Origin of the sequence: Pseudomonas sp. SWRI18, assembly GCF_014268345.1 — a bacterium.
Taxonomy (GTDB): domain Bacteria; phylum Pseudomonadota; class Gammaproteobacteria; order Pseudomonadales; family Pseudomonadaceae; genus Aquipseudomonas; species Aquipseudomonas cedrina.
The window spans coordinates 1-114,081 of the sequence record NZ_JACCQQ010000022.1; the positions used below are offsets into that span (position 1 = coordinate 1).

General features: G+C 60.9%; 111 protein-coding genes and 1 tRNA gene (1 of these 112 only partly in view). 37 read left to right on the plus strand and 75 right to left on the minus strand.

The annotated features are described in order from the left end of the window. Window positions 1-156: 156 nt before the first annotated feature. Window positions 157-2,583, minus strand: coding sequence for a diguanylate cyclase (locus tag H0Z09_RS21440; RefSeq protein ID WP_186693294.1), 2,427 nt, complete (start codon window positions 2,581-2,583; stop codon window positions 157-159). A gap of 140 nt (window positions 2,584-2,723) precedes the next feature. After that, entirely contained in the window at window positions 2,724-4,988 is a 2,265-nt protein-coding gene (gene rlmKL, locus H0Z09_RS21445) for a bifunctional 23S rRNA (guanine(2069)-N(7))-methyltransferase RlmK/23S rRNA (guanine(2445)-N(2))-methyltransferase RlmL (protein WP_186693295.1), read from the minus strand. Window positions 4,989-5,531: 543 nt separating this feature from the next. Between rlmKL and H0Z09_RS21450 the strand changes: the two genes are divergently transcribed. Next, on the plus strand, window positions 5,532-5,747 hold the full coding sequence (locus H0Z09_RS21450) for a ribosome modulation factor (protein WP_074702867.1): 216 nt from the start codon (window positions 5,532-5,534) through the stop codon (window positions 5,745-5,747). A 251-nt stretch (window positions 5,748-5,998) separates the two neighbouring features. Here H0Z09_RS21450 and H0Z09_RS21455 read toward each other — a convergent pair whose 3' ends face one another. From H0Z09_RS21455 to sctC, 5 genes are all read right to left on the minus strand, one after another. Next, a complete protein-coding gene (locus tag H0Z09_RS21455; RefSeq protein ID WP_186693297.1) occupies window positions 5,999-7,018 on the minus strand; it encodes a quinone-dependent dihydroorotate dehydrogenase in 1,020 nt (339 codons plus the stop codon). Between the two features lie 86 nt (window positions 7,019-7,104). Beyond that, window positions 7,105-7,566 carry a transglycosylase SLT domain-containing protein gene (locus H0Z09_RS21460; protein WP_346656804.1) on the minus strand — a complete coding sequence of 154 codons (462 nt, stop codon included), beginning with the start codon at window positions 7,564-7,566 and terminating at the stop codon, window positions 7,105-7,107. Beyond that, window positions 7,559-7,966 (minus strand): winged helix-turn-helix domain-containing protein, encoded by a 408-nt coding sequence (locus H0Z09_RS21465; RefSeq protein ID WP_186693302.1) that lies wholly within the window; start codon window positions 7,964-7,966, stop codon window positions 7,559-7,561. The genes H0Z09_RS21460 and H0Z09_RS21465 overlap by 8 nt, the downstream gene beginning before the upstream one ends. Before the next feature lie 152 nt (window positions 7,967-8,118). Beyond that, window positions 8,119-8,343 (minus strand): FliM/FliN family flagellar motor switch protein, encoded by a 225-nt coding sequence (locus H0Z09_RS21470; protein ID WP_076949495.1) that lies wholly within the window; start codon window positions 8,341-8,343, stop codon window positions 8,119-8,121. A gap of 15 nt (window positions 8,344-8,358) precedes the next feature. Further along, entirely contained in the window at window positions 8,359-9,798 is a 1,440-nt protein-coding gene (gene sctC / locus H0Z09_RS21475) for a type III secretion system outer membrane ring subunit SctC (RefSeq protein WP_186693454.1), read from the minus strand. A 274-nt stretch (window positions 9,799-10,072) separates the two neighbouring features. Between sctC and H0Z09_RS21480 the strand changes: the two genes are divergently transcribed. From H0Z09_RS21480 to cobA, 5 genes are all read left to right on the plus strand, one after another. Next, window positions 10,073-11,299 (plus strand): CmpA/NrtA family ABC transporter substrate-binding protein, encoded by a 1,227-nt coding sequence (locus H0Z09_RS21480; RefSeq protein WP_186693304.1) that lies wholly within the window; start codon window positions 10,073-10,075, stop codon window positions 11,297-11,299. A gap of 13 nt (window positions 11,300-11,312) precedes the next feature. Continuing rightward, complete coding sequence (locus tag H0Z09_RS21485) at window positions 11,313-11,888, plus strand: ANTAR domain-containing protein (RefSeq protein WP_076949497.1); 576 nt, start codon at window positions 11,313-11,315, stop codon at window positions 11,886-11,888. A 178-nt stretch (window positions 11,889-12,066) separates the two neighbouring features. Further along, a complete protein-coding gene (locus H0Z09_RS21490; protein ID WP_076949498.1) occupies window positions 12,067-13,278 on the plus strand; it encodes a nitrate/nitrite transporter in 1,212 nt (403 codons plus the stop codon). Then, complete coding sequence (locus H0Z09_RS21495; RefSeq protein ID WP_186693306.1) at window positions 13,278-14,948, plus strand: bifunctional protein-serine/threonine kinase/phosphatase; 1,671 nt, start codon at window positions 13,278-13,280, stop codon at window positions 14,946-14,948. The genes H0Z09_RS21490 and H0Z09_RS21495 overlap by 1 nt, the downstream gene beginning before the upstream one ends. 26 nt (window positions 14,949-14,974) lie before the next feature. Beyond that, the gene (gene cobA / locus H0Z09_RS21500) at window positions 14,975-15,718 is read left to right on the plus strand and encodes a uroporphyrinogen-III C-methyltransferase (RefSeq protein ID WP_186693308.1); all 744 of its coding nucleotides are present in this window, start codon (window positions 14,975-14,977) and stop codon (window positions 15,716-15,718) included. A 318-nt stretch (window positions 15,719-16,036) separates the two neighbouring features. Here the strand turns inward: cobA and H0Z09_RS21505 are convergent, their stop codons facing one another. The 8 genes from H0Z09_RS21505 to ppsA all read right to left on the minus strand — a co-directional run bounded on the left by H0Z09_RS21505 (window position 16,037) and on the right by ppsA (window position 24,120). Further along, the gene (locus H0Z09_RS21505; protein WP_076949501.1) at window positions 16,037-17,017 is read right to left on the minus strand and encodes an OmpA family protein; all 981 of its coding nucleotides are present in this window, start codon (window positions 17,015-17,017) and stop codon (window positions 16,037-16,039) included. A gap of 107 nt (window positions 17,018-17,124) precedes the next feature. Further along, window positions 17,125-17,715 (minus strand): RNA polymerase sigma factor SigX, encoded by a 591-nt coding sequence (gene sigX, locus H0Z09_RS21510; RefSeq protein WP_057009210.1) that lies wholly within the window; start codon window positions 17,713-17,715, stop codon window positions 17,125-17,127. 85 nt (window positions 17,716-17,800) lie between these two features. Next, window positions 17,801-18,625, minus strand: a complete 825-nt coding sequence (locus tag H0Z09_RS21515) for a mechanosensitive ion channel domain-containing protein (protein WP_186693311.1) — start codon at window positions 18,623-18,625, stop codon at window positions 17,801-17,803. A 2-nt stretch (window positions 18,626-18,627) separates the two neighbouring features. Further along, a complete protein-coding gene (locus tag H0Z09_RS21520; protein WP_010208493.1) occupies window positions 18,628-18,873 on the minus strand; it encodes a hypothetical protein in 246 nt (81 codons plus the stop codon). An 86-nt stretch (window positions 18,874-18,959) separates the two neighbouring features. Further along, window positions 18,960-19,955, minus strand: a complete 996-nt coding sequence (locus H0Z09_RS21525; RefSeq protein ID WP_186693313.1) for a zinc transporter ZntB — start codon at window positions 19,953-19,955, stop codon at window positions 18,960-18,962. 13 nt (window positions 19,956-19,968) lie between these two features. Continuing rightward, the gene (rraA, locus tag H0Z09_RS21530; RefSeq protein ID WP_010208490.1) at window positions 19,969-20,460 is read right to left on the minus strand and encodes a ribonuclease E activity regulator RraA; all 492 of its coding nucleotides are present in this window, start codon (window positions 20,458-20,460) and stop codon (window positions 19,969-19,971) included. A 188-nt stretch (window positions 20,461-20,648) separates the two neighbouring features. Further along, window positions 20,649-21,638 carry an alpha/beta fold hydrolase gene (locus H0Z09_RS21535; protein ID WP_186693315.1) on the minus strand — a complete coding sequence of 330 codons (990 nt, stop codon included), beginning with the start codon at window positions 21,636-21,638 and terminating at the stop codon, window positions 20,649-20,651. A 106-nt stretch (window positions 21,639-21,744) separates the two neighbouring features. Beyond that, on the minus strand, window positions 21,745-24,120 hold the full coding sequence (gene ppsA / locus H0Z09_RS21540) for a phosphoenolpyruvate synthase (RefSeq protein WP_076949506.1): 2,376 nt from the start codon (window positions 24,118-24,120) through the stop codon (window positions 21,745-21,747). Window positions 24,121-24,298: 178 nt separating this feature from the next. Here ppsA and H0Z09_RS21545 point away from each other — a divergent pair, with 178 nt between their 5' ends. After that, window positions 24,299-25,117 carry a pyruvate, water dikinase regulatory protein gene (locus H0Z09_RS21545; RefSeq protein ID WP_076949507.1) on the plus strand — a complete coding sequence of 273 codons (819 nt, stop codon included), beginning with the start codon at window positions 24,299-24,301 and terminating at the stop codon, window positions 25,115-25,117. A gap of 127 nt (window positions 25,118-25,244) precedes the next feature. Here the strand turns inward: H0Z09_RS21545 and H0Z09_RS21550 are convergent, their stop codons facing one another. Further along, on the minus strand, window positions 25,245-26,669 hold the full coding sequence (locus H0Z09_RS21550; RefSeq protein WP_186693317.1) for a PLP-dependent aminotransferase family protein: 1,425 nt from the start codon (window positions 26,667-26,669) through the stop codon (window positions 25,245-25,247). A gap of 160 nt (window positions 26,670-26,829) precedes the next feature. Here H0Z09_RS21550 and H0Z09_RS21555 point away from each other — a divergent pair, with 160 nt between their 5' ends. From H0Z09_RS21555 to H0Z09_RS21575, 5 genes are read left to right on the plus strand one after another with little or no spacing between them, the layout of a single operon-like run. Further along, complete coding sequence (locus H0Z09_RS21555; protein WP_186693456.1) at window positions 26,830-27,723, plus strand: EamA family transporter; 894 nt, start codon at window positions 26,830-26,832, stop codon at window positions 27,721-27,723. A gap of 35 nt (window positions 27,724-27,758) precedes the next feature. Next, on the plus strand, window positions 27,759-29,621 hold the full coding sequence (gene moeB, locus H0Z09_RS21560; RefSeq protein ID WP_186693319.1) for a molybdopterin-synthase adenylyltransferase MoeB: 1,863 nt from the start codon (window positions 27,759-27,761) through the stop codon (window positions 29,619-29,621). Between the two features lie 16 nt (window positions 29,622-29,637). Next, entirely contained in the window at window positions 29,638-30,552 is a 915-nt protein-coding gene (locus H0Z09_RS21565; RefSeq protein ID WP_186693321.1) for a cysteine synthase family protein, read from the plus strand. Window positions 30,553-30,589: 37 nt separating this feature from the next. After that, window positions 30,590-31,582: a serine O-acetyltransferase gene (locus H0Z09_RS21570; protein WP_076949512.1), complete on the plus strand. Its 993-nt coding sequence runs from the start codon at window positions 30,590-30,592 to the stop codon at window positions 31,580-31,582. A gap of 2 nt (window positions 31,583-31,584) precedes the next feature. Beyond that, window positions 31,585-32,313, plus strand: coding sequence for an alanyl-tRNA editing protein (locus H0Z09_RS21575; protein ID WP_186693323.1), 729 nt, complete (start codon window positions 31,585-31,587; stop codon window positions 32,311-32,313). A 156-nt stretch (window positions 32,314-32,469) separates the two neighbouring features. Here the strand turns inward: H0Z09_RS21575 and prpD are convergent, their stop codons facing one another. From prpD to H0Z09_RS21605, 6 genes are all read right to left on the minus strand, one after another. Next, the gene (gene prpD / locus H0Z09_RS21580) at window positions 32,470-33,954 is read right to left on the minus strand and encodes a 2-methylcitrate dehydratase (protein ID WP_186693325.1); all 1,485 of its coding nucleotides are present in this window, start codon (window positions 33,952-33,954) and stop codon (window positions 32,470-32,472) included. A 126-nt stretch (window positions 33,955-34,080) separates the two neighbouring features. Continuing rightward, window positions 34,081-35,271, minus strand: a complete 1,191-nt coding sequence (gene prpF / locus H0Z09_RS21585; protein ID WP_186693327.1) for a 2-methylaconitate cis-trans isomerase PrpF — start codon at window positions 35,269-35,271, stop codon at window positions 34,081-34,083. A 9-nt stretch (window positions 35,272-35,280) separates the two neighbouring features. Further along, window positions 35,281-37,875, minus strand: coding sequence for a Fe/S-dependent 2-methylisocitrate dehydratase AcnD (gene acnD, locus H0Z09_RS21590; protein ID WP_186693329.1), 2,595 nt, complete (start codon window positions 37,873-37,875; stop codon window positions 35,281-35,283). A gap of 216 nt (window positions 37,876-38,091) precedes the next feature. Continuing rightward, a complete protein-coding gene (prpC, locus tag H0Z09_RS21595) occupies window positions 38,092-39,219 on the minus strand; it encodes a 2-methylcitrate synthase (RefSeq protein WP_076949517.1) in 1,128 nt (375 codons plus the stop codon). Between the two features lie 44 nt (window positions 39,220-39,263). Further along, the gene (prpB, locus tag H0Z09_RS21600; protein ID WP_186693330.1) at window positions 39,264-40,157 is read right to left on the minus strand and encodes a methylisocitrate lyase; all 894 of its coding nucleotides are present in this window, start codon (window positions 40,155-40,157) and stop codon (window positions 39,264-39,266) included. Continuing rightward, window positions 40,154-40,867 (minus strand): GntR family transcriptional regulator, encoded by a 714-nt coding sequence (locus H0Z09_RS21605; RefSeq protein WP_076949519.1) that lies wholly within the window; start codon window positions 40,865-40,867, stop codon window positions 40,154-40,156. The genes prpB and H0Z09_RS21605 overlap by 4 nt, the downstream gene beginning before the upstream one ends. Window positions 40,868-41,139: 272 nt before the next feature. Here H0Z09_RS21605 and H0Z09_RS21610 point away from each other — a divergent pair, with 272 nt between their 5' ends. From H0Z09_RS21610 to H0Z09_RS21635, 6 genes are all read left to right on the plus strand, one after another. Then, window positions 41,140-41,673, plus strand: a complete 534-nt coding sequence (locus H0Z09_RS21610) for an ATP-dependent zinc protease (RefSeq protein WP_186693332.1) — start codon at window positions 41,140-41,142, stop codon at window positions 41,671-41,673. 5 nt (window positions 41,674-41,678) lie between these two features. Then, the gene (locus H0Z09_RS21615; protein WP_076949521.1) at window positions 41,679-43,208 is read left to right on the plus strand and encodes an inactive transglutaminase family protein; all 1,530 of its coding nucleotides are present in this window, start codon (window positions 41,679-41,681) and stop codon (window positions 43,206-43,208) included. Beyond that, entirely contained in the window at window positions 43,208-44,194 is a 987-nt protein-coding gene (locus H0Z09_RS21620; protein WP_186693335.1) for an alpha-L-glutamate ligase-like protein, read from the plus strand. The genes H0Z09_RS21615 and H0Z09_RS21620 overlap by 1 nt, the downstream gene beginning before the upstream one ends. Window positions 44,195-44,374: 180 nt before the next feature. After that, window positions 44,375-45,718, plus strand: coding sequence for an aminodeoxychorismate synthase component I (gene pabB, locus H0Z09_RS21625; protein WP_186693337.1), 1,344 nt, complete (start codon window positions 44,375-44,377; stop codon window positions 45,716-45,718). Window positions 45,719-45,946: 228 nt separating this feature from the next. Next, window positions 45,947-46,249, plus strand: a complete 303-nt coding sequence (locus H0Z09_RS21630; protein ID WP_186693457.1) for a type II toxin-antitoxin system HigB family toxin — start codon at window positions 45,947-45,949, stop codon at window positions 46,247-46,249. Continuing rightward, entirely contained in the window at window positions 46,249-46,605 is a 357-nt protein-coding gene (locus tag H0Z09_RS21635; RefSeq protein ID WP_076949525.1) for a transcriptional regulator, read from the plus strand. The genes H0Z09_RS21630 and H0Z09_RS21635 overlap by 1 nt, the downstream gene beginning before the upstream one ends. Window positions 46,606-46,733: 128 nt before the next feature. Here H0Z09_RS21635 and thrH read toward each other — a convergent pair whose 3' ends face one another. Continuing rightward, complete coding sequence (gene thrH, locus H0Z09_RS21640) at window positions 46,734-47,351, minus strand: bifunctional phosphoserine phosphatase/homoserine phosphotransferase ThrH (protein WP_186693339.1); 618 nt, start codon at window positions 47,349-47,351, stop codon at window positions 46,734-46,736. 154 nt (window positions 47,352-47,505) lie between these two features. On the opposite strand from thrH, the gene H0Z09_RS21645 reads away from it, so the two are divergent. The 3 genes from H0Z09_RS21645 to H0Z09_RS21655 all read left to right on the plus strand — a co-directional run bounded on the left by H0Z09_RS21645 (window position 47,506) and on the right by H0Z09_RS21655 (window position 50,984). Continuing rightward, a complete protein-coding gene (locus tag H0Z09_RS21645; protein ID WP_076949527.1) occupies window positions 47,506-48,240 on the plus strand; it encodes a phosphoadenylyl-sulfate reductase in 735 nt (244 codons plus the stop codon). Between the two features lie 471 nt (window positions 48,241-48,711). Then, window positions 48,712-50,241 carry an NCS1 family nucleobase:cation symporter-1 gene (locus tag H0Z09_RS21650; protein WP_186693341.1) on the plus strand — a complete coding sequence of 510 codons (1,530 nt, stop codon included), beginning with the start codon at window positions 48,712-48,714 and terminating at the stop codon, window positions 50,239-50,241. Between the two features lie 14 nt (window positions 50,242-50,255). After that, window positions 50,256-50,984, plus strand: a complete 729-nt coding sequence (locus tag H0Z09_RS21655) for an aspartate/glutamate racemase family protein (protein ID WP_186693343.1) — start codon at window positions 50,256-50,258, stop codon at window positions 50,982-50,984. Between the two features lie 32 nt (window positions 50,985-51,016). Here the strand turns inward: H0Z09_RS21655 and H0Z09_RS21660 are convergent, their stop codons facing one another. After that, on the minus strand, window positions 51,017-51,940 hold the full coding sequence (locus H0Z09_RS21660) for a LysR family transcriptional regulator (RefSeq protein WP_186693346.1): 924 nt from the start codon (window positions 51,938-51,940) through the stop codon (window positions 51,017-51,019). A gap of 126 nt (window positions 51,941-52,066) precedes the next feature. Here H0Z09_RS21660 and H0Z09_RS21665 point away from each other — a divergent pair, with 126 nt between their 5' ends. Continuing rightward, the gene (locus H0Z09_RS21665; protein ID WP_186693348.1) at window positions 52,067-52,813 is read left to right on the plus strand and encodes a 3-oxoacyl-ACP reductase family protein; all 747 of its coding nucleotides are present in this window, start codon (window positions 52,067-52,069) and stop codon (window positions 52,811-52,813) included. Between the two features lie 130 nt (window positions 52,814-52,943). On the opposite strand, the gene H0Z09_RS21670 is transcribed toward H0Z09_RS21665, so the two are convergent. Next, entirely contained in the window at window positions 52,944-53,636 is a 693-nt protein-coding gene (locus tag H0Z09_RS21670; RefSeq protein ID WP_186693350.1) for an HAD-IA family hydrolase, read from the minus strand. 229 nt (window positions 53,637-53,865) lie between these two features. Here H0Z09_RS21670 and H0Z09_RS21675 point away from each other — a divergent pair, with 229 nt between their 5' ends. After that, window positions 53,866-54,444 carry a DUF4337 domain-containing protein gene (locus H0Z09_RS21675; RefSeq protein WP_186693352.1) on the plus strand — a complete coding sequence of 193 codons (579 nt, stop codon included), beginning with the start codon at window positions 53,866-53,868 and terminating at the stop codon, window positions 54,442-54,444. Window positions 54,445-54,655: 211 nt separating this feature from the next. On the opposite strand, the gene H0Z09_RS21680 is transcribed toward H0Z09_RS21675, so the two are convergent. Next, window positions 54,656-55,024: a hypothetical protein gene (locus tag H0Z09_RS21680; RefSeq protein ID WP_186693353.1), complete on the minus strand. Its 369-nt coding sequence runs from the start codon at window positions 55,022-55,024 to the stop codon at window positions 54,656-54,658. 213 nt (window positions 55,025-55,237) lie between these two features. On the opposite strand from H0Z09_RS21680, the gene H0Z09_RS21685 reads away from it, so the two are divergent. Beyond that, complete coding sequence (locus H0Z09_RS21685; RefSeq protein WP_076949535.1) at window positions 55,238-55,573, plus strand: hypothetical protein; 336 nt, start codon at window positions 55,238-55,240, stop codon at window positions 55,571-55,573. Between the two features lie 460 nt (window positions 55,574-56,033). Beyond that, window positions 56,034-56,303, plus strand: a complete 270-nt coding sequence (locus H0Z09_RS21690) for a short-chain dehydrogenase (RefSeq protein WP_186693355.1) — start codon at window positions 56,034-56,036, stop codon at window positions 56,301-56,303. Window positions 56,304-56,387: 84 nt separating this feature from the next. Here the strand turns inward: H0Z09_RS21690 and H0Z09_RS21695 are convergent. Next, a tRNA-Ser gene (locus H0Z09_RS21695) sits at window positions 56,388-56,477 on the minus strand. A gap of 338 nt (window positions 56,478-56,815) precedes the next feature. Here H0Z09_RS21695 and H0Z09_RS21700 point away from each other — a divergent pair. From H0Z09_RS21700 to H0Z09_RS21710, 3 genes are all read left to right on the plus strand, one after another. Continuing rightward, window positions 56,816-57,508 (plus strand): crotonase/enoyl-CoA hydratase family protein, encoded by a 693-nt coding sequence (locus tag H0Z09_RS21700; RefSeq protein ID WP_186693356.1) that lies wholly within the window; start codon window positions 56,816-56,818, stop codon window positions 57,506-57,508. Between the two features lie 213 nt (window positions 57,509-57,721). Further along, window positions 57,722-58,444: a 1-acylglycerol-3-phosphate O-acyltransferase gene (locus H0Z09_RS21705; RefSeq protein ID WP_186693458.1), complete on the plus strand. Its 723-nt coding sequence runs from the start codon at window positions 57,722-57,724 to the stop codon at window positions 58,442-58,444. A gap of 128 nt (window positions 58,445-58,572) precedes the next feature. Then, window positions 58,573-59,544, plus strand: coding sequence for a magnesium and cobalt transport protein CorA (locus tag H0Z09_RS21710; RefSeq protein WP_076949539.1), 972 nt, complete (start codon window positions 58,573-58,575; stop codon window positions 59,542-59,544). On the opposite strand, the gene H0Z09_RS21715 is transcribed toward H0Z09_RS21710, so the two are convergent. Further along, window positions 59,541-60,266 carry an amidotransferase gene (locus H0Z09_RS21715; RefSeq protein ID WP_186693357.1) on the minus strand — a complete coding sequence of 242 codons (726 nt, stop codon included), beginning with the start codon at window positions 60,264-60,266 and terminating at the stop codon, window positions 59,541-59,543. The two genes, H0Z09_RS21710 and H0Z09_RS21715, sit on opposite strands and share 4 nt — an antisense overlap. Window positions 60,267-60,957: 691 nt before the next feature. Here H0Z09_RS21715 and H0Z09_RS21720 point away from each other — a divergent pair. Continuing rightward, the gene (locus H0Z09_RS21720; RefSeq protein WP_186693358.1) at window positions 60,958-61,764 is read left to right on the plus strand and encodes a cytochrome c; all 807 of its coding nucleotides are present in this window, start codon (window positions 60,958-60,960) and stop codon (window positions 61,762-61,764) included. Window positions 61,765-61,885: 121 nt separating this feature from the next. Here the strand turns inward: H0Z09_RS21720 and H0Z09_RS21725 are convergent, their stop codons facing one another. The 14 genes from H0Z09_RS21725 to H0Z09_RS21790 all read right to left on the minus strand — a co-directional run bounded on the left by H0Z09_RS21725 (window position 61,886) and on the right by H0Z09_RS21790 (window position 73,539). After that, window positions 61,886-62,689 (minus strand): transglutaminase family protein, encoded by an 804-nt coding sequence (locus H0Z09_RS21725; RefSeq protein ID WP_186693359.1) that lies wholly within the window; start codon window positions 62,687-62,689, stop codon window positions 61,886-61,888. Beyond that, a complete protein-coding gene (locus H0Z09_RS21730) occupies window positions 62,686-63,636 on the minus strand; it encodes an alpha-E domain-containing protein (protein ID WP_186693360.1) in 951 nt (316 codons plus the stop codon). Before H0Z09_RS21730 ends, H0Z09_RS21725 begins: the two co-directional genes overlap by 4 nt. Window positions 63,637-63,640: 4 nt before the next feature. Further along, window positions 63,641-65,050: a circularly permuted type 2 ATP-grasp protein gene (locus H0Z09_RS21735; protein WP_076949544.1), complete on the minus strand. Its 1,410-nt coding sequence runs from the start codon at window positions 65,048-65,050 to the stop codon at window positions 63,641-63,643. Window positions 65,051-65,508: 458 nt separating this feature from the next. Then, entirely contained in the window at window positions 65,509-65,850 is a 342-nt protein-coding gene (locus tag H0Z09_RS21740) for a ribonuclease E inhibitor RraB (protein ID WP_065873940.1), read from the minus strand. Between the two features lie 214 nt (window positions 65,851-66,064). After that, window positions 66,065-66,325, minus strand: coding sequence for a hypothetical protein (locus tag H0Z09_RS21745; protein ID WP_076949546.1), 261 nt, complete (start codon window positions 66,323-66,325; stop codon window positions 66,065-66,067). A 79-nt stretch (window positions 66,326-66,404) separates the two neighbouring features. After that, on the minus strand, window positions 66,405-67,010 hold the full coding sequence (locus H0Z09_RS21750; RefSeq protein ID WP_186693361.1) for an START domain-containing protein: 606 nt from the start codon (window positions 67,008-67,010) through the stop codon (window positions 66,405-66,407). A gap of 41 nt (window positions 67,011-67,051) precedes the next feature. After that, complete coding sequence (locus H0Z09_RS21755; protein WP_186693362.1) at window positions 67,052-67,306, minus strand: YkgJ family cysteine cluster protein; 255 nt, start codon at window positions 67,304-67,306, stop codon at window positions 67,052-67,054. Window positions 67,307-67,468: 162 nt separating this feature from the next. Next, window positions 67,469-67,945, minus strand: coding sequence for a translation initiation factor 2 (locus H0Z09_RS21760; protein WP_186693363.1), 477 nt, complete (start codon window positions 67,943-67,945; stop codon window positions 67,469-67,471). Between the two features lie 112 nt (window positions 67,946-68,057). Next, window positions 68,058-69,500, minus strand: a complete 1,443-nt coding sequence (locus tag H0Z09_RS21765; protein ID WP_076949550.1) for a PLP-dependent aminotransferase family protein — start codon at window positions 69,498-69,500, stop codon at window positions 68,058-68,060. Window positions 69,501-69,781: 281 nt separating this feature from the next. Further along, window positions 69,782-70,597 carry an OmpA family protein gene (locus H0Z09_RS21770; RefSeq protein WP_090220067.1) on the minus strand — a complete coding sequence of 272 codons (816 nt, stop codon included), beginning with the start codon at window positions 70,595-70,597 and terminating at the stop codon, window positions 69,782-69,784. Further along, complete coding sequence (locus H0Z09_RS21775) at window positions 70,594-70,956, minus strand: DUF4398 domain-containing protein (RefSeq protein ID WP_186693365.1); 363 nt, start codon at window positions 70,954-70,956, stop codon at window positions 70,594-70,596. The genes H0Z09_RS21770 and H0Z09_RS21775 overlap by 4 nt, the downstream gene beginning before the upstream one ends. A gap of 9 nt (window positions 70,957-70,965) precedes the next feature. Further along, the gene (locus H0Z09_RS21780) at window positions 70,966-71,781 is read right to left on the minus strand and encodes a transporter substrate-binding domain-containing protein (RefSeq protein WP_076949553.1); all 816 of its coding nucleotides are present in this window, start codon (window positions 71,779-71,781) and stop codon (window positions 70,966-70,968) included. Between the two features lie 76 nt (window positions 71,782-71,857). After that, entirely contained in the window at window positions 71,858-72,787 is a 930-nt protein-coding gene (locus H0Z09_RS21785; protein WP_186693367.1) for an FAD-binding protein, read from the minus strand. Between the two features lie 2 nt (window positions 72,788-72,789). Next, a complete protein-coding gene (locus tag H0Z09_RS21790; protein ID WP_186693369.1) occupies window positions 72,790-73,539 on the minus strand; it encodes an electron transfer flavoprotein subunit beta/FixA family protein in 750 nt (249 codons plus the stop codon). Window positions 73,540-74,057: 518 nt separating this feature from the next. Here H0Z09_RS21790 and H0Z09_RS21795 point away from each other — a divergent pair. After that, window positions 74,058-75,722, plus strand: a complete 1,665-nt coding sequence (locus H0Z09_RS21795) for a 4Fe-4S dicluster domain-containing protein (RefSeq protein ID WP_186693371.1) — start codon at window positions 74,058-74,060, stop codon at window positions 75,720-75,722. Window positions 75,723-75,900: 178 nt separating this feature from the next. Here H0Z09_RS21795 and H0Z09_RS21800 read toward each other — a convergent pair whose 3' ends face one another. Next, on the minus strand, window positions 75,901-76,794 hold the full coding sequence (locus tag H0Z09_RS21800) for an AraC family transcriptional regulator (RefSeq protein ID WP_186693373.1): 894 nt from the start codon (window positions 76,792-76,794) through the stop codon (window positions 75,901-75,903). A gap of 179 nt (window positions 76,795-76,973) precedes the next feature. Between H0Z09_RS21800 and H0Z09_RS21805 the strand changes: the two genes are divergently transcribed. Further along, on the plus strand, window positions 76,974-78,026 hold the full coding sequence (locus H0Z09_RS21805) for an NAD(P)-dependent alcohol dehydrogenase (protein WP_186693375.1): 1,053 nt from the start codon (window positions 76,974-76,976) through the stop codon (window positions 78,024-78,026). On the opposite strand, the gene H0Z09_RS21810 is transcribed toward H0Z09_RS21805, so the two are convergent. The 6 genes from H0Z09_RS21810 to H0Z09_RS21835 form a co-directional block, all read right to left on the minus strand. Beyond that, complete coding sequence (locus H0Z09_RS21810) at window positions 78,027-78,830, minus strand: IclR family transcriptional regulator (RefSeq protein WP_186693377.1); 804 nt, start codon at window positions 78,828-78,830, stop codon at window positions 78,027-78,029. Window positions 78,831-79,052: 222 nt separating this feature from the next. Then, entirely contained in the window at window positions 79,053-80,018 is a 966-nt protein-coding gene (gene araH / locus H0Z09_RS21815; RefSeq protein WP_076949984.1) for an L-arabinose ABC transporter permease AraH, read from the minus strand. Between the two features lie 17 nt (window positions 80,019-80,035). Next, entirely contained in the window at window positions 80,036-81,535 is a 1,500-nt protein-coding gene (araG, locus tag H0Z09_RS21820) for an L-arabinose ABC transporter ATP-binding protein AraG (RefSeq protein ID WP_186693379.1), read from the minus strand. Then, entirely contained in the window at window positions 81,532-82,512 is a 981-nt protein-coding gene (locus H0Z09_RS21825) for a substrate-binding domain-containing protein (protein ID WP_186693382.1), read from the minus strand. The genes araG and H0Z09_RS21825 overlap by 4 nt, the downstream gene beginning before the upstream one ends. 35 nt (window positions 82,513-82,547) lie before the next feature. After that, a complete protein-coding gene (locus H0Z09_RS21830; RefSeq protein ID WP_186693384.1) occupies window positions 82,548-83,369 on the minus strand; it encodes an SDR family oxidoreductase in 822 nt (273 codons plus the stop codon). 267 nt (window positions 83,370-83,636) lie between these two features. Then, a complete protein-coding gene (locus H0Z09_RS21835) occupies window positions 83,637-84,116 on the minus strand; it encodes a GNAT family N-acetyltransferase (protein WP_076949985.1) in 480 nt (159 codons plus the stop codon). A gap of 189 nt (window positions 84,117-84,305) precedes the next feature. On the opposite strand from H0Z09_RS21835, the gene H0Z09_RS21840 reads away from it, so the two are divergent. The 4 genes from H0Z09_RS21840 to H0Z09_RS21855 all read left to right on the plus strand — a co-directional run bounded on the left by H0Z09_RS21840 (window position 84,306) and on the right by H0Z09_RS21855 (window position 86,681). Then, window positions 84,306-85,502: an MFS transporter gene (locus tag H0Z09_RS21840; RefSeq protein WP_186693386.1), complete on the plus strand. Its 1,197-nt coding sequence runs from the start codon at window positions 84,306-84,308 to the stop codon at window positions 85,500-85,502. An 85-nt stretch (window positions 85,503-85,587) separates the two neighbouring features. Beyond that, entirely contained in the window at window positions 85,588-85,932 is a 345-nt protein-coding gene (locus tag H0Z09_RS21845) for a hypothetical protein (RefSeq protein WP_186693388.1), read from the plus strand. Window positions 85,933-85,983: 51 nt separating this feature from the next. After that, on the plus strand, window positions 85,984-86,250 hold the full coding sequence (locus tag H0Z09_RS21850) for a hypothetical protein (RefSeq protein WP_186693390.1): 267 nt from the start codon (window positions 85,984-85,986) through the stop codon (window positions 86,248-86,250). A 50-nt stretch (window positions 86,251-86,300) separates the two neighbouring features. After that, window positions 86,301-86,681 (plus strand): Rho termination factor N-terminal domain-containing protein, encoded by a 381-nt coding sequence (locus tag H0Z09_RS21855; RefSeq protein WP_186693392.1) that lies wholly within the window; start codon window positions 86,301-86,303, stop codon window positions 86,679-86,681. A 114-nt stretch (window positions 86,682-86,795) separates the two neighbouring features. Here the strand turns inward: H0Z09_RS21855 and H0Z09_RS21860 are convergent, their stop codons facing one another. The 20 genes from H0Z09_RS21860 to H0Z09_RS21955 form a co-directional block, all read right to left on the minus strand. Next, complete coding sequence (locus tag H0Z09_RS21860; protein WP_186693394.1) at window positions 86,796-87,713, minus strand: PfkB family carbohydrate kinase; 918 nt, start codon at window positions 87,711-87,713, stop codon at window positions 86,796-86,798. Continuing rightward, window positions 87,706-89,172, minus strand: coding sequence for a cytosine permease (locus tag H0Z09_RS21865; RefSeq protein WP_186693396.1), 1,467 nt, complete (start codon window positions 89,170-89,172; stop codon window positions 87,706-87,708). Before H0Z09_RS21865 ends, H0Z09_RS21860 begins: the two co-directional genes overlap by 8 nt. 63 nt (window positions 89,173-89,235) lie before the next feature. Beyond that, on the minus strand, window positions 89,236-90,258 hold the full coding sequence (locus H0Z09_RS21870) for an ADP-ribosylglycohydrolase family protein (RefSeq protein ID WP_186693398.1): 1,023 nt from the start codon (window positions 90,256-90,258) through the stop codon (window positions 89,236-89,238). Continuing rightward, window positions 90,255-90,968 carry a GntR family transcriptional regulator gene (locus H0Z09_RS21875; protein ID WP_076949571.1) on the minus strand — a complete coding sequence of 238 codons (714 nt, stop codon included), beginning with the start codon at window positions 90,966-90,968 and terminating at the stop codon, window positions 90,255-90,257. The genes H0Z09_RS21870 and H0Z09_RS21875 overlap by 4 nt, the downstream gene beginning before the upstream one ends. Window positions 90,969-91,038: 70 nt before the next feature. Next, window positions 91,039-91,599 carry a DUF1285 domain-containing protein gene (locus H0Z09_RS21880; RefSeq protein ID WP_186693407.1) on the minus strand — a complete coding sequence of 187 codons (561 nt, stop codon included), beginning with the start codon at window positions 91,597-91,599 and terminating at the stop codon, window positions 91,039-91,041. Window positions 91,600-91,614: 15 nt separating this feature from the next. Beyond that, a complete protein-coding gene (locus H0Z09_RS21885) occupies window positions 91,615-92,220 on the minus strand; it encodes a DUF4823 domain-containing protein (RefSeq protein ID WP_076949573.1) in 606 nt (201 codons plus the stop codon). Window positions 92,221-92,423: 203 nt separating this feature from the next. Then, complete coding sequence (locus H0Z09_RS21890) at window positions 92,424-93,392, minus strand: radical SAM protein (RefSeq protein WP_186693409.1); 969 nt, start codon at window positions 93,390-93,392, stop codon at window positions 92,424-92,426. A gap of 116 nt (window positions 93,393-93,508) precedes the next feature. Continuing rightward, window positions 93,509-94,162 carry a TetR/AcrR family transcriptional regulator gene (locus H0Z09_RS21895; RefSeq protein WP_076949575.1) on the minus strand — a complete coding sequence of 218 codons (654 nt, stop codon included), beginning with the start codon at window positions 94,160-94,162 and terminating at the stop codon, window positions 93,509-93,511. Window positions 94,163-94,606: 444 nt separating this feature from the next. After that, entirely contained in the window at window positions 94,607-95,392 is a 786-nt protein-coding gene (locus tag H0Z09_RS21900) for a TatD family hydrolase (RefSeq protein ID WP_186693411.1), read from the minus strand. A 56-nt stretch (window positions 95,393-95,448) separates the two neighbouring features. Then, window positions 95,449-96,438: a DNA polymerase III subunit delta' gene (locus tag H0Z09_RS21905; RefSeq protein ID WP_186693413.1), complete on the minus strand. Its 990-nt coding sequence runs from the start codon at window positions 96,436-96,438 to the stop codon at window positions 95,449-95,451. Further along, complete coding sequence (gene tmk, locus H0Z09_RS21910) at window positions 96,431-97,063, minus strand: dTMP kinase (RefSeq protein WP_186693416.1); 633 nt, start codon at window positions 97,061-97,063, stop codon at window positions 96,431-96,433. Before tmk ends, H0Z09_RS21905 begins: the two co-directional genes overlap by 8 nt. Before the next feature lie 17 nt (window positions 97,064-97,080). Beyond that, the gene (gene mltG / locus H0Z09_RS21915; protein ID WP_186693418.1) at window positions 97,081-98,217 is read right to left on the minus strand and encodes an endolytic transglycosylase MltG; all 1,137 of its coding nucleotides are present in this window, start codon (window positions 98,215-98,217) and stop codon (window positions 97,081-97,083) included. A 1-nt stretch (window position 98,218) separates the two neighbouring features. Then, the gene (gene pabC / locus H0Z09_RS21920) at window positions 98,219-99,034 is read right to left on the minus strand and encodes an aminodeoxychorismate lyase (RefSeq protein WP_186693459.1); all 816 of its coding nucleotides are present in this window, start codon (window positions 99,032-99,034) and stop codon (window positions 98,219-98,221) included. After that, window positions 99,034-100,278 carry a beta-ketoacyl-ACP synthase II gene (gene fabF / locus H0Z09_RS21925; RefSeq protein WP_186693420.1) on the minus strand — a complete coding sequence of 415 codons (1,245 nt, stop codon included), beginning with the start codon at window positions 100,276-100,278 and terminating at the stop codon, window positions 99,034-99,036. Before fabF ends, pabC begins: the two co-directional genes overlap by 1 nt. A 129-nt stretch (window positions 100,279-100,407) precedes the next feature. Continuing rightward, entirely contained in the window at window positions 100,408-100,644 is a 237-nt protein-coding gene (gene acpP, locus H0Z09_RS21930; RefSeq protein WP_003175607.1) for an acyl carrier protein, read from the minus strand. Between the two features lie 191 nt (window positions 100,645-100,835). Next, window positions 100,836-101,579 carry a 3-oxoacyl-ACP reductase FabG gene (gene fabG, locus H0Z09_RS21935; RefSeq protein WP_186693422.1) on the minus strand — a complete coding sequence of 248 codons (744 nt, stop codon included), beginning with the start codon at window positions 101,577-101,579 and terminating at the stop codon, window positions 100,836-100,838. Between the two features lie 31 nt (window positions 101,580-101,610). Continuing rightward, entirely contained in the window at window positions 101,611-102,549 is a 939-nt protein-coding gene (gene fabD, locus H0Z09_RS21940; RefSeq protein ID WP_186693424.1) for an ACP S-malonyltransferase, read from the minus strand. 126 nt (window positions 102,550-102,675) lie between these two features. Further along, entirely contained in the window at window positions 102,676-103,686 is a 1,011-nt protein-coding gene (gene plsX / locus H0Z09_RS21945; RefSeq protein ID WP_186693426.1) for a phosphate acyltransferase PlsX, read from the minus strand. 4 nt (window positions 103,687-103,690) lie between these two features. Further along, the gene (rpmF, locus tag H0Z09_RS21950; protein ID WP_003179396.1) at window positions 103,691-103,873 is read right to left on the minus strand and encodes a 50S ribosomal protein L32; all 183 of its coding nucleotides are present in this window, start codon (window positions 103,871-103,873) and stop codon (window positions 103,691-103,693) included. Between the two features lie 13 nt (window positions 103,874-103,886). Further along, window positions 103,887-104,417 carry a YceD family protein gene (locus H0Z09_RS21955; RefSeq protein WP_057721115.1) on the minus strand — a complete coding sequence of 177 codons (531 nt, stop codon included), beginning with the start codon at window positions 104,415-104,417 and terminating at the stop codon, window positions 103,887-103,889. Window positions 104,418-104,522: 105 nt separating this feature from the next. On the opposite strand from H0Z09_RS21955, the gene H0Z09_RS21960 reads away from it, so the two are divergent. Continuing rightward, window positions 104,523-105,101: a nucleoside triphosphate pyrophosphatase gene (locus H0Z09_RS21960; RefSeq protein WP_186693428.1), complete on the plus strand. Its 579-nt coding sequence runs from the start codon at window positions 104,523-104,525 to the stop codon at window positions 105,099-105,101. Between the two features lie 148 nt (window positions 105,102-105,249). On the opposite strand, the gene H0Z09_RS21965 is transcribed toward H0Z09_RS21960, so the two are convergent. Genes H0Z09_RS21965 through rluC form a run of 3 tightly spaced genes read right to left on the minus strand, consistent with a single transcriptional unit; the run spans window position 105,250 to window position 107,863 of the window. Continuing rightward, window positions 105,250-106,233 (minus strand): S49 family peptidase, encoded by a 984-nt coding sequence (locus H0Z09_RS21965; protein ID WP_186693430.1) that lies wholly within the window; start codon window positions 106,231-106,233, stop codon window positions 105,250-105,252. A 21-nt stretch (window positions 106,234-106,254) separates the two neighbouring features. Further along, a complete protein-coding gene (locus H0Z09_RS21970) occupies window positions 106,255-106,917 on the minus strand; it encodes an HAD-IA family hydrolase (RefSeq protein WP_186693432.1) in 663 nt (220 codons plus the stop codon). Beyond that, a complete protein-coding gene (gene rluC, locus H0Z09_RS21975) occupies window positions 106,904-107,863 on the minus strand; it encodes a 23S rRNA pseudouridine(955/2504/2580) synthase RluC (protein WP_076949588.1) in 960 nt (319 codons plus the stop codon). The genes H0Z09_RS21970 and rluC overlap by 14 nt, the downstream gene beginning before the upstream one ends. A gap of 768 nt (window positions 107,864-108,631) precedes the next feature. On the opposite strand from rluC, the gene rne reads away from it, so the two are divergent. Continuing rightward, complete coding sequence (rne, locus tag H0Z09_RS21980; protein ID WP_186693434.1) at window positions 108,632-111,790, plus strand: ribonuclease E; 3,159 nt, start codon at window positions 108,632-108,634, stop codon at window positions 111,788-111,790. A 174-nt stretch (window positions 111,791-111,964) separates the two neighbouring features. Here rne and H0Z09_RS21985 read toward each other — a convergent pair whose 3' ends face one another. From H0Z09_RS21985 to H0Z09_RS21995, 3 genes are all read right to left on the minus strand, one after another. Next, entirely contained in the window at window positions 111,965-112,549 is a 585-nt protein-coding gene (locus tag H0Z09_RS21985; protein WP_186693436.1) for an NTP transferase domain-containing protein, read from the minus strand. Further along, window positions 112,546-113,532: an XdhC family protein gene (locus H0Z09_RS21990; RefSeq protein ID WP_186693438.1), complete on the minus strand. Its 987-nt coding sequence runs from the start codon at window positions 113,530-113,532 to the stop codon at window positions 112,546-112,548. The genes H0Z09_RS21985 and H0Z09_RS21990 overlap by 4 nt, the downstream gene beginning before the upstream one ends. A 140-nt stretch (window positions 113,533-113,672) precedes the next feature. Then, window positions 113,673-114,081, minus strand: partial view of a dicarboxylate/amino acid:cation symporter gene (locus H0Z09_RS21995; protein WP_186693441.1) — the 3' portion only. 923 nt of this gene lie beyond the right edge of the window; only the last 409 of its 1,332 coding nucleotides appear in the window; its start codon lies beyond the right edge, outside the window; it ends in the stop codon at window positions 113,673-113,675.

Sequence of the window (114,081 nt, forward strand, 5' to 3'; positions counted from 1 at the left end):
CAGCGAGGCTGCGAAAGCGGTGGGTCAGGCGAAAAAAATGCCAGCAGTGCCGCCGCCTTCGCAGCCTCGCTGGGGCTCGACAGCTCCCACACGGAGATTGGTCAACTGAAAGTTGTGTAGATACCCATGCTGCGAAGGCGGAGTATCAGCAGCCAGTCAATGGGCGGGCGGACCGTCATCGCGGGCCAGCCCGCTCCCACAGATTTCAACCCGGTCCCTGCCCGCCTGCTTGGCCAGGTACACCGCTGAGTCGGCGCGCAGCAGCAACCCATCGACACCTTCGTCCACTCGCCGGCTGGCCACGCCAAAGCTGGCGGTAACAATGCCGACCGGCCCCATCGGTGCATTGCGCAGCGACGACCACAATTCCATCGCCAGAATGTAGGCCTGCGCGCCATCAGTTTGCGGGCACAGCACCATGAATTCCTCGCCGCCCAGGCGGCAGAACACATCGCTGCGGCGCAGGCGCTGGCTGATGCGTTTGCACAATTCCTGCAGGACCCCATCGCCGACGGCATGCCCATGCCTGTCGTTGATGCGCTTGAAGTGATCGATATCCAGCATGATCACCGACAGGGCCCCCGACGTGCGGTTGAGCCTGACCATTTCGATCTTGAGCCGATCCTGGAAATAGCGGCGATTGTGGATCCCGGTCAGGGAGTCGGTGATGGAGAGCGCGCGCAGCTCTTCTTCCACCCGCTTGAGATCGGAAATATCCGACACATAGCCATGCCACAACGTACCGCCAGTGGGTAACTCTTCCGGAGTCGCTTCGCCGCGAATCCAGCGCAGGCCCCGTTGCGGCAACAGCACCCGGTATTCTTCGCGCCAGTGGCTCAACTGCAGCGCCGACAAGCGGATCGACGCACGCACCCGATCCGCATCCAGCGGATGAATACGCTCGAAAACCTTCTTCGCATCCTGTTGCAATACGCCGGGATCGATTTCATAAATGTCACGCATGCCGTCGCTGGCATAGAGGAATTTCCAGTTGTCCCTGGGCTCCAGGGTGAACTGGAAGATGCCGCCGGGCACATGCGCGCTGAGTTTCTTGAGCAAGCGGTCCCTGGCAGCCAAGGCCTCGTAGGCACGCTTTTGCTCGGTAACGTCCAGGTAAATCGCCAGGTGGCCTATCCACAACCCATGGTCGTCGAGCAATACCGTGGCCAGCATGTTCACGGTCAGCTGGCTGCCGTCCTGGCGGATCAGGCTCCATTCGCGGGCTTCGTGCAGGTTGTCCGGGCTTTCCACCAGCATCGCCTGGCTGGCGGGAATCCGCTTGCCCAAGGCTACACTCAAGCTGGTGGAGCGCGCTTCCAGTTCCGACGCCAAGTGCAGGCTTTCCAGGGTGTGGGCGCCCACCACTTGCTCGGCCTTGAAGCCCAGCATCTGTTCGGCGCCGGCGTTGAAGGTGTTGATGACACCGCGCAAGTCGGTGGCAATGATGGCGACCTGGGTGGCCGCATTGAGCACGCTACGCAATTGACCGTGGGCACCACGCAATTCCTGCTCGCGCAGACGCAGTTGCGCGGTACGCTGCTCCACCAGCTTCAACGCGCGCTGGCGTTGGCTCACAAGCACATAGAGCAAGGCGGCGAGCAGCAGGCTGAGCAGGCCGCCCATGGTCAGGATGGTGCTCAGCGAGGAGTGGTTGGCCTGGTCGAACACTTGGCTCGGACGCAGGTTAAGGGCGTACACATGGTCGCCCAAGGTCAGGCGGCGCGCGCCGACCAGGTCACGATCGGACGCGACCGTACCGGACTCGAACAGCACACGCTTTTGCACGTCGGAGGTATCGACCAGTTGCATGACCAGGTTGTCCCGGTCTGGCTTGGGCAGCCCTTCGGCCACCAGTTGGCGCATGCTGATCACCGCCATCACGTAACCGTAGGGCTCGCTCCGGGAGTGTTCGGGCGTGGGCGCGTGGCTCACCGGCGCGACCAGTAAAACCCCGGCGGCATAGGCCGGCTCCACCCCGACCAATTGCATGGGCTGAGACACCGCCAGCTCGCCGGTTGCGCGCGCACGTTCAAGGACCGAACGTCGCAGCGGCTGGGCCAGCAGGTCAAAGCCGAGCGGCGTGCCCAGCAGGCTTTGGGTCTGGGTGTACACCACCGGGACATATTCATCGCGCTCGAGCGCCGGGACCAGTTGACCTGCCGAATTCAACTCGCGGATAACAAAGGGCGTGCCGCGCTGATCGGACACCTGCCGTTCAAACTGGCTGCGCTGTCCGCGGTATACCCGAGGCGCCCACGAGTAAGCGCGGGCGCGTAACAACAAGGGCTCGGCGAACCCGTCGAATTCCTCGCGGGACACTTCATCGGAATTGACGAAAAAACGCCGCAGGCTGTTAAGCCGCTGTTCCTGGTCTTCGAAGCGTTCCTGCAGGCGGGTATAGCGCTCATTGACCAGCAACTGGAAACGTTGACGCACCTGTTGCTGATAGAGGTCGGCGGCCGCCCAGGCGACGATCGCGGTCAACGCGAAACCTGCCAGCAACACCACCAATGCCACCAGCCAAGCCGACGCCTGCTCACTGATAAAGCCTAGGATCTTCGGGCGAACAGCTTGTAACGGCATAGGCAACACTCAAGACGCCAGCCTGCAGGGGTGTCACTTTGGCCAGGCCTTAAGTTATAGCCATCGACCCAAGGTTTGACCAGCGCAAAAAAGCCGCAAGCCCGGAATAATCCAGGCTTGCGGCTTTTTTGTGGCACCGATCAGCGAGCCATGATTTTCCACGCCCGATGGATCTTCGCGTTACGCGCGAAATCCGGGTCGATGGTCTTGTCGCTGATTTCCTCAACCGCATAGCGTTCGCTGAGGTTGTCTTCCAGCGCGAACTTGCGGAAGTTGTTCGAGAAGTACAGCACGCCACCCGGTGCCAGGCGCGCCATGGCCAGATCGAGCAATTGCACGTGGTCGCGTTGTACGTCGAAGATGCCTTCCATGCGCTTGGAGTTGGAGAAGGTCGGCGGGTCGATGAAAATCATGTCGAACTCATCGCGGCTGGCCTCCAGCCAGGCCATCACATCACCCTGCTCCAGGCGGTTCTTGTCGGAGAACCCGTTGAGGGAGAAGTTGCGACGCGCCCAGTCCAGGTAGGTCTTGGACAAGTCGACGCTGGTGGTGCTGCGCGCGCCGCCCTTGGCCGCGTGCACGCTGGCCGTGGCGGTGTAGCAATACAGGTTGAGGAAGCGCTTGCCGGCCGCTTCTTTCTGGATGCGCATGCGCATCGGCCGGTGGTCGAGGAACAGGCCGGTGTCCAGGTAGTCGGTGAGGTTGACCAGCAGCTTGACGCCGCCTTCGCTGACTTCGGTGAACTTGCCCTGGGCGCTCTGGCGCTCGTACTGCTTGGTGCCGCTCTGACGCTCGCGACGCTTGACCACCACGCGGCTCTTGTCGATGTTCAAGGCCTGGGGAATCGCTGCCAGGGCATCGAACATGCGTGCGGAGGCTTTTTCCGGGTCGATGGACTTGGGCGCGACGTATTCCTGCACGTGGACCCAGTCGTGGTACAGGTCGATGGCCATCGAGTATTCCGGCATGTCGGCGTCGTACACGCGGTAGCAATCCACGCCTTCACGCTTGGCCCACTTGCCCAGCAACTTGAGGTTCTTCTGCAGGCGGTTGGCGAACATTTGCCCGCCTTCACTCAGGCGCGCCTGCTCGACCACCGGGGCTGGAGCGGGTTTGATCGGGTTGCCGTTCTTGTTGTACTGGCGTTCCTGCGGCTCGGCCGGCGCCTGATCGTAAGCGGCTTGCTCGCGTTCGGCCTGGCGCTGCTCCGGGGTGCGACGCTCGCCGGTGACGAACTGATCCGGGTTGACCTTGATCAGCAGCAACTTGCACGGCAACGCGCCGTTCCAGAACGAATACTGCTTGTGGCTGCGGATGCCCATGCGCTTGCCCAGGTCCGGCGCGCCGGTGAACACCGCCGCTTCCCAGCCCATGCACGCCTGGCGCAGACGCTCACCAAGGTTCTGGTAGAGGTACAACAGGCTGGCTTCGTCACCCAGGCGCTCGCCGTACGGCGGGTTGCAGATGACCAGGCCTTTCTGGTTCTGGTCCGGGCGCGGCTCGAAGGTGCCGACTTCGCCCTGGTACACCTTGATCCAATGGCTCAGGCCGGCGCGCTCGATGTTGTTGCGCGCGGGCTGGATCAGGCGGGGATCGGCTTCGTAGCCGCGAATCCACAGCGGCGGCTTGTTCATGCCAATGGCGGCGCGTTCGGTGGCTTCGGCGTGCAGTTTCTTCCACAGGGCCGGGACGTGACCGAGCCAAGTGGTGAACCCCCACAGTTCGCGGTTCAGGTTGGGCGCCATGTCGGCGGCGATCATCGCGCCTTCGACCAGGAAGGTGCCCACGCCACACATTGGGTCGCTCAGCGCGCCACCCTCAGCGGCAATACGCGGCCAGCCGGCGCGGATCAGAATTGCAGCGGCGAGGTTTTCCTTCAGCGGCGCCGCGCCCTGCTGCAAGCGGTAACCGCGCTGGTGCAGGCTGTGGCCGGAGAGGTCGAGGGACAGGATGGCTTCGCCACGGTCCAGACGCAGGTGAATGCGCAGGTCCGGGTTGATCTTGTCGATGGAGGGGCGTTCGCCAGTCGGCGTGCGCAGCTTGTCGACAATCGCATCCTTGACCTTCAGCGCGCCGAAGTGGGTGTTATCGATGCCCGAGCCGTGGCCGCTGAATTCAACCGCCAGGCTGCCGTCGCTGACCATGTGGTCGGCCCATTCGATATCCAGTACGCCGTGGTAGAGGTCTTCGGCGTCCTTCATCGGGAAGCGCTTGAGCACCAACAGCACGCGGTTGGCCAGGCGCGACCAGAGGCACAGGCGGTAGGCGGTTTCCATGTCGGCCATGCCGCGCACGGCCGAGGTGTGCTCGCGGGCTTCCTCAAGGCCAAGCCCGACGGCTTCCTCGATCAGCAGGCCTTCAAGGCCCTTGGGGCAAGTGAGGAAGAGTTCAAAACGGTCCGACATGGGGCATTCCAGGCTTTTCAGCAATAAATGAACGGGCGACGCATCGCCGGCTCGGTTTTCAATCAAGCACTTTTCTTGAAGAGTGCTCGCGTGGCACGAATGTGCCGTCCCACCCCGTCCGCCAGGCACTCGGGCCTTTATTGACGGGGCAGAAAGAACTTTTAACAACTAAACCCGCAACAAAAAGAAATATTGCGACCCTTCGTCGAATAATAACCGACTGCAACGGGCGGGCATTCTCACCAAAGGATTAAACCCATCCGCTGTGCAGGCTGCATCATAGCTGGCTTTGCCAGATAAAGGGGGTTCAACGCCATCCCGGCTTATGGCCATAGCATCATTATCGTTACGTGCTTATGACAAAACGATCATTGAATCCATGTGACCTATTGGTTAGAACTCAACACAGGTCGGCGCCGTTACGGTGTCGACACATAGGCTCGCCACGCCGGCAGCGAGCCCACCAACGGCAGAAAAACTCTGCCCGGCCCCACACGGGGGCCGAAGGATATCAAGACAGTCAACAAGTGAGGGAAACACCCTATGAGAAGACTTAAGCGTGATCCGTTGGAAAGAGCATTTTTACGCGGATATCAATATGGCGTTCATGGCAAATCCCGTGAGCTTTGCCCATTTACTCTACCGTCGGTACGCCAAGCCTGGATCAACGGCTGGCGAGAAGGACGCGGCGACAACTGGGACGGTATGACTGGCACTGCGGGAATCCACAGACTCAACGAACTTCGCGCCGTCGGCTAATCAAGGGCAATCAATTCCGACATCAGCACCTTTGAATATGTAACGACTTACCATGCGCGCCCCATCCGGGCGGCGGGCTTCGGCCCAGGGGCTCCTTCAAGGAGCCCTTTTTATTGGGCGGCTCTCACGCCTGATCGTTCCCACGCTCTGCGTGGTAATGCATCCTGTGACGCTCTGCGGCACCTAGTTTCTCGGCGGGACGCGGAGCGTCCGGGGCGGCATTCCCACGCGGAGCATGGGAACGATCAGCATCAGCGCAAGGCAGCGATCGCATCCACCGACTGACGAATCAGCGCCGGCCCCTTGTAGATAAAGCCGGAATACAACTGCACCAGGCTGGCGCCGGCGGCGATTTTTTCCGCCGCATGCTTGCCTTCGGTGATGCCGCCCACGGCGATGATTGGCAAACGCCCGGCCAGCTCGGCCGCCAGCACCTTGACGATATGGGTGCTCTGCTCGCGCACCGGCGCACCCGACAGACCGCCCGCTTCGTCACCATGGGCCAGGCCTTCGACACCCACGCGGCTGAGCGTGGTGTTGGTGGCGATCACCGCATCCATTCCCGAATCCAGCAGGGCCTGGGCGACCAGCACGGTTTCTTCGTCGCTCATGTCCGGGGCAATCTTGATCGCCAAGGGCACGCGTTTGCCATGGCGCACCGCCAAGTCTTCCTGACGCTGGCGCAAGGCTTCGAGCAGTTGCTTGAGGGAGTCGCCGAACTGCAGGCTGCGCAGGCCCGGCGTATTGGGCGAGCTGACGTTGACAGTGACGTAGCTGGCATGGGCGTAGACCTTGTCCAGGCAGATCAGGTAGTCATCCACCGCACGCTCAACCGGCGTGTCGAAGTTCTTGCCGATATTGATGCCCAGGATGCCCTTGTATTTCGCTGCCTGTACCCGCGATAACAAATGATCAACCCCCAGGTTATTGAAGCCCATGCGGTTGATGATCGCCCAGGCTTCGGGCAGACGGAAGATGCGCGGCTTGGGGTTGCCCGGTTGTGGCCGCGGGGTCACGGTGCCGATTTCGACAAAACCGAATCCCAGTTGTGCAAAACCGTCGATGGCTGCCCCGTTCTTGTCCAGACCGGCCGCCAGGCCAACCGGGTTGGGGAAGTCGAGTCCCATGACGGACACCGGCATTTTCGCCGGAGCCTTGCATACCAGGCCATTGAGCCCCAGGCGGCCACCCGCGCCGATCAGGTCCAGGGACAGATCGTGTGAGGTTTCCGGGGAGAGTTTGAACAACAGCTGGCGGGCCAAGGTATACATGGGCAGGCTAGACTCGGATGGCGGCGAAAGGTGGCGGCGATTATAGCCGGGGTGACCGGGAGCGCGCGAGGCGTGAACCTCAATCGTCAGTAGCGATGCGCAACCAACTGCTCATAAACCGCCCAGATTTTCTGCGCATATTGCATGCGCAGTTCCTCACGCTCGGGCCCGGCGCCCGTCCCCACGTTGTAGGAACCTACCGCTGTCCAGTTATAGCCGAAGCGCTGGATGAACTCGGCGAGAATCGAAGCACCCACCTCAACCGACAGGCATGGCTCGTTGATCAAGCGCTCTTCGGTGATGCCCTGCTTGAGCAGGCGCGGCAAGTGAATGCTGTTGATCTGCATCAGACCGATGTCGTGGGTGCCGTTGCGGTTGGCGTGATTCATCGCTTGCGCCTGAAAACCCGACTCCACGGCGGCAATCGCTTGCAGCAACTCAGGCTCGATGTCGAAGCGACTCGCGGCGCTCTCCCAGCAGTAGGCAAGCGCCTGGTTACTGGCCAACAGCACACTCATCACCAGGCCCTTGCTCCAGAACCTAGCCACAGTTCACTGAGCCCTGGCTGACTTGCCCGCAGACCGAACACACATATTCCCGGAGGCCGGAGACATGGACGACTGTATTGACCGTACATGTGAAGCGGTACCCCTGGCCGTAGATCGTCTTGATAAATCCCTTGTCGACGCCAAGGTACTTGCGCAACGAGTAGATACAGCGCGTCAGTGATTCTTCGGCGACCTCCCCCTGTGGCCAGGCAAGCTCCAGCAAGCGATCCTTGGTCATCAACGCCCCACCGGAAACCAGCAGCAGACGCAACACCTGCCACTCCTTGGGCGGTAGCTGGACGTCCGAACCCTCGCCCGTCAGGCGGCCGTGGTCATGCAGGGTCCAGCGTCCGAAAACCAGGGAAGTCGTCGTCCCTCCATCATCCATGACGGTCATCATTACCTCGGCATCCGACTACTGACATTGAAGTCCTCGTTTCCATCACTGGCTTATGGGCCCACGTCACCACTATAAAAAACCGCCTCACGGCTCACGTTAGGAAAAAACCCATACATGCGGCGGCTTGCGGAGCCACGCCGTAAGACGTTTCGCTATTCACCTCCCCCAGGCAGCCACGCCTGATACACCTCATGTAACTCAACCCCCAGCCGGTCCTCCAACTGCACCAGTTCGCCCAAGGCCAGTAATTGCCCGTTCACCCGCACTTCCACGCAATGGATTATCTGTGGCGTCAACGGCAACACCTTTCCGGGCGCAAAGGCTGCCAGGCGCCTGCGGCTGATCAGTTGTTCCTGTAGAAGAATTTCCAGATGCATGGGTTAACGCCTTGTTTACGGTGGGAGATCGTGTTCCGGACGTACAAACGCACGTTGCACTCGCTCGTATTGCGCAGCCGTCAAGGGTGGCGGCCCTGCGTCCTGGTCCTGTCCCTTCAATTCGCTGCCCACCGCCCTGGCCTGGATCACAAACAGACGCACCTGAGCCGAACGTCCAGCCCCCCGTCCTTCAGGCTCCCGTGGAAACGCGCCCAGCCATAGGCGCCTGCCTTGCGGTACACGCACCACGCTGTTGATGCCCACTCGCCCCACCGCCGCGCTTTTTTCGCGACGCCCCGCCTCGGTTATCTGGCGGCCTTCTTCAACCTCAAGGCGCATCTCGACCTGGTTGGCCTCGACAAAACGCGGCAGTACGCTGACCTGGGTGCCATAACGCAGCGGTTTCCAGTCGGCCTGGCCGCCTCCGGGCGGTGGCAGATAGAACGTGTGGCTATCCTGGAAAACCGCCGGCACATTTTCCTGCGTGAGGATTACCGGCAAGGTCGTCACCCTCGCGCGGCGACGACGCTCCAATGCGCTGATCCTGGCCATCAGGTGGCTGTCATCCAGCGGGGCCAGGACTCGCGTGGCCGTCATCTGCACGCCCCCGTCCTCGTCCAGGCCCAGCTTTTTCAGTTCGTCGTGTTCCACATCCACCAGCCACAACGAGACCTCGATCGCGCGCTTGGGCAGGTCGAGTTCCGCCACCAGTTTCTGTAGGAAACTCACCTGCGCCGGCTTGCCCTTGATCAGCAGGCTGTTGCTATCCGGGTAGGCGATCACGCCAAGACTTTTGTCGGCCAGCAACCCCTTATGTTCATTGGCCAGCAGGGTCTCGATCATCGAGGCCATCCCCGGTACGGTAACCGGGCTGTCGCGTGTGCCGTACTGGCGGTCCGTCACGTCGGTGTTGAACACCTGGACGACGCCGAAAGCCTGCGCCCCTATCCGTAATTCGGCCCGTTGGCGGTCCATCAACTGGGCCAGGCGCAGCACCTGGTCGACATAATTGGGCGGGCCGGACACATAGAATGTGCGTCCGCCGCTTTCACGCAGCGGATAGCGCGACTCATCCAGGCCCGAGCGGCGCATGAGCGCGCGCAGCCTGTCGACGGATATATGCCGCAATGTCACCGCTGAGCTTTTCGCCTCGCTCGCGTCATACACATAGAGCGCTTGACCGTCGCTGTACCAGATCAACCCCTGTTGCATAGCGAGCGTCTCCAGGGCCTGTTGCGGGGCATCGAAATCGAGCGCAACGCTGAGTCGCTTGCGGGCCACTTCGCGGCTCACAACGATAGCCAACCCCAGGGGTTCCGAGAGTGCGGTAAACACGGTGTGCAGGCTTTCGTCCTGTGCCAGGTAAAGCTCGCCCCAGGCAAGCGCACTTCCCGACACCAGCGCGGCAAACAGCGCAGCAAGAAAAAGCCGGCGGCACAGCCAGAGGCAGGGCATCGTTGCAAGGAAGTCGGCGTGCACCGTGGGGTTTCCTGGGCGGTCGGGCAGTAAGAGTGCGGCCATACTGAAAGGCCGCCCGGTTTCAATCTTGATGGAAAGTTGACGGCCATCCAGGCCTTGCCACCCGTGGCATGTGCCTTGCTATGAACTCTGTATCAGAGCACGCACCAACGGCGGAGCGGGCTACGGACAAAGGCGTCGTTACCCGCATTGGCCTACAGCGCCATCTGAGGGAACGACGCTTTTTTTTTGAAAGAAAAGGTAGGTGTTGATGAACGATTCGGTTGGCAGCAGCCCGATGAACGACCCGCTGGCTTGGGTCAACGGCAGTGATGCCCCGGAAAAGAGCAGCCTGGACCTTGGCTTCATGGCCTTGAGCGACTGCGCCTCGCTGGTGGTGGCCGCCACCCAGGGCTTCGCGCAACCCCATGGCCTGACCTTGAACCTCAAGCGCCAGTCGTCCTGGGCCAACCTGCGCGACAAGCTGGTCAGTGGTGAACTGGATGCCGCCCACAGCCTGTACGGGCTGATCTATGCCGTGCACCTGGGCATCGGCGGCGTCGCGCCCATCGACATGGCTGTACTGATGGGGCTCAACCAGAACGGCCAGAGCATCAACCTGTCGCACGGTCTGCAGCAACAAGGGGTGATCACTCCTGAGGCACTGGACCGCCACGTGCACCAAAGCCGAACAAAACTGACCTTCGCTCAGACCTTTCCCACAGGCACCCACGCCATGTGGCTGTATTACTGGCTGGCAAGCCAAGGCATCCACCCGTTGCAGGATGTGGACAGCGTAGTGGTCCCGCCGCCGCAAATGGTTGCGCACCTGCAAGCCGGACGCATCGACGGCTTTTGCGTCGGTGAACCCTGGAGCGCCAGCGCGGTGCGGCAAAACCAGGGGTTTACCTTGGCGACGACCCAGGCGATCTGGCCGAACCATCCGGAGAAGGTGCTCGGCTGCACCCAGGCGTTCGTGGAGCAGTATCCCAACACCGCGCGGATACTGGTGATGGCAATCCTGGAAGCCAGTCGGTTTATCGAGCAAAGCCGCGAAAACCGCCGCTCCACAGCACAGTTGCTCAGTGGCCGCGAGTACCTCGACGCCCCGCTCGACTGCATCGAGCCGCGCCTGCTGGGCGCCTACGACGACGGCCTGGGCAACGAGTGGCAGGACCCCCACGCCCTGCGTTTTTTCGCCGATGGCGAGGTGAACCTGCCCTACTTGTCCGACGGCATGTGGTTCATGACCCAGTTTCGGCGCTGGGGCCTCTTGCGCGAAGACCCGGACTACCTCGGCGTCGCGCGCCAGGTGCAGCAATTGGCGTTGTATCGCCAGGCAGCCGACGCGCTGGGTATTGCGGCCATAAACCAGGACATGCGCAGCAGCCAGTTGATCGACGGCAAGACCTGGGACGGTTGCGACCCTGCCGGTTATGCCCGCAGCTTCCGCCTGCACGCCCTGGCCGATACCACTCACCGCCAAGCCTGGCGCTGACAGGAGGACCTCCATGCTGCGAATCCTGCTGATCAATGATACCCCGCGCAAGGTCGGGCGCCTGCGCACGGCACTGGTCGAGGCGGGCTTTGAGGTGATCGATGAGTCCGGCTTGATCATTGACCTGCCCGCACGCGTCGAAACGGTGCGCCCGGACGTGATCCTGATCGATACCGAGTCACCGGGGCGCGATGTGATGGAGCAAGTGGTCCTGGTCAGCCGCGACCAACCCCGGCCCATCGTGATGTTCACCGATGAGCACGACCCGGACGTAATGCGCCAGGCGATAAAATCCGGGGTCAGCGCCTACATCGTCGAAGGCATCCAGGCCCAGCGCCTGCAACCGATCCTGGATGTGGCCATGGCCCGTTTCGAAAGCGACCAGGCCTTGCGCGCCCAGCTTCAGGCCCGAGACCAGCAACTGGCCGAGCGCAAGCGAATCGAGCTGGCCAAGGGCATGCTGATGAAAATGAAAGCCTGCAACGAAGAAGAGGCCTACACCCTGATGCGCCGCCAGGCCATGAGCCGCCAGCAGAAACTGATTCAGGTGGCGGAGCAGATTATCGCCATGAGCGAATTGCTTGGCTGATGTGGCGTAGCTTTTGCTAAGTAAACATCACAGGTAGCCAACGGCGGTTGCCCCTCCACGACAAAGACGTCGCACACCCGGTTTGCCCTCGCGAACCCGGTGGCGGCGTTTTTTCGTTTTGGCCCCAGTCAGTGGGGCCCCCGGCCTTCTTACAAGACCCCAACCGTTGAGGTGCGTGATGAAATCAAGCTTCTGGAAATCCGGGCACACCCCGACCCTGTTTGCCGCGTTCCTGTATTTCGACCTGAGCTTCATGGTCTGGTACCTGCTGGGCCCGCTGGCGATACAAATCGCCGCCGATCTGCACCTGACCACCCAGCAGCGCGGGTTGATGGTGGCGACGCCTATCCTCGCCGGTGCGATATTGCGCTTCCTGATGGGCATGCTGGCCGACAAGCTGTCGCCCAAGACCGCTGGGCTGATCGGCCAGGTGATCGTGATTTGCGCGCTGTTCGGCGCCTGGAAACTGGGGATTCACACTTACGAGCAAGCCTTGCTGCTGGGCCTGTTCCTCGGCATGGCCGGCGCATCGTTCGCCGTCGCGCTGCCGTTGGCCTCCCAGTGGTATCCGGCTGAACACCAGGGCAAGGCGATGGGCATCGCCGGCGCGGGGAACTCCGGCACTGTGTTCGCCGCGTTGCTGGCGCCTGTATTGGCGGCCGCATTCGGTTGGAGCAACGTGTTCGGCTTTGCGCTGATCCCGCTGGTGCTGACCCTGATCGTGTTTGCCTGGCTGGCGCGCAATGCCCCTGAACGGCCAAAAGCCAAATCCATGGCCGACTATTTCAAAGCCTTGGGCGACCGTGACAGCTGGTGGTTCATGCTCTTCTACAGCGTGACCTTCGGCGGCTTCATCGGCCTGGCGAGCGCCCTGCCCGGTTACTTCAACGACCAGTACGGCCTGAGCCCGGTGACCGCCGGTTATTACACCGCCGCCTGTGTGTTCGGCGGCAGCCTGATGCGTCCCTTGGGCGGCGCGCTGGCAGACCGCTTCGGCGGGATCCGTACGTTGCTGGGCATGTACAGCGTGGCAGCGATCTGCATCGCGGCGGTGGGTTTCAACCTACCGAGTTCATACGCCGCGCTGGCCTTGTTCGTCTGCACCATGCTCGGCCTGGGTGCCGGCAATGGCGCGGTATTCCAACTGGTGCCCCAGCGTTTCCGTCGCGAAATTGGCGTGATGACCGGCCTGATCGGCATGGCCGGCGGTATTGGCGGATTCGCCCTGGCGGCGGGCATGGGGGCGATCAAGCAAAGCACCGGCAGCTATCAAATGGCGCTCTGGCTGTTTGCCAGCCTTTGCGTGCTGGCCTGGTTCGGCCTGCATGGCGTGAAGCGTCGCTGGAGAACCACCTGGGGCTCGGCTGCCGTGACGGCTGCGCGGGTCTGATGAGCCTGCAACTGAGCGTCGCCCAGGCCAGCGCCATCGGCCCGCGCACGGAAAACCAGGACGCGCTGCGGGTCGTCACACCCGTGGCCGAACTGGCGGCGAGCAAAGGTTACCTGTGCGCCATGGCGGATGGCGTGAGCCAGTGCGCCGACGGTGGCCTGGCTGCGCGCTCGACCTTGCAGGCCCTGGCCCTGGATTACTACGCCACGCCGCAAACCTGGGGCGTGGCCCAGGCCCTGGAACGTTTGCTGCTGGCACAAAATCGCTGGCTGCAGGCCAACGGTGGGGGCCAACCCTTGCTCACCACCCTTAGCGCGCTGGTGTTTCGCGGCCAGCGTTTTACCCTGGCGCATGTCGGCGATTGCCGCGCCTATCGCTGGTTCGATGACCAACTGCAGCGCATCAGTGAAGACCACGTGTGGGAGCAGCCGGGCATGCAGCATGTGCTCAAGCGCGCCCTCGGCCTGGATCAGCATCTGGTGGTGGATTTTCTGGATGGCCAATTGCGCGAAGGCGAATGTTTCCTGCTGCTCAGTGACGGTGTGTGGGCCACCCTTGGCGATCACAGCATCCGTGGGATTTTGCGCGAACAAACGGACTTGGCGCTGGCGGTCAACACGCTGGTAAGCGCCGCACACCTGGCCGGCAGCCAGGACAATGCCAGCGCCCTGCTCATACGCGTCGACACGCTTGGCGCCGCCACGCTCGGCGATGCCTTGGTGCAGCTGCAACAATGGTCGTTGCCACCGCTGCTCAAAGCCGGGCAACACTTTGAAGGCTGGCAGGTGGAAAGCGTTCTGGCGCAAAGCCGGCAGTCGTTACTGTACCGGGTGCGGGACGCCCAGCAACAACCCTGGCTGCTGAAAACCCTGCCGTTGAGCCACGACGACGACCGCGAAGCCGGCCAGGCATTGCTGTCGGAGGAATGGTTTCTACGCCGGGTTGCCGGGCGGGCGTTTCCTGAAGTGCATGTCGGCAGCAGTCGCCAGCATTTGTACTACGTGATGCGTGAGTATGCCGGCCAGACCCTGGCCGAACTGTTCGAGCGTGAGGGTCTGTTGTCCCTGGCGCAATGGCAGTCGGTGGCCGAACGCTTGCTAAGGGCGGTGGGTATGCTGCACCGGCGGCAGATCCTGCACCGCGATATCAAGCCGGAAAACCTGTTGCTGGGCGACGATGGCGAATTGCGGGTGCTGGATTTCGGCCTGGCATACTGCCCAGGCTTGTCGCAGGACCGCGATCATGAACTACCGGGCACGCCAAGTTTTATCGCACCCGAGGCGTTCAATGGCGACCGTCCTACGGCCCAACAGGATTTATACAGTGTTGGCGTCACCCTGTATTACCTGCTGACAGGGCATTACCCCTACGGTGAAATCGAGGCTTTCCAACGGCCGAGGTTCGCCCAACCTGTCAGCGCCAGCCGTTATCGCCCCGATCTGCCGGACTGGCTGCCGCTCAGCCTGGAGCGCGCCGTGGCCGCACAGCCTGGGCATCGCTATGAGACCGCCGAAGAATGGCTGCTTGTGCTTGAACAGGCTGACCGGCAGGAGCTGAGCGTGCGCCCCAGACCGCTGTTGGAGCGTGAACCCCTGAAGGTCTGGCGCGCGCTGGGGTTGATCTCAATGCTGATCAACCTGGTGCTGTTGTACTCACTTTTTCACAGCTGACGTCATCCCTGGACGAGGAAAAACCCATGAACGCAAAAGTCTGGCTGGTAGGTGCAGGTCCTGGCGACCCGGAGCTGCTGACCCTCAAGGCTGTACGCGCCCTGCGCGAAGCCGACGTGGTGCTGATCGACGACCTGGTCAACCCGGCAGTGCTGGAACACTGCGTTGAAGCGCGGGTGATCACCGTGGGTAAACGCGGCGGCTGTCGCTCGACCCCGCAGGATTTTATCCACCGCTTGATGCTGCGTTATGCGCGCCAGGGCAACTGCGTGGTGCGCCTCAAAGGCGGGGACCCGTGCATTTTCGGGCGTGGTGGCGAAGAGGCCATGTGGTTGCGTGAACGGGGCGTCGAGGTGGAGTTGGTCAACGGGATTACGGCGGGGCTGGCGGGGGCTACCAATTGCGCTGTGCCGCTGACCCTGCGCGGGGTAAGTCGTGGCGTGACGCTGGTCACGGCGCATACCCAGGACGACAGCAGCCTGAATTGGCGCGCCCTGGCAGAGGGCGGGACGACCCTGGTGGTGTACATGGGCGTGGCGAAACTGGAGGAAATTCGCCAGCAATTGCTGGACGGCGGGATGGCGGCGGACATGCCGGTGGCGATGATCGAAAATGCGTCGCTGCCCCAGCAAAGGGAATGCCATAGCGAACTGTCGCGCCTGTACGAAGATGCGCAGGCGTTTGCCTTGAAGAGCCCGGCCATCCTGGTGATCGGCCGCGTCGCCGCGCCTGGACAGGTCGCCTGCCTGGCGCAAGCCGCGAGCGCCTGAGATCAAGATCACAAGCCAGATCAAGAGCAGCTCGATATCCGCTAATGTATGAAGATCCAAATGTGGGAGCGGGCTTGCTCGCGAATGCAGTGGGTCAGCCATGCATGTAGTGACTGACCCACCGCATTCGCGAGCAAGCCCGCTCCCACAGTTTTAACCGCGTTCGGCACATGCAGTTCGGTCGACTCCAAGGCCGCCACGGGAGCAAGCTCCCTCGCCACAAACCGCTGAAAGCCTTGTAGATACCTATGCGCCTGAGGCAAATCCCAGGCGAAAAAAAGCCCGGCCTGAGCCGGGCTTTTTTCTACTACTCAGTAATTACTGAGCTTGAGCTTCAACCGACGCTTCTACGCGACGGTTAACAGCACGACCAGCTTCAGTTGCGTTGTCAGCAACTGGGCGGGATTCGCCGTAACCTACTGCGGTTACACGGCTTGGAGCAACGCCGTCTTTAACCAGGACTTGCTTGACAGCGTCAGCACGACGCTGGGACAGCTTCTGGTTGTAAGCGTCTGGACCTACGGAGTCAGTGTGACCAGCAACTTCTACGTTGGTAGCTGGGTACTGAGCCATGAAGTCGGCCAGGTTTTTCACGTCGCCGTAGCTGTTAGGCTTAACAACGGCCTTGTCGAAGTCGAACTTAACGTCCAGCTCAACACGTACAACCTGAGCAACTGGAGCTTCTGGCTCTGGAGTTGGCTCTGGAGCTGGTGCTGGGGTAGGAGCTGGAGCAGCTGCGCCAGCGTTACCGCCGAAGTTCACGCCCAGGCCGACCAGTGCGGAGTAGTCCCACTTGCCGTTGTCCAGACCGTAGTCAGCTTCAACACCGGCACGAGCGTACAGGTTGTTGGTGAAGTAGTACTTCACGCCAGTACCGACGGTAGCGAAAGTGGTCTGATCGCGACCGCTGTGGCCGTCAGCAATAACGTTGGTACGGCTCTGGTGACCGAAACCGCCTTCTACGTATGGACGCAGGCTGTCTACGCCAGCTTGACCGAAGTGATACTGGGCAACGAGGCTGCCGGTATCGCCTTTGATCTTCTGGTTACCAGTACCGTCGTTCGAACGGGTGTGGTTGGTTTTGTCGTAGGACAGGTTCAAGGACAGGTCGTCGGTCAGGAAGTAACCGATGCGAGCGCCAGGATTGAAGCCGTCTTCGATGTGCTTGACGCTATCGTTGTACTGCTTCTTGTAGAACAGCTCGCCTTCAACTGCGCCTTGGCCTTGTGCCAGAACGCCGAAAGAAGTAGCGGCAATAAGAGAACCAATGGCCAAGCCCAAGGTGTTTTTCAGTTTCATCCGTTAAATCCCCATCTGGTGATTGTAAAGCAGTCCCACAAACCGGGGGACAACTCGGCGACAAGTCTAACAGAACTTGCCTACACGTAAGAGATATTTGCCACGCACTAAGTTTCAGTCTCGCCCGCAAATTTCTCACGTAATTTATCTAGAGCACGCTTGTAGCGCATTTTTGTAGCACTCAAACCCATGTGCATGATGTCAGCGATTTCCTGAAATTCCAGCTCTGCGACAAAACGTAGCACCAGAATCTCGCGGTCAATCGGGTTCACATACACCAGCCAGCGATCGAGCCCGCCCTTGTCCTCGGGTGCCGGCGCCTTTTCTTCAGACGCCTCCTCAAGGGGGTCCAGACTCAAAGCGTCCATCAAGCGACGCTTTCGCCGTTCCTTGCGATACTGCGTGATGCACTCGTTGTACGTGATGCTGTAGAGCCAGGTCTTGAACTTCGATTTGCCCTCGAAGTTCTTCAGGCCGTACAACACCTTGAGCATCACTTCCTGACAGACATCGTCCGCATCTCTATCGTTCCCTAAATACCTTGAACAAACGTTGAACAGAGTGCGTTGATATCTGCGCATCAATTCTTCGTAGGCGCGAGTGATGTGAAAAAGCTCAGTGTGCGCGCGCGCGACCAACTCCTCATCAGAGAGCTCACGGGGGTCATAGCGCGTGGACAGCGTTTGGGCTTTATTCAAAACAAGTCGTGCCGACAGTCAGGTCAATGTCCGCCACAGCCCGTTCAGCCGGGCTCGCGGCGGCGTACATTAGCAGGGTGCCGGGTTAGCGGCTACTGACCTGCTGCTCGAGGAGAATCCGATTGGACAGCGACACCAGGTCGCCGTCATCGGTCAGCACCGTCGTCTTGACCGTGCCGATCTCCTCGATTTGCCCTTCGACCTCGCCCACACGCACCTGCTGCCCCACCTGGTACAGCTCACGCACATAGATTCCCGCAAGAATCTGACCGGCAATTTCCCGGCTTCCCAAGCCCATGGCCAGCGCAACTGCCAGACCAACGGTAATCAAAACGATGACAATCACATGGTTGAGCAGGTCAGTCTTGACCTCCAACTGGCTGATCGCGACCGAAATACTGATGATAATGACCAGCCCCTGGGCAATGCGTCCCAGGCCGGCGGCATAGTCCAGCCCCACGCCTTCGGCGGCGCCACGCACCAGGCCATTGGCCAGTTGCGCCAGCAAAACACCTACCAGCAGTACCAGCGCGCCGCCGAAAACCTTCGGCAAATACAGCGCCAGCATGTCGAGCGTAGCTGAAACTCGCTCAAGTCCAAGGGATTGAGCCGCCGAAACCAGAAAAATCAGCAAAACAAACCAATAAACGATCTTGCCGATCAATGTCGAGATCGGCACTTGCAGCCCGACCCGCCCCAGCAGTTTGGTCAGGCCGGTGCCTGCCATCAAACGGTCAAGGCCCAGCTTGGCCAGCAATTTGGACAGCAGGGTGTCGAGCAGCTTGGCCACGACAAAGCCCAACAGCACCAGTACCAGGGCACCAAACAGGTTGGGAATGAAATTCGCCACCTTGGTCCACAATGCGGTCATCGCGGTGACCAGGCTCTGGGTCCAGAGATCAAGTTCCATATTCAATCAGCCTTATCAGCAGTGCGAGCAAGAGATTTACGACGGGAAACAGGCGATACGTGGGCTGAACCATTGTTCAGGGCCATCATCAGCGCCGGCACCCAGCGGCCGAGCAGCCCGAACAGATCTCCCGCCCCCACCTGACGGTTGGCGGTTTTCAATACGCGGCCCAGGCAGGCATCGTCGTCGCGGTTGGACGGCGAAGCATTGAGCATGTCACGCAAAGACTGTTCGAACGGATCGTGCATAAGGACCTCTCGCAAGTGATTTAAAAGACGAGGGTAAAATTCTTCGGGTCACATGGTGCCCTTCCTACGTTCAGCTCATATTCAGCTCAAACCCAGCGCAATCGTCGAAACAGCCACCATTGTCCGAGCGCCACCGAGACCATCAACAGGCACGCGATCATGAATCCATAAGGGCTGGCGGAGAACGGAATGCCGCCCACATTTATACCCAGCAGACCGGTGAGAAAGCTCATCGGCAGAAAGATCCCGGTGATGATCCCGAAGCGGTACATGGTGCGGTTCATGCGCACGCTCAAGCGCCGGTCTTCGGCCTCAAGCACAAGCCCCACGCGCTCTCGGGTCAATTCAAGCTCTTCCAGGTAGCGGGTCAGGCTGTTGTTCAATTCGTTCCAGTAATCGGCGTCGTCGTCACAGAACCACGGCAACTTGATGCGCGTGAGTTGGGCAAAAATATCGCGCTGCGGGGCGAGGAATCGCTTCAGCCCGGCCGCTCGTCGACGGATCTGCAGAATGCTGCCGTGTTCCGGGGTGTACCGTTCGTCGGTATCGAGTTTTTCTTCTTCGGCATCGACGATTTCAGACAGGTCGGAGACCAGATCCTGCACTTTATTGGTCAGGTACTGCGCCATATAAAGAATGAGTTCAGACGCGGTCTTGGGCCCCTTGCCGTCCGCCAGTTGCACAAGCAACTCATCGGTGGCCCGCAACGGGCGCAACCGCAGGGAGATCACACGGCTGGCCGCGGCGAAGATGCGCACAGAAACCATGTCTTCCGGTTCCGCTCCCGGGTTGAGGTTGACCCCGCGCAGAAACAGCAGCAACTGCGACTCCGGCAACGGCAACAGACGCGGCCGGGTGTTCTCCTCCAGCAACAGGTCGCAGGCGAACTCGCTCAACCCGCTGGATTTGCGCAGCCAGGTCTGGGTTTGCGGGTGGCTGCGATCCCAATGCAGCCACAGGCTCTCCTGGGGTTGCAGTTGCAATTCATCGAGTTCAGTCCGGGCAATCGAACGCGCGCCGCCTTTACCGTCCAGCACCAGGGCATGCACCAGCCCCCATTGCGCGTTTTCTTCCTCGAACATCCTCACCCCTGTCTTATTCAGGCATTTTCAACGGGCTTGGCGAGACGATCACGCCATTGTTGTCGGCGTAGATGTACTCACCTGGCCGGAAGGTCACGCCGGCAAAGGTGACCACTACGTTCAGGTCACCGATACCCCGTTTGTCGGTCTTCATCGGGTGACTGGCCAAGGCCTGCACCCCCAGGTCGGTCTGGGCGATCACGTCGACGTCACGGATGCAGCCGTAGATCACCAGCCCTTCCCAACCGTTTTTCGCGGCTTTCTCGGCGATCATGTCACCCAGCAGCGCGCGGCGCAGGGAGCCGCCACCGTCGACCACCAGCACCTTGCCGGCGCCAGGCTGGTCGGCCTGCTCCTTGACCAGGGAATTATCTTCGAAGCATTTGATGGTGACGATTTCGCCACCGAAGGAATCCCGGCCGCCGAAATTGCTGAACATCGGCTCCAGCACCTGCACAAGATCCGGGTAGGCGTCGCACAGGTCGGGGGTCACGTAATGGTTCATTGAAAAATTCCTTTCTGTCAAAGAGGTGTCTTTCGAAAGAAGCGCCCGCCAGGGCAGGTGCGAAACATCCCATCCGCTGCGCCGCAACGCAAGAGCGACGAAGCGACTGAATATGACCAGAAGCGTTTAACGCGTCATAGCTTAGCCGCAACCACACAGGAGCGAAACGCCCCTGGTAGAGCGCTGCCTCAAACCGTGGCCAACACCTCGGCCGGCGCGGCGAACAGCGGTGTGAGCGGATCGTTCAGCCAATTCGCCACCAATGGCCACACCTCGGTCTGCGCGGCTTTGCTGACCAGCATTTCCACGTGCCCGAAATCCCCGCTGAAACCCTGCTGGCGGCCCAGGCACAAGTATTGGCGATGCTCGGAACCCACCTGTTCGAACAATTTGCGACACGCCCAGTCCGGGTCTTGATGATCGCCGGCGGCACTGACGGCCAGCAGCGGTACCTCGACTTCGGCCAAGCCCTTCCACCAATCGTGCTTACCTTCGCCAAAGCGGCCAAACAGACCATTCCAGCGCATCGCTTCGATCAATACGCCCGCCGGTTCGTCTTCCGGGCCGCGCTTGAAACGCGAGCCGGACAGCTCGCCGAAACGTTTCAACAGCAAGCGCCCCGTCCATTCCACCGGTGGCAATTTCAACGGCCAATGGGTGCGGCTGACCTGGCAGCCAAACAGCGCCACGGAAGCCACCGCCGGCGCACCAAGGTGCCAGCCACCCAGAGCTGCGGCCAGGCTTATGCCGCCCAGGGAATGACCGATCCAGTGTGGAATTTGCGCACTTTGTTCGCGCACAAACGCGCCAATGGCCGGTAAATCATAACGGGCGTAGTCGGCGACACGGTTGCGGACGTAGTCGTGATTGCGCTTGGACAGGCCATGACCGCGCATTTCCGGGATCCATACATCAAACCCCAGGCGCGCCAGGTAAGCCCCCAGGCCGATGCCCTTGGGTGAGTACCAGAAGCGCCGATTGGAAAAACTGCCATGCAACAGAATAACCGGGATGCCGCGGTTTTCCGGGACATCGGCCAGGCCCAGACGGGTAACCGCCAGCTCGACGGTGCCGTCGGGGCTGTTGCCGGGTTTGAGGCGGTACACATCTTCACTCAGGTCGCCACGACGTTCAGCGCTGATCAGGGCGACGGGAAACAGGTTGCTGCTGCTTTGCATAATGCTCTTGCACAAAAAAGGGCGGCGTCCGCGAGGATTCCCGCCCTGTACAGATAAGAATGCCGGCCACCCTCAATGGGTGGCCGGCACTTTTGACGTAGCGGCTTTACGCGGACGCTTGGCCTTCCGCCAGGAAGAACCAGGTTTCCAGCACGGAATCGGGGTTCAGCGAGACGCTTTCGATGCCCTGTTCCATCAGCCATTTGGCCAGGTCCGGGTGATCGGAAGGGCCTTGGCCACAGATACCGATGTACTTGCCGGCCTTGTTACAGGCCTGGATCGCGTTGGCCAGCAGCTTCTTGACCGCCGGATTTCGCTCGTCGAACAGGTGCGCGATGATCCCGGAGTCGCGGTCCAGGCCCAGGGTCAGCTGGGTCAGGTCGTTGGAGCCGATGGAGAAACCGTCAAAGAACTCCAGGAACTCTTCGGCCAGGATCGCGTTGGACGGCAGCTCGCACATCATGATGACGCGCAGACCGTTTTCACCACGGGACAGGCCGTTTTCCGCCAGCAGGTCAACGACCTGGCTCGCTTCGCCCAGGGTGCGCACGAACGGCACCATGATCTCGACGTTGGTCAGGCCCATCTCGTTGCGCACGCGCTTGAGGGCGCGGCACTCGAGCTCGAAGCAGTCACGGAACGCTTCGCTGATGTAGCGCGAGGCGCCACGGAAGCCCAGCATCGGGTTTTCTTCTTCCGGCTCGTAGAGCTTGCCGCCGATCAGGTTGGCGTATTCGTTGGACTTGAAGTCCGACAGGCGCACGATGACCTTTTTCGGGTAGAACGCCGCCGCCAGGGTGCTGATGCCTTCCACCAGCTTCTCGACGTAGAAGCCCACCGGGTCGTTGTAGCCGGCGATGCGCTTGTCGACGCTTTCCTTGATGTCCAGCGGCAGGCCGTCGTAGTTCAACAGGGCCTTGGGGTGCACGCCGATCATGCGGTTGATGATGAACTCCAGGCGGGCAAGGCCCACGCCGGCGTTCGGCAACTGTGCGAAGTCAAAGGCGCGGTCCGGGTTGCCGACGTTCATCATGATCTTGAACGGCAGGTCGGGCATCGCGTCGATGGAGTTTTGCTTGATGTCGAAGCCCAGCTCACCTTCAAAGATGAAACCGGTATCACCTTCGGCGCAGGAAACCGTCACGCCCTGGCCGTCCTTGAGCAGTTGGGTGGCATTGCCGCAGCCCACCACCGCAGGAATCCCCAGTTCACGGGCGATGATCGCCGCGTGGCAGGTACGCCCGCCACGGTTGGTGACGATGGCGCTGGCGCGTTTCATCACCGGCTCCCAGTCCGGGTCGGTCATGTCGGAAACCAGTACGTCGCCTGGCTGCACTTTGTCCATTTCGGACACGTCCTTGATGATCCGCACCTTGCCCGCGCCGATGCGCTGGCCGATGGCACGGCCTTCCACCAGCACGGTACCGGTCTCTTTCAGCAGGTAACGTTCCATGACGTTGGCCGAGGTGCGGCTCTTAACCGTCTCGGGACGAGCCTGCACGATGTACAGCTTGCCGTCGTCACCGTCCTTGGCCCATTCGATGTCCATCGGGCACTTGTAGTGCTTTTCGATGATCATCGCTTGCTTGGCCAGTTCGCTGACTTCCGCGTCGCTCAGGCAGAAACGCGCGCGCTCGGCCTTGTCGACCTCGACGGTCTTGACCGAACGACCGGCCTTGGCCTCGTCGCCGTAGATCATCTTGATCGCCTTGCTGCCCAGGTTGCGGCGCAGGATGGCCGGGCGGCCGGCTTCAAGGGTGTGTTTGTGGACGTAGAATTCGTCCGGGTTGACCGCGCCTTGTACGACGGTTTCGCCCAGGCCGTAGGCGCCGGTGATAAACACCACGTCACGGAAGCCCGATTCGGTGTCGAGGGTGAACATCACGCCGGCGGTGCCGGTTTCCGAACGCACCATGCGCTGCACACCGGCGGACAGGGCCACCAGCTTGTGGTCGAACCCTTGGTGTACGCGGTAGGAAATCGCGCGGTCGTTGAACAGCGAGGCGAATACTTCCTTGGCCGCGCGGATCACGTTTTCCACGCCGCGGATGTTCAGGAAGGTTTCTTGCTGGCCGGCGAAGGAGGCGTCCGGCAGGTCTTCGGCGGTGGCCGAGGAACGCACGGCGACGGCCATGTCCGGGTTGCCGGCCGACAGGGTAGCGAAGGCGGTACGGATTTCTTCGTTGAGCTTTTCGGGGAACTCGGCTTCCATGATCCATTGACGGATCTGGGCGCCGGTTTTGGCCAGGGCATTGACGTCATCGACGTCCAGGGCATCCAGCGCAGCGTGGATCTGGTCGTTGAGGCCGCTCAGCTCGAGGAAGTCACGGTAAGCCTGGGCCGTGGTGGCGAAACCACCGGGCACCGACACACCAGCGCCTGCAAGATTACTGATCATCTCGCCGAGGGATGCGTTCTTGCCCCCTACGTGCTCTACATCATGGACGCCGAGCTTATCGAGGGAAACTACGTACTCTACCAAGGTGATCTCTCCACTTTCTGTGTTGGAAAAGCTCAGGACGCCGGCTGCTCAGTAGGAGCTTACGCCAGCGCTTGTGGCCTGGACCTGGAAAATAAGTGAGAATGCGGCCCACTGCGGGACGGCAAAATCGCGCCTATCATATCCAAGATTCGCCATCAGGCTAAGGCCCAGGGCTCAAATGAAACGATCTGCTTTCTTTATCTCCGACGGCACCGGCATCACAGCCGAAACACTGGGTCAAAGCCTGCTCGCGCAGTTCGAAAACATTACCTTCGCCAAATTCACGCGGCCCTATATCGACAGCGTGGATAAAGCGCGGGCCATGGTACAACAAATCAATCTGGCGGCTGAAAAAGACGGCTTCCGGCCGATCATTTTCGACACCATCGTCAATCAGGACATTCGTGAGATTCTCGCAACCTCGAATGGTTTCATGATCGACATTTTCTCGACCTTCCTGGCTCCGCTGGAGCAAGAGTTGAGCGAGCACTCCTCGTATTCGGTCGGGAAGTCCCATTCCATCGGCCACAACTCCAACTATATGGAGCGTATCGAGGCGGTGAACTTCGCCCTCGATAACGACGACGGCGCCCGCACCCACTACTACGACAAGGCCGACCTGATCCTGGTGGGCGTGTCCCGCTGCGGCAAGACCCCGACGTGCCTGTACATGGCCATGCAATTCGGCATCCGCGCGGCCAACTACCCGCTGACCGAAGACGACATGGAGCACCTGACGCTGCCAGCCGCCCTGCGCGCGCACTCCAACAAGCTGTTCGGCCTGACCATCGACCCCGACCGGCTGACCGCGATCCGCAACGAACGCAAGCCCAACAGCCGCTATTCCAGCTATGCACAGTGTGAGTTCGAAGTACGGGAAGTAGAAAATCTATTCCGTCGCGAGAATATTGCGCACATTAATTCCACGCATTTTTCGGTGGAAGAGATTTCGGCGAAGATTTTGGTGGAGAAAGGGGTGGAGCGTAGATTCAAATAATTACGTTGCCTGAACTGACGCCTTCGCGAGCAAGCCCGCTCCCACATTTGACTGCATTCCAAAGTTGGAACTCGGTCAAATGTGGGAGCGGGCTTGCTTGCGAAGAACGATAGCTCGGTAAGCCTGCCTACAGATGAAACCGCCCGCCCCCCTGCCCCAACGCCGTGGCCAGCGCATCAAACCCCGCCAGCAACAACTGATCATCCCCCGAGGTGTTGCAGATACTCGCCCGAATAAACTGCGGCACGGCCGTCTGCCCTACGGCGAACGCCTCGGCGGTGGCGATCAGGTAGTTGTTCTGCTTGAGCTCCGCCTCGATTTCCGATGCACGCCACGGCTCCGGCACTTCGATCCAGAAATGCGGGCTGTTGGGATGGGTACGGTATGCCAGGCCAGCCAGCAGGTCGCGCACCAGGTCTTTGCGGCGGCTGATCTCGTTGATCTGCTGGCGCAGCAGGTATTGCGCCGTGCCGTTTTCGATCCACTGCGTGGCCAGTTCAAGGGTGACCGGCGTGGCCATCCAGCAGGTAGAACGCAAGGCCGCCGATATGCGGCTGACCAGCGCCGGTGGCGCATGCACATAGCCCACACGCAGCCCGGCCGACACGGCCTTGCTCAGGCTGCTGATCAAAATCGTACGCTCGGGGGCGAAATGGCTGAGGGGCGGCGGTCGGTCTTCGACCAGTACACCGTGAGCCTCGTCTTCGAGAATCAACAGGTTGTGTTCGCGGCACACTTTGACCAACGCTTCGCGCCGTGCCACCGAGAGCACCGCCGTCGTCGGGTTCTGGATGGTCGGCGTGCAATACAGCGCTGAAATACGGTGATTACGACAGACTTCGTCCAACGCACCCGGCAGCACACCTTCCTCGTCCATTTCCAGGCCGATCAGCCGGATACCCAACATACGCGCGGCGGTAATCAACCCGGGATACGTCAGCTGTTCGGTGACCACCGTATCGCCCGCCCGTAACAGCGCCATCATCGAGCACAGCAAACCATGCTGTCCGCCATTGACGCAGATGACTTGCTCGGGGATCGGATGAAAATCACGCTGCACCAGCCATTGCGCGCCGGCTTCACGGTAGCGCGGCAGGCCGGCGTCCGGGGTGTAGGCGCTGATGTCCTGAAGGAACTTGGCGTTGGTCGACAAGGTTTGGAAGCTCTGGGCCAGAAACACCGTCTCCTGCCCCGGAATATGCATGTTGCGGCTCATGTCGAAGTACTGGCGCGGTTCTTCGCTGAAGTTGCGGAAACCTTCATCGCGCTGGCGCTCCATCCCGCGCTTGCGCACGAATGTGCCGTCACCTACCCGAGCCACAACCAGCCCCAAGCGTTCCAGCTCTCCGTAGGCCCGACTGATAGTGCCGATGGTGACGCCAAGATTGTCGGAAAGCACCCGATGGGGTGGCAGTTTTCGTCCCGGTTCAATCAAGCCTTCAAGGATGCCCCGTTCCATGACATCGGACAGGCGCTTGTACTTCACGCCCTGCCCGCTGGACAACCCCTCACGCATAATTGACACCATGTCAATATTTGTTTTGACAGTCATCTTTGGCCCTAATAGTGTGCTTTTACGGGTTCAATCGCCGGATTTTACAACTCATTACAAGCTCAATATAGAGTTCAATTCAGGCCCAGGGAAGCAATAAACGATGCCAATGTCTGCCGTTCTCGAAAATTCAGCCAAGACAAAAACTCAAAAACAGTGGCTGGCCGGCCTGGTTACCAGCGTGATGTTCCTGATTGTGTGCCTGAGCTGGGGCACCACCTGGCTGGGGATCAAGATTGCCGTGGAGAGCGTGCCGCCGCTGACGTCCGCCGGCCTGCGCTTCCTGATCGCCTTTCCGCTGTTCCTGTGTTTTGCGATGGTGCGTCGCGAGCCGATCCTGTTTCCGCGCGAGAGTCGCTGGTTCTTCGTGTTCGTGACCCTGTCCTACTTCAGCGTTCCCTATTACCTGCTCAACTACGGCGAGATGCATGTCTCGTCCGGCCTCACCGCCCTGCTGTTCAGCTGCATGCCGGTATTCATCCTGATTTTTTCCGCGCTGTTCCTGCGCGAACGCATCTACTTTTCCCAGGTGGTCGGTATCGGTATCGGTTTCGGCAGCCTCTACATGATCATCAAGAGCCAGGGCCTGCACCTGGACCATGCCGAGTTCTTCGGGGTACTGGCGATCCTGACGGCCGCGATCATGCATGCCCTGTGCTACGTGATCACCAAGCAGAAAGGCAGCGCCATCAGCGTGATCACCTACAACACCCTGCCCATCGGCATCGCCGGGCTGATGCTGTTCGTCGCCGGGCTGTGGTTCGAAGCCCCCACCTTTGCAGACATCACCCTGCGTTCCTGGAGCGCACTGGTCTACCTGGGGCTGGTGGCCTCGGTGGGCGGGTTCATCGTGTATTTCATGCTGCTCAAGCGCTTGAGTCCGATCATCCTGTCGTTCGTGTTCATCATCTTCCCGGTGTTCGCGGTGATCATCGGCGCCTGGTACGAAGGCCTATCGATTTCCCGCGACCTGATGCTGTACTCGGCCATCCTGCTGGCCGGTTTTGCGATCACCAAGTTGCCGGTTGAAAAACTCCTGGCCAAGAAAAATTGACCCTTCCGACTATCCAACAGCAACGCGAGAGAAACATGGACGTGCTCCGCCCTACCGCCCTGGAACAGATCTACGCCCACGCCAGCCGCAGTTACCCCGAGGAATGCTGTGGTTTCGTCTTCTCCGACGGCAGTGTGTACCTGGGCAGCAATATCCAGAATGAGCTGCACCGCAAGAACCCGCAGATGTACCCGCGCAGCGCGGCCAACGGCTACACCTTCTCGGTGGCCGACACCCTGCTGCTGAACAAGACGTTTCGCAGCGACAACCCGGTGGTGGTGATCTACCACTCCCATCCGGATGTCGGTGCCTACTTCAGCGACGAAGACCAGGACAAGGCGCTGTTCATGGGCGAACCGATCTACCCCGTCAGCTACCTGGTCGTCGACGTCCGCCAGGGCCAGGCCCTCGGCGCCAAGCTGTTTGCCTGGGATGGCAAGCATTTCGCCCTTAAACCTTTCAACGACCTGCACACGGAGTTGTCCATGAACGCTGTTTCTTTCCCCGACATTCTGGTTCGTGTGGCCAAGCTGCCGGGATCGACCCTCGAGGGCGCCGGATCGACATTGCGCGAAGTCATTGAAAACCTCTGCACCGGCCACCCGCAACTGCGCCCGCATCTGTTCCACGAAAACAACAACCAGCTCAAGGAACACTTCCTGTTTACCGCCGGGGAAGAGCTGGTTGATGCCGATGAACCACTGCCGGAAAACGCCCGGATCGAAGTGCTGCTGGCCACGTCCGGCGGCATGGATGTCGACAGCCTGAGCAATGAAGAAGTACAGCGCTACGTGCGCCACATCACCCTGCCGGGCGTCGGTCGCGAAGGCCAGTTGAACCTGAAGAAAGCCAAGGTGCTGATCATCGGCACCGGCGGCCTGGGTTCGCCGATCAGCCTCTACCTGGCGGCAGCCGGCATCGGCACCCTGGGGCTGGTGGACTTCGATGTGGTGGAAAGCAGCAACCTGCAACGCCAGATCGTGCATGGCAACAGTACGTTGGGCATGCCGAAAGTCGAATCCGCCAAGCGGCGACTGCAGGACCTCAACCGCCATATCCAGATCAACGCCCACGACACGGCATTAAATGCCGACAACGCCCTGGAGCTGGTGGGCGCCTACGACCTGGTGATCGATGGCACCGACAATTTCGACACCCGCTACCTCGTCAACGATGCCTGCGTGCAACTGGGCAAGCCCCTGGTGTACGGCGCCATCTACCGCTTCGATGGGCAGATCAGCGTGCTCAACTATAAAGGTGGCCCGTGCTACCGCTGCCTGTTCCCCAGCGCGCCGCCCGCCGAACTGGCACCCAACTGCAGCGCCGGTGGCGTGATCGGCGTGTTGCCCGGTGTGGTCGGGATGATCCAGGCGACCGAGGCCATCAAGCTGTTGATTGGCATTGGCGAACCGTTGTCCGGCCGCTTGATGCGTTTCGATGCGCTGGCCATGAAGTTCAGCGAGATCCGCTTCAAGCGTCGCACCGATTGCCCGTGCTGTTCCGAGTTGCGCCACAGCGAAACCCAGGCCCCGACCGTCTGCGCCGATGCAGTCCCCAGCCAGCCCGCCTTGGCCGAAGAACGCTACATCAAGCCCCGCGTGCTCAAACAGGTGCTTGAACACCCAAGCAGCGCCGACGTGCTGCTGGACGTGCGCGACGCCAGCGAACTGGAGGTGTGCAAGTTGCCGGGCGTGGTGCATATCCCCCTGGCCGAACTGGACGGGCAACTCGACCGCCTCAGCCGGGACAATACCCACTACCTGATCTGCTACGCCGGGACCCGCGCCGAGCAGGCCGCCAGCACCCTGCTGGCGGCCGGTTTCGCCAACACCAAAGTCCTGCAGGGCGGCATGAAACATTGGGTTCGCGACGTCGAACCCGACATGCCGTTGTATTGAGCCGAGGATTCAAGTGATGTTGCATAACTCTATTCTCGACGTAATAGGCCACACGCCCATCGTGCGCCTGGCACAGTTTTCCGAAGACCTTGGCATCGAGGTCTACGCCAAGCTGGAATCGCTCAACCCCGGCGGCAGCCACAAGGCGCGCATCGCCTTGGGCATGATCCTCGATGCCGAGCGCCGTGGCGTGCTCATCCGTGATTCCGGGCAAACCATCATCGAGCCCAGCGGCGGCAACACCGGCATCGGCCTGGTGATGGCCGGTAACGTGCTGGGCTACAAGGTCGTGCTGGTGATCCCCGACAACTACAGCCCGGAAAAACAGAAGCTGCTGCGCCTGTACGGCGCCAAGGTGGTGCTGTCGGACAGCCGCCTGGGCAATAATTCCCACGGCGAAAAGTGCATGGAACTGCAGCTGGAAAACCCCAGCTACGTGATGCTCAACCAACAACGCAACGGCGCCAACCCACAGACCCATCGCGACACCACCGCGCCGGAAATCCTGCGGGATTTCGGTGCTTTGCGCGCCGACTACTTTGTCAGCGGCATCGGCACCGGCGGGCATATCACCGGCATCGGCGAAACCCTCAAGGCCGCCTGGCCGCAACTGCGCGTGATGGGCGTGGAGCCGGAAGAATGCGACCTGCTCAAGGACCAGCACGCGCCGCATCATATCCAGGGCCTGTCGATCGGCCTGATCCCGAGCATCCTGAACCTGGCGGTGATCGACGGCATGCTCAAGGTTTCACGCCAGGACTGCATCGACATGATGAAACGCATCATGCGCACCGACGCCATCAGCCTGGGACTGTCTTCCGCCGCCAACATGGCAGCCATCGCCCAGCTCGCCCCCGAACTGCCGCCCGAAACGGTGGTGCTGACCATGGTTTACGACAATGCCGACAGCTACCTGCCCAGTTTCGAATAACCGGTTTTCCAACCATCCAGAACGCGGGGGTGCCTCCATGGGCGGCTTTATCGACATGCAACAGCTGCACGATGAGTTGCTTACCCACCTCATCAAGACCCTCACGCCTGAACAGATGAAACAGTTGGAACCGCACCTGGCATCGCTGATCCAGAATGCCGCCCAGGCGGTGGCCGAGGACCTGATCGCCTATGCCTACCGCGATCCGGCCTCCCGCGGGCGCGGCGAGCTGATCCTGGAGTCCTACGCCTCGTTCAAGGCGGTGCTCTATTACCGCCTGGCGCATCAGGTGTGGCATTTTCCGGACCAGACCAACGGTGTGTTTTCCCGCATCGCCCTCAAGCTCAGCAACCAGGGCAAGGTGCTCTCAGGCGCCGAGATCCATCCGGCGGCGCGTATCGGTCGGCGCTTCGTCCTCGACCACGGCTACGGCACGGTGATCGGCGAAACCTGCGAGATCGGCAACGACTGTTACATCCTTTGCGGCGTCACCCTGGGCGCCCGCGGCATCGCCAACAACCCCGATGGCAAGCGCCACCCGCGCCTGGGCAACAACGTCGAGGTCGGCTCCGGGGCACGCGTGCTGGGTTATGTGTTGATTGGCGACAACGTGTTTATCAGCCCCTCGTGCGTGATTACCCAGGACGTGCCCGCCGGCACCAAGGTGAAGGTGGTGAACCAGATCCAGCTGCAAAAAAATGACGAGTCGGACAGCAGCAATTACCTCGGTGCCTTCGCCCTGGACGAGCGGCTGCACGTGGTTGGCGAGATCAATGCCAGCCACAAGGTCACGGTGCTGGACGCCGACTTCCATCCTCTGCAAGGGCTGATGCTGGAACCGACGGCGAAAGAGCGTCATCACCTGCAATTTCGCCTGCACCGTGTCGAGTCGGGTCACCACTTGCCGCGCCTGCCGCTGAACCTGAAAGTCTGCGGCCCGGAATTTGAAATCACCCTGCTCTCCCCTCCTGGCTTGAGCGCAATGGTGCGCTCCCTGCTGCAAGCCAGCCCACTGATCGTCGGAGGTTGAACATGTCCGTGCATACCATGGAAACCCTGGCGCTGTTCGACAGCGCGCCCTACCAGAATGCCTTCAGCGCCCGGGTGATTGCCGTCAGCGAACACGGCGTGGCCCTGGAGCACACGCTGTTCTATCCCACCGGCGGCGGGCAACCGGGCGATATCGGGCACCTCACATTGGCCGACGGTACGCGGGTCGACGTGACCGGCACGGTGCGCGACCCGGTGCTGCGCTCGATCATCTGGCACCAGGTGGAACACTGTCCCGAGCAGTTGAAGGCTGGGGTGCAAGTGGACGCCGGCCTCGACTGGGACCGGCGCTACCAACACATGAAAATGCACACCTGCCTGCACCTGCTGTGCTCGATCATCGACGCACCGGTTACGGGATGCAGCATCAGCGCCGACAAAGGCCGCCTGGATTTCGACCTGCCGGAAATGACCCTGGACAAAGACAGCATCACTCGCGACCTCAATGCGCTGATCGAACAGGCGCACGCGGTGAAAACCTTGTCGATGCCGGCCTCGGAGTACGCCACCTTGCTGCAAATCACCCGTACCCAAGCGGTGGCCCCGCCGGTGGTTCAAGGCTCGGTGCGGGTGATCGAAATCGCCGGCATCGATATCCAGCCGTGCGGGGGTACCCATGTGATCAATACCGAGGAAATCGGCCGGGTGTTCTGCGAGAAGATCGAGAAGAAGAGCAAGCATAACCGCCGGGTGATTTTGCGGTTTGAGTGAGCCTTGAAGGTACTGACAATGAAGATCCAATGTGGGAGCGGGCTTGCTCGCGAAGGCGGCGGGTCAGTTGATAAATGTATTGACTGACACTACGCCTTCGCGAGCAAGCCCGCTCCCACATTGATTGGGTTTGCACACATCAATAGGTGGTGCCAGTCAGATGACGAACAGGTCCATGAACCGGTTCACGGGGGTGGCCTCGAGCCGTGCCTGATCTTTGCACAAGGCGAAAATCTGCTCACTGCGCTGCGCGGTAAACCGCGTCGCCAGGTTGGCCTTGAACTTGTCTTCGAGCAAGGGAATGCCTTCCACTCGGCGGCGGCGATGACCAATCGGGTATTCCACCGCCACCTGCTCGGTACAGCTGCCGTCCGCGAAGAACACCTGCACTGCGTTGGCGATGGAACGCTTGTCGGCCTCCAGGTATTCGCGGCTGTAGCGCGGGTCTTCGACGATGACCATTTTGTCGCGCAATTGATCGATGATCGGGTGCGCGGCGTGGAATTCATCTTCGTACTGCTCTGCCACCAGGTTGCCGAATGCCAGCGGCACTGCAGTCATGTATTGCAGGCAGTGGTCGCGGTCCGCGGCATTGGCCAATGGGCCGACCTTGGAAATGATGCGAATCGCCGATTCATGGGTGGTGATGACGATGCGCTCGATTTCATCCAGGCGATCCTTCACCAGGGGGTGCAAGGTCACCGCCGCTTCGCAGGCGGTTTGTGCGTGGAACTCGGCAGGGAAGCTGATCTTGAACAGCACGTTTTCCATCACATAAGTGCCGTAGGGCTGGGACAGGCTGAACGCGCGCTGGTCCTGCGGCTTGAGCGCCAGATCGTTGTTGGTGTGGCTGAACAGCACATCGTAAAAGCCCCACTGCGGCGCACTCAGCACACCCGGAATGCCCATCTCACCACGCAGCGCGATATCCGCCAGGCGCACGCCCCGGCTCGACGCATCCCCCGCCGCCCAGGATTTGCGCGAACCGGCGTTCGGCGCATGCCGATAAGTGCGCAACGCCTGGCCATCGACAAACGCATGGGACAAGGCCGCGAGCAGCTGTTCACGGTTGGCGCCCATCAACTTGGCGGTAACGGCGGTGGAGGCAACCTTGACCAGCAGCACATGGTCGAGGCCGACGCGGTTGAACGAATTTTCCAGGGCAAGCACACCCTGGATTTCGTGGGCCATGATCATCGCGTCCAGCACCGCGCGTACCGTCAGCGGCGCTTCGCCATGGGCGACGCGCTTTTGCGACAGGTGATCGGCCACCGCGAGGATGCCACCGAGGTTATCCGAGGGATGACCCCATTCGGCGGCGAGCCAGGTGTCGTTGTAGTCGAGCCAACGCACGATGCAGCCGATGTCCCATGCCGCCTTGACCGGGTCCAACCGAAAGGAGGTACCCGGCACCCGCGCGCCGAACGGCACCACCGTGCCCTCGACAAGCGGCCCCAGGTGCTTGGTGCACTCGGGAAAGCGCAGGGCGAGCAGGCCACAACCGAGGGTATCCATCAGGCAGTTGCGGGCGGTGTCCAGTGCGGCCGTGGAATCAATCCGGAAATTGAGGACGTAGTCGGCGATGTCCTGCAGGACCTGGTCGTAGTCGGGGCGGTTGTTGAGGTCGACGTTGGCGCTCATGGCGGTACTCCAAAAAATGGGTTGGGGTAGTTCCATCCTCAGGATCAGGGTTGATCGTCGCAGGTCTGATGGCCTGCTTATAAGTTGTGCACTCCGCTGTTTCCCACATTTGGTCCGTGCGGGATTTTAGAAAGCATCGCCGGGGATGCGTACGAATCCCTCCATCAGCACTCGTGCGCTGCGGCTCATGATGGCTTTTTTCACCACCCACTCGCCGTTCACCTGGGTAGCCTCGGCGCCGACGCGCAAGGTGCCGGAGGGATGCCCGAAACGTACGGCGTTACGCTCCACACCACCGGCCGCCAGGTTGACCAAGGTCCCGGAAATCGCCGCCGCCGTGCCGATCGCTACCGCCGCCGTGCCCATCATCGCGTGGTGCAGCTTGCCCATGGACAGCGCGCGCACCAACAGGTCCACATCGGCGGCCTTGATCGGCTTGCCGCTGGACGCCACGTAATCGGCAGGCTTGGCCACAAACGCCACTTTCGGCGTGTGCTGGCGCTGGGCGGCTTCGTCGAGGTGCTTGATCAGGCCCATGCGCAACGCGCCATGGGCCCGCACGGTTTCGAACATCGCCAGGGCCTTGGGGTCGCCGTTGATCGCGCCTTGCAGCTCGGTGCCGGTGTAGCCGAGATCCTCGGCGTTGATAAAAATGGTCGGGATACCGGCATTGATCAGCGTCGCCTTGAAGGTGCCAATACCCGGTACTTCCAGCTCATCCACCAGGTTGCCGGTGGGAAACATCGAGCCACCGCCGCCCTCTTCTTCAGCCGCAGGGTCCATGAACTCAAGCTGCACTTCGGCGGCCGGGAAGGTCACGCCGTCCAGCTCGAAATCGCCGGTTTCCTGCACCGCGCCGTCGGTGATCGGCACGTGGGCGATGATGGTCTTGCCGATGTTCGCCTGCCATACCCGCACCACGGCCACGCCGTCACGCGGCACGCGCGCGGCGTCGACCAGCCCCGCGCTGATCGCGAACGCGCCGACCGCCGCCGACAGGTTGCCGCAGTTGCCGCTCCAATCCACAAACGGCTTATCGATGGAGACCTGGCCAAACAGGTAATCCACGTCGTGGTCGGCGCGGGTGCTCTTGGCGAGGATCACGGTTTTGCTGGTGCTGGACGTGGCGCCGCCCATGCCGTCGATCTGCTTGTCGTACGGATCGGGGCTGCCGATTACCCGCAACAACAGGGCGTCGCGCGCGGTGCCCGGTACCTGCGCCGCTTCGGGCAGGTCCGTGAGGCTGAAAAATACGCCCTTGCTGGTGCCGCCACGCATATAGGTGGCGGGGATCTTGATTTGCGCTACATGTGCCATGGTTACCTCTCAGGCGGTCGCCGCCGATTCCAGGAAGTCCTGGGCAAAACGCTGCAATACGCCGCCCGCCTCGTAGATCGACACTTCTTCGGCGGTGTCCAGGCGGCAGGTCACCGGCACTTCGACACGTTCGCCATTCTTGCGGTTGATCACCAATGTCAGGGTGGCACGCGGGGTGCGCTCGCCGATCACGTCATAGGTCTCGCTGCCGTCGATCTGCAAGGTCTTGCGATCGGTGCCCGGCAGAAACTCCAGCGGCAACACGCCCATGCCCACCAGGTTGGTGCGATGGATACGCTCGAAGCCTTCGGCGGCAATCGCTTCGACACCGGCCAGGCGCACGCCCTTGGCCGCCCAGTCGCGTGACGAACCCTGGCCGTAGTCGGCGCCGGCAATGATGATCAGCGGCTGCTTGCGCTCCATGTAGGTTTCGATGGCCTCCCACATGCGCGTGACCTGGCCTTCCGGCTCGATGCGCGCCAGGGAGCCCTGCTTGACCTTACCGTTTTCCACCACCATTTCGTTGAACAGTTTGGGGTTGGCAAAGGTCGCGCGCTGCGCGGTCAGATGGTCGCCACGGTGGGTCGCATAGGAATTGAAATCGACTTCCGGCAAGCCCATTTTCGCCAGGTATTCGCCGGCGGCGCTGTCGAGCATGATCGCGTTGGACGGCGACAGGTGGTCAGTGGTGATGTTGTCCGGCAGCACCGCCAGCGGGCGCATGCCCTTGAGCGGGCGCGCACCGGCCAGTGCGCCTTCCCAGTACGGCGGGCGGCGGATGTAGGTGCTCTGCGGGCGCCAGTCGTACAGCGGCGCGACTTTGGGGCCGGTGTCTTCGTGGATCGCGAACATCGGGATATACACCGCGCGAAACTGCTCTGGTTTGACCGAGGCCTTGACCACGGCGTCGATCTCTTCGTCGCTTGGCCAGATGTCCTGCAGGTGGATCTCCTTGCCGTCGGCGTCGAGGCCAAGCACGTCCTTTTCGATGTCGAAACGGATGGTGCCGGCAATCGCGTAGGCCACTACCAACGGCGGCGACGCGAGGAACGCTTGCTTGGCGTACGGGTGAATCCGCCCGTCGAAGTTGCGGTTGCCCGAGAGCACGGCGGTGGCGTACAGGTCGCGGTCGATGATTTCCTGCTGGATCACCGGGTCCAGCGCGCCGGACATGCCGTTGCAGGTGGTGCAGGCAAACGCGACCACGCCAAAGCCGAGTTTTTCCAGCTCATGGCCCAGGCCGGCCTCCTCCAGGTACATCGCCACGGTTTTCGAGCCCGGCGCCAGGGACGATTTGACCCACGGCTTGCGCGTCAGCCCCAGCTTGTTCGCGTTGCGCGCCAGCAGCCCTGCGGCAATCACGTTGCGCGGGTTGCTGGTGTTGGTGCAACTGGTGATGGCGGCGATGATCACCGCGCCGTCGGGCATTTGCCCCGGCACGTCATCCCACTGGCCGCTGATGCCTTTGGACGCCAGGTCGCGGGTGGCGACGCGCGCGTGCGGGTTGCTCGGGCCTGCCATGTTGCGCACGACGCTGGACAGGTCGAAGGTGAGGCCGCGCTCGTATTGCGCGCCCTTGAGGTCATCGGCCCACAGCCCGGTGTGGCGTGCGTATTGTTCGACCAGGGCGACTTGTTCGTCTTCGCGGCCGGTGAGCTTGAGGTAGGCGATGGTTTGCGCATCGATATAAAACATCGCCGCGGTGGCGCCGTATTCCGGGGCCATGTTGGAGATGGTCGCGCGGTCGCCGAGGGTCAGGTTCGAGGCGCCTTCGCCAAAGAACTCCAGCCACGCGCCGACGACTTTCTGCTGGCGCAAGAACTCGGTCAGCGCCAGCACCATATCCGTGGCCGTGATGCCCGGTTGCAGCTTGCCGGTAAGCTCCACGCCGACGCTTTCCGGCAGGCGCATCCACGAGGCGCGGCCGAGCATGACGCTCTCGGCTTCCAGGCCGCCGACGCCGATGGCGATCACGCCCAAGGCATCCACATGCGGGGTATGGCTGTCGGTGCCGACGCAGGTATCCGGGAAGGCCACGCCGTCGCGCACCTGAATCACCGGGGACATTTTCTCCAGGTTGATCTGGTGCATGATGCCGTTGCCTGGCGGGATCACATCGACGTTCTTGAATGCCTTTTTGGTCCACTCGATAAAGTGGAAGCGGTCTTCGTTGCGGCGGTCTTCGATGACGCGGTTCTTTTCGAACGCGTCCGGGTCGAAACCACCGGCTTCGACGGCCAGGGAATGATCGACGATCAATTGGGTCGGCACCACCGGGTTGACCTGCGCCGGGTCGCCGCCTTGCAAGGCGATGGCATCGCGCAGGCCGGCGAGGTCGACCAGGGCGGTCTGGCCGAGGATGTCGTGGCAAACCACGCGCGCAGGGAACCAGGGGAAGTCGAGGTCGCGCTTGCGTTCGATCAGTTGGCTCAAGGATGCGTTGAGGGTGGCCGGGTCGCAGCGACGCACCAGGTTTTCGGCGAGTACGCGGGAGGTGTAGGGCAAGGTGGCGTAGGCGCCGGGGGTGATGGCTTCGACCGCCGCGCGGGCATCGAAGTAATCCAGGCGGCTGCCGGGGAGCGGTTTGCGAAATTCAGTGTTCATCGTCGGGACTCGGTCACGGTGGTTGCAAAAGAAAGACCGATGCGGATCTGATCTGGAACGCGATTCAAATGTGGGAGCGGCGGTGCGACGATTCGACTTGCTCGCGAAAGCGGTGTGTCATTCAACACATCTGGCGACTGATACACCGCCTTCGCGAGCAAGCCCGCTCCCACATTTTTGATTCGGTTACCACTTCCGGATCGTTGGTCTCTTCATTCAGCGACGTTCGATTGGCACGAACTTGCGCTGTTCTACGCCGGTGTACTCGGCGCTTGGACGGATGATGCGGTTGTTGGCGCGTTGTTCGAACACGTGCGCGGCCCAGCCAGTAAGCCGCGAGCACACGAAGATCGGGGTGAACAGCTTGGTCGGGATGCCCATGAAGTGGTACGCCGAGGCATGGTAGAAATCGGCGTTGGGGAACAGCTTCTTCTGCTCCCACATGGTCTTGTCGATGGCTTCGGAAACCGCGAACAACACCTTATCGCCCACTTCATCGGCGAGTTTTTTCGACCAGCCCTTGATCACCTCATTGCGCGGGTCGCTGTCTTTGTAGATCGCGTGGCCGAAGCCCATGATCTTATCCTTGCGCGCGAGCATGCCGAGGGTGCCTTCGACGGCCTCTTCGGCCGAACCGAAACGCTCGATCATTTCCATCGCCGCTTCGTTGGCGCCGCCGTGCAGCGGGCCGCGCAGGGAGCCGATGGCGGCGGTGACGCAGGAATACAGGTCCGACAGGGTCGACGCACACACCCGCGCGGTGAAGGTGGAGGCGTTGAATTCGTGCTCGGCGTAGAGGATCAGCGACACGTTCATGACCTTCTCATGCAGCTCGCTCGGCTTTTTGCCGTGCAGCAGGTGCAGGAAGTGAGCGCCGATGGACGGTTCGTCGGTCACGCAATCGATACGCTGGCCGTCGTGGCTGAAGCGGTACCAGTAGCACATGATCGCCGGGAACGCGGCAAGCAGGCGGTCGGTGACATCGCGCTGCACGCTGAAATCTTTCTCGGGTTCGATATTGCCCAGGAACGAGCAACCGGTGCGCATCACGTCCATCGGGTGGGCGTCGGCGGGGATGCGTTCCAGCACTTCTTTCAGCGCCTGTGGCAGGTCGCGCAGCTTGCCCAGCTTCTTGCTGTAGTCCGCAAGCTCCGCCTGGGTCGGCAGTTCGCCGTACAGCAGCAGGTAGGCGACTTCTTCGAACTGCGCATCGGCGGCCAGTTCGCGCACGTCGTAGCCGCGATAGGTCAGGCCGGCACCGGCCTGGCCCACGGTGGACAGCGCAGTCTGCCCGGCAACCTGGCCACGCAGGCCGGCGCCACTCAATACTTTTGCTTCAGCCATGGTTTTTCTCCAGTTTTGTAGTTGTTCAGGGAACCACCAACGGGTTATTTCTTCGCGGCAAACAGCGCGTCGAGCTTCTGCTCGAAGGTGTGGTAGTCGATGCGATCGTAAAGCTCCATGCGGGTTTGCATGGTGTCGATCACGTTTTGCTGGGTGCCGTCGCGACGGATCGCGGTGTAGACGTTTTCGGCCGCCTTGTTCATGGCGCGGAAGGCCGAGAGCGGGTACAGTACGATGGAAACATCGGCAGATTTCAACTGTTCGGTGGTGAACAGCGGCGTGGCGCCGAATTCGGTAATGTTGGCCAGAATCGGCGCTTTCACGCGGGAGGCGAACAGCTTGTACATCTCCAATTCAGTAATCGCCTCCGGGAACACCATGTCGGCGCCGGCCTCGATGCACGCAGCGGCCCGTTCCAGCGCGGACTCCAGGCCTTCGACGGCCAGGGCATCGGTGCGCGCCATGATCACGAAGCTGTCATCGGTGCGCGCGTCCACGGCGGCCTTGATGCGGTCGACCATTTCCTGCTGCGACACGATTTCCTTGTTCGGGCGATGACCGCAGCGCTTGGCGCCGACCTGGTCTTCAATGTGGATGGCCGCCGCGCCGAACTTGATCATCGACTTGACGGTACGCGCCACGTTGAACGCCGAGGAACCGAAACCGGTGTCTACATCCACCAGCAGCGGCAGGTCGCACACGTCGGTGATGCGGCGTACGTCGGTCAATACGTCATCCAGGCCGGTGATGCCCAGGTCCGGCACGCCCAGGGAGCCGGCGGCCACCCCGCCACCGGACAGGTAGATCGCCTTGAAACCAGCGCGCTTGGCCAGCAAGGCGTGGTTGGCATTGATCGCGCCGACGACCTGCAAGGGCTGCTCGCTGGCGACCGCGTCACGGAAACGCTGGCCTGGGGTGCTGTTGTTGTAATGACTCATGACTCACCTCGTGATGAAGGAGCGCCGCCTGGGAAGTGACGGGCAATGTTGCGTTTGGAAGCGCCGATATGCCGGCGCATCAACAGTTCGGCCAGTTCACCGTCACGATCGGCAATCGCGTCAAGAATGCGGTGATGCTCGGCAAAGGCCTGGCGTGGACGGTTGGGCGTAGCGGAGAACTGGATGCGGTACATGCGCACCAGTTGGTACAGCTCGCCGCAGAGCATCTGGGTCAGGGTGCGGTTGCCGGCGCCCTGGATGATCCGGTAATGAAAGTCGAAGTCGCCTTCCTGCTGGTAATAGCCGAGGCCGGCCTGGAACGCTTCGTCGCGTTCGTGGGTGTGCAGCACCTGGCGCAGTTCTTCGATTTGCGCGTCGGTCATGCGTTCGGCGGCCAGGCGGCACGCCATGCCTTCAAGGGATTCGCGGATTTCGTAGAGTTCGACCAGTTCGGCGTGGCTCAACGAAACCACTCGCGCACCGACATGAGGCACGCGGACCAACAGGCGCTGGCCTTCCAGGCGGTGGATCGCTTCGCGCAACGGGCCGCGACTGATGCCATAGGTGCGCGCCAGCTCCGGTTCGGAAATCTTGCTGCCGGGGGCGATCTCACCCTTGACGATCGCGGCCTGGATCCGCCTGAAGACGTTCTCGGACATGGTCTGGGAATCGTCGTGTGCCATCCCTGGGGATTCCAGCTGGTCCAGCATATTGTCGACACCTTTAAAAGCAATGCCGCAAAAACTAGCCAATCAGCCCCTATTAGTCAAAGAATAAATCAACATTGTCGACAATCGTCTGATAACGCTTGCTGCGTGCGTCAGCGGCATGGCCGCCTGCCAGCGCTGGCGCCAAAAAAGCATCATGTTAGAATGCCCGCCGCATTTGCCTGACATCACTAGATGAAACGGCGCACGAAGGAGCTTGCGCAGTAATGCCGGTCGCCTTGAATCACACATCGCACTGCACCGCATCAGGATTTATGAGACTCAAGCCCCTCCCCCTGTTTTGTCTACTATTGCTGCCTGGCCTTGGCGTTGCCGCCGAGAAGACCGTGTATGGCCTCAACGAATACGCCCAGTTGGCCGGGATTGACCTGGAAGTCGCCGCCAAACTGGACACCGGCGCCAAGACCGCGTCCCTCAGCGCCCGTGATATCAAGCGCTTCAAGCGCAACGGCGAATCCTGGGTGCGCTTCTACCTGGCCATCGACACCGCCCATTCCCACCCCATCGAGCGTCCCTTGGCGCGCGTAAGCAAGATCAAGCGCCGCGCCGGCGACTACGACCCCGATGAGGACAAGAACTATACCGCCCGTCCGGTGATTGCCCTGGATATCTGCATGGGCACTGCTTTACGCAGCATCGAAGTGAACTTGACTGACCGCAGCGCCTTCCAATACCCGCTGCTGATCGGCTCCGAAGCATTGAAACGCTTTGATGCGCTGGTCGACCCCAGTCTTAAATACGCAGCAGGCAAACCTGCCTGTGTCGCCGACGCTCATACCGCCGAGTAACTCCCATGCGCTCTCTCACTATGCACCTGAAAATCCTGATCGCCGTCCTGGTGGCACTGGGCATTTCGATCACGGCCTATCAGATTTTCGCGCTGGGCATCCCGGTCACGGAAGACGCGATGGAAGACCTGTGGAACATCGACGCCAAAGTCGAGTTCGTCGCCAACGCCAAGGACCCGGTCAAGGTGCAGATGTTCGTGCCGCCATTGAACCGCGACTACGTCAGCCTCAATGAAAGTTTCATTTCCAACAACTACGGGGTCAGCGTCAACCGCCTCGACGGCAATCGCAAGGTCACTTGGTCGGCCCGCCGCGCCAAGGGCACGCAAACCCTGTATTACCGCCTGGTGCTGACCAAGCGCGAGGGCGAGAAGAGCAAGGTCAAGGGCCCGATCTTCCGTGACAGCATCGCCGTGGAAGGCCCGGAAAAAATCGCCGCCGAAGCCTTGCTCGCGCCGATTCGCCAGCACTCGGCCGACGTCGAGACCTTTATCAGCGAAGCCATCAAGCGCACCAATAACCTCAACGACGATAACGTCAAGCTGCTGCTGGCCGGCGACACGTCCACCGCGCACAAGGCCAAGATCATCGAGCTGGTGCTCTCCATCGGCCACGTCCCGGTGGAGCGCGTGCACACCCTGCGCCTGGAGGCGAACCAGCCGCAAACCCCGGAACTCTGGCTGCGCAGCTTCAATGGCAATGACTGGCTGTATTTCAACCCCGAAACCGGTGAGCAAGGCCTGCCCGCCGACCGCCTGCTGTGGTGGATCGGCGATGAAAACCTGATCACCGTCGACGGCGGCAAGAAAGCCACTGTCACCTTCAGCCTCGACAACAGCCGCATGAACGCCCTGCGCCTGGCCAAGCTGACGGACGAGAGCACCGACTCCAACTTCCTCGGCTACTCGCTGTACAACCTGCCGCTGCAAACCCAGCAGACGTTCATGATCATGGTGATGATCCCGATCGGCGTGCTGGTCATCCTGATCCTGCGCAACCTGATCGGCCTGCAGACGCTGGGCACGTTCACGCCGGTACTGGTGGCGCTGGCGTTCCGCGAAACCCAACTGGGCTTCGGCATCGCGTTGTTCACCATCATTACGGCGCTGGGGCTGTCGTTGCGCTCCTACCTGGAGCATCTGAAGCTGCAGATGCTGCCGAGGCTGTCGGTGGTGCTGACGTTCGTGGTGGTGCTGATCGCGGCGATCAGCCTGTTCAGCCACAAGCTGGGCCTGGAGCGCGGCTTGTCGGTGGCGCTGTTCCCGATGGTGATCCTGACCATGACCATCGAACGCCTGTCGATCACCTGGGAGGAACGCGGCGCCACCCATGCGCTGAAAGTGGCGGTGGGTACGCTGTTCGCCGCGTCCCTGGCGCACCTGATCATGAGCGTGCCGGAGTTGGTGTATTTCGTGTTTACCTTCCCGGCGATCCTGTTGATTCTGGTGGGCTTCATGCTGGCCATGGGTCGCTATCGCGGTTACCGCCTGACCGAGCTGGTGCGTTTCAAGGCCTTCTTGAAGGCTGACCAGTAATGTTCGGCCTCTGGAAGACCTGGAAAGCCCTGGAAGCGCGGGGGATCATGGGCATCAACCGGCGCAATGCCGACTACGTGCTCAAGTACAACAAGCGCAGCCTGTACCCGATCGTGGATGACAAGATCATCACCAAGGAACGGGCGATTGCCGCCGGCATCCACGTGCCGGAGATGTACGGGGTGATCTCCACCGAGAAGGAAATCGACAAGCTCGACGCGATCATTGGCGGGCGCAGCGACTTCGTGATCAAGCCGGCCCAGGGCGCCGGCGGTGACGGCATCCTGGTGGTGGCGGATCGTTTCGAGGGGCGCTATCGCACGGTGTCCGGCAAGATCATCAGCCATGAGGAGATCGAGCATCAGATCTCCAGCATCCTCACGGGCCTGTATTCCCTGGGCGGCCACCGCGACCGCGCGCTGATCGAGTACCGCGTGGTGCCCGACCAGATCTTCAAGAGCATCAGCTACGAAGGCGTGCCGGATATCCGCATCATCGTGTTGATGGGCTACCCGGTGATGGCGATGCTGCGGTTGCCGACACGTCAGTCCGGCGGCAAGGCCAACCTGCACCAGGGCGCCATCGGCGTCGGTGTCGACCTGGCCACTGGCCTGACCCTGCGCGGCACCTGGCTGAACAACATCATCACCAAACACCCCGACACCACCAATGCGGTTGACGGTGTGCAGTTGCCCAACTGGGACGGTTTCATGAAGCTCGCAGCCGGTTGCTATGAGCTGTGCGGGTTGGGCTATATCGGCGTGGACATGGTGCTGGACCAGGAGAAAGGCCCGCTGATCCTGGAGCTGAATGCGCGGCCGGGGCTGAATATCCAGATTGCCAACGACTGCGGCTTGACCTTGCGCACCCATGCGGTGGAGGCGCGGCTGGAAGCGCTGAAAGCAGCCGGGGTGACGGAAACGCCGGAAGAGCGGGTGGAGTTCGTACAGGAAATGTTTGGGCATATTCCGCCGGTGGAAGGCTGAATACCGATCTAATGTGGGAGCGGGCTTGCTCGCGAATACAGTCTGCCAGTTGATGAATAAGTCGACTGACACTCCGCATTCGCGAGCAAGCCCGCTCCCACATTTTAAACCGCGCTAGGACCAAAGCTTCGGGGGGACTACAATCTTCTCCCCCCACGCCAACAGCTGATCCACCCGCGCATGTCGACCTGCTCCGTACACCCACTGCCCTACCGGGCCAACCCCGCCGAGTACTTTGCGGCGATTCGCCATGCGCCCGGCGCGGTGCTGCTGGACAGCGGGCGGCCGGTTGCCGAACGCGGGCGGTATGACCTGCTCAGCGCCTGGCCACAGGCGACGTTGACGGTTTTACCCGACGAAAGCGGCCATGATTTCCTGCAACGCCTGCGCAAAAACCTCAAGCAGCTGGGTGAAGCGATTCTGCCGCAGGGTTATGAGCTGCCGTTTGCCGGGGGCTTGATCGGCTACCTGAGCTACGATTTCGGCCGCCACCTGGAACAGATGCCGCACCTGGCCGCGGACGACCTGCACCTGCCGGATGCGCGCTTTGGACTGTATGCCTGGGCGTTGATCAGCGACCATCAGGCGCAGACCAGCCAACTGGTGTTCCACCCTAAGCTGGCCGACAGCGAGCGGCAACGCTTGATCGCCGTGTTCAGCATTGACCCCCTCGAAACGCCCGCACCCTTCACACTCCACGGCCCCATGGCTCCAGACCTCACCGCCGAGGCTTACCGCCAGGCCATCGTGCGCATCCAGGACTATATCCAGGCCGGCGACTGCTACCAGGTCAACTTCGCCCAGCGCTTTCGCGCGCCGTGCAGCGGTGATCCTTGGGCGGCTTATTGCGCCCTGCGCGAAGCCTGCCCGACGCCCTTTTCCGGCTTCCAGAGCCTGCCGGACGACGGCGCGGTGCTGAGCCTGTCGCCCGAGCGTTTCGTTCATATCAGCAAGCGCCGCGTCGAAACCCGCCCGATCAAAGGCACGCGTCCCCGTGGCTTGACGCCTGAAGAAGACACCGCCAACGCCGCCGAACTGCTGGCCAGCCCCAAGGACCGCGCCGAAAACCTGATGATCGTCGACCTGCTGCGCAACGACCTCGGCCGAACCTGCCGCACCGGCTCGGTGAGCGTGCCGGAACTGTTCAGCCTGGAAAGCTACCCCAACGTGCACCACCTGGTGAGCAGCGTCATCGGCCAATTGGCCGACGGCAAAGACGCCCTCGACCTGATCGCCGGCAGCTTCCCCGGCGGCTCCATCACCGGCGCGCCGAAGATCCGCGCGATGCAGATCATCGACGAACTGGAGCCGACCCGACGCGGCTTGTATTGCGGTTCGCTGCTGTACCTGGACGTGCGGGGGGAGATGGACAGTTCCATCGCCATTCGCAGTTTGCTGGTGAAGGACGGGCAGGTCTGCTGCTGGGGCGGCGGCGGGATTGTCGCCGATTCACAGTGGGAGGCGGAATATCAAGAGTCGCTGACGAAGGTGCGGGTGTTGTTACAAACTTTGGAAAGTCTGTAGCGCTCAGCCCGCCTTGGGCTTGGACGTAGTGCCACACAGCAGGACAAGATCTGAATCAGAACGACTGTGGACGGGAGCATGACCCGGGCGATAGCGTCCAACTCCGACCGCCCACCAGCCGTTTGTGAGGGATCACATGAAGCGTCTGCTTACTCGTCAGAATTTATTTCCGAGATTGCATCTCAACCCAAGCACACCCATCATCTCCCAAAATGGGAGGTCATAGCGATGCGAATAATCGCTCTGTCTACCCTACGAATATTCTGGGAGAGCCATCCGGCTTATTTAGATGCCAAAACGCCACTAGTCGAGCTTTATCGCCATATGAAAAAGGCCGATTACCCGTCACCGCAATTGCTCAAGGCAGAGCTGAGAGCGGCAAGCATTCTCAAAGGTAGCCGGGTTGTGTTCAACGTGGGCGGCAATGAATATCGAGTGATCATGGCGATCGACTATCAGCGACAGCTTGGGTTTATACGTTTCGTGGGGACTCATGCGCAGTATGATCAGATCAACGCGGAGACCGTGTGATGAACATCAAACCTATACATTCCCATGAGGATCTAGCCGCGGCGCTTGCGCGTGTGGAACAGCTATGGGGAGCGCAAATCGGCTCACCCGAGGGGGACGAGCTGGAGATCCTCGCCATTCTCATCGAGAAGTACGAGGCCGAGCATTATCCAATGCCACCTTCTGATCCCGTGGAGGCGATTAAATTTCGGATGGAACAACTGGGCATGACTGCCCGTGATCTGGAGCCTTTTATCGGCACCAGTGGGAGGGTTTCAGAAGTGCTGAACCATAAGCGCAAGTTGAGTCTGTCGATGATCAAGCGTTTGCATGAAGGCTTGCGCATTCCTTATGAGAGCTTGCTGGCAGGGGTGTAGCGCGAAGATGTGCAGTGCCTGTGCGGGCCCCTTCGCGAGCAAGCCCGCTCCCACTTTTTGATGTGTGAATACCGTCAAATGTGGGAGCTGGCTTGCCTGCGAAGAGGCCATCAGCCGCGCGGAATGACCTACAGGCTCAACTCTCGATTCGATGCCTTGATGAACTCGCTCTTCAAATCCTCGAATGTATGCACCGCCGGGAATTGCGGGAACTCACGAATCACATTCGCGGGTGCGTGAAACAGGATCCCACGGTCGGCCTCGCCCAGCATGGTGGTGTCGTTGTAGGAATCGCCGGCGGCGATCACGCGGTAGTACAGGCTCTTGAAGGCCAGTACCGACTGGCGCTTGGGGTCTTTCTGGCGCAGTTGGTAACTGACCACGCGGTCGGTTTGATCAGTGATCAGGCGGTGGCACAGCAGGGTCGGGAAACCCAGTTGGCGCATCAGCGGCTGGGAGAACTCATAGAACGTATCCGACAGGATCACCACCTGGAAGCGCTCGCGCAGCCAGTTGACGAATTCGATGGCGCCGTCCAGCGGTTTGAGGGTGGCGATCACTGCCTGGATGTCGGCGAGCTTGAGCCCATGCTCATCGAGGATACGCAGGCGCTGCTGCATCAGCACGTCGTAGTCGGGAATGTCCCGGGTAGTGGCGCGCAGGGATTCAATACCGGTTTTTTCGGCGAAGGCGATCCAGATTTCCGGGACCAGTACCCCTTCCAGGTCGAGACAGGCAATTTCCACAAGACACTCCCGTTTTAGATGTTGTTTGGTTGAGCGAGCAAAAGGACTGCCGAACTCTAGCGATTCACGCTCGCCGCCGCAACGCAGGGCGGTTTTTGATACCATCACCCCCCTAGAGAGCGCTCAGCGCCACTGACCTGTAGGAACCGTCCTGATGAACCAAGCCTTCGACGTCGTTGAACTCGCCACGACTTACGCCAACAAATCCGCCCAGGATATTCTCAAGCTGGCGTTCAGCCAGTTCGGTGATGACCTGTGGATTTCCTTCAGCGGCGCCGAGGACGTGGTGCTGGTAGACATGGCCTGGAAGCTGAACAAGAACGTCAAGGTATTCAGTCTCGACACCGGCCGCCTGCACCCGGAGACCTACCGGTTTATCGAACAGGTGCGCGACTTCTACAAGATCGACATCGAACTGATCTCGCCGGACCAGAGCAAGCTGGAACCCTTCGTCAAGGAGAAAGGCCTGTTCAGTTTCTACCGCGACGGCCACGGCGAATGCTGCGGCATCCGCAAGATCGAGCCGTTGCGCCGCAAACTCTCCGGCGTGAAAGCCTGGGCCACCGGCCAACGCCGCGACCAGAGCCCGGGGACCCGCAGCCAGGTCGCCGTGCTGGAAATCGACACGGCATTCTCGACGCCGGAACGCACCTTGTACAAGTTCAACCCGCTGGCGCAGATGACCAGCGAGGAAGTCTGGGGTTACATCCGCATGCTGGAGCTGCCGTATAACAGCCTGCATGAGCGTGGGTTTATCAGCATTGGTTGCGAGCCGTGCACGCGACCGGTGTTGCCGAACCAGCATGAGCGCGAGGGACGGTGGTGGTGGGAAGAGGCTACGCAGAAGGAATGCGGGCTGCATGCGGGGAATATTATCAGTAAGGCCTGAGGGTTGATGCGGTAAAACACTGTGGGAGCGGGCTTGCTCGCGAATGCGGAGTGTCAGTCGATATTTTCGTCACTGACACTCCGCATTCGCGAGCAAGCCCGCTCCCACATTTTGTCTTGTGTTTTCCTTTTAAAATGTACACATAGGTGTAACCGTTAGTGCCATTTGTGTGTGCAATCCTGATTTAAGCGCACCAAAACGTAACACTTTCCTTCTCGGATTTTCTGCTCTTCTTAATCATTCCTTTTCCTGCGAAAAATAAATAGCTGTTCAAACGGTCAATTTATATCGCTTTGAATTCAGCAATTTATTGGAATAACCAGCAAAAACGAAATTAGCTCGGGTTTTCGTAGATTTAAAACTGGCACGCATGTGGCTTAAGGTGGAATACGCTTTGTATACAATAAATACAAAACCTACATACACTTTGCCATCCGCGGCCTGGCTGCAGATGTGCTGGAGCCTGCCGGAATGCGTACAAGCCTCTCGAATGACATCGCACTGGACCTGCCCTCCTCGGCCCTGAACCCCCAAGCCGCCAGCCCCGGACCGTTGGTGCTCAGCCCGCGCCTGCATAACAAGGACCTGGCGCCCACCAAGGTCGAAGGCCGACGCTGGGGGCGCTACAGTATCTTTGCGTTGTGGACCAATGACGTGCACAACATCGCCAACTACTCGTTTGCCATCGGCCTGTATGCATTGGGCCTGGGCGGCTGGCAGATCCTGTTGTCCCTCGGGATCGGCGCGGCGCTGGTGTACTTCTTCATGAACCTGTCGGGCTACATGGGACAAAAGACCGGCGTGCCGTTCCCGGTGATCAGCCGCATCAGTTTCGGCATCCATGGCGCGCAGATTCCGGCGCTGATCCGTGCGGTCATCGCGATTGCCTGGTTCGGTATCCAGACCTACCTGGCCTCGGTGGTTTTCCGCGTGTTACTGACGGCGATTCATCCAGGCTTTGCCGACTATGACCACAACTCGATCCTCGGCCTGTCGTCCCTCGGCTGGGCCTGTTTTGTGGTGATCTGGCTGGTGCAACTGGTGATCCTGGCCTACGGCATGGAGATGGTGCGGCGCTACGAAGGCTTTGCCGGCCCGGTGATCCTGCTCACCGTGGCATCGTTGGCCGGTTGGATGTACTTCCAGGCCGGCGGCAACATCGCCTGGTCGATCCGCACGCCCCTCAGCGGTGGCGAGATGTGGCGCAACATCTTTGCGGGCGGTGCGCTGTGGTTGTCGATCTATGGCACGCTGATCCTCAACTTCTGCGACTTCGCCCGCTCCTCGCCGTGCCGCAAGACCATTCAGGTCGGTAACTTCTGGGGCCTGCCGGTGAATATCCTGGTGTTCGCCGCAATTACCGTACTGCTGTGCGGTGGGCAATTCCAACTCAATGGCCGGGTGATCGAAAGCCCGACCGAAATCATTGCCGCCATTCCGAACACGTTCTTCCTGGTCCTGGGCTGCCTGGCGTTCCTGATTGTCACCGTGGCGGTGAATATCATGGCCAACTTCGTCGCGCCGGCCTTTGTGCTGAGCAACCTGGCGCCCAAGTACCTGAACTTCCGCCGCGCCGGTTTGATCAGCGCCGCCGTAGCCGTGCTGATCCTGCCGTGGAACCTCTATAACAGCCCGCTGGTGATCGTGTATTTCCTATCCGGCCTGGGCGCGCTGCTGGGGCCGTTGTACGGGGTGATCATGGTCGATTACTGGTTGATCCGTAAGAGCCGGATCGATGTGCCGCAGTTGTACAGCGAAGACCCGAACGGCATTTATTACTACAGCCGTGGGGTCAATCTGCGTGCGGTGGCGGCCTTTACTCCTGCGGCGCTGATCGCGATCCTGCTGGCCCTGTTGCCTGGGTTCGCCAGTGTCTCGCCCTTTTCCTGGTTGTTTGGCGCCGGTATTGCAGGACTGCTGTACGGGCTGATTGCCAAGCGCCAGCCGTTCTACGCCGATGTCAGCGGCGAAAGCATTGCAGTCGATAACGTCAGTCATTAATCAAGGGACATTCCATGCGTATCCTCGTGGTCAACGTCAACACCACCGAATCTATCACCGAAACCATCGCCCAGCAGGCGCGCGCTGTGGCCGCGCCGGGCACCGAGATCGTCGGGCTCACGCCTTACTTCGGCGCGGAGTCGGTGGAAGGCAATTTTGAAAGCTATCTGGCGGCCATCGCGGTGATGGACCGGGTGATGGCTTACGACCAGCCGTTTGATGCGGTGATCCAGGCCGGCTACGGCGAGCACGGCCGTGAGGGCCTGCAGGAATTATTGAACGTGCCGGTGGTGGACATCACCGAGGCGGCCGCCAGCACCGCGATGTTCCTGGGGCACGCCTATTCGGTGGTGACCACCCTGGACCGCACGGTGCCGTTGATTGAAGACCGCCTGAAACTCGCCGGCCTGTACCAGCGCTGCGCGTCGGTGCGCGCCAGTGGGATGGCGGTGCTTGAGTTGGAACACAATCCGCTGGCCGCGATGGAGGCCATCGTGCACCAGGCCGAGCTGGCCATCAGCGAGGACAAAGCCGAGGTGATCTGCCTGGGCTGTGGCGGCATGGCCGGGCTGGATGAGCAGATTCGCCAGCGCACCGGGGTGCCGGTGGTGGATGGGGTGACGGCGGCGGTGACGATTGCTGAGGCGCTGGTGCGGCTGGGGTTGTCGACTTCTAAAATCAGGACTTATGCGATGCCAAGGCCGAAGAAGGTGATTGGTTGGCCGAGTAAGTTCGGCCACTGAGATCAAATGTGGGAGCAAGCTCCCTCCCACATTTAGATTGCGCTGAACCGGTGGCTCAATTGATGCTCGGCAAACTGCTCGATGATGAAATCCACAAACGCTCGGGTCTTGCCAGGCAGCAGTTTGTGTTCGGCGTAGTAAATAGAGATGTTGCCGTCGTCGACGTACCAGTCGGGCAGCACCCGCACCACCGCGCCGCTGTCGAGGAACGGCACGGCCATGGGCATGCTCACCAGGGCAATGCCCAGGCCCTGCGCGCTGGCGCAGCAGGCGGCTTCGGAATCGCTCATGGTCATGCCTGGCTTGAGCATCAAGGGCCTATGTTCACGCTCGGCACTGGTCAACTGCCAGGAGCGAATGCGCCCGGTTTGTGGCGAGCGGATCAGAATGCCCAGGCAGCGCGCCAGATCCTCGGGAACCAATACCGGCGGGCGCTGCGCCAGATAATCCGGCGAGGCCACCAACACTCGGTGCGCCGGCGTGAGCTTACGGGCCACGACGCCCTGAGGCAGCTCAAAGCCACCGCCGATGGCCGCATCGAACCCTTGGCCGATCAGGTCGACCTGGCGGTTATCGAAATGCCAGTCCGGGCTGATATCCGGAAAATGGCGCATGAATTCCCCCAGCAGCGGCACCACATACCGATTGCCAAACACCGTGCCCATGCTGACCTTGAGCGTGCCCACGGGCCGCCCTTCTGCGCTGGCCAGGTTGGCGACGGCATTCTGGATGGTGGTGAGGCTGGCGCTGACTTCTTCAAGAAACCGTTTGCCGGCCTCGGTCAGCGTCAGCCGCCGGGTGCTGCGCTGGAACAGGCGTACTCCCAGGCGCGCTTCCAGCTTGGCGACGCTTTTTCCTACCGCTGCCGGAGTGAGGCTCAGATGTCGCGCCGCCTCGGCAAAGCTGCCCCCTTCGGCGCTGCGCACAAAGCATTCGATACTGCCAAAGCTTTCCATAACGGCCCACTCTAAACTTTTGGTTTACACAGACTATAGCAATCACGGTCTACCTGAGGGGGCCTGTGAGGTTGATACTCGGTTCCAACAACAAGGCAACCTGCCTTGCACCACTTGGAGATCGACATGACCACACACAACCTCAGCGGCAAAGTCGCCTTGATTCAAGGCGGCTCCCGCGGCATCGGCGCCGCCATCGTCAAGCGCCTCGCAGCACAAGGTGCGGCGGTTGCCTTTACCTACGTCAGCTCGGCCGCCAAGGCTGAAGAACTGCAAAACAGCGTGATCCGCGACGGCGGCAAAGCCCTGGCGATTCACGCCGACAGCGCCAATGCCGGCGCAATCCGCAACGCGGTCAACGCCACCGTCGAGGCCTTCGGGCGCCTGGATATCCTGGTCAACAACGCTGGCGTGCTGGCCATCGCGCCGCTGGACGATTTCAAGCTGGAGGATTTCGACCAGACTCTGGCGATCAATGTCCGCAGTGTATTCATCGCCACCCAGGAAGCGGCCAGGCATATGGGTGAAGGTGGCCGGGTGATCAATATCGGCAGCACCAACGCCGAACGCATGCCGTTTGGCGGTGGCGGGCCGTATGCGATGAGCAAGGCGGCGCTGGTGGGATTGACCAAAGGCTTGGCGCGAGACCTGGGACCTCGGGGCATCACTATCAATAATGTGCAGCCAGGACCGGTAGATACCGATATGAACCCGGCGAACAGTGAGTTTGCCGAGAGTCTGATGGGGTTGATGGCGGTGGGGCGGTATGGGCAGGTGGAGGAAATTGCGAGCTTTGTGGCCTACCTGGCGGGGCCGGAGGCTGGGTATATCACTGGGGCGAGTTTGACTATTGATGGTGGGTTCAGCGCCTGAGGTTTCTGGGACACTGCAAGAGCCAATGAGGGGCTGGCTTGCCTGCGATAGCGGAGTGTCAGTCATTGGATATGGCGACTGATACACCGCATTCGCAGGCAAGCCAGCTCCCACATTTGACTGTGTTCAGTCAGGGAAAAGGGGGTAGGCCATAGGCTGGCAGGTCGAAGTCGGCGAGTTTGCGGATGATCTGGTCTGCGTGATGATATTTGCTGTCGGCCATGGCCTCGTCGGGTACGGCGATGGCGGTCATGCCAGCTGCTTTGGCGGCGGTGACGCCGAAGGGCGAGTCTTCGAAGACCAGGCAATCCCCGGGTGCAACGCCCAGGCGACGCGCGGCGGTGAGGAAGATGTCCGGCGCGGGTTTGGCGGCGCCAACTTCCGGGTCGTCAGCAGTGACGATGGTATCGAACAGACCAAACCATTCGCGGTGCAATGTGGTCTTGTGGCCGAACGAGTTACGCGAGGAACTGGTGCCCACGGCAATCGGGATATTGTGCGCCTTCAAGTGACGTACCAACGCTTCGGCGCCTGGCATGCCCAAGGCCTTGGGGAAGCGCTCGCTCATCAGCGGTTCGCGGATCTCGAGAAACTCGGCCGGGGTGATCGGCAAGTCCAGCGCCTTGACCACGTAGTCGGCCAGATCCTGGGCGCCACGACCGATGATGTGCTGCTTGATGCTCCAGTCGTAGGTACGGCCGTAACGCTCAGCGATGATTTTTGTGACTTCGGTGTAGATGCCTTCCGTATCCAGCAACAACCCGTCCATATCGAAAATCACGGCCTTGATCGGACCGACTGCGGTAAGCGATGGTGCATTCATCACTACAAAACCCTGGGAGAAGGACTAAAAGGATTCAGCACAATAACGGGCCAGGTCAGGTGCAAGCAACCTGCGCGCAACCATCGACGCTTACACATGGCAACAGCGCTGCAAAGCAAAGGCCACGCAATTGGAGTTGTGAGACGGGCTGATCCGACGTTACGTACAGGCTTGAGACAGCTTTGCTGGTGAAGAATTAGACCCCCTCAGTCCCTTCATAGACGCCCCCATGTCCGAAGCCTTCGAAGTCCCCAGCCCCCACGAAAAACACCTCGAACACACCACCGAACATGCCCACGGCCGCGGCGACAATTTCGCCAGCCGCATCGCCGTGATGACCGCCCTCATGGCCACCCTCGGCGCCATGCTCAGCTACCAGGCCGGCTCCAGCGAAAGCGAAGCGGCGATGGACAAGAACAACGCCGCCATCTTCAAGACCGAAGCCGCCAACCAATGGAATTACTACCAGGCCAAATCCAGCCGGCAAAACCTCGCGGAACTGGCTACGCACATCCCTGGCGTGGACGCCGCGCACTACAAGGATGAGATCGAGCGCTACAAGAGCCAGAAGGAAGACGTGCGCAAGCAGGCCGAGAAGCTTGAAGCCACGTCAAAGCAATGGGATGAACAGTCAGAGCAGGCCTTGCATCAGCACCATCGCTGGGCCCAGGCGATGACCGCCATCCAGATCGCGATTTTTTTGGCGGCGATTACGCTGCTGACCAGAAGGGAGTGGCTAAAGCGCCTGTCCTATACGGCAGCGGGCGCGGCAGTGGTACTAGGCAGCCTGGCCTGGCTGCACATCTGAAACTCCGCCGCCAAAGATGGAAGGATATACACACAACGTTCCAAAGCTGGCGCCCCTTCCTGTGGCGAGCGGGCTTGCCCCGCGTTGGGCTGCGCAGCAGCCCCAAAACCAGACACCGGGGAATGTCTGATACTCCGCATTCGTCTTCCTTGGGGCTGCTGCGCAGCCCAGCGCGGGACAAGCCCGCTCACTACAAAAGACTTCAGCTGACTCAGGCCTGATTCGCCGCCCGGCTGTGGTGAAAATACAGATAAGCCAGCCCAACCGGCGCAATGAAAATCGCCATGCTCCAGCACATTGCCATGGTGAACAGCTTGACGGTCAGCATCATGATCGCGTTCACAAAGAACACGTTATTGCCAAAAATGTACCCCATGATGCTTTCATAAACGAAGCGCGCGTAGGGGTAAAGCAGACTGCTGACCAAACAAAAAAAGAGCGTGCCCAGCGCGAACCCACCGGTCTTCGACTGGGTCAACGCCGTATAGATCAGCACGGGAAAAATCAGCCCGAACAGGAAATTGCGAATGTAGTACTGGGCAGAAAGCCCGCCGAACGTCTTGCGAAGCACCGGGTGCATTTAGATCCCTCTGAATGGCGTATTGGAAAGGCGGCGACCTTAGCAAGTCCTGGAATTCATCGCCAGCGTTATGAGCGCTTTGCCATCACCCCGCTCTAGCGACAAGCCTGGATTGAAGCGTACCGCGCCGATTATTTTCAATCTGTTACAAGAGCGATTAAAGTGCAGCCCCCCGAGAATTGAATCTCGGGCTTTATGCCATGGAGTTATTCAGTGAAGTACGTCAGTAAAACAGTCGCGGCAGCAGTGCTTGGTTTCACCCTCGCAGGCTGCACCGGCACCGCCATCAAATCCCCGCAATACGACAGCAGCCAATACACCGTGCTGGGTCACAGCGAAGCCAGCGCCACCGGCATCATGCTTTTCGGCGTTATCCCGATCGGCCAGAACAGCCGTTTCGTCCGCGCCCAGAACGAGGCCATCAAGGCCAAGGGCGGCGACGCGCTGATCAACACGCAGATCCAGGAAAAATGGTTCTGGGCCTGGGTGCTGAGCGGCTACACCACCAAGATTTCGGGTGATGTGGTTAAGTTGAAAACTGCGCAGTAAAAAAGCGGCATCATCATTAAAAAACACCGGGCATTGCCCGGTGTTTTTGTATGTGGGATTAAGTGAGTTCGGATATTTGAGCCGGCTGACTATGCATTGAAAGCCCAGGCCACCGCAAAGCACAGGCATGAAGGCTCGACAGATTATTTTGGGCAACGTCCTACAAGCGACTCGGAACCAGCGCTCTCCCGTTTCAAAATGCCCAAGCCTATAGTCGCTCGGTCGCCCATATGGTGACCGGGTTTGGCGACCCGACTACAAGACGGCAGCAGCCTCCCGGCAGATTTGCGGGATGCCCCTGCACGCAATAAGCTGCTCAATGGTAGCTGTGCGTGGGAGACCTTCGGGTCTGCCGGTCTTTGTCCGTTCTTGTCCCGGTTCGCCAACCTGCGTACAGCTGCCACCTTTTGTTTGGCGACAAATGCGTGGCTCACATTCTCTAAGTGAACGGACTTAACGCATGAACCAATACCTAGCACTTACCAGCAACGACAGCACCACTCCAGCACTTTTCGTCGATACAACCGTACCACTGGAAATCCTCCTAGACGCCGCGAGCTATCGACTTCGCGCGGTTACCCAAGTCCTGGAGAACCTCGCATTACGTAGTGAAATCAGTAGTGACTCCGTAGTGCTTAGTGATTTCGCGCTGCTCTGCTCAATTCCGCTGCGCGATGGATGTGATTTGCTGGATGTCATTGCGCGACGGATGGATAAGCCAAGCGCGTGATTTGATAAAGGTAAGATTTTCAAACCCATAAACTACAAAACCCCTGGCTTCTCTCGAAACCAGGGGTTTTGTTTACATCAAATTTGGCGGTGAAGGAGAGATTCGAACTCTCGATACAATTTCTTGTATACACACTTTCCAGGCGTGCTCCTTAAGCCACTCGGACACTTCACCGTATCTCGTCAAACCAGTTCAGTCTGTCGAGGCGCGCTAATGTAGTCGAAAGCCTTTCTGATGGCAAAGGTTTTTTTCAGAATATTCATGCGGTTAGCCGGTAAACCATTCTGCGCCCGGCGAGGGGCGGTGATTGTGCCATTCTCAGGCATCGACTATGCGCGTGTGGGCCAGCGGTTGCTCCCTGCCCCAGGCATTTGCACAGGCTGCACGGGGCAAAAGCCTGACTGGCCAGTCAGTCATAGCGCTTTACCGGGGCGGGCGCGGTGGGTAACGTCTGTTGCATGCACTTCTATTATTAAAAGCCTTCTATAACAAATCCTACAAGGAACCGCGTCATGAGTGAGTTGATTGCCTACCACCTCGAAGACGGTATTGCGACCCTGACCCTGAGCAACGGCAAGGTGAATGCCATTTCTCCGGCGGTGGTCAGTGCGTTTAATGAAGCGCTGGACCAGGCGGAGAAGGACCGGGCGGTGGTGGTGATCACTGGTACGCCGGGGATCCTGTCGGGTGGTTATGACTTGAAGGTGATGACCGCCGGGCCCAAGGAAGCCATCGGCCTGGTGACGTCGGGTTCGACGTTGGCGCGTCGTCTGTTGTCGCACCCGTTTCCGGTGATTGTGGCGTGCACTGGGCACGCGGTGGCCAAGGGTGCTTTCCTGCTGTTGTCGGCGGATTATCGGATTGGCGTGGAAGGCCCGTTCAGCATTGGGCTCAATGAGGTGGCGATCGGCATGACCATGCACCACGCCGGTATCGAGCTGGCGCGGGATCGCTTGCGCAAGTCGGCGTTTCATCGTTCGGTCATCAATGCTGAGATGTTTGACCCGCAAGGTGCGCTGCAAGCCGGCTTCCTCGACAAGGTGGTGGCGCCCGAGGAATTGCACGCAGCAGCGCTCGAAGCAGCGCGCCAGTTGAAGAAGCTGAATATGAACGCTCACAAGCACACCAAGTTGAAGGTGCGTAAGGCGCTGCTGGAAGCCTTGGACGAAGCAATCATCCAGGACCAGAGCCATAACCTGATCTGAGTTGCCTGCCCCTGCTGCGCCAAAGCCCGGCCTTGAGTCGGGCTTTTTCTTACAACCAAATCTGAAATATCTCTAGCGCTCTAGCCCGCACTTGCGGGAACTTATTGAAACATGTGCTTAAACATCGCCTATCTCCTACCTCTTAAGGGGCAATTGCCGAATTCAGTGCACGTCCGTACACTGCGCCACCTTTTGTCCGGATAGGCCGTGTCGATGCTTTTTCTGTTGCGTATGTCGTTGATGGGCCTGCACTTTATGATCGCCGGTGTACTGGGCGTGCTGATCGGCCTGTGCCGGCCGTTCAATCCGGATAATAGCCGCCTGTGTGCCCGCCTCTACGCGCTGCCGGCGATGCGGCTGTTGGGGCTGAATGTGAAGGCCGAGGTGGACTCGCTGCGCAACAAACCAGGTACCTGCGTGGTTATCGCCAATCATCAGTCCAACTATGACCTGTTTGTGTTGGGCAACGTGGTGCCCCATCGCACTGTGTGCATCGCCAAGAAGAGCTTGAAATGGGTGCCGCTGTTCGGGCAGTTGTTCTGGCTGGCGGGCAATGTGCTGATTGACCGTGGCAATGCGCATAAGGCACGCCGTGCGATGCTCACCACGACCCACACGTTGCAAAACAAAGACACGTCAATCTGGGTGTTCCCCGAGGGCACGCGTAACCTGGGCAAGGGTTTGCTACCGTTCAAGAAAGGCGCGTTCCATATGGCGATTGCGGCGGGGGTGCCGATCGTGCAGGTGTGTGTCAGCAATTACGTGACCCACATGCAGCTCAACCGCTGGAACAGCGGTGATGTGCTCATACGCTCGTTGCCGCCGATTCCTACAACGGGCCTGACCTCGGATGACATCCCTCGACTGATGCAAACCTGTCAGACACAGATGCAAACCTGTATCGCGCAGTTGGACCGTGAGGCACGGGCTGTCTGAATACAACTTGGGGGCGCTTCTCCCCCCAGCGCGAGCAAGCTCGCTCACTACAAACGATAGCCACCACGGAACGCCATTCACGCTAAGCTGCCCAACACCTGTCCTCCCCCTTAGAAGCGATCAGCACCATGGGTAGAGTTGTTGCGGCCGCCGTCTACAGCGCCGGTAAGAAAGTCACCGATATCACCCTCGACGAGGGCGCGGCCTGGGCCGCCAAACCCGGCCACTTTGTGTGGATCGGCCTGGAAGAGCCCGACGCCCAGGAGCTGAACAACCTGCAACGCCAGTTCAACCTGCACGAACTGGCGATTGAAGACGCAATGGAAAAGCACAGCCGCCCGAAGCTTGAAACCTTCGGCGACGCGCTGTTTATCGTCACCTACTCGCCGGTGCGCGAGAACGGCAAGCTGGAGTTTATCGAAACCCATATCTTTGCCGGCAACGGCTACATCATCACCGCGCGCAATGGTCACTCAGCGTCCTACGGTTTCGTGCGCCAGCGCTGTGAGGCGCGGCCGCTTCTGCTGGAGCATGGGGAAGATTTCGTACTCTATGCGCTGCTGGATTTCGTCACCGAGAACTACCAGCCGGTGAGCGAAGCGATCCATGCCGAGATCGATGAGCTGGAGCGTAACGTGCTGTGCAGTTCGCTGAGCGAACGCGACATCCAGAAGATCCACGGCCTGCGTCGCGACGTATTGCGCCTCAAGCGTTATGTGGCGCCGATGGTGGAGATCAGCCAGGAACTGCAGAAGCTGAGCTTCCCGTTTATCGACAAGAACATGCGCCCGTACTTCCGTGACGTGCAGATCCACGTGACGCGGCAGATGGAAGACCTCACCACCCTGCGCGATATCGCCAGCCAGACCATCGAGATCGGTGTATTACTGGAGGCTTCACGCCAGAGCGTGGTGCAGCGCAAGTTCGCCGCGTGGGCGGCGATCCTGGCGTTCCCCACCGCGGTGGCGGGGATATATGGGATGAACTTCCAAAACATGCCCGAGCTGCAATGGCATTACGGCTATTTTGCGGTGCTCGGGTTCATTGCGACCGGTTGCACCGCACTCTGGGGCAGTTTCAAGCGTTCAGGTTGGCTTTAAACACGGACCTCGGGTTTGTGGGCCACGAAACGCATCATCCACTCCGCCACGGTTGCGCCGTGGTGGTCGCGCTCAAGGCTGGCCACGCCGTTCGCGTAGACCTTCTCGCCCAGAGTTGTCTGAAGAATCTCCAGCAGTTCGCGGGAATAATCGTGGACAAACTCCGGGTGGCCCTGGAAGCACAGCACCTGATCACCGATGTGGTACGCGGCGAACGGGCAAAATTCGCTGGACGCGATGACCGTGGCGTTTGCTGGCAGCGAGGTCACCTGGTCCTGGTGGCTGATCAGTAGCGTCAGTTCCGGCACCTCGGGGCTCATCCACGGCGCCTTGGCATCAAGCGTGTAATCGTGGATGCCCATGCCCCAACCTTTGCTCGCGCGTTCGGCCTTGCCGCCGAGCAGCAACGCCAACAACTGATGGCCGAAGCAGATGCCCAGCAACTTGTCGCCGCGCTCATAGCGCTCGAGCAGATAGGCCTTGAGGGTCTGGATCCACGGGTCCGTACCGAAGGAGTCGGCCTTGCTGCCGGTCACCAGGTACGCGTCAAACACCTCATCGTCCGGTGGATATTCGCCCTGCACCACGTTATACACGACAAACTCGCCGGCGATCGGCTGCTTGGCGAACAGGCGCTTGAACATCTGCCCGTACCCTTGGTATTGATCGATCAAGCCTGGACGCAGGATATCGGTTTCCAGGATACAGACGCGTAGCGACATAAAAAATACCTGACACGGTGATGGGAATATTGCACACCCCAGAGCCTGCCTTGAAACACCCCTTCAAGGCAAGCTCCGCGCTCCTTAAGGCCGATTGACACGGTTTCAATGACGGATGCGCTCATTGATTTGCCCCCCACGCTCGGACGAACGGTAGCCACCTAAGCTAAATGGCTAGTTAATCGTTTTAGCTGTCTAGCCAAGGCATTGGCGCTAATATGGCGATATGCCTCATGCCTTTTTAAGCTCAAAACCTGCTTAGCTGATATGAAATGAGTCTAAGCCACGCAGAACGAGGGCTCTAAGGTTCAATCAGTAGGAGGTTGCTGCCGGGTTTTGCTGGGGCAACGGTAAGAAAAGCGACACGTCATCTCGCCATACTGAAAACACCGGCACGTATTTGACGCTCAGGAATAACAACAAAAGGCAGTCAGCCATGTTCAAACATTCGAAAGTACGTCAGGCGGGACTTATTCTGTTCGCCACTACACTGATTCTGATCTTGCCCAATTTGACCAAGGTCATTGGGTGACGCCTCACCCCTTACATTCCGTGCCTGCACAGCGCCAGGTATGCAGCTTTTGGCAGCACCTGCCCGGACATTGCGCATAGCGGTCCTGCAGGAGCTGTCTTTTTATGCGCCGATTTTGGCTATCGTGAACGCATCGCCACTCGATACCGGGCCTGCCTTTTGAAATGCCTTCTCGTCCTTCTTGCCTTGCTGAGCGCCCTGCCCGTATCGGCGGCGCAGTTAACCCTCGAACTCGACCACGCCAGCAAGACCTGGCAAACCGAGGACTTGCTCAAACATCCACAAGCACAAACGGTGCAAATCGTTGATGACGTTTCCTACAAGCGCACCATGACCTATCAGGCCGTGCCGCTGGCCGTACTCTTACCGCGATTAACCGCTGAGAGCCACCTGCAGGCCGTTGCCCTTGATGGTTTCGCCGCCGAACTGACGGCGGCGCCGCTGCTGCAACAACACGGCGCACGCGCCTGGCTGGCGGTGGAAGATCCTGCTCAGCCATGGCCTGCGCTGGCAGACGGCAAACCGAGTGCCGGGCCGTTCTACCTGGTGTGGACCGACCCGCAAGCGGGGCATATCAGCCCTGAGCAGTGGCCATTCCAGATCGCCCGCATCAAGCAATTGAAGACAGTGGCCGAGCGCTTTCCGGCGTTATTGCCCGACCCGAAACTGGCGGCCGATAATCCGATCAACCAAGGGTTCGCGCTGTTTCAAAAGAATTGCCTGGCCTGCCACCGCCTCAATGGCGTCGGCGATGCGCAGGTAGGACCGGACCTCAATATCCCCTACAGCCCCACCGAATATTTCGGCGGCGACTTCCTCAAGCGTTACATCCGTGATCCGCAAAGTGTTCGGCATTGGCCACAGGCCAAGATGCCAGCGTTCACCGCCAGTGTGTTGCCGGACGATGAGCTGGAGTTACTGGTCGGATATCTGAAGCACATGGCCGGGCGTAAACAACAACCCTGAACCCACCACAAATCCCCTGTGGAAGCTGGCTTGCCTGCGATAGCGGACTGTCAGTTGACGTACCGGTAGCTGCCCCACCGCAATCGCAGGCAAGCCAGCTCCCACATGGTACAGGTGTTGTCTATTGCTGTTGCACTGAAACCACCGGCGTCGGCGCCACAGACACCTTGGCATGCATCTGCTCATGCCCACCGCCACGGCGCATGCCGCGTACCGGGCAGGCATCGAGGTAATCCAACCCCACCGCCAGTTTCAAATGCCGCTCCGGCCGCGCAAGCTGGTTGGTCACGTCAAAGCTGTACCAGGCGTCATCCAGCCAGGCTTCGGCCCAGGCGTGACTGGCCAGGTGCGTGCTGTCCTCGGTGTACAAATAACCCGACACATACCGCGCTGGAATGCCCAGGCTGCGCGCGCAGGCCAGGAACGCATGGGTGTGGTCCTGGCACACGCCCGCACGGCCGGCGAAGGCCTGGGCGGCGCAGGTGTCGACTTCGGTCGCGCCGGGCGTATAGACCATCACCTGGTTGAGCGCATGCATCAGATCGATCAGCGCGGTGCGGTCGCGACGCTGATGACAATTCTGCGCGGCAAACCCGCGCAGAGCGTCGTCGGGCTCGGTCAAGCGGGTGCAACGCAGGAACGGAAACGCCGATTGGCTCTCGTGTTCGGCCTCGCGCAATTCGTCGATATCCACCTGGCCACGGGCACCGATGACGATGGCGTCGTGGGGCTCGTCCAAGGTCAGCACATGCAGGATATTGCCGAACGGGTCCACTTGGGCACGCACCGGGCGCGGCAGGTCAAGCTGCCAGCTGAGTACATGCTGGCGCTCGCTGTCGTGGGGCGTCAGGCGCAGGTACTGGATGCTGGCGCGCACCTGGTCTTCATAGTGGTAGGTGGTTTCGTGACTGATGGAGAGTCTCATACGGCCTCCAGGTAGGATGCGTAGATGGCGTCGCCCAACTGGCGGACCAAGGGAATAAAGTCGGTCAGCCAGGCATGCAGGCCTTCCTCGAGGATTTCATCGATGGCGGTGAAGCGCAGGCGCGCGTCCATCTCGGCGGCCAGGCGCTGGGCCGGTCGGCCGTTGAGGCCAGGCAGGCTGGCAAGAATCTGGTCGATCTCTTCACTGCAGGCACGCAATGAGCGCGGTACGTCGGCGCGCAACAGCAGCAACTCCGCCACTTGCCGGGCGCCGGGAGCATCACGGTAGATCTCGGTGTAGGCCTCGAACGACGACAATGCGCGCAGCAAGGCGCTCCATTGGTAGTAGGCGTGGGCGGTGCCATCGGTGACGGCCTCGGCACGATCGCCAGCCATTTCGTAACGCGCATCCAGCAGGCGCAAGGTGTTATCGGCGCGTTCGATAAAGGTGCCCAGGCGAATAAACCGGAACGCGTCGTTGCGCATGATGGTGCCGTAGGTGGCGCCGCGAAACAGATGGGAACGTTCCTTGACCCACTCGCAAAACCGGCTCATGCCATAACGGCTAAGCCCTTGCTGGGCAATGTCACGAATATCCAGCCAGGTCGCGTTGATGTTTTCCCACATGTCGGCAGTAATTCGCCCACGCACCGCATGGGCGCTGGACCGCGCAGCGCCGAGACAACTGTAGATACTCGCGGGGTTGGCGGCATCCAGGGCGAAGAAATGCAGCAGGCGTTCGGCGTGCAACTCGCCGTGGCGCTCGTGGTAATCCTCCAGGGTGCCGGTGATCAACAGCGGCATGGCCAGCTCATGCAGGCCATCGCCCCGCCCATCCTGGGGCATCAGCGACAGCGAATAGCTGACATCGAGCATGCGCGCCAGGTTTTCCGCGCGTTCCAGGTAGCGCGACATCCAGTACAGATCCGAGGCAGTTCTACTCAGCATGGCATCAGTCCTCGACCACCCAGGTGTCTTTGGTGCCGCCGCCCTGGGATGAGTTGACCACCAGCGAGCCCTCGCGCAACGCCACGCGGGTCAAGCCGCCCGGGACCACACGGGTTTCCTTGCCGGACAGTACAAACGGGCGCAGGTCGATATGGCGCGGCGCAATGCCGTTTTCGACAAAGGTCGGGCAGGTGGATAAACACAGGGTTGGCTGGGCGATATAGGCGTGGGGCTTGGCCTTGATTCGCGCGCGGAACGCTTCGATTTCCGCCGCCGTGGACGCCGGCCCGACGAGCATGCCGTAGCCGCCGGAGCCTTGGGTTTCCTTCACCACCAGGTCCGGCAGGTTGGCCAGGACGTGGGACAACTCGTCAGGCTTGCGGCACTGGAAGGTCGGAACGTTCTTTAAGACAGGTTCTTCATCCAAGTAAAACCGGATCATCTCGGTGACGAAGGGATACACCGACTTGTCATCCGCCACCCCGGTGCCGATGGCATTGGCCAGCACTACATTGCCGCAGCGATACGCCGCGAGCAGGCCGGGCACGCCGAGCATGGAGTCCGGGTTGAAGGCCAGCGGGTCGAGGAACGCATCGTCGAGGCGACGGTAGATCACGTCCACGGCCTGCGGGCCATCGGTAGTGCGCATGAACACGCGGTCGTCGCGCACGAACAAGTCAGCGCCTTCCACCAGTTCCACGCCCATTTCCCGGGCGAGAAACGCATGCTCGAAAAATGCGCTGTTGAAGCGACCCGGGGTCAGTACGACCACGCTGGGGTTATCCAGCGGGCTGGAGCTTTTCAGGGTATCGAGCAGCAAGTTGGGGTAGTGATCGATGGGTGCGATGCGTTGGGCGGCGAACAGTTCGGGGAACAGGCGCATCATCATCTTGCGGTCTTCGAGCATATAGCTGACGCCGCTGGGCGTACGCAGGTTGTCTTCCAGTACGTAGTACGTGCCGTCGCCATCGCGTACGAGGTCCACGCCGGAAACGTGGGAATACAGATCGCGGTGCAGGTTCAAGCCCTGCATGGCCAGTTGGTATTGTTCGTTGGCCAGCACCTGTTCCGCAGGAATGATCCCAGCCTTGATGATGCGTTGTTCGTGGTAGAGGTCGGCGAGAAACATATTCAGCGCCTTGACCCGCTGGATGCAGCCACGCTCGACCACTCGCCATTCGCTGGCGGGGATGCTGCGCGGGATGGTGTCGAAGGGAATCAGGCGCTCGGTGCCCTGCTCGTCGCCGTAGAGGGTGAAGGTGATGCCGGCGCGGTGGAACAGCAAATCGGCTTCGCGCCGGCGCTGGGCCAGCAGCTCGGCGGGGGTGTCGGCCAACCAACGGGCGAACTCGCGATAATGAGGCCGGACCTGTCCTGCCCCATCGTACATTTCATCGTAATAAGTGCGGATCATGCCGTACTCCTTGTCACCCGGACGCAAGAACCATCGCAAGGCCCGTGCCAGCGGCATAAACACTTAAAAATCAGTGAGTTGAATAACCAAAGGAATCTGCTCGCACCGTCCTGGTGCGCAGAATGCCCGGTGTACTGCCCCACGCTTCATCGCAATGCGGGCTTTGACTATCAACAGCATAGCCAGAGTTGATTTCGCTGCCCGGCCAAGCCTGCAGATAATCACCACCATCAGCTGAACAGGACGCGTCCTACAGCTAAACCCTTTGCGCCATCGGTAACGTAGTGCTTCGTGTACCGACCGACCTCCCGGTCTTCCCTTTCGGCCACCCTGCTCGGGTGGCCTTTTTTTTGGTGCAAAAAAGGGCGACGCCAGTTCCGTAGATTTTCCGGCACCACAAACAAAATCGGCCGACCCAAAGGCCAGCCGATACGCTGTGTTTCTCATGCTACTGATTGCTACATGGGTAACCCACGCACCTCCTGCTTCACGCCCCATCCTTCGATGATCCCGCCCAGCGGCTCGACCACCGCCTCAAAGTCTTGCTCGAAGTCTCCTATGCCGTCGTAGGTTGCAGACATGATTTTGCTCAGTTCCAGGTACCAGGCACCATCGTCGCGCGCACTGACCTGGGCATTCAGGGATTCCCCACGAAACTCACCCGCAGCCCTGCGCGCCCGTTCTTCATCCGGGAAAATGGCGTAGAACTCGATGGGGTGAAAACGCGAGAAATCGAAGCCGCCTTCTTTCATGCGGCGCAGAACGTTGGTGCTGATGTCTTCTTGATAGGCTGTGCTCATGAAAAGTGCTCCTCGAATTGATGGATAGACTTTCCGTGCTCCCCTGGCCCGCGCCGTACTGGCGCGGGAGCTACGGCAAATACAAGCACCGCAGGAAAACAAGCATGTAGCTGACAAGACCAGACCTTTAGCGATTCATTCGCTGATCTCAGTTGCAGAGTAGCGCGAAGCTACCACCTCCACCAGAGGCGCTTGAAGGGCATACAGGAAATGTTCAGGCGGCGGGTTCGACCTTGAGGTCTTTGATACCATTTTGATCATGCAGGCTCTTGACCGTGGGATCGGGCACACGATCGGCAAGATCGTTGAGGTCCAGCTTTTCCAACACCGGCGACACACGCACCCGCACCAATTGTGCGGCTTCTTCCAGCGTCGGCTCGTGCTCGCAATCGAATTGCTCGACTACCGGCTCACCACGGTCATTGATGAAAGAAATATTCCACTTCGGCATCGGTGCCTCCTCGATAAAACCCATGTGTGGGCTCACATCTATCTGGACCTTGAGGGTTCGGCAAACGTTCCGCTCAAGGCTGAAGGCACCGGATTAACCGCGGTTATTTTTCAGCGTGATCTTTCAAGGCTTTCAAGGTGTTGAACGGCGCCTCCACCACGAACTTGTTGGCCAGCCATGATGGCACGCTGCCACCTGGCTCGGTGTGCACCTGATAGGTCACTTCCGTCTGATCGGCGCCCTTGGGGACCAGCTTCCAGAAACCCTCCACCTGAGCGACACGCACATAGCCTTTTTCTTCGGGCTTGTAGGTGGGCACGCCCTGCAAGGTGCGGGTGACGCTGCCATCGGCATTTTTGGTGGTGGTGACGTGGATGTACGAGTCACGATCGGTCACCGGGAACGGCGCCTTGAACTGCGTGTAGGTCCAGGCCTCGTCGCCTTTCTTGTCGACCAGTTTCTGGGATTTGCACTCGTGAATCCAGGCGCAGGCACCCGCCACGTCTTCCTGCAAGGCAACAATTTTGGCCACAGGCGCCTTGATCAGGGCCACACCGCGATAAGCCTTGTACTTGGAGCCGGCCACTTCGCTCAGGGATACCTTGATACCGTCTTCGTCCTTGGCGACTTGCCAATCCTCTGCCTGGGCAGCAGCCGCAAACACCAGCGTAAAACCACACAGCACAGCCATTCGTTTCAGCGAACCCATGGGTGTATTCCTTATTGTTGAAGTTCGGGTAGTAAAGCCCATCACGCCGCCGTCATCTGCTCCCACCAGCCGATCAAACGGATCGCATCGGCCTGGTCGGTACCGCAGACTTCGATATCCGCCTTGAACTCGCCGCACACCGTCGGTCGCTCGGGCTGCCCGAACAGCAGGCACAGCTGTTCGACCGACAGGTGCAGGCAGCGAACGCCGGCCGGTTTGCCCTGTGGCATTCCCGGCAAAGGCGAGCTGATGGAGGGGGCGATGCAGCAGGCGCCACAGCCTTCACGGCAATTCATGATCAGCAGGTTCTCGACGACTCAAAGGGGATGGCCGGGCTAGAGTACGCCCTTAAACAGCCGTTTTAAAATGGTCTAACAGGGGTTTTTCGCTGAAATCAGAAGTGACCGGCCAGTCTCCGACACAAGGTCGTGAGCCTGCATCACCTTTGCCGCAAACATTTACTGCTTGAACTCGAATTCCAGCGCTGCACCTTCCACATCACGCCGTTCTTCGTTGCGCAATTGCAGCTTCATCTCATTACTGAGCAAACGGCCGTTGATCTGGAACGCGCTGTTGTCAGTGGGCTTCTCGCCAAACATGGGCGGCAGCAGGGGCACGCTCTTGGGCTTAGGCATGGTGCCAACTGGCTCCAGATGCCTGACCATGTCCGACGGCAGGGACAGATCCAACTGTGCCGGTGGCAATTGTGTCTGCGCCACTTCACGGGACGACTTGGACTTACGGGCCGCCCGTTTCTTGGCTTTGGCGGTTTGCTTCTTCACGGCAGGCGCTTTGCTGGCGGGGACCGTCTTTTTCGCGGCGTTCTGTTCAGCGGCGGGCTTGGAATCGCTCACAGGTGGCGCCGCCAGCGCTGTGCCGACGTTGCACAGGCCTAACAAGCCAATCACCAGAACAGCGCGAAAAATAGAGGTCATATTGCCTACAGCATTTACGGCAGATGCCCATATGCTCGCTTGTTGTGCACGCCATGACAAGCGCAGTGATCAGCGTGCTATAGGATTTTTCCCTCTGACGTTCCAATTACACCTAGAGCGCAGCCGCCGCCGTTTCCTGGCAGAGCTGGCTGGCCAGCATCCCCAGGGTCATCAGCGCGCGCTCTGCCTCGCGGTTCCACGGTGTGCCGCAGTTGAGGCGAATGCAGTGGTTGAACTGCTCGGTGTTACTGAAGATCAACCCCGGCGCAATGCTGATGCCCTGTTGCAGTGCGCGTACGTGCAGTTCCTGGGTATTGACCCGTCCGGGCAAACTGACCCACAGGATAAAGCCGCCGGTCGGACGGGTCATCTGCGTGCCTTCCGGGAAATATTGCTGCACCGCCAGCTGGAAAGCGCTGAGGTTCTTGCGGTATTCCTGGCGGATATAGCGCAAGTGCCGGTCGTAGCCGCCGTTTTCCAGGTAAGCCGCGACGCCCATCTGGGTGACGCTGCACGCCGAATGGGTGCTGAACATCTGCAGGCGCTGGATCTCCTGCTGGTACTTGCCGGCGATCATCCAGCCGATGCGCACGCCTGGGGACAATGTCTTGGAAAAGCTTGAGCAATAGATGACCCGGTCCAGACGGTCATAGGCTTTCAGGGCCTTGGTACGGCCGAGTTCGAACATCAACTCGCCGTAGATATCGTCCTCGACAATCTGGATATCGAAATCCGAGGCCAGGCGCAGCAACTGTTTCTGCCGCTCCTCAGGCATGGTGCCGCCGAGCGGATTGCTCAGGCGCGTGGTCAGCACCAGCGCCTTGATCGACCATTGGTTGGCCGCCAGTTGCAGGGCTTCCAGGCTCATGCCGGTGGAGGGGTCGCTGGGAATCTCGATGACCTTCAGGCCCAGCAGGTCGGCCAGCTGCAGCAAGCCGTAATAGGTTGGTGACTCCGCGGCAATCAGGTCGCCGGGCCGCGTCAACACCCGCAGCGACATCTGCAGTGCATCGACGCAACCGTGGGTGATTACCACCTCGGAAGGGTCCACCACCACGCCCGCATCGCGCATGCGGATCGCCACCTGGCGGCGCAGCGGTTCGAAACCGGGGCTGAACATGTAGCTGAACGCCCGTGGGCTCTGGAAACGCGTGACCTTGGCCAATTGCTGGTGCAGCGCACGCACCGGCAAGTAGTCCACGCTGGGCACGGCGGCGCCCAACGGGAATACGCCTTCGCGACGCGATTCGCCCAACACCTGCTGGATGATGCTGCTGCGGGTGACCAGCCCCGGGCGTTCGACCCGTGCGATGTCCGGCGTCGGCGCGGTGAGCGCGGGCGTCTGGTGCACGTAATAGCCGGACTGCGGTCGCGCCCGGATCAGCCCCTGGTCCTCGAGATTGGCGTAGGCCTGCAACACCGTCGCGTGGCTCACGTTCAACTGGGAGCTCATCTTGCGCACCGAAGGCACGCGCTCGCCCGGTTGATAGACACCGCGCCGGATGTCCTCAGCCAGTTGCTGGGCGATACGTTGGTAAAGCAACAGATTGGTCATGACGCAGCACTCGATTCCACGGGTATTTTATTTTTGTGTGAAACATACCGGCACAGTTTAGAAGTGTACGGGAACAGTTGCCACAATAGTCGAGCGCGGGCGGGAGTGACAGTAAAAACTGTAGCCCTGCAGAGAATGGCTTATTGATAGTTTTGGGTGTATGCATAATCAATGTGGGAGCGGGCTTGCTCGCGAAAGCGGTGGTTCAGTTGGAGTATCCTTGACTGACACACCGCTTTCGCGAGCAAGCCCGCTCCCACAGTTTGATCTCCAGCGGGCTCTTAGCGAGCGGCGCCCAGTTGACCTTTCTCGTCAGAGAACACAATTTCCACGCGGCGGTTCTGCGCCCTGCCCCGTTCGGACGCATTGGCCTCCACCGGGTACTGATCGCCATAACCTTCGACCTGGATACGTTTTTCGTCGATCCCCAGGTCCTCCAGCACATCCGCCACCGACTGCGCGCGGTCACGGGACAGTTTGAGGTTTTCGCGCTCACCGCCGGTATTGTCGGCATACCCCTCGATGCGCACCACGCGCTTGGGGTTGAGCTGCAGGAACTGTACGATTTTCAGCACGGTGCGGTTGGCCGAGTTTTTCAGCTCCGCTTCGCCCGTATCGAACAGCACGTCGCCCAGGGTCATCACCAGGCCGCGATCGGTCTGGGTGGTGGTCAGGCTGGCGATCTGCTCCTCGAGCCATTTGCCCTGCTGCTGCACACTAATCAGCTTGCTTTCACGCAGGGCCAGTTGCAGGCGCTGGCGTTCCAGTTCGAGCTTGGCGCCGCGCTCTTCGTTGAGCGCCTGCTCGGTGTGCTCACGGGCGATCGCACTGTAGCGCTGGCTCAGGTAGGCGTAATGCACCACGTCCGCGCCGCTGCCCCAGTAGCTGGACAAGCGGTCGGCGCGGGCCAGGGACTCACCGGCGCGGATCACATCCTTGGGGGCAATGCGCAACACGTTGGCGTCTTCCTTGACCTTCTGGAAGTCGCTGCCCGCCTGCTGCAGGGCCTGCTCGCCACTGGGATGGCTGGCGCAACCGCCCAGCACCGCACTGCCCAGCAGCACGGCACAACCCAAACCACGGATCATCGGGCTCATTGCGCTTCCCCCAACTGCAATTGCTTGCGCAGGCGCGTGATGCGGGTGTTGAGCACGTTGAGTTGTTCCTGGCTCTTGCGGGTCAGCACTTGGGCTTCGGCCAGGCGCGCATCCAGCTCGGCTTGTTCGGCCTGCATGCGCGCGTCCTTGTAGGACTGGTCGGCCATGTCGGCCTGGGCCTGGGCGAATTTGTCCGCGGCCAGTTTCAGTTCAGGTGAATCGTCCTTGCTGGCACCCACCGCGCTGGCTTGTTCCAAGGCTTGCTGGGTGAGGCGCATTTGTTCATTCGGCGCAGGATCGGCTGCACATCCCGCCAGAGCGACAACGGCGAGGGCCGCGAAAAGAGGTCGAAGAGTCACTGAAAATTCCTACTTTGTTTGGGTGCCGACGGGCTGCTGCAATTGTGCTTTCCAGCGCTCCAGATTGCGCTGCAGCGCGGTTTGCGCCACACCGGACGTCTGCAATTCTGTCATCTTTTTAGCGAGCTGTCCGCGCAACCACGGATCATTGCAGGCCGAGTTGTGGGAAATCGCCAGGTACAGGCCCGGCTGATCGATGGGCACCTCGCGGGCGATCAGGTCATTGCTCATGCCCAAGGTCTGCGCCATGGCCATGCCGGAATACCGCCCGGCCAACACGTAGTCCACCTCCCCCAGCAACAGTTTCTGGAACGCCGGGGTCAAGCTGGGAAAGCGCTGCAGCGTCAGTTGCTGGCCGGCGAAGGCTTCAAATTCGCGGGTCAGGCGCGCGCGCTCCGACAGGGCGCCCTTAAGGCCATGCAGATCGGCAGCCGTGGCGTAGACCAGCGTCGAATCCTTGCGCGTCCAGACGAGATAGTCGGTTTGCACCAGCGCCGGGTGGATGTAGTCGAGGGTTTCCAGCTCGCCGACGGTCAGCGGTGCATCGGCGAGGATATCCATGCGCCCAGTGCGCACTTCTTCCAAGGCCAGGGAGCGCTTGCCGCCGTAAAGCAGGTCGATTTTCAACCCGAGGTCCTTGGCCACCTGCTGTAACACATCGGCGGTGGCGCCGATCAAGTGCGTGGGGTCTTGCGGGTCGCGCCAGAGCAAGGGCGGTGCGTCCGGGCTGCCGGTGATCACCAGGCGCTCGCACTTGCCGGCGGCCAGCGACAGCGTCGGCAGCAACATAAGGCCCAACAGCAGGGTCAAGGGGCGCAGGTCCATGGCAAGGTGCTCCAACAAAAGTCCAAAAAAAAGCCCGGTCACAAGGACCGGGCTCTTTATAAGTGAAGCGGCTGGATTAGACCAGCTTCTCCAACTCAGGTACGGCTTCGAACAAGTCCGCCACCAGGCCGTAATCGGCCACCTGGAAGATCGGTGCTTCTTCGTCCTTGTTGATCGCAACGATCACCTTGGAGTCTTTCATACCGGCCAAATGCTGGATCGCGCCGGAGATACCGACGGCGATGTACAGCTGTGGCGCGACGATCTTGCCGGTCTGGCCGACCTGCATATCGTTGGGTACAAAACCTGCGTCGACCGCCGCGCGGGAAGCGCCGACCGCCGCGCCCAGCTTGTCGGCCAGGGCGTACAGGTGCTTGAAGTTGTCACCGTTCTGCATGCCACGGCCGCCCGAAACGACGATCTTGGCAGCGGTCAGCTCAGGACGGTCCGACTTGGCCAGCTCTTCGCCAACAAAGCTGGAGGTGCCAGCGTCGTGGGCGGCAGCGACCGCTTCAACGGTAGCCGATCCCCCTTCGGCGGCAACCGGGTCGAAACCGGTGGCGCGTACGGTGATGACCTTGACCGAAGCATTGGACTGTACGGTCGCGATAGCGTTACCGGCGTAGATCGGGCGCTTGAAGGTGTCGGCGCTTTCAACCGAGATGATCTCGGAGATCTGGTCAACGTCCAGCTGCGCGGCAACGCGCGGCAGGATGTTTTTGCCGTTGGAGGTGGCAGCGGCCAGGATGTGGCTGTAGCCGGCACCCAGCTCTGCAACCAGTGGCGCAACGTTTTCCGGCAACTGATGCGCGTAAGCGGCGTTGTCAGCGTTAAGGACTTTGCTGACGCCGGCAATTTTCGCGGCGGCTTCAGCCACTGGGCCAGCGCCCTGGCCGGCGACCAGTACGTGGATGTCGCCACCGATTTTAGCGGCAGCGGCCACGGTATTCAGGGTGGCCGGAGCCAGCGCCTTGTTATCGTGTTCGGCGATTACGAGGATAGCCATGATCAGATCACCTTCGCTTCGTTTTTCAGTTTCTCGACCAGTTCAGCCACCGACTTGACCTTGATGCCTGCGCTGCGAGCAGCCGGCGCTTCAACCTTGACGGTCTTGTTGGTGGAGGCGGTGGAAACGCCCAAAGCTTCAGGAGTCAGGGACTCGAGCGGCTTCTTCTTGGCTTTCATGATGTTTGGCAGGGACGCATAGCGCGGCTCGTTCAAACGCAGGTCGGTGGTGACGATGGCCGGCAGTTTCAACGAAACGGTCTGTGCGCCGCCGTCGATTTCGCGGGTGACCGCAACCGTGTCGCCGCTCACTTCCACTTTGGAAGCGAAGGTGCCCTGGCCGTAACCGGTCAGTGCAGCCAGCATCTGGCCAGTCTGGTTGTTGTCGCTGTCGATGGCCTGTTTGCCAAGGATCACCATCTGCGGCTGTTCCTTGTCGACAACAGCCTTGAGCAACTTGGCCACAGCCAGGGAGGTCAGGTCTTCAGCGGATTCAACCAGGATGGCGCGGTCGGCGCCCAATGCCAGGGCGGTACGCAGCTGCTCTTGAGCAGTGGTCGGGCCGATGGACACCACGACGATTTCAGTCGCCACGCCTTTCTCTTTCAGGCGTACGGCTTCTTCCACGGCGATTTCGCAGAAAGGGTTCATCGACATCTTGACGTTAGCGAGGTCGACGCCGGAATTGTCCGCCTTGACGCGAACTTTCACGTTGTAATCGACAACGCGTTTGACAGCTACAAGAACCTTCATGGATTCCTCGTTACTCTCCGGTGAAAAGAAAGTCGCCTAGGCGAACCTGGCGGTTGATGCTCATCGGCACACAAGGGCACCTCCAAAAACCTCGGCGAGTGACACAGCGCAGGGCAGATGACCGTTCGTCAGTGGTGACCGAGAGGTCATTCGTTATCGCAGCGTGTAAACTGCGCGCCATTGCCAGGACGCGCAGCACCTGTCTTGCTTTTGGACGTGCTCTTGAAACCTGCAGTCTGCCTACGGTAAGCGCAAAACCGACCGTATATTGACCGGAACGCCTATTCTGGTCAATACGGCAAAATGGCCAGTCATAAGCCGCACCACTTTGATTTACCTAGCCTGCGGCCAATTCAAACAAACGTTTGTATTGGACGCTGACAGTGGTGTAGATATAATGCGCCACCTAGAGAGAAAGGTGAGTCATCCCCTGCTATTTGGCACAGTGATGATGGACCCGACACCGAACCTCCACCCATTAGAAAAAAGCCTGTTGAGCCTTGAGTAGGAGATAGCCTGTGGAACGCGAATACATGGAATTCGACGTGGTCATCGTCGGCGCTGGCCCGGCTGGCCTGTCCGCCGCCTGCCGGCTGAAGCAGAAGGCCGCCGAAGCCGGTAAGGAAATCAGCGTCTGCGTGGTCGAGAAAGGCTCCGAAGTCGGCGCGCACATCCTCTCCGGTGCCGTGTTCGAACCACGCGCCCTGAACGAACTGTTCCCGGACTGGAAAGCCCTCGGCGCCCCGCTCAACACCCCCGTGGTGCGCGATGACATCTATGTACTGCGCAGCAGTGATGCATCCACCAAGGTGCCTGACTTCTTTGTGCCCAAGACCATGCACAACGAAGGCAACTACATCATCTCCCTGGGTAACCTGTGCCGCTGGCTGGCCCAGCAGGCCGAGAACCTGGGTGTGGAAGTCTACCCAGGCTTCGCCGCCCAGGAAGCACTGTTCGACGAGAACGGGGTGGTGCGCGGAATCATCACCGGCGACCTCGGCGTCGACCGTGAAGGCAAGCCCAAAGAAGGCGTCTACACCCCAGGCATGGAACTGCGCGGCAAATACACGCTGTTTGCCGAAGGCTGCCGTGGCCATATCGGCAAGCAACTGATCAAGCGCTTCAACCTGGACAGCGACGCCGACACCCAGCACTACGGGATCGGCCTTAAGGAAATCTGGGAAATCGACCCCGCCAAGCATCAGCCTGGCCTGGTGGTGCACACCGCCGGCTGGCCGCTGGACATCATGGGCAACGAGAACACCGGTGGCTCGTTCCTTTATCACCTGGAAAACAACCAGGTGGTCGTGGGCCTGATCGTCGACCTGTCCTACAGTAACACCTTCCTGTCGCCGTTCGACGAGTTCCAGCGCCTCAAGCATCACCCGGTGCTGGCCCAATATTTGGAAGGCGGCAAGCGCATCAGCTACGGTGCCCGCGCCTTGGCCAAGGGCGGCATCAATTCGCTGCCAAAGATGGTGTTCAAAGGCGGCGCGTTGATCGGCTGCGACCTGGGCACCATGAACGTGGCCAAGATCAAAGGCAGCCACACCGCGATGAAGTCCGGCATGCTCGCGGCCGATGCCGTGGCCGAGCGCCTGTTGGCGCAGTCCGAAGGTGGCGACGAGTTGACCAACTACGTTGAGGGCTTCAAAGCCAGCTGGCTTTACGAAGAGCTGTTCGCCAGCCGTAACTTCGGCGCGGCGATGCACAAGTTCGGTCCGATCCTTGGCGCCGGCTTCAACTGGTTCGACCAGAACATCCTCGGCGGCAAGATGCCGTTCACCCTGCACGACACCAAGCCGGACTACGCCTGCCTCAAGCTGGCCAAAGACAGCAAGAAGATCGACTACCCCAAACCCGACGGCAAGCTGAGCTTCGACAAGCTGAGCTCGGTGTTCATCTCCGGTACCAACCACGAAGAAGAGCAACCGTGCCACTTGAAACTCAAGGACCCGAGCATCCCGATCGGCACCAACCTGCCGCTCTACGATGAACCGGCACAACGCTACTGCCCGGCCGGCGTGTATGAAGTGGTGACCAAGGAAGACGGCGAGAAACGCTTCCAGATCAACGCCCAGAACTGCGTGCACTGCAAGACCTGTGACATCAAGGACCCTTCGCAGAACATTACCTGGGTCACGCCGGAAGGCGCAGGTGGCCCGACTTACCCGAATATGTAAGGCGGTTGCTTGACCAAAAAAGGCTCCCGGACCGGGAGCCTTTTTTATGGTCAACACAAATCAAATGTGGGAGCTGGCTTGCCTGCGATGGCATCACTGCGGAGTGCCTGACATACCGAGTTGCCTGCATCGCAGGCAAGCCAGCTCCCACAGTTGGATTGCGCTCTGCCTGGAATTTCTACGCCATCCGCTCTTCGCCAGGGTTGCGCTCGAAATAGCGCTTGTATTCACGGCTGAACTGCGACGTACTCTGGTACCCCACACTGTGCGCCGCCTGCGCCACGCCCATGCCTTCCACCAGCAGCAACTGCTGGGCCTTGAGCAGGCGCAGGCGCTTGAGGTACTGCACTGGCGACAACAGTGTGCAACGCTTGAAATGCTCGTGAAACGTCGATGCACTCATGTGCGCATAACCGGCCAATGTCTCGATATTCAGCGGCTCGGCGTAATGGGCATGCAGGTGATTCAACGAAGTGGCAATCCGCGAAAACTGCCCCTGCTGTTCTACCAATGCGCGCAGCACGTCGGCCTGCGGCCCGCGCAACGCAGTGAAGAGCAATTCGCGTACCCGCGCCGGGCCCAGGATCCGGCTCTCCAGCGGATCGTGCAGGCACTGCAACAGCCGCTCGACACAACCGCGCATGGCATCATCGAGCACCACCGAACTCATCGACGCCAGGGTCTGCGCCGTCGGCGGTGGCCCGGCCTGAATGCCCATGGCCATCACCAACTCGCCCAGCACCACGCGATCAATCCCCACCGTCACGCCCAGCAGCGGTGCATCGGGCGCCATGGCAAAGGTCTCGCACTCGAACGGCACCGGCATTGCCTGGATCAGGTAATGCCCGGCGCCATACTCCAGCGTACGCGGGCCCAGGTAGGCGACTTTGCTGCCCTGGGCCACGAACATCAGGCTGGGCTCGTAGATCTGCGGTCCACGCGCAACGTCGCAACTGGCGCGCAGCACCTGCACGCCAGGCAGGTGGGTGGGCGAAAAACCGTCGCGGGGCGTAAGCCCTTCTATCAAGGCAACCAGCGTGGCGTTGGCGTCGAGATGGCGGGTCAACATCATGGCAAAAAACTTCGTTGAAAAGGGATGAGAGCATCATCGCAGGTCCGGGGACACAAAATCCAAACAAGGGGCACTCCCGGACGAATAGGCATGACACTCGGAGCAATCACCATGGCCGCCTCCAGAGGCGGCGCGGAAAATGGCCCACCTCACTTTTCATCGTTTTCGCGAGGTTTTCCATGTACACCGCCATCGGTTACGCCGCCCAGTCGGCCACCACTCCCCTCGCCCCCATGTCGTTCCAGCGCCGCAGCCCGCGCGCCGATGACGTGGCGATCGAGATCCTCTACTGCGGCGTGTGCCACTCCGATATCCACCAGGCGCGCAACGAATGGGGCATCGCCGTGTACCCGCTGATGCCGGGCCACGAGATTGTCGGCAAAGTCACCGCCGTCGGCACCAACGTCACCGCACACAAGGTCGGCGATCTGGTGGGCGTGGGCTGCATGGTCGATTCGTGCCGTCATTGCGACGCGTGCAAATCGGACCTGGAGCAATACTGCCTCGAAGGGCCGACCATGACCTACGCCACCCCGGACCGGGTCGACGGCAGCAACACCATGGGCGGTTATTCCGACAGCATCGTGGTCAGTGAACACTTCGTGGTGAAGATCCCGGCCGCGCTCGACCTGGCCAGCGCCGCGCCGATCCTGTGCGCCGGCATCACCACCTACTCGCCGCTCAAGCATTACGGCGTGAAGGCCGGCGATAAGGTCGGGGTCCTGGGCATGGGCGGCCTGGGCCACATGGGCATCAAGTTCGCCAAGGCCATGGGCGCCGAAGTGACCCTGTTCACGCGCTCGGCGAGCAAGGCCGAAGAAGGCCGCCGCCAAGGCGCCGACCACGTGATCGTGTCCACCGACGCCGAACAGATGAAAGCCGCCGCCGGGCACTTCGATTTCTTGCTGGACACCATCCCGGTGCAGCACGACCTGAACCCCTATCTCGATGTACTGCGCTTTGACGGCGTGCATATCCTGGTCGGGCTGATCGAGCCGGTGGATCCGCCCGTCAACGCCGCCAAGCTGGTGCTGGGCCGTAAAGTGCTGGCCGGCTCGCTGATCGGCGGCATTGCCGAAACCCAGGAAGTCCTGGATTTCTGCGCCGAGCATGGCATCACCTGCGATATCGAAATGCTCGACATCCGCCAGATCAATGAGGCTTACGCCCGCATGATCGCCGGTGACGTGAAGTACCGCTTCGTCATCGACATGGCGACCCTGAAGGCCTGATCAGGCCTTCGCGCCCAGCTCCGCCGAGAGCCGTGCTGCGACCTGTTTGATCACAGGGATCAGCTCGGCCATTTTTTCCAGCGGCATGTAGGGCACGGTACTGGCGATGCTGATGCCGGCGACGATACGCCGGCTGGCATCGCGCACCGGTGCCGCCACGCAACGGATCGATGGTTCGTTGTCTTCCAGGTCGAACGCGTACCCGCCCCCCACGTATTCACGCATGCGCTGCTCGAACTGTGCCCAGGATTGCTCCGGGTGCTGCGGCCATTGCAGGTTTTTGCCGCCCTCCGGCAAGCTGGTTTCGTAGAGACGCCGCCACTCCTCGGCCGAATCGTCCAGCAACATCGCTTTGCCAACCCCGGTGCGCGCCAGCGGCATGCGATGACCGACCCGCGAACGCATTTCCGGGCCGTAGCGGCCAGGGTTCTTGTGCAGGTAGAGCACGTCGTCGTATTCGCGGATGGCCAGGTGGATGGTATCGCCGGTCAGCGCCGACAGTTCGTCCAGATACGGTATGGCCAGGGTCACCAGCGGCAGCTCTTCACGCGCCTGGAAACCCAGCTCGATCAACTTGGGCCCCAACAGGTAACCGACCTGCGGCACCACGCGCAGGTAACGCTCGTCCACCAGGCAACTGGCCAGGCGGTGGGTAGTGCTGCGGGTGGTGCCGATGCGCTTGGCGATCTCCTTGAGATCCCGCGCGCCGGCCGCCACCGCCTGCACCACGCCCAGGCCACGCAGCAGGGTCTGGGTGCCGGTGGGGGCAGCATCTTTGGCGGGGGTGTGGGGGGTTTCCTGCATGGCGGACCTATTGGGGAAGTACGAAAACGGCGCCATTATGGCAAAAGGTCAACCTGAATACTGAGGAGATCCAACTGCGGGAGCGGGCTTTCTGTGGGAGCTGGCTTGCCTGCGATGCGCACGCCTCGGTCTCTCAGTCAGACCGAGGTGATGCTATCGCAGGCAAGCCAGCTCCCACAAAAAAGCCAGCACACACACTTGCTGGTCTTCACATGACAGGACTCAGCGTTGCTTCATGCGGTCAATGATCACCGCCAGCAACAGGATCGAACCCCGGATCACATACTGGTAAAAGGTATCGATGTTCTTCAGGTTCATCGCATTTTCGATGATCGCCAGGATCAACACGCCGGCAATCACATGACGGATCATGCCGATGCCGCCACTCAACGACACCCCACCCAGCACGCAGGCCGAAATGACCGTCAGCTCGAAGCCCTGGCCGATCATCGGCTGGCCCGAGGTCATGCGCGAGGCGAGGATCACCCCGGCCAGGGCGCCGATCAAGCCGTGCACGGCAAAGATGATGATCTTGGTGCGGTCAACGTTTACCCCGGCCAGCAACGCCGCTTCCTGGTTGCCGCCGATGGCCATGGTGTTGCGCCCGTACGTGGTGTAGTTGAGCAACCAGCCGAAAAACACAAAGCACAGCACGGTGATGATGATCGGTACCGGCACGCCCAGCAGTTGGCCGTTGCCGAAGACGAAGAAGTCCTCGTTCATCACCCCCACCGCCTTGCCGTTGGAGAAGATATAGGCCAGGCCGCGCACGATCTGCATGGTCGCCAAGGTTGCAATCAACGCGTTGATGCGCAGCTTGGCGATCACGATACCGTTGATCAGCCCCACCACCAGGCCCATGGCCAGCGCGGCCGAAACGCCGAGAACCACGCTGTCGGTGTCGCGGATCACAATGCCCGCCACCACGCCGGCACAGGCAATCACCGAGCCTACCGACAAGTCGAAGTGCCCCGACGCCAGGCAGAACAACATGGTGCACGCGGCAATGCCCACGGTGGAAATCGCCAGGCCCAGCCCGCGCATGTTCAGCGGCGAGAGGAAGTTGTCGATAAACAGCGCACTGAGCGCGAAAATCCCCAGGGCGGCCAACAGCATCACCCAATCATCGAGGAACTTGCGCTGGTTGAACGCCGGCCAGAAGCCCTTTGCAGTTTTTACCTCAGACATCATTCACCTCGAATTCTTCAAGCCCGCGAACGCGGGAGAGCCAGTTGCAACAGCCGTGCTTCATCCGCCTGGTCGCGCGTCACTTCGCCGGTCAGGGCGCCCTCGCTCATCACCAGGATGCGGTCGGAAATGCCCATCACTTCCATCAGGTCGCTGGACACCACGATCACCGCGATGCCGCTGGCCGCCAGGTTGTGGATGATCTGGTAGATCTCCGACTTGGCGCCGATATCGATGCCACGGGTCGGCTCATCCAGCAGCAGCACTTTCATCGGCATTGAGAGCCAACGACCGAGAATGGCCTTCTGCTGATTGCCGCCCGAGAGGTACATAATTTTCTGTTCGGCATTCGGTGTCTTGACTTTCATGGCGCTGATTTGCTGGTCGGCGTTGCGCTTTTCCCAGCCGTCGCGCAGCAACCAACCGAACGCGGAATGCGCGCCGCGTGCGCTGATATTGATGTTCTCGGCCACACTGGACAGCGGGATGATGCCCTCCTTCTTGCGGTCTTCCGGGCACAGCAGCACGCCGGCTGCGATGGCGTCGCGCGGTGAGCGCAACTGCAGGCTTTCGCCGCACAGCTCAAGCTGTCCTGCCGTGGTGCGCGCTAATCCGCTCAGCAGCCGAAACAGCTCGGTGCGCCCCGCGCCCACCAACCCGAACAAGCCGAGAATCTCGCCTTTATGGACCTGGAAACTGACCGGCTCACGCAGTCCCGGGCCGAGCAGCCCCTGGACTTTAAGCGCGACCGCGCCCTGCTCACGGGGGCGGTAATCGTAGATATCCTGGATATCGCGGCCGACCATGCACGTCACCAGCTGGTCATGGGTCAGCGCGCTCATGTCCTCGAACGTGCGCACATAGCGCCCGTCCTTGAACACCGTAACGGCGTTGCAGATGCGGAACACTTCTTCCATGCGGTGCGACACATACAGCACCACTTTGCCCTCGTCACGCAGGCGGGTGATGATCGCCATCAAGCGGTCGATCTCGCGCGCCGACAGGCTGCTGGTGGGTTCGTCGAAGGCGATCACATGGGCGCCACGGGACAGCGCCTTGGCGATTTCCACCAGCTGGCGCTGGCCGAGGGACAGCCGACCAAGCTTTTCGTCGGGATCAATTTCATCGGCCAAGCCCTTGAGGCAAGCCAGCGCCTGCTTGCGCAACTGGCTGCGATTGACCACACCGAACCGCGTCGGCAAATGCCCGAGGAACAGGTTCTCGGCCACGGTCATCTCCGGTACCAAGTGCAGCTCCTGGTGGATCACCGCGACGCCGCTGGCGATGCTGTCGGCAGCGCACTTGAACGCCATAGTCTGCTCGCCGATCTGCAGCGAGCCACTGCTCGGGATGTAGGCCCCGCCGAGGATCTTCAGCAGGGTCGACTTGCCCGCGCCGTTCTCGCCCATCAACGCGTGCACCTCACGCGGCCGTGCTTCAAAGCTGATCTGCGCCAGGGCTTTCACACCGGGAAACTCCTTGCCGATGCCGTTGAAACGCAAGGCCGCGCCGGTCATTTCCACAGCCCGATTTTAGTCAGTTCTTCCTGGAAGTTGGCGCGGGTGATCAGGGTCACTTCGTCCATGGCGGTGTACTTGGCGGGTTCCTTGCCGGTGGTGACCCACTCATACATCGCCAGCGCCGTGTTGTAGCCCTCGATATGCGGGCTGGGCAGCATCGAGCCGAAGAAGCCGCTGTCGGCTTTCTTCAGTTCGCCGATGGCGTCGGTGCCATTGATGCCGATGCCGATCACGTTGGCGGCCTTGAAGCCGGCGCTTTCGGTGGCGCGCACGCCGCCGAGCACGGTGTTGTCGTTCATGCCGCCGATGATCAGGTTCTTCGCGCCGCTGGGCAGTTTGACCAGGGCCGAGTTGGTGGCGTCCATGCTGCCGGGAACATCAAGGGTCTTGAGCGCGGCGGTAAGGATGTGGTCCTTGGGAATGCCGGCTTCTTCCAGGGATTTGATCGAGCCGTCGGTGCGCTTCTTGCCGGTGTCGAGTTCGTTGAAGGTATTGATCACCGCGTAGGTGTCCTTCCAATCCCAACCGCGTTTCTTCGCTTCGGCGGCCATGGCGGCGCCCTGCTTCTGGCCCACTTCAAACGCGGCCATGCCCAGGTACGGCACGTCTTCCATGAAGTTGCCCTTGGCGTCGACGAAGCGGTCATCCACCGCCATGACTTTCAAGCCGTTGACCTTGGCCTTGGCAACGATGGCCGGGCCCAGGGACACGTCCGGCGGGCAGATCACGAAGCCCTTGGCGCCGTTGGCGGCCAGGCTGTCGATGGCCGAAAGGGTTTTTTCGCCATCCGGCACGGCGATCTTGATCACGGTGAAGCCGTGTTCCTTGCCGGCTTTTTCGGCAAAGGCCCATTCGGTCTGGAACCAGGGTTCTTCGGCCTGCTTGACCAGAAAACCGATCTTCACTTCTTCAGCAAGTGCCACACCGCTGAATGCCATCGCCAGCGCCACTGCGCCTAGAGTCTTCTTGAACATGAGCTACCTCTTGTTGTTATTCAGAGCTGCAGGTTTTAGTCGTGGTACATCACAGACCGCCCGCCATCGATCATCAGGCAGGTGGCATTGATAAAGGGCGCCTCGTCGGTCGCCAGGAACAGCGCAGTCATCGCCACCTCGACCGGCTGGCCGATGCGCTTGGGCGGGTGCAGGTCGAACGCGCGCTGGCGCTCGGCCTGGGGGTCGGGGAAACCGTTCCAGTAATCGACGTTGAGCTGGGTTTCGATATAGCCCGGCGCAATGGCATTCACGCGGATGCCTTTGGGCGCGTACTCGATGCCGAGGGCACGGGTGAGGCCGAGCAAACCGTGCTTGGCCACCGGATAAGGAAAACAGCCGGGAATGATGTGGCTGGAATGGGTGGAGGCAATGTTGATGATGTTGCCGATGCCCTGCTCGATCATGTGCGGCAGCACCGTGCGGCAGCCGAACCAAGCACCGTCGAGGTCGATGGCGAAGCAGCGTCGCCAGTCTTCATCGGTCATTTGCAGCGGGTCGCGGAACACGTTGACGCCGGCGCAGTTGACCAGCACATCCACACGGCCAAAGCGCTCTATCGCGAGGTTGACCAGCGCCTGCCATTGCTCTTTGGACGTGATATCGACGGACTGCGCGTAGATATCGGCACCGCGTTCGCGCCAATGGGCGGCGACGCGCTCAACCTTCTCGGCCTGGATATCGGCAATGATCAACCGCGCCTGCTGGGCCTGGAAACACGCGACGATAGCCTCGCCAATGCCCTGGGCGGCGCCCGTGATGATCACGACCTTGCCTTTGAGCCGTTCACCGTAAGTGGGCTCGGGCACGGCGGGGAGTGACAACGGTTGTGCCTGCATCGCTTCACCTGTTTTATTTTTGGCAGTGAGTGCTGATGCAGGCGACTATAAACCCATCATTTGAAATATCTCAATATATAAATTTGCATCCCATATTGTGAGCATACTTCAAAGGATAATGTGGAGCAGGCTTTGTGTGGGAGCTGGCTTGCCTGCGATACAGACACCTCGGTTCTTCAGTTACACCGAGGGGATGCCATCGCAGGCAAGCCAGCTCCCACACAAGCCCGCTCCCACAGGAGATTTTCGCTGGTTTCGGAATGTGCTTCAGCCGAGGGCAAAATCCCGCAGCGCATCGCCTTCCATGCGATAACGCACCCACTCCTCCTGCGGCTGGGCGCCGATGGATTTGTAGAAGGCAATCGCCGGCTCGTTCCAGTCCAGAACGCTCCACTCAAAACGCCCGCAACCGTTATCGAAGGCGATTTTCGCCAGGTGCCGCAGCAGCTTTTTCCCTGCCCCGCCGCCGCGTTGTTCCGGGTTGATGTAGAGGTCTTCCAGGTACAGGCAGTTGCTGCCCAACCACGTGGAATAACTGAAAAAGAACACCGCGAAACCAATCGGCACGCCGTCCCGCGAACAGATCAGGCCATGGGCGGTAGCGCCTTCGCCGAACAGGCTGCGCTCGATATCCACCACGCTGGCGATCACTTCATGCCGCGCCTTCTCGTACTCGGCCAGTTCAGTGATGAACGTCAGGATCTGCGCAGCATCGCTGGGCACGGCGGGGCGAATCTCGATGGTCATGGGCTAACCTTGGGCAATGTCAAAGCCCACATATTAAGGCGCTTTTGTGTCTGATTGCAGTGCAATTTCATTATGCCCAGGGCGTCACTCCGTCAGCGGGTAACGCTGGCACCACCAACCACGCAACAATCCGCAGCAGCGCGCATGCTAAAAAGCCAGGCATCACATCAACGACTTCCAGGCCGCCCCATGCATTCAAAATCCCCGGTGAGCACACACCTGTTCGCCCTGTTTTGCCTTGCCAGTTTTCTGCTGTCGCTGTCTTACGGCTCGACCTTTCTACTGTCGCTATTGATTCATACACGCGGTGGCAATGAGCACGATGCGGGCAGTGTGATTTCCACGGCGATGCTGAGCACCTTTGTAGCGGTGGTGGTCTCCGGCTATTTATCCGATGCGCTGGGCGCGGCGCGGGCGATTGCCGGCATGGGCCTGCTGTTGGTGGTGGCGTGCCTGGGCTTTGCGCTGACACCTGGGTTCGGCCAGGGGCTGATGGTGTTTGGCCTGGCCCTGGGCTTGGGTTGGGGCGTGTTCTACACCTTGGGGCCGATCATCGTGACCCTATTAGTGGAGCCGCGGCACCGCGCCAAGTACTTTGCGCTGCTGTCAGGCAGCATGATGAGCGGCATCGGTGCCGGCCCACTGCTGGGGCGGGCGGCAAGCGCGTTGGGCTTGCCGCTGACGACCGCCTTCCACATCGCCGCCGTTGCGAGCCTGGTCGCAGTGGTGATGTTCTGGCGCCTGGGCCCCCGTCTCAAGCAGCAAGGCAATGCACCGGTGGCAAAGATCTCCTGGGCGGCTACCCGCCAGGTACTGTCTTCCAAAGCCGCGTTCGCGATCCTGATGGTGGGCCTGGGCGGCTGTGTATTCGGTGGACTGTCATCGTTCCAGACCAGCTACGCGGCGGCGCAGTCGTTGGACTATTCGTTGTTCTTCCTAGGCTTCCTGAGCGCGGCGATCAGCAGTCGTTTATTGATTGCCGGGTTTGTGGTCAAGCGCGATGCCTATATGACGGCGTGTGTGTTGTCGGGGCTGATGCTGGTCTCGGTGCTGATGTTTGCCTTCACGGTGTCGGGAACCTTCAGTTATCTGCTCGCGGCGATCACCCTGGGCGTGGGCTACGGCCTGACGTACTCGGTGATCAACGGGCTGGTGGCCAATGAAGCACCGGCCGGCACTACGTCCCAGGCGTTGCTGCTGTTCAGCTTGGCGTATTTCGTCGGCGTGTTCGGGTTCCCGCTGCTGGCGGGACACATCATCGTCGCTTATGGCCTGCCGTCACTGCTGCTGAGCCTGGTGGCGGTGGCAGTGTTCAACTGGTTGATCACCGTCGCACGGCTGATCTGGCGTCGGGCATCGACACATAAAATCTTACAGCTGCCATAGGACCGTTCGTCGCCACCCAGGCACAAACAGCAAACCGAGGCTGACCAATACAGGGTAAGGACATTAATCATATGGAGACACCCTCATGAAAAATTCCAAGTTTGCTGCCCTCGCCCTCACGGGTCTGTTGTCTGCCGCGTCGCTGAGCGCCTTTGCTGCCAGCTCGACCACGGGCCCAACCGACCCAGTCGGTACCCCTCCGAGCCCTGCCACGCAGGAATCTCAGGATTCGATGGGCACCGGTCTCGACACCAATGGTGGCGCTATTATCGATAACGGTGCCGACCCACGTACCAAGGGCAATGACACCCAGCGCCAGGCACCCTCCGCTGTCGGCAACGGCAAGATGGGCCCCGGCGTCAACCAACCCGGCGTCAACAAAGGTGATGACTCCAACGTCCCGGGCGCACCGAAACAGCCTGCGCCTTGAGCCATTAGACGCAAGACGAACACCCGATCATTTACTAATGAAGAGGTACGCATGAACGTCGATAGAAACCTTGAAAAAGAAGTCCTCACCCGCCTGCTGCACGCTCATCCGCAAGGCCTGGGCAAGGAGGTGCTGGACAACTACCGCGGTGAAAAAGAGGTCGCCAGTGTCTTGGCGTTCCTGCAGGACCGCGGGCTGATCAGGGACGGGAATGTGGCCACTGACGATGCCGGTGAATATTCGTTGAACCTGCCCATCAAGCTGACCGCGTCCGGAGTGGATGAGGCGCGCAAGCTGGAGGGCGAAAGCGCTCATTAATTCATTTGTCAGGTCTGGCCCCGTTGTCCGGGGCCGGAAGGAGTATCGCGATGCCTCGTGGAAGCAAAGCCAAATACACCGCCGAACAGAAACGCCAGGCCGCTCGTATCGAAGAGAGTTACGAGCACAAAGGCGTGTCCAAGGATGAAGCCGAAGCCCGCGCCTGGGCCACCGTCAACAAGCAGTCCGGCGGTGGCGAAAAGGCCGGTGGTTCGGGCCAGCGCAAGGCGCCTGCCAGGAAAGCCACGGACAGGCATGATTCGGCCAAGCGCGCCGCCGCCAGCCGTGAGGGAAAACCACGCAGCAGCCGTGCTTCGTTGGGCACCCAGACCAAGGAGAGTCTGCTTAAGGAAGCGAGGGCGAAGGATATTCCGGGGCGCTCGACGATGCGCAAGGACGAGCTCATCGAAGCACTGAAAAAAGCCGGGTAACCACCAATCCAATGTGGGAGCGGGCTTGCTCGCGAAAGCGGAGTGTCAGGCAACAAATCTTGCACTGATATACCGCTTTCGCGAGCAAGCCCGCTCCCACATTTTGATCTCGGTTTAGCCATTGATTAATGCATCGACTTCAGTGGCGCCCGGCGAAGTCGCAGGCCCCCAGCGTGTCACCGCCAAGGCCGCCGCCGCATTTGCACGCCGTGCAGCAGCGGTAGGACTCAAGCCACTGGCCAAGCCCGCCACAAACACGCCCGCATGCGCATCCCCCGCACCATTGCTGTCCACCGCCTGCACCTTGAAGCCGGGCACGTGCTCAACCGAACCCGCACGCCCTACCCAGCAGCCATTGGGCCCATCGCGAACCACCAGCAAGGTCTCGGCGGCCAGATGTCGGCCCAGTTCGGGCAGCGCGCTGGCGATATCCCCAGCGCCAGTAAATGCCAGGGCTTCGGGGCCATTGCTGGTCCAGATGTCGATACGTGGCAGTAACGCGCGCATCGAGGTCGAGTCCGGCGCCTTCACCAGCGGGCCCGGGTCGAACACCACCACGATCTCCGGCGGCAGCGCCAGCAGCCAATCGATCAGCGGCTGCGCCTTGCCCTCCAGCAGCAAGCTGTAGCCGCTGACATACACATAATCGTCAATCTGGGGCGACACGGTGGCCAAGTCCTCGGCACTCAACTCACCTTCGGCGCCGATGTGGGATATGAAGGTGCGCTCGGTGCTGGCTTCGGTCAGGGACACACACAAACCGGTGTCCTTGCCATCGCTCGCCGCCAGCGCCATTTCAATGCCCTCGGCCTGCATCGCCGCACGCGCCAGGTCGCCGAAGCGGCCGTTGCCGTGACGGCCCAGATAAACCACCGGCAGGCCATTGCGTCGCGCGGCCGCCATCACATTGAAGCCCCCGCCGGTTTCGAAGTTGGCCGATCGCGCCAACACGTCGCCGCCCGTCGCGGGCAAGGTATCGAGGGCCATGACCAGGTCGACGATGACCTGGCCGGTGTGCAGCAATCTAGACATCAGCGCGCTCAACCGAGGCTGGGCGACGGTCCGAAGCGCCGCCCAACACTGCATAAATCCCGCCGGCCACCAGGAACGTGACAATCCAGCCCAGGCCATTGTGGCCCAGCCAGGAGTCGGACAACGGCCCGGCGAACCAGATGTTCTGGGCGGTGGTGCCGATGGTGGTGAAGCTGAACCCCAGCACGATCGCCACCGCCCAGGCGCCGAATGCACGCCACTCCACGCCACCGCGATACCAATAGGCGCTGCTCGGGCTTACGTCCAGCAAGTCCCTGGGGCTGTAGTAGTGACGATGCATCAGGTCGACCACAAAGATGCCGACCCACGCCGTGATCGGCACTGCCAGCAACGAGATGAAGGTGATGAACGGGCCGTAGAAACTGTCGGCGATCAGCATGAAGTAAATCGAGCCGGCGAAGATCGCCACGATGTCGACGATCACCGCATGCACGCGCTTGACCTTCAAGCCCAGGGTCAAGGTGGTGAGGCCGGCCGAATACACCGACAGGTTATTGGACAACAGCAACCCGCCAAAGGCGGTGATCAGGTACGGCACAGCCATCCAGGTCGGCAGCATGTCGCGGATCGCGATGATCGGGTCGGTGGCCGAGGCCAGGTCGTTATTGCCCACCGAGAGCAGGCCGCCTAGGGTGATCAGCAACACCAGCGGAATGCCCGCACCAAACGCGGCGGACGCCACCAGGCGCGCGGCCTTGACGCTGCGGTGCTGGTAACGCGACATGTCGGCACCGGCGTTCGCCCAGCCGATACCAGTGCCGGCGGCCATGGTGCCGACGCCGATGATCATCGCGCTGAGCGGTGCAGGCGTGGCGTTGAACACGGCGCTCCAGTCGATGGTGGCGCAGAGAAAGCCCCCGACCAGAATGTTCAACGCGCCGAACACGTAGGTCGCCCACTTCTGGATCACCAGCAGGGTGGCATGGCCCAGGCCCGAAACGGCCAGGGTCAGCAACACGAAAATGGCGATGAACAGCAGCGTGAGCCCCGGTGCGCTTTTGGCCTCGACCGCCGTACCGAACAGGATCGAACACAGCGACAGCAGCACAAAGGCCGCCGTGGTGGTGTTGACGGTTTCCCACCCCAGGCGCGACATCAACGACACCAGCGTGGGACCGATATTGCCGCGCACGCCGAAGATCGCGCGCGACAGCGTCAGGCTCGGCGCGCGGCCGCGACGACCGGCGATGGAGATGATGCCCACCACCGCAAAGGAGCCGGCGGCGCCAAGAATCGCCACGATGACCGCCTGCCAGATCGCCAGGCCGCGAAACGCGACCAGTGTCGCCCCGAGCGGCAAGCCGAGGATGCTGATATTAGCGGCGAACCACACCCAGAACAGTTGCAGCGGATGGCCGTTGCACTCGCCTTCCGGAACCGGTTCGATGCCGCGTGTTTCCAATTGCCCGGCGCTTTGGCCGGAAGAGGTGCTGCTCATGGGGGGTGCTCCTGGTGCCTGTATTGTTGTGGTTGTTGGCAAATACTTCCTGACTCGACTCGGTCAATGTGGGAGCTGTGGTGCGTATCGAATTTTGAGCAGGCCCTGAACCAGCAGCTCCAGATCCAGGCCATTGACCTGCTTGACCTGCTCGATCATCCCCTGCGGCCAGCACTGCATGCCCAGGCACGCACCCAGCATCGCGCCGAGAATCGCGGCGATGGTGTCGGTGTCGCCACCCAGGCTGGCGGCCACACACAGCGCCTCGAAAGCATCCAGCTCACCCACCGCCACTTGCTGGGCCAGGGCAAACGACACCACCACCGATTCCTGGGAAGCCACGGAAGTGCCGATCAATTCATACAACAGGTCAGCGAACAGGGCCTTGTCGCCGCTGCCGACGCTCAAGGTCCGTGCCCAACTGATGCGCGTGGAGATTCGCCCGCCAGCCACCCAGTGGCCATGGCCTTCCGCCTGTTGGGCAAGCTGGGTACCGAGGTTCAGCGCTTCGCCCAGGTCGACGCCGTTAATGCCGGCAGACACCACCGCCGCCACCGCCGCCGCGCTGGAGATGCCCAGTGACGTGTTATGGGTGACCTGGCAGGCCTGGATCACCGCCTGAATAAACCGCACCGGATCGCTGACATCGGCCGCGATCCCCACCGGCGTGATACGCATCGCTGCGCCATTGGTGGTGCCATAGCGCCCGGACTCTTCCGGCGTATGGCCAGCAAGGATCATGTCGATCGCACGCTTGGTGGAAGGGCCGAGCAAATCCTGCGAGCCCTTGGCGCGCATCACTGCTTCCCAGTCGATCAGGCGCTGGGCCAGCACGGCGGGTTCGATCGTGCCCCGGCCTTCGACCAGCAACTCGCCCACCAGGATCGCCTGCTCGGTATCATCGGTGATGGAACCGGCGGGCATGTTCGGCGCAATGGGCTGGTCGGCGTCGGCTGCTTCCAGGCCAGTGATGGCACCGAAACGTGCCCGCACCTGCTCGCGGCTCAAGGATTGGGTCGGCATGCCCAGGGCATCGCCCAGGGCCAGGCCGTAGAAGGCGCCGAGGGCGCGATCGTGGGAAGTCATTTCGAATGTCCAAATTGAAGGTGCAGGCGAAAATGCAGCGGGTCGAGCAAGCTTTCGACGTATTCCATGAAACGTTCGCGACGGTCGTAGGTGGTGCGCGACGCTTTCAGGAACACCGTGCCCGCCGGGCGACCCAGCAGTTCGGCGTCTTCATCGCTGAGAGGCTCGGCGCCGATCCATTGGTCGCCTTCGGCGCCTATGTAACCGTAGGCCGCCAGGGTAATGGTCAGAGAGTTATCGATCAGGCCGACTTTCGGCAAGCTGTCCAGCCCGCCGGAGGCCGGCATCAGCGAGCGTTCCAGGGACACGGCGGTGCCATCGGTGGTACGGCGACGGCGGTCGAGAGCGATGAACTGGTCGCTGCCGAAACGGCTGAACAGGTCCGGGCGAGTCACGGCTTCCAGGCGCAGGATATCGGTGTTCACCCGTGCGCCGGTGTCGGCCAGGGCCTGGGCCCAGCCGCTGCGCTGGTCGAGCACCATGCCGTCAAAGGTGACGATGGAGCCGACGCCGCTCTGGGTTGCGATGTAGTGGCGTCGCTTGAGTTCAGCCAGGGCTTCACGCAGGGTACCGCGGCTGACCGCGAACTCTTCGGCCAACTGGTGCTCGCCCGGCAGCAGGAAGCCATCGGCCATTACCCCACCCTCGATACGGCGGATGAGTTCGTCGACGACGCGTTTTTTCTTATCAAATCGGACATGTCTAATCATGTACAAATTGATAACCGAAAGTGCGCGATCACGGCAAGCGAATTATTTCAATCGGATGAAAAAACCGGCCTCAGGGCTCCAGGCCAATACGGAAAAATTCCCCGGCACTCCAGACACCCAGCCAGTTCTGACCGTTGAATGGACGGCTCACCGCCAGTTCCACCAATTGATAGAACACGTTGCGATGTACCAGGGCTTCAAGGTTGGTGCGCACCCGCAGGTACGGCGAAGGTTCCTGGGTGACGGGATCGATCACCACCCGTAACGGGTGTTCGATGTCGGCGTCGACCTGTTCGTCGACATTGGTGGTAAAGCGCAGCACCTGGCTTTCGCCCTGCCCTACGGCCTCCAGGGTGACCGCCACGAACGGCGCGTCATCGACGCGAATGCCGACCTTTTCCACCGGTGTGATCAGGAAATAATCATCGCCATCGCGGCGGATGATGTTGGAGAACAGCTTGACCATCGGCTTGCGCCCGATCGGCGTGCCTTGGTAGAACCAGGTGCCGTCTCGGGCAATGCGCATGTCGATGTCGCCGCAGAAATCCGGGTTCCACAAGTGCACCGGTGCCGGTCCCTTGCCTTTGGGCAGTTGGGCCAGCAGGTCGTTGGCCTTGGCGGAATCGGTCATGGGCTTCTCCGTTCTTTACTGATTACTCATGCCCAGCAAGCCTCGGGCGTACTGGGCCAGGGGACGAGCAATCAGGTCTTCTGGCTTGTTGTCGTGGAACGTCAGTAAACCGCCACGACTGCGAATACGTGCGGTATCAATTAAATACTGGGTGCTGGTCTCGATCAACATGATCTGGATAACACCGTTGTCCAGGCCGAGGCGGTCCAGCGCCTCCTGGTCGGCCCATTCATCCGCGTTGCCGATACGGTCATCGGCCTTGGCGAAGCGGCAGTACAGCAGGTAATGGGCACCGGCTGCGCGGGCCTCGGACATAGCCTGCTCCAGGCTTTGCGGCTGACGGGCGCGGCGTACCATGGGGAAATATTCGACGAAGCCGTTGAAGGCTTCTTCAGCCACCACGTTCGGGCGTGGATAGGCACTGCCCGGTGGCACGAAGGCGCCCTGGGCGATGAAGATAAAGGAGTCCGGCTGTACGCGAATCGAGGCGGTACGACGGGTATCGCTGTGGTCCAGCAAGCCGGCATCGCTCATCTGATAGCGGGTGCCTTCGGCCATATCGCTGACGGTCATGCAACCACTCAGCGTCAACGACGCCAGCAACAAAACCAGACTACGCATCCTAATCCTCCAGAGGCCGGTGACGGAAAACCGGCGAATGGGCGTGAGATGCAGGTTCTGCGCCAGCTCGAGGGCAACACATAGCAAATGTGGGAGCTGGCTTGCCTGCGATGGCATCAACTGGGTATGCCTGATGTACCGAGTTGTCTGCATCGCAGGCAAGCCAGCTCCCACATTGGATGTGTATCGATCAGGAAATAGTGTCAGCCGCCAATGATTTTCATGATGGTGGCGCCGCCCGAGAACGCCACTTCCTGCTTGTCGCCCAAGGCTTTCATCAACAGGCCTTGCAGCGCCGGCAGTGCCTGGTGGCGCGGCTTGTCCAGCAGGTCGCCGACATAGTGGCGGTTGCTCGACGACAGGCAGCCATGCAACCAGCCGGTGGACGACAAGCGCAACCGCGAGCAGGTACGGCAGAACGGCACGCTTTCGTTGGCGATCACGCCGAAGAAGCCCTTGCCTGGCACTTCATAGCGCACCGCGGTGGCGTCCACGGGGGCATTGGCTTGCAGGTATTCATGCTGTTCGCCGATGAGGCCCAGCAGTTGCTGCAAGCTGACGAATTGCTGCAGGAACGCGTTGGAATCCTTGGCCAGGTGGCCCATGCGCATCAGCTCGATAAAACGCAACTCGTAGCCACGTTCCAGGCAGTAATCGAGCAGCGGCATGACCTGGTCTAGGTTCTGGCCACGCAACGGCACCATGTTGACCTTGATCTTGATCCCCTCGGCGCGGGCCTGGTCCATGCCATCGAGCACGGTCGCCAGGTCGCCGCCACGGGCGATGCTGCGGAAGGCGTCGGGGTTCAGGGTGTCGAGGGAGACGTTGATGCGCTTGATCCCGGCCTCCACCAGCAACGGCAGTTTGCGCGCCAGCAGCTGGCCGTTGGTGGTCAGGCTGATATCACTGAGGCCCATCTGCCCCACGGCGCCCATGAAGGCTTCCAGTTTGGGGCTGACCAGCGGCTCACCGCCGGTGATGCGCAGGCGGTCTATGCCTGCGGCCTCAATCAGGTACGCCACGCCACGCGCCATGGCCTCGGCCGAGAGTTCGTCCTGGGCAGCCACCAGCCGCTTGCCGTTAGGCACGCAATAGGTACACGCGTAGTTGCAGGCTGAGGTCAGGCTGATCCGCAAATTGCGAAAACGCCTGCCTTGACGATCAACGATCATGGATCACTCCGGCAGAGGATAAAACGGGGCGCACTAAAAGCTGACTGATAACTCAGCTTTTAGCAAGCGTCCTTGCCCGAGTATATTCCTGGGGTACTGCGCGTGGCAGCAAATCATTACGTGGAGGGCGATTCGACGGCCGGCGGCTCGGAACTGTGCTTGCGCTTGTTGCCCATGCGCACGCCAATATCCATCAGGAATTGGAAGAAACCTTCCTGATCTTCCAGCACATTACTCCAGAACGGCGAGTGGTACAGCGCCACGGCGCCGTGTACCAGGGCCCAGGCGGCGCAATAGTGGAAATACGGCGGCACGTCTTCGAGCTTGCCTTCGCTGATGCGGCCCTTGATCAGCAAGGTCAGGCGTTCAAAGTTCGAGGCGCGGATCTTGTGCAACTCCTCGACCATTTCCGGCACTTGATGGCCCTTGACCACCTTTTCTTCCAGGCGGTCGAACAGGCGGTAGCGCTGCGGATCGCGCATGCGGAACTCGAAATAGGCGCGGGACAGGGCTTCCTTGTCCTTGTCCACATCGGCCGAATGCAGCAGCTCGTTCAAGTCGCGCTCGTAGTCGAGCATCAGGCGCAGGTAGATCTCGGCCTTGGACTTGAAGTGCTTGTAGATCGTGCCTTTGCCGATACCCACGGCATCCGCGATCATCTCGACGGTGACGCTGTCTTCACCTTGTTCGAGGAACAGCTTGAGCGCGGTGTCGAGAATTTCCTGCTCACGGCGGCGAAACTCACGGACCTTACGGGGTTCTTTGTGCATGAGGAAGAGGTCTGCAAAGGTCGAAATAGGAAGGGTTGCGCAGGCCACGGACACGCGGCGATACGATTTACCCGCTGCGAGGGATTATCCCGACTGAACGGTCGCTGGGCAATGTTTATGTGAACCCGCAACGCACTTTACTTTCAACACGCCAACGATTTCGTTGATATCAGTCAGAAATAATACGCAACAACCGCACTTGTGTACCTGCCTGATGAGAACTCAAGGGAAGTACCCGTATTCCAAATCTGTTTAAAAAACGACCAATCGCGACTGGACTCAACCGGATACTGATCAATACTTCAAAGGTCGGCGTGACATCTCCCCCAAGTGAAGCGCCGACCTGGGTACCAACGGACCGCGTGCCCTTGTTTTACTCCTAATGGTCTTAACCCGGATTCACCCCCCAGAACCCGGGTTTTTTTTGCCTGCGATTTGCTCGCGTCAGCCAGCTACATGCGCCAGCGGGAACAGGCGCTTGAAGTTCTGCGTGGTCTGTTCGGCAAAGCGCTCGTAGGATTCACCGCGCAGCATCGCCAGGTAATCCGCCACATCGCGCACATACTCCGGCAGGTTCGGCTTGCCACGATGAGGAATGGGCGCCAGGTACGGCGAATCGGTTTCCACCAGCAGGCGGTCGGCCGGCACCTGGCGCGCGACGTCGCGCAGAGCGTCGGCGTTGCGGAAGGTGACGATGCCCGACAGGGAAATGTAGAACCCCAGGTCCAGGGCCGCCCTGGCCATGTCCCAATCCTCGGTGAAGCAGTGCAACACGCCGGCCTGGGGCAACGCGGCTTCACGCAGCAGGGTCAGGGTATCGGCGCGCGCGCCACGGGTGTGGACGATCACCGGTTTGCCGGTCTGCCGGGCGGCTTGCAGGTGCAGGCGGAAGGAAGCCTGCTGCAGCTCGGCGGCTTCGGGTTCGTAGTGGTAATCCAGGCCGGTTTCGCCGATGGCCACCACGCGCGGGTGGTTGAGTTCGGCCAGCAGCCAATCCAGGGCTGGGGCCTCACCCGGCTTGAGGTCAAGCGGGTGGATGCCCACCGAACAATCCACGTCGGCATAGCGATCAGCCAGGGCTTTGACGTCGGCCGCGTTTTCGGCACTGACACCAATGCACAGGAAGTGCCCTACCCCGCGTTGACGCGCAGCGTCGAGGGCAGCGTCAAGGGAACCGCCGTGCTGGGCAAGGTCGAGGCGATCAAGATGGCAATGGGAATCTACGAGCATAGGGGTCTTCAGTCACAAAAGTGTCTGGCCAACGATACACCCGTCGGCCACGGAATTTAACGCCGGCCGAGCAAGCCGACCCACTGCACCAGCAGCGCTTCAAGTAACAGCACGCGGTTGAGGTTGGCCTTGCCGAGCACCTTCTGGCGTTGGGCCAGGATCCAGTCCTGGATAGTCAGCACCTTATCCTGGGCGCTCTTTTGCGCGAGGTACTGCACCACTTTGCGCATGTCCGGCAGGCCCAGGCCGTTTTCGTCCTGAGTCAGCTGGTAGCGCAGGATCAAGCTAGACCAGTCACAGAACCAGTCGAACAGCAGCAACAGGGGAATGTCCTTCCAGGCGCTTTCAGCCAACTGGGTGGCGGAGACTTCCTGCTTGATCAATTTCTTTACGCCATCCACTACCAGCGCCCGCTGCTCGCGCACGCCCTGGGCGTGCAGCTTGACCGCAGCCAGCGGCGAGCCCGCCGCCAGTGTCAGCAACTCGACCCGTTCGTCCTGGCCGCACTCCAGCAGCGCCTGCGCCAACCACTCAAGGCTCATAGCCTCGCTCGGCAATGGGCACGCCTGCTGTACGCAGCGGCTGCGGATGGTTGGCAACAAACGGCTGGACTGGTGGCTGACCAGCAGCAACACGGTATCGCCGGACGGCTCCTCCAGGCTCTTGAGCAAGGCGTTGGCGGCGTTGATGTTCATCGCCTCCACCGGCTCGATCAACACCACCTTGCGCCCGCCCATCTGCGCGGTCTGCACCACGAAGCTGACGAGGTCACGCACCTGGTCGACCTTGATCGCCTTGTCGGCTTCCTCGGGTTCGAGCAGGTAGTTATCCGGGTGGCTGCCGGCCTTGAGCAACAGGCAGGATTTGCATTCGCCGCAGGCTTCCAGGTTGACAGGGTGCCGGCACAACAGACTGGCCATCAAGCGCTCGGCGAGCGCGCGCTTGCCGATGCCGATCGGGCCATGCAGCAAATAGGCGTGGGCGTGCTGGGCACGCCCGGCCAGTTGTTGCCACAGGCTGTCTTGCCATGGGTAGGCTTCAGCCACGGGCGCGCTCCAGCAGGTCCGGCAACAGCGCATCAATGGCCTGCTGCACAAGGGCCAGCGGTTGGGCGGCGTCCAGCAGGAAATAACGCGCAGGCTCGGCGGCGGCACGCTTGAGGAACGCGGTGCGTACGGCGTCGAAGAAGGCTTGGCCTTCCAGTTCGAAACGGTCGAGACGACCTCGGGCGCTGGCCCGGGCGAGGCCCACTTCCACCGGCAGGTCGAATACCAATGTCAGGTCCGGACGCAAGTCGCCCTGGACGAAGGTTTCCAAGGCAGCGATGCGCGCCAGGGACAGGCCTCGCCCCCCGCCCTGGTAGGCGTAGGTGGAGTCGGTAAACCGGTCGCAGATCACCACGGCACCGCGCGCCAGGGCCGGGCGAATCACCTCGGCCAGGTGCTGGGCACGGGCGGCGAACACCAACAGCAACTCGGTGTCCGGGTTCATCTGCTCGTCCCCCGGCGTCAGCAGCACTTCGCGGATACGCTCGGCCAGCGGCGTGCCACCGGGCTCGCGGGTCAACACCACTTCGATGCCTTGGGTGCGCAAGCGCTCGGCCAGGTAATCGCGGTTGGTGCTTTTGCCGGCGCCTTCGGGGCCTTCCAGGGTTATAAACAAGCCAGTCACGGGCAGTCCTTAGTCAATTATTGCGAGCTTTGCGGCGCGGCGGTGTCCGGCACAGGTTCGGCCTGCGTATCAGTTGGCACAGGTTCGGCTGGCGGCGTGGGTTCTTCCAAGGGCTTCACCGCCGGTGCCGGGCTGGAGCGGTAATCGGAGCGGCGCTTGAGCTGGAACTCGCGCACGGCGGCATTATGCGCATCCAGGTCGTCGGAGAAAATATGGCTGCCGTCGCCCCGGGCAACAAAATACAGGCTGCTGCCCGCGACCGGGTTCAGCGCGGCGTGGATCGCCTCGCGGCCGACCATGGCGATGGGTGTCGGCGGCAGCCCTGCAACCATGTAGGTGTTGTAGGGGTTGGCTTCCTTGAGGTGGGCACGGGTCAACTTGCCGTTGTAGCGTTCGCCCAGGCCGTAGATGACGGTCGGGTCGGTCTGCAACAGCATGCCGACCTTCAAGCGCCGCACGAATACGCCAGCGATCTGCCCACGCTCTTCGGGCACGCCGGTCTCTTTCTCCACCAGGGAGGCCATGATCAGCGCTTGATAAGGGTCGGTGTACGGCACATCGGCGGCGCGCTTGCTCCACTCCTGGGCAAGTACATCGTCCAGGCGGCTGTAGGCTTTTTTCAGGAATTCGACATCGGTCATGCCACGCACGAAGCGGTAGGTATCGGGAAAGAACCGACCCTCGGGGAACACGCCGGGGTGACCGAGCTTGTCCATCACTTCGCTGTCGCTCAGGCCCGAGAGGGTCTGGACAATTTTTTCATGCTTGGCCAGCGCCGAGCGCACCTGGCGAAAATTCCAGCCTTCGACCAGGGTCAGGCTGTATTGCACCACTTCGCCACGCTGCCACAGGCCGATCAGGCCCTGCGCAGTCATGCCGGGGGTCATGCGGTATTCGCCGCTGTGCAAGGGCTGGCCGTCGAGGTTGAAGCGCCAGTACAGGCGCAACCAGAAGGCGCCTTCCAGCACGCCGTCCGCCTCCAGGCGATTGAAGGTGCCGGTCGGGGTCGCCCCGGCCGGAACGTCGAGCAATTGCTCCTGGGTCAGGTTCAAGGGCTGCTTCAAGGCAGAATCGAACTTCCAGGCGCCGTAGCCCAACAGCAACGCCGCCGAGAACAGACCGATCAGCAGCAGTACAACCAGTTTTCGTATCAACTCAAATATCCAATAGCGCGCGAACAATGCCCTGCAGTTTACGGGTGAGCGGGCCAACCGGCCAGCTCATAGCAGCGTACCCACGCACCGGCCAGATGCCATACACGCTGTTGCAGACGAAGACTTCGTCGGCCTGCTGCAGCTGTTCAAGACTGATGTCGGCCACGGCCACCGGGAGGCTCAGCGTTTGGGCCTGGGCCAGGATCTCGGCACGCATCACCCCGGCAACGCCGCAACGCGTCAGATCAGCGGTTAGTAACAAGCCGTTGCGCACGAGGAACAGGTTGCTGAATACACCCTCGATGACGCGTCCGGACAGATCCAGCATCAAGCCTTCGGCATGCTCAGCGTCCTGCCACTCGGCGCGGGCGATCACCTGCTCCAGGCGATTGAGGTGCTTGAGACCGGCCAGCAGCGGCTGCTCGGCCAAACGGGTAGCGCATGGAAACAAGCGGATGCCGTCGGTTCCATGGGCGTTGGGATAGGTAGCAGGCGGATTGCCCTGCAAGATACGGCGCACCGGCGCGCCGGGGTTGACGCCATACCCGCGCAGGCTGTCGCCGCGGGTGAGGATCAACTTGAGAACACCGTCGCCCAGGGCGGCGGCATAGGCCAGCACTTCGCTGCGGACCAGCACGTGATCCACCATCAGGGCGAGCCGCCTGCAACCCTCTTCGAGGCGCTGCAGGTGACGGTCGAGCAGCAGGGGCTGCCCGGCCTTGACGGCGATGGTCTCGAACAGTCCATCGCCGTACGCCAGGCCACGGTCTTTCAGGGGCACGCTGTCCGCTGGCTGACCGTTGACCCAGCTCTCCATCACTCGGCGAACCGGCGGAACACCAGGGAACCGTTGGTACCGCCAAAACCGAACGAGTTGGAGATGACCACGTCGATCGGCATCGGCTGCGCTTCGTGAGGCACGAAGTTCAGGTCGCAGCCTTCGTCCGGCTCATCGAGGTTGATGGTCGGCGGAGCGACCTGATCCTTGATCGCCATGACGCTGAAGATCGCCTCGACCGCGCCCGCAGCACCCAGCAAATGGCCGGTCATGGACTTGGTGGAGCTAACCGCCAGCTTGTAGGCATGCTCGCCGAACACCGACTTGATGGCTTCGGCTTCCGCCAAATCGCCGGTCGGGGTCGACGTGCCATGGGCGTTGATGTACTGCACCTGGTCCGCATTGACCTTCGCATCACGCAAGGCGTTGGTGATGCAGCGCGCGGCACCCGCACCGTCGGACGGTGGCGAGGTCATGTGGTAGGCGTCGCCGCTCATGCCAAAGCCGATCAGCTCGGCGTAGATGGTGGCGCCACGCGCCTTGGCGTGCTCCAGCTCTTCCAGCACCAGGGCACCAGCGCCGTCGGACAGCACGAAGCCATCACGGCCCTTGTCCCAGGGACGGCTGGCACGGGTCGGCTCGTCGTTGCGGGTCGACAGCGCACGGGACGCGCCGAAGCCGCCCATGCCAAGCCCGCAGGCCGCCATTTCGGCGCCGCCGGCGATCATCACGTCGGCTTCGTCATAGGCGATGTTGCGCGCCGCCATGCCTATGCAGTGCGTGCCGGTGGTGCAGGCCGTGGCAATCGCGTAGTTGGGCCCCTGTGCGCCCAAGTGGATGGACAGGAAACCGGAAATCATGTTGATGATCGAACCCGGCACGAAGAACGGTGAAATTCGACGGGGGCCGGAATCGTGCAACGTGCGGCTGGTTTCTTCGATATTGGTCAAACCGCCAATACCCGACCCCATGGCCACGCCGATGCGCTCACGGTTGGCGTCGGTGACTTCCAGGCCGGCGTTGCGCACCGCCTGAAAACCGGCTGCCAGGCCGTATTGAATGAACAGGTCGAGCTTGCGGGACTCCTTGATCGAGAGATATTCCTCGACATTGAAGCCCTTTACCGAGCCGCCAAAACGGGTGGAATAGGCAGAAAGGTCCGTGTGTTCGATCAGACCAATACCACTGCGGCCAGCCAGAATGCCCTGCCAACTGCTTGGCACATCCGTGCCCAGTGGCGACAACATACCCATACCGGTGACTACGACGCGTCTACGCGACACAGCACTCTCCTTTTTCTTGATGACGACACTGTGCATCAGAACCGACTTTTCATCAGTGCTTAAAGAAAAAACCGCACGCCGTTACAGCAGTGCGGTTTTTCCCTGACAGCAAGCGACGACTACAAACTATTACGCCTGGTGGCTAGTAACGTAGTCGATGGCAGCTTGAACAGTAGTGATTTTTTCAGCTTCTTCGTCCGGGATTTCGGTCTCGAATTCCTCTTCCAGAGCCATCACCAGCTCAACGGTGTCAAGGGAATCGGCACCCAGGTCTTCTACGAAGGAAGCCGTGTTGACCACTTCTTCTTCCTTAACGCCCAATTGCTCGGCGACGATTTTCTTGACGCGCTCTTCGATGGTGCTCATACCTTGTTTAACTCCTAATGGACAAATTCAGGCAGCTGGCCAGTGGGTAAGTGTATAGAAAGCCATTTCAGCTTTTCAACTGAAAGCTTCACCCTGTACCCGGTCGGCCACCTGCCTATAAATTAAGTTGCAGCTTTATAACGGATTTTAGACAGCTCGTATGACATTTTTTTGAAGCGATCCGTCACAATTTAACTCATGTACATCCCGCCGTTCACCGGGATTGTAGCCCCAGTCACGTATGCCGCACCGTCGGATGCCAGGAAAGTGACCACATTCGCGATCTCTTGAGCCTGGCCCAGGCGGCCCAGCGGAATCTGCGTCAGCAAGGCTTCACGCTGTGCTTCAGGCAGTTCGCGGGTCATATCGGTGTCGATGAACCCTGGGGCCACCGAATTGACCGTAATCGACCGCGAACCGACTTCACGCGCCAATGCACGGCTGAAACCTTCCAGACCGGCCTTGGCGGATGCGTAGTTTACTTGGCCTGCGTTGCCCATGGCACCCACTACGGAGCCAATATTGATAATTCGACCCCAACGCGCCTTGGTCATGCCACGCAAAACGCCCTTGGACAGGCGAAACAGACTGTTCAAGTTGGTATCGACCACGTCGTACCACTCGTCGTCTTTCATGCGCATCATCAGGTTGTCGCGGGTGATACCGGCGTTATTCACCAGAATGGCCGGCGCGCCGAACTGTGCAGTGATCGCGGCCAGTACCGCGGCCACGGACTCATCGCTGGTCACATTCAGCTCAAGGCCGGTGCCTTGGACGCCGTTTTCCTTCAGGGTCGCGGCGATACGCTCGGCGCCCGAGGCGGAGGTGGCGGTGCCGATCACCACGGCACCCTGACGGCCCAGCTCCAGGGCGATGGCCTGGCCAATGCCACGGCTGGCGCCGGTAACCAGTGCAACTTTACCTTGCAGACTCATGCAGGCTTCTCCTAAGTTCGGAAATAAAGGCTCAGGCCAGGGCTGCGCGAGCGGCAGCAAAGGCGTCAGGTGTATTGAGGTTGGCCGTCGACACGCCGTCGGCGCAGCGCTTGTTCAAGCCGGCCAGGACCTTGCCCGGGCCGCACTCGACCAATTCGGTGGCGCCATTGGCGGCCAGGGTCTGCACCGATTCAACCCAGCGTACGGGCTTGTAGAGCTGCTCCAGCAGGTCGCGCTTGAGGGTGTCGAGGTCGGCGGCCACGGCGGCGCTGACGTTCTGCACCAGCGGGATCTGCGGCGCCTGCCAGTTGATGGCGGCGATGGACTCGGCAAAACGCTCGGCCGCCGGGCGCATCAGCTCGCAGTGCGATGGCACGCTTACCGGCAACGGCAGCGCACGCTTGGCGCCACGCGCCTTGCAGCCTTCGATGGCGCGCTCGACCGCCGCCTTGGCACCCGCGATGACCACTTGGCCAGGGGAGTTGAAATTCACCGCGCTGACCACTTCGCCCTGTGCGGCTTCGGCACAGGCTTGGATGACCACGGCATCGTCCAGGCCGAGGATAGCGGCCATGCCGCCCTGACCGGCCGGAACGGCTTCCTGCATCAATTGGCCACGACGTTCGACCAGCTTGACCGCCTCACCGAGGGTCAGGCTGCCCGCCGCCACCAGGGCGCTGTACTCGCCCAGGCTGTGACCGGCAACAAATGCCGGGCGCGCGCCGCCTTCAGCCAGCCACAAGCGCCACAGGGCGATCGAAGCGGTCAGGATGGCCGGCTGGGTCTTGTCGGTTTGATTGAGTTGCTCTTCCGGCCCCTGCTGGGTCAGCGCCCACAGGTCGTAACCCAGGGCATCGGAAGCTTCCTTGAAGGTGTCCAGAATCAGCGGATATTGCGCGCCCAGCTCGGCCAACATGCCGAGGGACTGCGAACCCTGCCCTGGAAAGACGAATGCGAGGGATGTAGACATGTAACAAGCCCCTAATGATCTGGTCGCCAAAAATGCGCACGCCTACGGTGGGCGCGCACGAAACTGACAGATTGGATGGTCAATTGAACTGGCCGGTCACATTTAAGCACTCCCGGGCCGATTCGCCTAAGGCAACAGGTCCTCGAGACGGCCGCGCAAGCGTTGCGGCAGGTTTTCCTGGATCTCGATCACGGCCCGCGCAATCGCGCTCTGAAAGCCCTCGACGCCTGCCGAGCCATGGCTTTTTACCACAATGCCCTGCAACCCCAGGAAACTCGCGCCGTTATGACGCGCCGGGGCCAGGTCGGCCTGCAGGCGGCGCATCAACGGCAGCGCCAGGGCGCCGACCAGGCGCGACGCCAGGTTCTGCTTGAACAAGGCTTCGATACGCGTGGCAATCATGGTCGCCAGGCCTTCGCTGGACTTGAGCAGGATGTTGCCGACAAACCCGTCGCACACCACCACATCGGCTTCGCCACGGTACAAACCGTCACCTTCGACAAAACCGATGTAGTTCAAGCCCCGCGCGCCCTGTAACAACGCAGCGGCAAGCTTGACCTGCTGATTACCCTTGATGTCTTCGGTGCCGATGTTCAGCAAGGCCACCCTGGGGCGGGCCACGCCCAGTGCTTCGGCGGCCACGGAGCCCATCACGGCGAACTGGTACAGGTGCTCGGCACTGCAATCGACGTTCGCGCCCAGGTCCAGCAACTGGCAGTAGCCTTTCTGCGTCGGAATCGCCGCCACCATCGCCGGCCGGTCAATGCCCGGCAAGGTCTTGAGCACAAACCGCGACAATGCCATCAAGGCCCCGGTATTGCCGGCACTGACACAGGCCTGCACCTTGCCGTCGCGCAACAGCTCCAGGGCCACCCGCATCGAAGAGTCAGGCTTGCCGCGCAGGGCTGCCGCCGGCTTTTCATCCATGGTGATGGTTTCGCTGGCCGGCGTAATCGTCAGGCGCGCGCGATCCACCGCCGGATGGCTGGCAATCAATGCTTCAAGTAAGGAGGGTTGACCGACGAGGGTCAGGTGCAGCGAGGGTGTTGCAGCCAGGCTGGCAATGCAGGCCTGAACAATGCTGCGGGGACCGAAGTCCCCGCCCATTGCGTCTATCGCGATGACTAGAGCAGACAAGTGATTACTCGTCAGCGCCCTTGTCGATCACTTTACGGCCACGGTATACGCCTTCTGGCGATACGTGGTGACGCAGGTGAACTTCACCGGTGGTCTTTTCCACGGACAGGGTGCTAGCCTCGAGAGCGTCGTGCGAACGGCGCATGTCACGGGCGGAGCGGGATTTTTTGTTCTGCTGAACAGCCATAATTGATTAACTCCTAAACGTTTGGGTCACGCTTTAACTGCGCCAATACACTGAACGGGTTGGACCGCGTTACCTCGTCCTCGCTCGGTTCGGGCTCGTCATCGAGGCCCGCCGGCTGCTGGCATTCTTCCGGATGATGAGCAGGCACAATGGGCAAGGCGAGCAAAAGCTCCTCCTCGATCAGTGCATGCAGATCCAAAGGATCTTCGCCCAGTTCCAGCACGTCATAACCTTTCGGCAACGACTGGGTATTCGCACCCTCCTTCACCACGGCATAACTGCACTCGCTGTGGATCGGCAGGGTGACCAGCTCAAGACAACGCTGGCAAACCATTTTGACTTCGGTGTCGATAAGGCTGTGGATCACCACAGATTTACGTTCATCTCGTTCAAAAACGAATTTGGCCTGGACCGCACCGACAGTGTCGGAAAGCGAGTCGCAGAGTCTCTCCAAATCGGCCAGCGGCAATTCACCTTGAAGGGAAGTGCCACGATCAGCCAATTTGCGCGGGTCAACGTGAGGTGGAATCGGGTCATTCAACATAGGCGCAGCATTATAGGGATGCACCCGGCCATGTCAAAGGAAATTCAGCCCTGTGCGTCAGCCGGTCGCCCCGCTAGAATCCGTGGCCGCCCAGAGGAGACGCCCATGCTGCCTTTATTACTCGCATCCAGCTCGGTTTATCGCCGGGAATTGCTCAGCCGCCTGCACCTGCCGTTCATCTGCGGCTCGCCGAATATCGACGAAAGCCATCGCGAAAATGAATCCGCCGTGGAGCTGGTCAAGCGCCTGGCAGAACAGAAGGCACGGGCCTTGGCTGCCAGCTATCCGGGGCACCTGATCATCGGTTCAGACCAGGTCGCCGCGCTGGAAGGCCGCATTATCGGCAAGCCCCACACCTTCGAAAAAGCCCGCGAACAACTGTTGGCCGCCAGCGGCAAGCGCGTGAGCTTCCTCACCGGGTTGGCGCTGCTGAACAGCGAGACGGGGCGCTGCCAGGTCGATTGCGTTCCTTTTACCGTGCACATGCGCGAGCTGGACGTGGAACGCATCGAACGCTACCTGCGGATCGAAGAGCCGTATGACTGTGCGGGCAGTTTCAAGGCCGAGGGGCTGGGTGTGAGCCTGTTCCAGAGTACCGAAGGGCCGGATGCGACGAGCCTTGTCGGCTTACCGCTGATTCGCCTGGTGGACATGCTACTGGCCGAAGGCGTACAAATCCCCTAAGAACACCACAAAACCACTGTGGGAGCGGGCTTGCTCGCGAATGCGGTGAATCAGTCGCTATAAATGTCGACTGGTAGACCGCTTTCGCGAGCAAGTCGAATCGTCGCACCGCCGCTCCCACATTTTGAACGGCGTCAGCGCTGAAATATCAGCGCAGCGTCGGGCCCTGGAAGCCCATGTACAACGCCAGCTTTTCAGCCACGCTTGAACCAAGCTTCTTGGAGAACCGATCAAACGGCGACTCCTCAACCGTGAAATCCACCAACTCCTTCTCGCCAATCACATCCCGCGCCACCGAGCTGGCACTGCCCAACGCGTCGACCAAGCCCAGCGGCAACGCCTGCTCGCCGGTCCAGACCAGCCCGGAGAACAGTTCCGGATGGTCTTTATCCTTCAGCCGATCACCGCGCCCCTGTTTCACGCTGGCAATGAACTGGCGATGGGTGGTGTCGAGCACGCCCTGCCAGAATTGGGTTTCATCGGCCTTCTGCGGCTGGAACGGGTCAAGGAACGCCTTGTGCTCGCCCGAGGTGTAGATGCGCCGCTCCACGCCCAGCTTCTCCATGGTGCCGACAAAACCGTAACCGGCCGCCGTCACGCCAATCGAACCGACCAGGCTGGCCTTGTCAGCGTAGATCTGGTCTGCGGCGCTGGCAATGTAATAGGCACCCGAGGCGCCCAGGTCGGCAATCACCGCGTACAGTTTGATATCCGGGTGCAGGCCGCGCAGGCGGCGAATTTCGTCGTACACATAACCCGACTGCACCGGACTGCCGCCCGGGCTGTTGATACGCAGGATCACGCCCTTGACCTTGGGGTCTTCAAACGCTGCCCGCAGGCTGCTGACGAGGTTGTCGGCACTGGCAGGCTCCTTGTCGGCGATCACGCCGCGCACTTCGATCAACGCGGTATAACCGGCGCCACGGGTCGCGCTTTTTTCCATGTCCATCAGCGGGCTGAACAGCACCAGCATGGCGATCAGCCAGGTAAACGTCAGCAGCTTGAAGAAAATCCCCCAACGCCGTGCACGACGCTGCTCCTGGACACTGGCCAGGAGGGTTTTCTCCAGCAGCTTCCAGCTCTTGTCATCACCGCTTTCAGCCTTTTCGGGCGCTTTCCACTCATCACTCATGCCATCAACCCCAGCAAAGACTTATAAAGCCCGGCCGAGCCAGGCCTGCAATTCGGAAAAATGATCAATCGTCAGCCTGGGCTCATAGCATTGCAAGGCCTCGGCAGACTGGGCGCCATAGCTGACCGCCACGCTGTCCATGCCTGCATTGCGCGCCATCATCAGGTCAAAGGAAGCATCGCCCACCATCAAGGCCTGGCGCGGCGATACACCGCAGTGCGCCAGGATCTGCTCCAGCATCAGAGGGTGCGGCTTGCTGGCAGTTTCATCGGCGGCACGGGTGATGTCGAAATAATCTTCCCACCCGTGAGCCTTGAGCACCCGGTCCAGCCCGCGACGGGCCTTGCCGGTGGCGACCGCCAGCTGATAGCCCTCGGCACGGAACGCCTCCAGGGATTGCACCACACCCTCGAACAGCGGCGAGGGCTCAGCTTCCAGGGCGATGTAGTGATCGGCGTAGTGCTCACGGAACGCGACCAGCCCGGCGTCACTGATCTCGGGGTACAAGGTACGGATCGCCTCAGGCAGGCCCAAGCCAATGATGCCCTTGACCGCCAGGTCGCTGCACAGGTCGAAACCCGAGCGGGTCGAGGCCATGTGCATCGATTCGACAATGCGGCCAATGGAGTTGGCCAGTGTCCCGTCCCAGTCGAAAATCAGCAGTTTGTAATCAAGGTGCGACACTCAAGCGCTCCACGGTCTTGGCCCACATCTCATCGACCGGTGCCTGCAGCTTCAGTTCGCCGCCATCGGGCAGCGGCACGGTAAGCATGTAGGCGTGCAGGAACAGGCGCTTGCCGCCCAGGTCGCGGATCTCCTTGGAGAAATCCTCATCGCCGTATTTGGTATCGCCCGCAATGCTGTGGCCCGCGTGCAGGGTGTGCACGCGAATCTGGTGGGTGCGACCGGTGACCGGCTTGGCCTCCACCATCGTGGCGAAGTCACCGAAACGACGCAGCACCTTGAACAGGGTCAGGGCCTCCTTGCCCTCCTCGTCCACTTCGACCATGCGCTCGCCGGAACGCAGGTTGCTCTTCTGCAATGGCGCACGCACGCTTTTGATCGAGCTGGCCCAGTTGCCGCGCACCAGCGCCATGTAGCGCTTGTCGACGCCATCGCCGCGCAGGGCGGTGTGCAGGTGGCGCAGCATGCTGCGTTTCTTGGCGATCATCAGCAGGCCGGACGTGTCGCGGTCCAGGCGATGGACCAGCTCCAGCTCCTTGGCATCGGGGCGCAACTGCCGGAAGGCTTCGATCACGCCGAACGTCAGGCCGCTGCCGCCGTGAACGGCAATCCCGCAGGGCTTGTTGATCACGATGAGTTTGTTATCTTCGAACACGATCGACGCTTCCAGGCGCTGCAACAGGCCCTGGGCCAATGGCACGGGCTCGTCGCGCTCAGGCACGCGCACCGGCGGCACGCGGACGATATCGCCCGCCTGCAGCTTGTACTCGGGCTTGATCCGGCCCTTGTTCACCCGCACTTCGCCTTTACGCAAGATGCGGTAGATCAAGGTCTTGGGCACGCCTTTGAGCCTGGCCAGGAGAAAATTATCGATGCGTTGGCCGGCATATTCCGGCGAGACCTCGAGCAGCTGGACGCTGGGGGTCTGGGGGGCGGTAGTGGTCATGGCGGCGATGATAACAATTTTTTATGGAATTGAAGCACTTAATCATTGCTGCTATAGTCGCGAACGCCGCCAAAAGCGGCCTGGACAGAGGACTTGCGGCAAACTGCCGGCCCTGACCATCGCAATTCATCAGGACGCGAGGCCGTCCTACGGGGTGTTCGCCACCTTGGAAGGCTCAGGATTGTAACAAGCGCAGGTGACATGAGGCCTGAAGCGAGTGCGATACGCAGGGTGAATACTCGCGTGTTGCGCCGATATTTACGGCCAGTTCACAAAGTGCAGTCAGTCTTGGACCAGACCATGGCGAATGCTTCGGAAACAACGCCTGTTAAGAGCCGGATGAGAGCGCAATCGCCCACACCCGGTCTTGTTTAGCCATGAGCGTGGACTCCCCATTGGAGAACACGGTAAATGCCAACCCGCTGCGGATTCTGCGCGCGGCAGCACCCGAATTATCAGGGATACGTGTAGGGTGGAGATGCACAACCGTCGGACCGTGTAGCACTAGGCTTATATTTAGACGCTTCATCTCGTCCACAGTCGCCGGTTGATTCCTCCTCCTGACCTTAGCTTTTGTTGAAGTGGTGCCTTTGTCACCACCGCTAACAAGCAGGACGCGTCCGTCGCGATACCGGCCCAATTGGCCTGTTATTGCTGGACACTGGAGTGGCCAACCACTCTTGACGCACCTGACACCGACCGTGAGAAGTCGTGTGTGCCGAACGCCGTTTCCGGCAGCCCGGAAACCGACGGTACAACATGAAAAGAATGCTGATTAACGCAACTCAACCCGAAGAGTTGCGTGTTGCGCTGGTAGATGGCCAACGCCTCTACGACCTGGACATCGAGTCCGGTGCACGCGAGCAAAAGAAGGCCAACATCTATAAAGGCCGGATTACTCGCATCGAACCAAGCCTTGAGGCTGCCTTTGTCGATTTCGGCTCCGAGCGCCACGGCTTCCTGCCCCTCAAAGAAATCTCCCGCGAGTACTTCAAGAAAGCCCCTGAAGGCCGCGTCAACATCAAGGACGTCCTGAGCGAAGGCCAGGAAGTCATCGTCCAGGTCGAAAAAGAAGAACGTGGCAACAAGGGCGCCGCCCTGACCACCTTCATCAGCCTCGCCGGCCGCTACCTGGTCCTGATGCCGAACAACCCACGTGCCGGCGGCATTTCCCGCCGCATCGAAGGCGAAGAGCGCAATGAACTGCGCGAAGCGCTGAACGGCCTGGTCGCCCCCGCCGACATGGGCCTGATCGTTCGCACTGCAGGCCTTGGCCGCAGCAGCGAAGAAATGCAGTGGGACCTCGATTACCTGCTGCAACTGTGGACCGCCATCAAGGAAGCGTCCCTGGATCGTTCCGCGCCGTTCCTGATCTACCAGGAAAGCAACGTGATCATCCGCGCGATCCGCGATTACCTGCGCCAGGACATCGGCGAAGTGCTGATCGACAGCGTTGAAGCCCAGGACGAAGCCCTGACCTTCATCCGCCAGGTGATGCCGCAGTACGCCAGCAAGATCAAGCTGTACGAAGACAGCGTTCCGCTGTTCAACCGTTTCCAGATCGAAAGCCAGATCGAGACCGCCTTCCAGCGCGTGGTCGAACTGCCTTCCGGCGGCTCCATCGTGATCGACCCGACCGAAGCCCTGGTGTCCATCGACATCAACTCGGCGCGTGCGACCAAAGGCAGCGACATCGAAGAAACCGCCCTGCAGACCAACCTGGAAGCGGCTGAAGAAATCGCCCGCCAGCTGCGCCTGCGTGACATCGGCGGCCTGATCGTGATCGACTTCATCGACATGACCCCCGCCAAGAACCAGCGCGCCGTGGAAGAGAAAGTCCGCGAATGCCTGGAAGCCGACCGTGCCCGCGTGCAAGTCGGCCGTATCTCGCGCTTCGGCCTGCTGGAAATGTCCCGTCAGCGCCTGCGTCCATCCCTGGGCGAAAGCAGCGGCATCGTCTGCCCGCGTTGCAACGGCACCGGCATCATCCGTGACGTTGAATCGCTGTCGCTCGCGATCCTGCGCCTGATCGAAGAAGAAGCCCTGAAAGACCGCACCGCCGAAGTCCGCGCGCAAGTGCCGATCCCGGTTGCTGCGTTCCTGCTCAACGAAAAACGCAACTCGATCACCAAGATCGAATTGCGCACCCGTGCCCGTATCGTCATCCTGCCGAACGATCACCTCGAAACGCCGCACTTCGAAGTGCAGCGCCTGCGCGATGACAGCCCGGAAGCCCACAGTGGCCAGTCCAGCTACGAAATCGCCGCGGCCGCCGCTGAAGTGGAAGAAGTCCAGCCAGCAGCCGCCGCGACCCGCACCCTGGTCCGCCAGGAAGCTGCCGTGAAGACCGCGCCGGCCCGCGCCAACGCACCGATGCCGGTTGAAGCCGCCGCTCCGGTTGCCACACCGGTCGCGATGCCTGAGCCAAGCCTGTTCAAAGGCCTGGTGAAGTCCCTGGTCAGCCTGTTCGCCACCAAGGAAGAGCCCGCTGCTCCCGTCGTGGTTGAAAAACCTGCCGCCGAGCGCCCGGCACGCAACGAAGAACGTCGCAACGGTCGCCAGCAGAGCCGCAACCGCAACGGCCGTCGTGACGAAGAGCGCAAGCCGCGCGAAGAACGTGCGCCGCGTGAAGAGCGCGCACCACGTGAAGAACGCGCACCTCGCGAAGCCCGTGAAGAAACCCCGACCGTAGCCCGTGAAGAACGTGCACCGCGTGAAGAGCGCGCACCACGCACCCCACGTGCTCCGCGTGAAGACCGCAAGCCACGTGGCGAGCGTGAGGAGCGCGTGCGCGAATTGCGCGAGCCGCTGGACGCCGCCCCAGCCGTTGCCGGTGCCGCCGTTGCCGCAGAAGAACGTCCGGCTCGCCAGCCGCGTGAAGAACGTGCGCCACGTGAAGAACGTCAACCTCGCGCTCCGCGTGAAGAGCGTCAACCACGTGCCGAACAAACCGCCGCGGCCAGCGAAGAAGAAGAGCTGTTGACCGGCGAAGAGCAACTGCAGGAAGACGGTCAGGACAACGCCGAAGGCGATCGTCCACGCCGCCGCTCCCGTGGCCAGCGTCGTCGCAGCAACCGTCGTGAGCGTCAGCGTGATGCCAACGGCAACGTGATCGAAGGCTCGGAAGAAGCCGGCGAACACACAGAAGCAACCAGCAACGAACCGACTGGCGCCGAACTGGCTGCCGGCCTGGCCGTTACCCCTGCCGTCGCCAGCTCGGTCATCAGTGCACCAGCTGAAGCCCAGGCTCACGAACAGGCTGAACGCGCTACTGCGGCTGTTGAAGAAACCGCTGTTGTGCAAGCACCTGCCGCCGACGCCCCTGTAGCTGAAACGCCGGCTGTTGAAGCGCCTGCCGTTGAAGCTCCAGTGGTTGAAGCACCGGTTGTCGAAGCGACTACCCCGATCGAAGCGCCAGTCGTTCCGGAAGTGGAAGTTGCACAGGCGCCGCACGCCCAGCCGGAAGTCGAAGTGGCCGCTGCAGAACCCGCCACCGTGGTTGAGCCTGAGCCAGTGGTTGAAACACCGGTTGTCGAAGCCGTCCCGGAAGTGCGTCACGCTTTTGAAGAAAAGCGCGAAGAACAGACCGCCTTCCAATGGACTGCCGAGCCTGCCGCTGCGGTTGAAACGCCCGCCCCTGCCCCAGTGGTAGAGGAAGCGCCGGCACCGGTTGCCGAGGTCGAGGTTGTCGAGCCTGCCCCGGTGGTTGAGCCAGCTCCGGTCGTGGAACCTGCACCCGTTGTCGAAGCGCCGGTAGAAGCCGAAGTGGTTGCGCCAGTGGTTGAGGCCGCACCGGCCAGCGCCCTGACCGAAAACGGCCGTGCGCCGAACGACCCACGTGAAGTGCGTCGTCGTCGCAAGGAAGCTGAGGCCGCCGCTGCTGCTGCGGCACGGGAAGCAGAGCACGAGACCAAACCGCTCGCCTGATTCCAACCGCTGTAAAAAGCCCCGCCTGAGTGATCAGGCGGGGCTTTTTTATGCTATTCGGAAAACGCCACAGATCCAATGTGGGAGCGGGCTTGCTCGCGAATGCGGTGTGTCAGTTGATATATTTATGACTGAACCACCGCTTTCGCGAGCAAGCCCGCTCCCACAGTTGGATCATCTGAAATTCAATAAATGTGGCACGTCCACATCCCACAACACACCGGGATCATCTACCCGCACTTCGCGCACCATCGCCTGGGCAAACAGAGACTTGGCCCCACGATCCCCCGTCAACCCCATCAAGCCCGGCCCAAACGCTCGGCCAAACGCCACAGGATGACCATACCGACCCTCCTGCACCGGTACGCTGATGCCATCCTCCTCCAGCCCATCGATCACCCGCTCAATGCTCGATGACTGAATAAACGGCATATCCCCCAGTACGACCAGCCAACCGTCCACAGAGCCGCTGGCGGCCACCGCTGCCGCAATACTCTCGCCCATACCGGCCGAGCGTAGCAGCAGCACTTTGCAGCCATACGCCTTGGCCAACCGAATGACTTCCGTTCGCTCCGGTGACGTCACCACCCAACGCCTTGCGATGCGCACCGGCAGGTTCACCAGCACCTGCTCGATTACCGGCCGAATCACGCCATCCAGGCCGACACAATCAGCCAACAACTTATCCCGATCTGCCCCCGCTTCGGCGCGGAAACGGCTGCCCTGCCCCGCCGCCAGTACAATCGCCGTCACTGTCACTCGGCCACCACCGGCAACGGTTTCTTCTGCATCGGCGCCACGCCGTTCTTGATCGCTACAATTTCCGCCATCAGCGACAGTGCGATTTCCGACGGGGTATGGCTGCCGATATGCAAACCGATCGGCCCGTGCAGGCGCGCAATCGCCTGCTCCGACAGCCCCAGTGCCGCCAGGTTTTCCCGGCGTTTCTGGCTGTTGACCCTGGAGCCGAGCGCACCGATGTAGAACGCGCTGGAATTAAGCGCCGTCAGCAGCGCCATATCGTCCAGTCGCGGGTCATGGGTTAGGCAGACGATGGCCGTGCGCTCATCGGTCTGGATGTTCAGCACCGCTTCATCGGGCATGCCTGGTACAAAACGGCCGTGCTGTTCTTCCCAGCCGTAGACGAACTCTTCGCGTGGGTCGCAGATCAGCACTTCGAAATCCAGCAAGCGCGCCATTTCGGCCACGTAGCGCGACAACTGCCCCGCGCCGATCAGCAACAGGCGCCAGCGTGGGCCGTAGATCGCGCGCAAGCGCTCGCCATCAAAGGTCACCACGTCGGTCTTGCTCGCGCTGCTCAAGGTGACTTGGCCGCCGGCCAGGTCCAGCTCACGCGCGACGATCTGATGATCTTCACAACGGGCCAACAACTCCGTGACCCACGCCCACTCATCCACACGCTCCTCGGTCAGGCGCAGCGTACCGCCACACGGTAGGCCAAAACGCGCAGCCTCATCACGGGTGACGCCGTAGGTCACCAACTGCACCGGCGGCCCATCTTCAGGCAAGCGGCCATCCTGCAGTCGCGCGATCAAGTCATCCTCGATGCAACCACCCGACACCGAGCCGATCACCACCCCGTCGCCACGCAACGCCAACATTGCTCCCGGTGGGCGCGGCGCGCTGCCCCAGGTCTGCACCACGCTGTACAACACCACGCGATGCCCGGCGCGGCGCCATTCGAGCACGCTACGCAGGACATTCAGATCCACACTGTCCACACAACCTCCTGCAAGCGTTTCAACCGATTCACTTACTGTAAAACAAAAGCCACTGACGTGATGTGCCGGAAACGCAAACGCCCCGAACCAGTCGGGGCGTTTGTGTGTTGCTGACGGCGTTAGTTCACGCCATCTGCCGCTTACTTGACCACAGGTGCAGGGCCTTCGGCCACGCCCAGGTCGTCGATTTCGCGGGTTTCGGAGATACCGGTACCGCCGGATGCCAGCTCGCTTTGCAGCTTGTCGGTGTCCAGTTCCTTGACCCACTTGGCCACAACGATGGTGGCAACGGCGTTACCCACCAGGTTGGTCAGCGCGCGGGCTTCGGACATGAAGCGGTCGATACCCAGGATCAGCGCCAGGCCGGCAACCGGCAGGTGGCCGACAGCCGACAGGGTGGCAGCCAGCACGATGAAGCCCGAGCCGGTTACACCTGCAGCGCCCTTGGAGGACAGCAGCAGCACCAGCAGCAGGGTGATCTGGTGGGTGATGTCCATGTGGGTGTCGGTCGCCTGGGCGATGAACACGGCCGCCATGGTCAGGTAGATC

Coding starts and splice junctions, on each gene's coding strand:
- H0Z09_RS21440 (WP_186693294.1), bottom strand. CDS start 2,583: ATGCCGTTACAAGCTGTTCGCCCGAAGATCCTAGGCTTTATCAGTGAG.
- rlmKL (WP_186693295.1), bottom strand. CDS start 4,988: ATGTCGGACCGTTTTGAACTCTTCCTCACTTGCCCCAAGGGCCTTGAA.
- H0Z09_RS21450 (WP_074702867.1), top strand. CDS start 5,532: ATGAGAAGACTTAAGCGTGATCCGTTGGAAAGAGCATTTTTACGCGGA.
- H0Z09_RS21455 (WP_186693297.1), bottom strand. CDS start 7,018: ATGTATACCTTGGCCCGCCAGCTGTTGTTCAAACTCTCCCCGGAAACC.
- H0Z09_RS21465 (WP_186693302.1), bottom strand. CDS start 7,966: ATGATGACCGTCATGGATGATGGAGGGACGACGACTTCCCTGGTTTTC.
- H0Z09_RS21470 (WP_076949495.1), bottom strand. CDS start 8,343: ATGCATCTGGAAATTCTTCTACAGGAACAACTGATCAGCCGCAGGCGC.
- sctC (WP_186693454.1), bottom strand. CDS start 9,798: ATGCCCTGCCTCTGGCTGTGCCGCCGGCTTTTTCTTGCTGCGCTGTTT.
- H0Z09_RS21480 (WP_186693304.1), top strand. CDS start 10,073: ATGAACGATTCGGTTGGCAGCAGCCCGATGAACGACCCGCTGGCTTGG.
- H0Z09_RS21485 (WP_076949497.1), top strand. CDS start 11,313: ATGCTGCGAATCCTGCTGATCAATGATACCCCGCGCAAGGTCGGGCGC.
- H0Z09_RS21490 (WP_076949498.1), top strand. CDS start 12,067: ATGAAATCAAGCTTCTGGAAATCCGGGCACACCCCGACCCTGTTTGCC.
- H0Z09_RS21495 (WP_186693306.1), top strand. CDS start 13,278: ATGAGCCTGCAACTGAGCGTCGCCCAGGCCAGCGCCATCGGCCCGCGC.
- cobA (WP_186693308.1), top strand. CDS start 14,975: ATGAACGCAAAAGTCTGGCTGGTAGGTGCAGGTCCTGGCGACCCGGAG.
- H0Z09_RS21505 (WP_076949501.1), bottom strand. CDS start 17,017: ATGAAACTGAAAAACACCTTGGGCTTGGCCATTGGTTCTCTTATTGCC.
- H0Z09_RS21515 (WP_186693311.1), bottom strand. CDS start 18,625: ATGGAACTTGATCTCTGGACCCAGAGCCTGGTCACCGCGATGACCGCA.
- H0Z09_RS21520 (WP_010208493.1), bottom strand. CDS start 18,873: ATGCACGATCCGTTCGAACAGTCTTTGCGTGACATGCTCAATGCTTCG.
- H0Z09_RS21525 (WP_186693313.1), bottom strand. CDS start 19,955: ATGTTCGAGGAAGAAAACGCGCAATGGGGGCTGGTGCATGCCCTGGTG.
- rraA (WP_010208490.1), bottom strand. CDS start 20,460: ATGAACCATTACGTGACCCCCGACCTGTGCGACGCCTACCCGGATCTT.
- H0Z09_RS21535 (WP_186693315.1), bottom strand. CDS start 21,638: ATGCAAAGCAGCAGCAACCTGTTTCCCGTCGCCCTGATCAGCGCTGAA.
- H0Z09_RS21545 (WP_076949507.1), top strand. CDS start 24,299: ATGAAACGATCTGCTTTCTTTATCTCCGACGGCACCGGCATCACAGCC.
- H0Z09_RS21550 (WP_186693317.1), bottom strand. CDS start 26,669: ATGACTGTCAAAACAAATATTGACATGGTGTCAATTATGCGTGAGGGG.
- moeB (WP_186693319.1), top strand. CDS start 27,759: ATGGACGTGCTCCGCCCTACCGCCCTGGAACAGATCTACGCCCACGCC.
- H0Z09_RS21565 (WP_186693321.1), top strand. CDS start 29,638: ATGTTGCATAACTCTATTCTCGACGTAATAGGCCACACGCCCATCGTG.
- H0Z09_RS21570 (WP_076949512.1), top strand. CDS start 30,590: ATGGGCGGCTTTATCGACATGCAACAGCTGCACGATGAGTTGCTTACC.
- H0Z09_RS21575 (WP_186693323.1), top strand. CDS start 31,585: ATGTCCGTGCATACCATGGAAACCCTGGCGCTGTTCGACAGCGCGCCC.
- prpD (WP_186693325.1), bottom strand. CDS start 33,954: ATGAGCGCCAACGTCGACCTCAACAACCGCCCCGACTACGACCAGGTC.
- prpF (WP_186693327.1), bottom strand. CDS start 35,271: ATGGCACATGTAGCGCAAATCAAGATCCCCGCCACCTATATGCGTGGC.
- acnD (WP_186693329.1), bottom strand. CDS start 37,875: ATGAACACTGAATTTCGCAAACCGCTCCCCGGCAGCCGCCTGGATTAC.
- prpC (WP_076949517.1), bottom strand. CDS start 39,219: ATGGCTGAAGCAAAAGTATTGAGTGGCGCCGGCCTGCGTGGCCAGGTT.
- prpB (WP_186693330.1), bottom strand. CDS start 40,157: ATGAGTCATTACAACAACAGCACCCCAGGCCAGCGTTTCCGTGACGCG.
- H0Z09_RS21605 (WP_076949519.1), bottom strand. CDS start 40,867: ATGCTGGACCAGCTGGAATCCCCAGGGATGGCACACGACGATTCCCAG.
- H0Z09_RS21610 (WP_186693332.1), top strand. CDS start 41,140: ATGAGACTCAAGCCCCTCCCCCTGTTTTGTCTACTATTGCTGCCTGGC.
- H0Z09_RS21615 (WP_076949521.1), top strand. CDS start 41,679: ATGCGCTCTCTCACTATGCACCTGAAAATCCTGATCGCCGTCCTGGTG.
- H0Z09_RS21620 (WP_186693335.1), top strand. CDS start 43,208: ATGTTCGGCCTCTGGAAGACCTGGAAAGCCCTGGAAGCGCGGGGGATC.
- pabB (WP_186693337.1), top strand. CDS start 44,375: ATGTCGACCTGCTCCGTACACCCACTGCCCTACCGGGCCAACCCCGCC.
- H0Z09_RS21630 (WP_186693457.1), top strand. CDS start 45,947: ATGCGAATAATCGCTCTGTCTACCCTACGAATATTCTGGGAGAGCCAT.
- H0Z09_RS21635 (WP_076949525.1), top strand. CDS start 46,249: ATGAACATCAAACCTATACATTCCCATGAGGATCTAGCCGCGGCGCTT.
- H0Z09_RS21645 (WP_076949527.1), top strand. CDS start 47,506: ATGAACCAAGCCTTCGACGTCGTTGAACTCGCCACGACTTACGCCAAC.
- H0Z09_RS21650 (WP_186693341.1), top strand. CDS start 48,712: ATGCGTACAAGCCTCTCGAATGACATCGCACTGGACCTGCCCTCCTCG.
- H0Z09_RS21655 (WP_186693343.1), top strand. CDS start 50,256: ATGCGTATCCTCGTGGTCAACGTCAACACCACCGAATCTATCACCGAA.
- H0Z09_RS21660 (WP_186693346.1), bottom strand. CDS start 51,940: ATGGAAAGCTTTGGCAGTATCGAATGCTTTGTGCGCAGCGCCGAAGGG.
- H0Z09_RS21665 (WP_186693348.1), top strand. CDS start 52,067: ATGACCACACACAACCTCAGCGGCAAAGTCGCCTTGATTCAAGGCGGC.
- H0Z09_RS21670 (WP_186693350.1), bottom strand. CDS start 53,636: ATGAATGCACCATCGCTTACCGCAGTCGGTCCGATCAAGGCCGTGATT.
- H0Z09_RS21675 (WP_186693352.1), top strand. CDS start 53,866: ATGTCCGAAGCCTTCGAAGTCCCCAGCCCCCACGAAAAACACCTCGAA.
- H0Z09_RS21680 (WP_186693353.1), bottom strand. CDS start 55,024: ATGCACCCGGTGCTTCGCAAGACGTTCGGCGGGCTTTCTGCCCAGTAC.
- H0Z09_RS21690 (WP_186693355.1), top strand. CDS start 56,034: ATGAACCAATACCTAGCACTTACCAGCAACGACAGCACCACTCCAGCA.
- H0Z09_RS21700 (WP_186693356.1), top strand. CDS start 56,816: ATGAGTGAGTTGATTGCCTACCACCTCGAAGACGGTATTGCGACCCTG.
- H0Z09_RS21705 (WP_186693458.1), top strand. CDS start 57,722: ATGCTTTTTCTGTTGCGTATGTCGTTGATGGGCCTGCACTTTATGATC.
- H0Z09_RS21710 (WP_076949539.1), top strand. CDS start 58,573: ATGGGTAGAGTTGTTGCGGCCGCCGTCTACAGCGCCGGTAAGAAAGTC.
- H0Z09_RS21715 (WP_186693357.1), bottom strand. CDS start 60,266: ATGTCGCTACGCGTCTGTATCCTGGAAACCGATATCCTGCGTCCAGGC.
- H0Z09_RS21725 (WP_186693359.1), bottom strand. CDS start 62,689: ATGAGACTCTCCATCAGTCACGAAACCACCTACCACTATGAAGACCAG.
- H0Z09_RS21730 (WP_186693360.1), bottom strand. CDS start 63,636: ATGCTGAGTAGAACTGCCTCGGATCTGTACTGGATGTCGCGCTACCTG.
- H0Z09_RS21735 (WP_076949544.1), bottom strand. CDS start 65,050: ATGATCCGCACTTATTACGATGAAATGTACGATGGGGCAGGACAGGTC.
- H0Z09_RS21740 (WP_065873940.1), bottom strand. CDS start 65,850: ATGAGCACAGCCTATCAAGAAGACATCAGCACCAACGTTCTGCGCCGC.
- H0Z09_RS21745 (WP_076949546.1), bottom strand. CDS start 66,325: ATGGGTTTTATCGAGGAGGCACCGATGCCGAAGTGGAATATTTCTTTC.
- H0Z09_RS21750 (WP_186693361.1), bottom strand. CDS start 67,010: ATGGGTTCGCTGAAACGAATGGCTGTGCTGTGTGGTTTTACGCTGGTG.
- H0Z09_RS21755 (WP_186693362.1), bottom strand. CDS start 67,306: ATGAATTGCCGTGAAGGCTGTGGCGCCTGCTGCATCGCCCCCTCCATC.
- H0Z09_RS21760 (WP_186693363.1), bottom strand. CDS start 67,945: ATGACCTCTATTTTTCGCGCTGTTCTGGTGATTGGCTTGTTAGGCCTG.
- H0Z09_RS21765 (WP_076949550.1), bottom strand. CDS start 69,500: ATGACCAATCTGTTGCTTTACCAACGTATCGCCCAGCAACTGGCTGAG.
- H0Z09_RS21770 (WP_090220067.1), bottom strand. CDS start 70,597: ATGAGCCCGATGATCCGTGGTTTGGGTTGTGCCGTGCTGCTGGGCAGT.
- H0Z09_RS21780 (WP_076949553.1), bottom strand. CDS start 71,781: ATGGACCTGCGCCCCTTGACCCTGCTGTTGGGCCTTATGTTGCTGCCG.
- H0Z09_RS21785 (WP_186693367.1), bottom strand. CDS start 72,787: ATGGCTATCCTCGTAATCGCCGAACACGATAACAAGGCGCTGGCTCCG.
- H0Z09_RS21790 (WP_186693369.1), bottom strand. CDS start 73,539: ATGAAGGTTCTTGTAGCTGTCAAACGCGTTGTCGATTACAACGTGAAA.
- H0Z09_RS21800 (WP_186693373.1), bottom strand. CDS start 76,794: ATGATGTTGACCCGCCATCTCGACGCCAACGCCACGCTGGTTGCCTTG.
- H0Z09_RS21805 (WP_186693375.1), top strand. CDS start 76,974: ATGTACACCGCCATCGGTTACGCCGCCCAGTCGGCCACCACTCCCCTC.
- H0Z09_RS21810 (WP_186693377.1), bottom strand. CDS start 78,830: ATGCAGGAAACCCCCCACACCCCCGCCAAAGATGCTGCCCCCACCGGC.
- araH (WP_076949984.1), bottom strand. CDS start 80,018: ATGTCTGAGGTAAAAACTGCAAAGGGCTTCTGGCCGGCGTTCAACCAG.
- araG (WP_186693379.1), bottom strand. CDS start 81,535: ATGACCGGCGCGGCCTTGCGTTTCAACGGCATCGGCAAGGAGTTTCCC.
- H0Z09_RS21825 (WP_186693382.1), bottom strand. CDS start 82,512: ATGTTCAAGAAGACTCTAGGCGCAGTGGCGCTGGCGATGGCATTCAGC.
- H0Z09_RS21830 (WP_186693384.1), bottom strand. CDS start 83,369: ATGCAGGCACAACCGTTGTCACTCCCCGCCGTGCCCGAGCCCACTTAC.
- H0Z09_RS21835 (WP_076949985.1), bottom strand. CDS start 84,116: ATGACCATCGAGATTCGCCCCGCCGTGCCCAGCGATGCTGCGCAGATC.
- H0Z09_RS21840 (WP_186693386.1), top strand. CDS start 84,306: ATGCATTCAAAATCCCCGGTGAGCACACACCTGTTCGCCCTGTTTTGC.
- H0Z09_RS21845 (WP_186693388.1), top strand. CDS start 85,588: ATGAAAAATTCCAAGTTTGCTGCCCTCGCCCTCACGGGTCTGTTGTCT.
- H0Z09_RS21850 (WP_186693390.1), top strand. CDS start 85,984: ATGAACGTCGATAGAAACCTTGAAAAAGAAGTCCTCACCCGCCTGCTG.
- H0Z09_RS21855 (WP_186693392.1), top strand. CDS start 86,301: ATGCCTCGTGGAAGCAAAGCCAAATACACCGCCGAACAGAAACGCCAG.
- H0Z09_RS21860 (WP_186693394.1), bottom strand. CDS start 87,713: ATGTCTAGATTGCTGCACACCGGCCAGGTCATCGTCGACCTGGTCATG.
- H0Z09_RS21865 (WP_186693396.1), bottom strand. CDS start 89,172: ATGAGCAGCACCTCTTCCGGCCAAAGCGCCGGGCAATTGGAAACACGC.
- H0Z09_RS21870 (WP_186693398.1), bottom strand. CDS start 90,258: ATGACTTCCCACGATCGCGCCCTCGGCGCCTTCTACGGCCTGGCCCTG.
- H0Z09_RS21875 (WP_076949571.1), bottom strand. CDS start 90,968: ATGATTAGACATGTCCGATTTGATAAGAAAAAACGCGTCGTCGACGAA.
- H0Z09_RS21880 (WP_186693407.1), bottom strand. CDS start 91,599: ATGACCGATTCCGCCAAGGCCAACGACCTGCTGGCCCAACTGCCCAAA.
- H0Z09_RS21885 (WP_076949573.1), bottom strand. CDS start 92,220: ATGCGTAGTCTGGTTTTGTTGCTGGCGTCGTTGACGCTGAGTGGTTGC.
- H0Z09_RS21890 (WP_186693409.1), bottom strand. CDS start 93,392: ATGATCGTTGATCGTCAAGGCAGGCGTTTTCGCAATTTGCGGATCAGC.
- H0Z09_RS21895 (WP_076949575.1), bottom strand. CDS start 94,162: ATGCACAAAGAACCCCGTAAGGTCCGTGAGTTTCGCCGCCGTGAGCAG.
- H0Z09_RS21900 (WP_186693411.1), bottom strand. CDS start 95,392: ATGCTCGTAGATTCCCATTGCCATCTTGATCGCCTCGACCTTGCCCAG.
- pabC (WP_186693459.1), bottom strand. CDS start 99,034: ATGGAGAGCTGGGTCAACGGTCAGCCAGCGGACAGCGTGCCCCTGAAA.
- acpP (WP_003175607.1), bottom strand. CDS start 100,644: ATGAGCACCATCGAAGAGCGCGTCAAGAAAATCGTCGCCGAGCAATTG.
- fabG (WP_186693422.1), bottom strand. CDS start 101,579: ATGAGTCTGCAAGGTAAAGTTGCACTGGTTACCGGCGCCAGCCGTGGC.
- fabD (WP_186693424.1), bottom strand. CDS start 102,549: ATGTCTACATCCCTCGCATTCGTCTTTCCAGGGCAGGGTTCGCAGTCC.
- rpmF (WP_003179396.1), bottom strand. CDS start 103,873: ATGGCTGTTCAGCAGAACAAAAAATCCCGCTCCGCCCGTGACATGCGC.
- H0Z09_RS21955 (WP_057721115.1), bottom strand. CDS start 104,417: ATGTTGAATGACCCGATTCCACCTCACGTTGACCCGCGCAAATTGGCT.
- H0Z09_RS21960 (WP_186693428.1), top strand. CDS start 104,523: ATGCTGCCTTTATTACTCGCATCCAGCTCGGTTTATCGCCGGGAATTG.
- H0Z09_RS21965 (WP_186693430.1), bottom strand. CDS start 106,233: ATGAGTGATGAGTGGAAAGCGCCCGAAAAGGCTGAAAGCGGTGATGAC.
- rluC (WP_076949588.1), bottom strand. CDS start 107,863: ATGACCACTACCGCCCCCCAGACCCCCAGCGTCCAGCTGCTCGAGGTC.
- rne (WP_186693434.1), top strand. CDS start 108,632: ATGCTGATTAACGCAACTCAACCCGAAGAGTTGCGTGTTGCGCTGGTA.